The sequence below is a fragment of the Sphaerisporangium sp. NBC_01403 genome (assembly GCF_045040145.1).
Lineage (GTDB): Bacteria > Actinomycetota > Actinomycetes > Streptosporangiales > Streptosporangiaceae > Sphaerisporangium > Sphaerisporangium viridialbum.
The window spans coordinates 1,958,230-2,073,572 of the sequence record NZ_CP109534.1 but is presented as its reverse complement, the minus strand read 5'-3'; the positions used below and the strand labels follow the sequence as shown (position 1 = coordinate 2,073,572).

The following is a 115,343-nucleotide window of genomic DNA, read 5'->3' as shown; positions in this document are numbered from 1 at the left end:
CCGGGCTGACCCCGCTGATCCTTCCCGGCCTGCCCGCAGAGGTAGCGGGCGCGCTGATCGCCACCGCGCTGGACCGATTCGGCCTGGAGCGGGGGATCCTGCCCAGCCTCGCGCCCGGCGCGCCGGAGTTCGACCCGGCCCGCTACTGGCGCGGGCCGAGCTGGATCAACCTCACCTGGCTGGTCTGGCGGGGCCTGCGGCACCGCAGGCCCGACCTCGCGGCGCTGCTCGCGAGCGGCATGGTGCGGACGGTGGCGCACGCGGGAATGCGCGAGTACTTCGACCCCTTCACCCTCGAAGGGCACGGCTGCGACGACTTCAGCTGGTCGGCCGCGCTGATCGTCGACGTCCTCTCGCAGCACCGCCCGGATGGCGTGGCGGCGTCGCGCGGCGAGCAGACGCCGTGGCCCACGGGGTCCCACATGTCGACCATGTGCCCGGGCGCCGTACTGTGAGGCGAGGGCCTCGGCCTTGCGTGAATCCGTGTCAGCGACCCCGGTAATTGTTACATCGGAGAAACATGAGAGTACTTCTGCGTGGCGTGCGGCGAAATTTCCGGCACCGATAATGCCGATACGGGTTATGGAAGTCACGAAGCGGCATACGCCTCTCCTGGGGCTCGCCAGACAATGACGTTCGGGTCGCTCCACCTGGAGCAGTTTGCCGCCGTCATGACATGAGAACGGGGCAGGCTGAATGGAAGATCTTTCTGGCCGATCGCCGCGGGTGCCGGCTCCCGTGAGCGAATGGTCGCGCCCGTACACCAGCTCCGCGGCCGACTGGCCGCTGGACCTGCTCCTGCGGGCCAAGGGGGCGACCACGGTCAGCGTGGTGATGCCGGCGCGTGACGAGGAGCGGACGGTCGGCGCGATCGTCTCGGCCGTCCGCCGCGACCTGGTCGAGGCGGTCCCGCTCGTGGACGAGATCCTCGTGGTCGACTCGCGGTCCACCGACGGCACCGCCGCCCGTGCCGCGGCCTCCGGCGCGCGGGTGGTGCGCCAGGACGACGTGCTGCCCGGCCTGCCGCCGCTGTCGGGCAAGGGAGAGGCGTTGTGGAAGGGGCTGGCGGCCTCGACCGGCGACATCGTGGTGTTCGCGGACTCCGACCTGCGCAACTTCGGCTCGCACTTCATCTCCGGGCTGCTCGGCCCGCTGCTGACCCGGCCGGAGATCGCCTTCGTGAAGGGCGCCTACGAGCGTCCCCTGACCGGGCCGGACGGGGTGGTGCAGCGCGGCGCGGGGGGCCGGGTCACCGAGCTCGTCGCGAGGCCGATGCTCAACCTGTACTGGCCCGAGCTCGCCGGGTTCGTGCAGCCGCTCGGCGGCGAGTACGCCGCGCGGCGGGAGGTCCTCGAACAGGTGCCCTTCGTCACCGAGTACGGCGTGGAGTTCGGCCTCCTCGTCGACCTCCTTGAGCACGTCGGGCTCGACGCGATGGCCCAGGTGGACCTCGGCCGCCGCGAGCACGGCCACCAGTCGACGGCCGCCCTCGGCCGCATGGCCGGGCAGATCATGCTGACCGCCTGGTCGCGCCTCGAACGGCAGGGCCGCATCGTCGCCTCCGAGGCGCCCGCCACGAGTCTGCTCCAGTTCGACCCCGACGGGAACGCGACCCTCAGCGACGTCAGCGTCGCAGAACGCCCGCCGCTGGCCACCGTGATCGCCACCCCGGTCAAGGAGGACGTCGCGTGAAGGTCCGGCCCTGGCCGCCCGACCGGCCATGACGGCACGCCCGACCGGCCATGGCCCGTCGTGAGGTTCTACGGCCGGCAGGCCGGCGGTCAGCGTCGGGTCCAGAAGTCGTCCGGGTGGGCCCCCGGGCGGAATCCGCAGGAGCCGGCCATCGCGGTCGCCTCCGCGAAGCCATGGGCCAGCGAGAAGGGGTCGTGCGCGTCGCTGGCGAAGGTGATCGCCGGACCGCCCTCCTGGAACCACCAGCGCACGATCTGGGGGTGCAGGGGCACCCTGGTGTTGACCTCCAGGGCCCTGCCGGAACGCGCGAGGGCCCGCAGGACCGCGCGGTAGTCGTCCTCGAAGGCGGCGGGGTCGAAGGGCCCGGCACCGGCAGGCCAGTAGCGGACCGGGTAGTCGATGTGGGCGAGCACCTCGAAGTCGCCGAACTCCTCGACCATGCGCCCGGCCTCGGCCAGATAGGCGCGCACGACCGCGGCGGCCGCCCGAACCGGGTAGAGGTCGGCGATCTCGGCGAACCCGCCCTCGATCGGCAGGGAATGCACCGAGCCGAGCACGCGGTCGAACCGCCCCCGCGCGAGCAGTTCGCCGGCCCGGGGGCCGTGGCGATGGGGTTCGCTCAGCTCGACGCCCGACAGGATGCGCAGGCCCCTGAAGCGGTCGCGGCACCGCCGCAGGGACTCCTGGTAGCCGTGGAGGTCGATCTCGGGAGCGGTGAGCACCTGGTCGCTCACCAGCACCTGCCAGGCGTCGGGTATCGGGGTGTCCTCCCGCAGGGTCCACGGGGTGAAGTCGGCGTGCTCGGTGAAGGCCACGGACGGCAGCCCGATCTCGACGGCCCGCTCGCAGGTCCGCTCCATGGAGCCGGCCAGCGCGTCCCACGACCATTCGCTGTGCACGTGGTCGTCCGCCGGAAGCGTCATCGGCACCGCCTTGCTTTCGAGGGGCAGGACTCGGGCGAGATCATGAAGGCCGATCTTCCCGCGACCCGCCGATTGTGCGCCCATTTCCCGGAAGCGCGCCACTTCGGAGGCCACGCTGGCCTATCGGGCGGTTTTCACGCTCGGCCGCTTTCTGATAGGAAATCGCGCGTGCTCTTTGGAGATCGCGTACGGCTGCGCGCACTGGAACCGTCCGACGCCGAGACGCTGTGGCGCTGGCACAACGACCCCGAGGTCATGCGGTGGATGAGCGACGGCTACCCGCCGTCGCTCGACCACCTCACCAAGGACCTGCGGGAGCGGGCCCCCGACTCCTTCCAGAGCCTGACCCTGTTCATCGAGACGCTCGACGAGCGCACGATCGGCATCGTCGCGCTGAGGGACGCCGAGCCCGAGACCGGGGCGGCCGTGCTCGACATCTACCTCGGCGAGAAGGACACCTGGGGCCAGGGGTACGCCACCGACGCGATGCGGGTGATCTGCCGTTACGGCTTCGAGAAGATGCGGTTGCACCGGATCTCGCTGACCGTCGTCGCGGAGAACGCCGGGGCCCGCCGGGTCTACGAGAAGGTGGGTTTCGTCGAGGAGGGACGCATGCGACAGGCGTTCCGGCGCGACGGGCGATGGCACGACAAGATCCTCATGAGCCTCCTGGAGGGCGAGCTGCGCTGAGTGCCGTGGGCGATTTGTCCCGTTGTGGCTGGTTTGTTATGGCGAGGGGGCTTGAGGGGGCGATCGCACCTCTGTACAGTGATCAAACAAAATGTTTGGTCGCAAAGATCGGGATGTTCGATGCCGCTTGAGCCCGCAGCTCAGAACGTGGCTGTGGGCGCCCCTGAGGCGGACACCGTGCGCCTCGGCGCGCGCATCAGGGCGTACCGCGCCATGCGCCAGATGACGCTGCGCGACCTCGCCGGCCAGGCGGGCGCCAGCGCCGGCTTCATCAGCCAGCTCGAGCGCGGGCACACCAGCGCGAGCATCGGGATGCTGCGGCGGATCGCCGGCGCGCTCGGCCTCACGGTGGCCGACCTGTTCAGCGAGGGCGAGGTCGTCGGGCACCGGCTCGTCCGCCGTTCCGACCGGCCCGAGTTACCAACCGGGCCGGGCACCCGCAAGTACCTGATCTCGCAGCGCCCCCTCCAGAACCTGGAGATCTACAGCGGCGAGTTCGACCCAGGGGCCTCCACCGGAGACGAGTCCTACACCCACGGCGACTCCCAGGAGATCCTCCTGGTGCTGCGAGGCCGGGCCGTCCTGTGGATCGGCCCGCCGGAGTCGGCGGTCTCCTACGAGCTGGGCCCCGGGGACAGCATCGAGTACCGGACCTCTACCCCGCACCGCGTCCTCAACGAGGGCGCGGATCCGCTCGAGGTGCTCTGGATGATCGGCCCGCCGACCCCCTCGTAGCCCGGCACCCGGTACGAGAACGAGCGCGTCGGCGACTCAGTACTTCCCCCCGACGATTCTGATGTGAAGGCGGTTCCCCATGGCCATGCGCGATGAGGTCGTCGGCAACCACAGCACCTTGGTCATGGAGTTGATATGAGCGGCAACGGATTGAACGGCACCCCCCTGACGGACGACTTCGCCAACGGCGGGGTGTCGTTCTGGTACCGGCAGATCGGCGTTCCGGAACGCCGTGCCGCCCTGCCGGGGTCGCGCGAGTACGACGTCGCGATCGTGGGCGGTGGCTACACCGGCATGTGGACCGCGTACTACCTCAAGAAGGCCCAGCCCGACCTGCGGATCGCGATCCTGGAGCGGGAGTTCGCCGGGTTCGGGGCCTCCGGGCGCAACGGCGGCTGGCTGTCGGCCGAGTTCGCCGGGTCACGCGAGCGGCACGCGGCGGCACGGGGCCGCCAGGCGATGATCGATCTTCAGCACGCCATGTTCACCGCCGTGGACGAGGTGATCGAGGTCGCGGCGGCCGAGGGCATCGACGCCGACATCCACAAGGGCGGCCTGCTCCACGTCGCCACCAACCCCGCGCAGAACCGCCGCCTGCACGCCGAGCTGGCCGACCTGCGCACGTGGGGCTTCGCGGAGCACGACATGCGGCTGCTCACCCGCGAAGAGCGGGAGGACCGCATCCGCGTCGCCGGGACGATCTCCGCCACCTACAGCCCGCACTGCGCCCGCATCCAGCCCGCCAAGCTCGCGGTCGGTCTCGCCCGCGTCGTCACCGGCCTCGGGGTCGACCTCTTCGAGGACACCACGGTCACCGAGATCCGCCCGAGGACCGCCGAGGGCAAGGCGGCGGCCGTCACCGACCGGGGCACGGTCACCGCCGAGTACGTCATCCGCGCCACCGAGGGCTTCACCGCGAGCATCCGGGGCCAGCACCGCCAGTGGCTGCCCATGAACAGCTCGATGATCGTCACCGAGCCGCTTCCGGACGAGGTGTGGGAGCGGATCGGCTGGCGGGACTACGAGCTGCTCGGGGACGAGGCGCACGCGTACTGCTACGCGCAGCGGACCGCCGACGGCCGCATCGCCATCGGCGGGCGCGGCGTGCCGTACCGCTTCGGCTCGCGCACCGACGTGCGCGGCGCCACCCAGCCGCAGACCGTGGCCGCGCTGCGGAAGATCATGACCTCGCTGCTCCCCGCCACCGCCGAAGCCAGGATCCAGCACTCGTGGTGCGGCGTGCTCGGTGTCCCGCGGGACTGGTGCTCGACCGTCCACCTGGACCACACCACCGGCCTCGGCTGGGCCGGCGGGTACGTCGGGAGCGGGGTCACCACCACCAACCTGGCAGGCCGCACGCTCCGCGATCTCGTACTGCGGCAGGAGACCGAGCTCACCGCCCTGCCGTGGGTCGGCCGCCAGGTGCGCCAGTGGGAGCCCGAGCCGCTGCGCTGGATCGGCGTGCAGGCGATCTACGCGCTGTTCCGCGCCGCCGACCGCCACGAGACCGCCCAGATGGGCCGCACCTCCGCCTACGCCCGCCTGGCCAACCTCATCTCCGGCCGCTGACGCGCGTCGCCCCCGCCCGCTCATGAGCGGGCGGGGGCGACGGGGTCCTTCGTGCCGGGGCGGCCTCAGCCGCAGTTGCCCCAGGAGGCGCGGCCGCCCGTGGCGATCGCCGCGTCGCGGCGGGTGTCCCAGATCGTGCCGCTGTACTTGACGCACAGGCCCTTGGCGTAGAGCTTCACCGGACCCGCGTAGTACTTGTACTTGCGCCCGTCGGTCTTCTTGTTCGTGCGGACGGGCTCGTCCCGTACCCGCCGGGTCTGCGTGATGAGCGTGGCCTCGGTGTACGTCGCGGTGCCCACGTACGACGTCTTGATCGTGGTGACGCAGTTGTAGCCGGTCTTGCGGTTGAACAGCAGGTAGACGTACCCGAACACGTCCCCGGAGGAGGTCTTGACGACGCGCTTGCTGTCGGCCACCCGCGCGAAGCCGGAGCCGCACACCCCTTCGGGGGAACGGACGGAGGCGGACGCGGAAGCCGGGCTGGCGACGACCGCCCCCATCGACAGTGCCGCGGCCAGGAGGATCGTCTTCGTGGTTAAGCGCATGTCATCCCCTTATCAGCCGTCGCCCTCCTGCCGGGCGACGTGATCGTTGATCATTCTGCCGCAGGCGTCGGCATCGGATGACCGAAATAGCCAGATATGTACGGACGCGCGGGGATGAGCGCCTCGCGCACCGCTTCACGCGGACGACCGCGGGACCGTGATCCGGAGGGGGCCGGGGTCAATCCTCCAGTGCGGTCAGCATGCCGTGGAGGTGGGCGGCGGCGTTCTCGATGTCCTCGTGGTCGTACTGCGCGGCCCGGATCTCGGCCGACAGGACGGCGCACTTGTGCAGCTTTTCGAGATCGCCGTACGGGAACCGGAACCGCGTCTTGGTGTTCTCCCCGTGCTCGTCGTCGACGCCGAGGAACCAAAGGGAGTACTCGCCGAACCCGTGCTCGGCGATGAACTGGTTCTCCTTCTCGGGCGAGGGCCGGTGCACGTCCCAGTCGGCTCGCTGGTCGAGGACGATCCTCCGCTCCTTGACCAGCCTTCTGGCGTGCTCGTACGCCTTCAGGTTCAGACTCATCGCCATGGCCGTCGCGCCCCCCGGTGCACCGTGCTCGCCGCGCGGCCCCCGGCGATGTGCCCGCCGGGGCGCGTGCGGCCCTCCCGGAGACCTCTACCCGGTCAGACCGGAAAGGCGGCGTCCTCAGAGCAGGGAGTCGACCGCCACGGCGAGGAAGAGCAGGGCCAGGTAGGCGTTGGACCAGTGGAAGAAGCGCATGGGACGCAGGGCGACGCCCGTCTTGCCGGCGTTGAGGCGGCCCAGCAGGCGGTAGACCTCCCACAGGCACATGACCCCGAGGGCGGCGGCCACGATCGCGTAGAACGGCGTGGTGCCGGCCACCGGCCAGAGCAGCAGGGAGCAGATCACGGTCGCCCAGGTGTAGGCGATGCTCTCCTGGACGACCCGGCGCTCGCCGGCGACCACCGGCAGCATGGGGACCTTGGCGGCGGCGTAGTCCTCGCGGTAGCGCATGGCGAGGGTCCAGGTGTGCGGGGGCGTCCAGAAGAAGACCACGCCGAACAGCACCAGGGGCGCCCAGTCGACCCGCCCGGTGATGCCCGCCCAGCCGATGAGCACCGGCATGCAGCCCGCGATGCCGCCCCAGACGACGTTCTGCGAGGTGCGGCGCTTCAGCAGCATCGAGTAGACGAAGACGTAGAACAGGATCGCGGCCAGCGAGAGGCCCGCGGCCACCCAGTTCACGGTGAGGCCGAGGCCGAGGGTGGACAGGATCCCCAGCACGATGCCGAAGATCAGCGCGTTCCTCGGCGAGACCTCGGCCATGGCCAGCGGCCTGCGGCGGGTGCGCCGCATGGTGGCGTCGATGTCCCGGTCGATGTAGCAGTTGAGCGCGTTGGCGCTGCCCGCCGACAGTGTGCCGAAGACCAGGGTGGCGACCGCCGTCCACAGGGGCGGCAGGCCGCGCGCGGCCAGGAACATGACCGGGAGGGTCGTGATCAGGAGCAGCTCGATGATCCGCGGCTTGGTCAGCGCGACGTACGCCCGCACGGTGGCGAGCGGCGATCGGCGCTCGCCTGCGAGCGGGACCGTCGGTTGCTTGGTCGTCAGCACCGTCAAGGCGCTTCCAGCGGGTGCGGGGTCAACGCGTAACCTCTGATTAGAGCGGATCCGTGATTGCGGGCATGAGCCAACGCTGAGGACTCACTGTAGTGCGGGGGGTCGCCGGTCCCGGCATCGGGGGCGAATGCCGCCTGATCGGATCCCCCGGATCGGGTGTCGATCAGCCCTGGTGAACGCCCCATCCGGCACCCTGTGAGATGGGTCGCGGTCCGTGGAATGGATCGCGTTCCAGACGGCTCGCGGGGGGCAGGGTTCTAACGACGCGGGCGCCTCCTTCCCCGGTCACCTGTTAGACGCACCATGCATCTACGGTGAGGGGATCGACCCGTTAAGGTCCGGTGTGGGGAGCACTACCAGACCGGACGAGCGGGCGAGCCGAGCCGGCGCCATTAACCAATAGGAGATCGAGCAGTTGAGCAGCGAACTGGTGCCAGACCTTGAGTGGAGCGACCTCGATCGGCGCACGGTCGACGTCATACGCGCCCTCGCGATGGACGCGGTGGAGAAGGCGGGCTCGGGCCATCCCGGCACCGCGATGAGCCTGGCGCCCGCCGCGTACCTGCTATTCCAGCGGGTCCTGCGACACGACCCCTCCGATCCGGCCTGGACCGGCCGTGACCGTTTCGTCCTGTCCGCCGGGCACTCCAGCCTCACCCTCTACATCCAGCTCTACCTGTCCGGGTACGGCCTCACCCTCCACGATCTCGAGTCGCTGCGCCAGTGGGGCAGCCTCACCCCGGGTCACCCCGAGCACGGCCACACGATCGGCGTCGAGACCACCACCGGCCCGCTCGGCCAGGGCCTCGGCAACGCCGTCGGCATGGCCATGGCCCAGCGGCGCGAGCGGGGCCTGTTCGACCCCGACGCCGAGCAGGGCGCCAGCCCGTTCGACCACCAGATCTGGGCCATCGCCTCCGACGGCGACATCGAAGAGGGCGTCAGCCACGAGGTGAGCTCCATCGCGGGCCACCAGAAGCTCGGCAACCTCAACGTCATCTACGACTCCAACCACATCTCCATCGAGGACGACACCGCCATCGCGCTGTCGGAGGACGTCGCCAAGCGGTACGAGGCGTACGGCTGGCACGTGATCAGCGTCGACTGGACCGAGACCGGCGAGTACGTCGAGAACGTCGGGAAGCTCTACGAGGCCTACCGCGCCGCCGTCGAGGAGACCGAGCGCCCGACGCTGATCAAGCTGCGCACGATCATCGGCTGGCCCGCGCCGAACAAGCAGAACACCGGCAAGATCCACGGCTCCGCCCTGGGCGCCGACGAGGTGGCCGCCACCAAGGAGGTCCTCGGCCTCGACCCGTCCAAGAGCTTCGACGTGCCCGAGGAGATCCTCAAGCACGCCCGTGAGGTGGTCGAGCGCGGGCGGGCCCTGCACGCCGAGTGGAACGAGGGGTTCGAGGAGTGGCGTGCCGCCAACCCCGACCGGGTCGCGCTGTTCGACCGCATGAGCGCGCGCAAGCTCCCCGCCGGCTGGGACGAGGCCCTGCCGACCTTCGAGGCCGGCAAGTCGATCGCCACCCGCAAGGCCTCCGGCGAGGTGCTGAACGCGCTGGCGCCGGTGCTGCCGGAGCTGTGGGGCGGCTCGGCCGACCTGGCCGAGTCGAACAACACCACGATGGCGGGCGAGCCGTCCTTCATCCCCGAGGAGCACCAGACCAAGGCCTTCCCGGGCAACCGCTACGGCCGCACGCTGCACTTCGGCATCCGCGAGCACGGCATGGGCTCGATCCTGAACGGCATCGCCCTGCACGACGGCACCCGCCCGTACGGCGGCACGTTCCTGGTCTTCAGCGACTACATGCGCCCCGCCGTCCGCCTGGCGGCCCTGATGGGCCTGCCGGTCACCTACGTGTGGACGCACGACTCCATCGGCCTCGGCGAGGACGGCCCGACACACCAGCCGGTCGAGCACCTCTGGGCGCTGCGCGCGATCCCCGGCCTCGACGTCGTGCGCCCCGCCGACGCCAACGAGACCTCGGCCGCGTGGAAGACCGTCCTGGAGCACACCGACCGCCCGGCGGCGCTCGCGCTGACCCGGCAGAACCTCCCGGTGTACGAGGGCACGGCCGACTTCGACAAGGTCGCCAAGGGCGCCTACATCCTGGAGGAGGCCTCCAACGGCCGGCCGGCGGTGATCCTCATCGGCACCGGCAGCGAGGTCGAGCTCGCCGTCGGGGCGCGCAAGCTGCTGGAGGACGAGGGCATCCCGGCCCGCGTGGTCTCCATGCCGTGCGTCGAGTGGTTCAACGCCCAGGACGACGCCTACAAGCAGTCGGTCCTGCCTCCTGCGGTCCGCGCCCGCGTGGCAGTGGAAGCGGGAATCGCCCTGGGCTGGCTGCAGTTCGTAGGTGAGGAGGGCGAGGTCGTGAGCCTTGAGCACTTCGGCGCCTCGGCACCGTACAAGACGCTGTACGAGCAGTTCGGCCTGACCGCCGAGCGTGTGGCCGCCGCGGCCAAGGGCAGCCTCGCCAAGACCGGGGCCGACAAGGGCCAGACGACCGGAAACTAGGGGACGTAGTCATGAGCGAAAACCTGAAGCGCCTGACCGACCACGGCGTGTCGATCTGGCTCGACGACATCAGCCGCGAGCGCCTGCGCACCGGCAACCTCGAATCCCTGATCCGCGACAAGTACGTCGTGGGCGTCACCTCCAACCCCACGATCTTCGCCTCCGCCCTGGCCAAGGGCGACGCCTACGACGCGCAGTTGCGCGATCTGTCGGCCCGCGGCGTGGACGTCGGCGAGGCGGTCAGGGCGATCACGACCTTCGACATCCGCTGGGCCGCCGACGTGCTGCGCCCCGTCTTCGACGCCACCGGCGGCGTCGACGGCCGGGTGTCCATCGAGGTCGACCCGCGCCTGGCCAACGACAGCGCCGAGAAGACCATCGCCGAGGCCAGGGCGCTGTGGTGGCTGGTCGACCGGCCCAACGTGTTCATCAAGATCCCGGCGACCCTCGATGGGCTGCCCGCGATCACGCAGGCGCTCTCCGAGGGCATCAGCGTCAACGTCACGCTGATCTTCTCGCTGGAGCGCTACCGCGCGGTCATGGACGCCTGGCTTTCTGGCCTGGAGCGCGCGCGGGCCAACGGCCTCGACCTTTCCAAGATCGAGTCCGTGGCCTCGTTCTTCGTCAGCCGTTTCGACACCGAGATCGACAAGCGGCTCGACCAGATCGGCACCCCCGAGGCGCTGGAGCTCAAGGGCAAGGCCGCGATCGCCAACGCCCGCCTCGCGTACGCCGCGTACGAAGAGGTCATGAACACCCCGCGCTGGCAGGCGCTCAAGGACGCCGGGGCCCGCACCCAGCGCCCGCTGTGGGCCTCCACCGGGGTCAAGAACCCGGACTATCCCGACACCATGTACGTCGACCAGCTCGTCACCGCGGGCACGGTCAACACCATGCCGGAGAAGACCCTCGACGCGGTCGCCGACCATGGCAACATCGACGGCGACACCATCCGCCCCTACTACGAGCAGGCCTGGAACACCATGGCCGCGCTCAAGCAGGCCGGCATCGACTACGACGACGTGGTCAAGGTGCTGGAGGAGGAGGGCGTCGAGAAGTTCGTCGCCTCGTGGAACGAGCTGCTCGGAACCCTCGAGACCGAGCTGAAGAAGGCCGGCTGAACGTCGGCGGACGTCGGTTCCCAGGTAAGCCGGCCGGGCGCCCAGGCGGCCCGGCCGGGCGCTCACGCAGGCCGGCCGATCCGGGCGCGCGCGATGCCCGGCGCGGAGGCGCCTGCCCGCCCGCCCTCGCGAGGAGAAAACCTTAAGGATGGATATGTCCGTAACGTTCGGTGACGAGGCGGTAGCCGCGGAGGCCTCCGAGGCCGTACGGAAACTCGTCGAGGAGGGCGTGCCGCAGGCGCTCTCCAACGGCGACCCCACCCTGTGGGGGCCCGAGGCCGAGGCCGAGGCGAGGCTGCGCCTCGGCTGGCTGAACCTCCCCATCACCTCCCGAGAGCTGCTGCCCGAGATCGCCAAGCTGGTCGAGCGCGCCCGCGCCGAGAACCTCGAACACGTCGTGCTGGCGGGGATGGGCGGGTCCTCGCTGGCCCCCGAGGTCATCTGCGCCACCTCCGACGTGCCGCTGACCGTCCTCGACACCACCGACCCCGGCCAGGTGCGGCGGGCGCTCGCCGACCGGCTCGCACAGACCATCGTGGTGGTCTCCAGCAAGAGCGGCACGACGGTCGAGACCGACAGCCACCGCCGCATCTACGAGCGGGCGTTCCGCGACGCCGGCATCGACCCGGCCGACCGCATCGTCGTGGTCACCGACCCGGGCTCGCCGCTGGAGCAGATCGCGATCGAGTCCGGGTACACCGTCATCCTGGCCGATCCGACCGTCGGAGGCCGCTACAGCGCGCTCACGGCGTTCGGGCTGGTGCCGAGCGCGCTGGCCGGGGCCGACATCGCCCGGCTGCTCGACCAGGCCGCCGAGGTGCGTCCCCGGCTCGGCGAGAACGACGACAACCCCGGATTGGAGCTCGGCGCGGCGCTCGGCGCCGCCGCCGGCGCGGGGCGCGACAAGCTCGTGCTGGACGACAGCCTCTCGCAGATCAACGGGCTGCCCGACTGGATCGAGCAGCTGGTCGCCGAGTCCACCGGCAAGCAGGGCAAGGGCATCCTGCCCGTCGTCGGCGCCGACCCCACCGACGCCGAGGACGAGATCGTCGCGGGCATCGACACCGAGGCCGCCATCCAGGTCGACGGGCCGCTGGGCGCGCAGTTCCTGGTGTGGGAGTACGCCACGGCGATCGCCGGGCGGCTGCTCGGCATCAACCCCTTCGACCAGCCGAACGTGGCCGAGCCCAAGGAGAACACCGCGCGCATCCTGCGGGAGGCCGGCGATGGCCCGCTGCCGACCGGCACCCCGACGCTGGTCGACGGCCCGGTGGAGGTCTACGGCGACCTGCCCGAGCACGTCAAGGACCTCTCCGGCGTGCTGACCGCCCTGCTGGAGGAGATCCCCGACCGCGGCTACCTGGCGATCCTCTCCTTCCTCGACCGCGAGGCCGCGTTCGACGTCCCCGTCCCCCCGGATGCCTCGTTCGAGGCGATCACCGACATCTGGGCCGCACACGACCCGGCCAGCCTCCAGGTGCTGCTGTCGATCAGGACCGAGCGGCCGGTCACGTTCGGGTGGGGGCCCCGCTACCTGCACTCGACCGGGCAGTACCACAAGGGCGGCCCGCAGAACGGCGTGTTCCTGCAGATCACGGGCGCGGTGGAGAACGATCTAGAGGTGCCCGGCAAGCCGTACACCCTCGGAAGGCTGGAGCTCGCCCAGGCGCTCGGCGACCTGGACGCGCTGAGCAAGCGCGGGCGCCGGACCGTACGCCTGCACCTGACCGATCGCGAAGCCGGTGTCAGGCACCTGCTCTCCGCCGCACGGGAGGTTTGATGAACGACAGCGAGCAGCAGGGCTCGGCCGGCGAGCACGAGCCGGCGGTGCCCACCGACATGGCGGGCACGCCCGTCCAGTCGGGCGAGGTGCCCGCGCCGTCAGCGCACGAGGTCGAGCTCGCGGTGCGCGACGGGGAGCCCGGCAAGGTCTCCCCCGACGACTCGCTCGCCGCCGCCCAGGCGGCGGCGAGCACCGCGACCACGATCGAGGTGATGGAGGCGAATCCGCTGCGCGACCCCCGCGACAAGCGGCTGCCGAGGGTGGCCGGGCCGTGCGTGCTGGTCATCTTCGGCGTGACCGGCGACCTGGCCAGGCGCAAGCTCCTGCCCGCGATCTACGATCTGGGCAACCGCGGGCTCCTGCCTCCCGGCTTCTCGCTGGTGGGGTTCGCCAGGCGCGACTGGGCCCACCAGGACTTCGCGAAGATCACCCACGACGCCGTCAAGGAGCACGCCCGCACTCCCTTCCGGGAGGAGGTCTGGAAGCAGATCTGCGAGGGGCTCCACTTCGTCCCCGGCTCCTTCGACGACGACGGCGCCTTCGACGCGCTCGTCATGGCGCTCAAGGAGATCGACGAGACCCGCGGCACCGGCGGCAACTACGCCTTCTACCTCTCGACGCCGCCGAAGGCCTTCCCGGTCATCGTCGAGCAGCTCAAGCGCACCGGGCTCACCAAGCCGCCCGCGGGGTCGTGGCGCCGCGTGGTGATCGAGAAGCCGTTCGGGCACGACCTCAAGAGCGCCCGTGAGCTCAACCGCATCGTCGACTCGGCCTTCAAGCCGGACTCGGTCTTCCGCATCGACCACTACCTGGGCAAGGAGACCGTCCAGAACATCCTGGCGCTGCGGTTCGCCAACACGCTGTTCGAGCCGATCTGGAACCGCGGCTACGTCGACCACGTGCAGATCACGATGGCCGAGGACATCGGCGTCGGCGGCCGGGCCGGTTACTACGACGGCATCGGCGCGGCGCGTGACGTCATCCAGAACCATCTGCTCCAGCTCCTCGCGCTCGTCGCGATGGAGGACCCCACGGCCTTCGGCGCGGCCGCGCTGCGCAGGGAGAAGGAGAAGGTCCTGGAGGCCCTCACCCTGCCGGAGGACCTCGGCCTCGCCACCGCCCGCGGCCAGTACACCGCGGGCTGGCAGGGCGGCGTGCCGGTCGAGGGCTTCCTGGAGGAGGAGGGCGTCCCGCCGGACTCCAGGACCGAGACCTACGCCGCCATCAAGCTGGAGATCGCCAACCGGCGCTGGGCGGGCGTGCCGTTCTACCTGCGCACGGGCAAGCGGCTCGGCCGGCGGATGACCGAGGTGGCCGTGGTGTTCCAGCGGGCGCCGCACCTGCCGTTCAGCAAGACCGACACCGAGATCCTGGGGCAGAACGCCCTGGTCATCCGCATCCAGCCGGATGAGGGGATCACCGTGCGGTTCGGCTCGAAGGTGCCGGGAACGGCGATGGAGGTCCGGGACGTCAACATGGACTTCGCCTACGGCGAGGCGTTCCTCGAGTCCTCCCCCGAGGCCTACGAGCGGCTGCTGCTGGACGTGCTCATCGGCGACCCGCCGCTGTTCCCGCACCAGCGCGAGGTCGAGCTGTCGTGGATGGTCATCGACCCGATCGAGGACTTCTGGGCCAAGAGCGACGAGCACCCCGAGGGGTACCCCGCCGGCACCGGCGGCCCGAAGTCGGCCGACGAGCTGATGGCCCGCGACGGCCGCACCTGGAGGATGTTGTGACCAGTTTTCTCATGGGGTCGACCACGGCCTCCGACATCTCCTCCCAGCTCACGCGGCTGAGGCACCAGGTGGGGGCGCCGGCGGTCGGCATGGTGCTGACGCTGGTGGTGGTGTGCGACGAGAGCCACCAGTACGACGCGGTGCGCGCGGCCTCCGAGGCCTCCCGCGAGCACCCATCGCGCATCCTCGCGGTCATCCCGAGGGAGCGCGACGAGGCGACACGGCTCGACGCCGAGATCCGCGTCGGCGAGCTGACGACCGGCGAGGTCGTCCTGCTCCGCCTGTACGGGGAGCTGAGGGAGCACGCCGACTCGGTGCTCTCGCCGCTGCTGCTGCCCGACATCCCGGTGGTGGTGTGGTGGCCGGGCGACGCTCCCGAGGCCCCGGCGAAGGACCCGGTGGGCGCCTTCGGCCAGCGCCGCGTCACCGACGCCCGCTCGGCCGCCGACTCGGTGGCGGCGATCAAGAGCCGCATCGGCGGATACACGCCGGGCGACACCGACCTCGCGTGGACCAGGATCACCCCGTGGCGCAGCCTGCTCGCCGCGGCGTTCGACCAGCCGGTCGGGAAGATCCTGGACGGCTACGTCGAGGCCGAGCCCGACCACCCGAGCGCCGCACTGCTCGCCGTGTGGCTCTCGCAGAAGCTCGACGCCCCGATCAGGGTGACCGAGTCCAGCGGGCCCGGCCTGACCAAGGTGTGCCTGCGCCTCGACGACGGCGAGGTGGTGGTGGAGCGGCACGACTCCCGCACCGCCACGCTCGTACGGCCGGGGCAGCCCGACCGGCAGGTCGCCCTGGCCCGCCGGCCCACCTCGGACCTGCTGGCCGAGGAGCTGCGGCGACTCGACCCCGACGAGGTGTACGAGGAGACGATCAGGGGCGTCGCCGCCTACGACCTCTCCTGAACCGCCCCCCGTACTGACAGCTTGACCTGGTGGCCCGGCACTCCCCCACTTCCGGAAATTTCGGTATGTGGGCGGGTGTCGGGCACCTCCGTGATAGAAGGACGGTTCCTCTCGTGAGTGTTCCCTCGGTTCTGATCCACCGGGACGCCGACGTGCTGGCCAAGGCCGTCGCCGCGCGCCTGATCACCGGGCTGGCCGACGCCCAGGCGGCCAAGGGGTCGGCGCACCTGGTGCTGACCGGCGGCGGCATGGGCATCGCCACGCTGGCCGAGGTGGCCGCCACCCCGGCCCGCGACGCGGTCGAGTGGCCGCGCCTGGACATCTGGTGGGGTGACGAGCGCTTCCTGCCCACCGGCGACCCCGAGCGCAACGAGACCGGCGCCCGCGGCGCGCTGCTCGACCACGTCGACGTGGACCCCGACCGGGTGCATCCCATGCTCGGGCCGGACGCGGGCGTGACCGCCGAGGAGTCCGCCGACCGCTACACCGCCGAACTGCGCAGGGCCTCACGTCCCGAGGACCACGGGCCCGTGCCGTCCTTCGACATCCTCATGCTCGGCCTCGGCCCGGACGGTCACGTGGCCTCGCTGTTCCCCGGGATGCCCGCCCTGTACGACGAGCGGCCGGTCGTGGCCGTGCACGGGGCCCCGAAGCCGCCGCCCACCCGCATCTCGATGACGCTGCCCACGATCAGGGCGGCGCGCGAGGTGTGGGTGATCGCGGCGGGCGAGGAGAAGGCGAAGGCCGTGCACCTGGCCCTCCAGGAGTCCGGGCCGATGCAGGTGCCCGCCGCCGGGGCCCGGGGACGGGCGCGCACGCTGTTCCTGCTCGACCGCGCCGCCGCCTCCAAGATCCCTCCCGGCCTCGGCCGCCCCGCGTCCCCCTGATCCGCCGGGCTCGGCACCCGCCTCAGCGGGGCACGGCCAGCTCGTCGATCTCGGCCACGATCGCGCGCTTGCCGTCGTCGTCCAGGAAGGACGCCCGCACGGCGTTGCGGGCGAGCGCGGCCAGCTCCGCGGGGCCGAGCCCGAAGCTCTCGGCCGCGACGCGGTACTCCCGGTCAAGGGTGGTGCCGAACATGGGCGGGTCGTCGCTGTTGAGGGTGACGTAAAGGCCCTCCTCCAGCATGCGGGGCATCGGGTGGGAGGCGATGTCCGGCACCTGGCGGGTGCGGACGTTGGACGTCGGGCACACCTCCAGCGGTATCTGGGTCTCGCGGAGGTGGGCCATGAGCCGGGGGTCGGCCACGCAGCTCGTGCCGTGGCCGATGCGCTCGGCGCCGAGCCCCTCGATGACCTCCCAGATGGTCTCCGGCCCGGTCATCTCGCCGCCGTGCGGCACGCTGTGCAGGCCGGCCGCCACGGCCGCCCGGAAGGCATCCCTGAAGGCGTCGCGGTACTTCGGGCGTTCCTGCTCGATGCCGGCGAGCCCGAAGCCGACCAGGGCCTCGGGCGGCTCGTTCAGCGCGTGGTCGAGCGTCGCCCGCGCGCCCTCCAGCCCGTGCTCGCCGGGGATGTCGAAGATGTAGCCGACCCGCACGCCGAGCTCGGCCGCCTGCCGCGCCGCCACGTCCAGCGCCTCGGTGATGGCGCGCGTCGACATGCCCACTCGCTGGTGGGAGTACGGCGTGACGGTCAGCTCGACGTACCTGGCGTTCTGGGCGGCCAGGTCGCGCGCGGCGCCGGTGACGAGGATGGCGACGTCCTCCGGCTCCCGGACGAGGCTGTTGACGCCCTCGTAGATCTGGGCGAAGTGGGGGAAGTCCCGGAACTCGTAGAAGGCGCGCAGCTCCTCCTCGCCGGAGGGCACCGGGCCGCCCGGATACCGCCTGCTGAGTTCGAGGACCGTGGGCACCGACGCTGATCCGACCAGGTGGACGTGGAGTTCGACCTTGGGCAGGGCCGCGATGAACGCTTCGATGGATGTGGGGGTCTCTGTCATACCGCTCGACCTTAAGCAGCCCGATGACCCCCACGAAAGCGATTTATCCGAAATCTCACACGATCCTGTCAGGTTTGCGGCGATCAGCGACGGACGGCGGCGAGGAGCCGGTCGTTCCCGTTCTGCCAGAGCGTTCCGACCTCGGCGAAACCGGCTCCGCGGAGCGCGGTGACGTGCGTGGAGAGGTTCCCCGACTCCGACCCGTGGTGGGCCGCCGCGGCGCTCCTGCGCTCCCGCTCGTCACGGAGGGCGGACAGGGCCGGGTCGGCGTCCACCGCGTCCCACCACTGGCGCCAGTCCTCGGGCATGCCGTCGCCGAAGCGCCGCCGGGTCGCGCGGTCGTGGATCGCGCGCTCGATCTTCGCCAGCACCGGCGAGACGTCCTCCACGTCCAGGTGGTCGCCGTTCAGGAACAGCCCACCGGGCCGCAGCACGAGGGACAGCTCGGCGAACATCGTGCGTAGCCCGGCCTCGGACAGCCAGTGAAGCGCGGTGGTGCTCACCGCCACGTCCACCGGGCGGTCGAGACGCAGGGCCGAGGCCCATCCGGCCGCGCGCAGGTCGAGGTCCTCGAAGCGCAGTCCGGGCCTGCCGGCGTGGGCCGCGCGCCCGAGGGCCAGCAGGAGCGGATCGGCGTCCACCGCGACGACCGTGGCGCCGGGGAGGCGGTCGAGCAGGCGGGCGGCGAGCGAGCCAGGCCCGCAGCCGAGGTCGAGGACCATCGGGTCCGGCCGCCCGGCGCCGGCCTCGACAGCGTCGATCAGGGCGGTGAACCGCTCCTCCCTGTCGGGCAGGTAACCCTCCTGCTGGCGGTCCCACCGGGTGATCCAGTCCTGCGCCACCTCGCGCGGCAGAGTCGACATCGCAGCCTCCTTGTAACTGTCATCTATACTTTCAATAGTGACAGACTAGAGGGTGCCCACGTAACGGGTCAAGGCGGCTTCGGCAGTTACCTTGCCCGCGAGGCCCGCCGTACGGTCCGGCCGATCGTGGGCTAGGTTGATGGTCGCGAGTCCGAGCGCGAGGGTGTAACTGGTCAAAGTGAACTTCAACAGCCATTCCGATGCCGTGGTGGCGGTCGCGGCGTCCCTTATCAACACGCTGACCGAGGGCGAGGCGCGCGGCAGGGCGTACGTCCTCCCGCCCGCGGGCCCCGAGCGGCGCGAGGCGGTCACCGCGGCCCTGCGCACCGGCAGCCGGCGCGCACGCGAGGTCACCGACGCCGAGGCGCGCGAGCTGGCCGGCGTCGCCACCGAGCTGCGCGTGGTCTTCGACGCGATCGAGGCGGGCGACGTCGACACCGCCGCCGAGCAGGTCAACCGCCTGATCGACCGCTTCCACGCCCGGCCCCGCCTCGACCGCCACGACGGGGAGCCCTGGCACCTGCACTTCCACGGTAAGGGCGACAGCCGGTCCGACGAGTGGGCGGCCTCGTGCGCCACCGGCCTCGCCATCGTGCTCGGCAGCGAGCTGCACGACCGGCTCGGCGTGTGCACCGCGCCGCACTGCGACCGCGTCTACGTCGACATCTCGCGCAACGGCACCCGCCGCTTCTGCTCCACCGCCTGCCAGAACCGCGTCAAGACCGCCGCCTTCCGCGCCCGCGCCGGCCGCTCCTAAGACCTATCACGTTTCGCTGATCGAGACGGTTTCCCCTGATCTGGCGATCTGGTTGATCGTCAGGCTGCCACCTCCAGCTTCAGGTTGTGGAGCGCGGCGACGCCCGCGACGGCATGATTGATGGCGTCTGCTTTGCGGCGGCATTGGCGCAGGATCTGATGGTCTTTCAGCCGGGCCAGGGTGTGCTCGACCACTGCCCGGCGTTTACCGAACCGCCGGTAGGTGCGGTCCTTGATTATCTTGCCGTCGGGCCCGCGGGCAGGGTTGCGGACCCCGGCCGCGCCGCGATAGGCGCCATCTTGCGACAGGCGAGGGTGCGCGGTCAGGGCGGGATCTCGTCCCAGGGTGTTGCGGTAGACGACGATGTCATTGCGGTTGCCGGGCCAGGACGTGCCGACCGCGACGACGCGGCGGTCCCGGGCGCGGGTGATGATCTGCACGTTGACGCTGCGCCGGTAGTTCTTGGACTTGGCGGTCTTGGTGTGGTCGTGGACGGGGATGAGGGTGCCGTCGACGACCCACAGTTCCCGCTTGTCGGCCGGGGGCGGGCCGAGCAGGGCGGCCAGGTGCGGCGCGAAGTCGTGGACGACGCGGTGCGCGGCGGCGTGGGAGATGCCGAACAGGGAGCCGAGTTGGGCGAAGGTCAGGTTGGTGCGGTAGGCCAAGACGATGAGCAGGACCCGGTCGGGGTAGGCCGGCGCCCACGGGTGCCCGATGCCCTTGTCGGGGCGGCGGTCCCACAGCCGCCGGATAAGGGTCAGGAACTGGGCGCCGGACAGTCCGGTCCAGGCTTTGAGGTCCGCTGAGGTGCACCGCGCCAGCCGCATCCGCATACCACCGACCGTGTCCGCTGGTTACATAGAGCGATATGCCCTGGCGGTGCCCTTCGTCTTCCGTCCGGAGAGCGGAGAGCGGAGAGCGGAGAGCGGAGAGCGGAGAGCGGAGAGCGGAGAGCGGAGAGCGGAGAGCGGAGAGCGGAGAGCGGAGGAAATTGTCAGTGCTGTCTGGCACGGTGATGTCATGGCTGTGGCGAGAGGGACGCCTGGGGTGATCGCGAGCGGTGATGGCCACCGCTCCTCGTCTTCGTCTTCGTCGTCCTCGTCCTCGTCGGTTCGGCGGTTTCGGGGGAAGAACAAGGGTCGGGGCTGGCGTCGTGCTGAGGATCAGCCGGTGTCGGTGATCCGGTTGGCGCTGGATAGCAGTGATCCGCAGGTCCGGGCCCGGTTGGAGGCTCTGTTCGGGGCGTCGTGGCGGTTGAAGCGGGCGTTGCAGCACGATGCCGCTGATCGGGTGGCGGCGTATTGGGCGGGGGAACACCGCCGGGCGCAGGATCCTGGCGGGTGGCGTAAGGAGCTGGGGTTGTCGCGGGCGGGGCTGGAGGCCGCCGCCCGGGCGCATCTGGACCGCTCTGGGCATCTGTTGCATCATCTGACCAAGGCGCTGGCGCTGCATCAGGCCGATGAGGTGTGGAACGGGGTGGCGCGGCATCTGTTCCCCGACGCCGCCGGTCGTTATGCCGGAGCGCCGAAGATCGGCCGGTATCACCGGTATACCCGGATCCCGGGCCGGGCCCGCTCCCACACGGCCGGCCGTAAGTGGGAGACGTTCCGGCTGCACGGCAGCCTGGCCGGGCATCTGGCCGCGTACCGGGCGCTGGGCTTGCCGGCGGGGCTGGGCATGGCCGATGCCGGGCTGCTGCCCACGGGCATGCCCGTGCTGGCGCAGCCACGCCGGATGCCTCCCCCCAGGCAGGCGCCGCCGGGACACCCCGGCAGGCCTACCGCAAAGACACCCTGACCCGCGGCTACCGCAAGCTCCGCACCGCGGTCGCCGCCGACGCCGCCCGCCGCGCCGAAGCCCGCCGCGCCCGCACCTACGCCACCGCCGCCGCCCTGACCAGCGTGCACGGCGCCAACCTGACCGTGGAAGACTGCGACATCTCCACCTGGCACCGGCTCTGGGGCCGGGCCTGCGCCGCGTTCACCCCCGGCCTGCTCATCACCGCCCTGGCCCGTGAATGCGCCGCCACCGGCGGCGCACTGCTGCGCGCCTCCACCACCAAAACCGCGATGTCCCAGCACTGCCTGTGCGGCGCCCGCGTCACCAAATCCCTGGCCGCCCGGACCCATCACTGCCCGGCCTGCGGCCTGACCGCCGACCGGGATCTGGTCTCCGCCGCGCTGGCCGCCTGCGTCACCTTGAGCGACCCAGCCGACCCACAGACCGCGCGCGTGGACTACACCCGCGCCCGTCAGCTCCGCACCACCCAAGGGCTGCAAGAAGCCCTGACCGAGTCAACCGTGATAAGCCCCGCCACCGCCCCATCCGATGGAGCGGGAACGGGCGATACGGCAGCCGCCCCCCGCCCGCACTACCGCACCCGGCAGCGCGGGCGGGGGGCGGCCTCTGCTCGGCGAAGTTCCGGCCCCGGTGACATGCCGACCCCGGATGAGACGACGACCTCCCCAGGCCGCCGACCACGCCGGAAAGACATGATCACACACCGGACTGTCATAATACGCGACAGCTCTTAGCCTCCCCCACAGGACACCCGGCCCGCCACGACCGCGCCTCGCCTCAGAGCGAGGTAAAGCAACGGTCACGGAAAGTGTCGATCTAACTACACTGGGAAGAGAAGGGAAGATCACACCGAACGGCGGCGAGCCGTTCACCTGGCAGGCGGCCGGTCTCCGAGATGCCCGCGGAGGCGCGGGCCGTTCCGCCGCGAAGCTCCAGTGGGGGGAAGAAGTGGCTGTACGGACTCCTCGATCCGTCGCCGTACCGGCGGCGGCGGCTTTTCTTGCGGTGGCGCTGCTCGGCGGCTGCGGCGGTCACAAGACCGCCGTCGTGACGCCCGAGAACGCGGTCGCCACCAGCCCGGCGGCCGGCGCGCCGCCGGCGGGTGCCCAGCCTTCGGCGGGCACGGAAACCGAGTACAACGCCGAGTGCCCGACGGGAGGCAACGCCAAGCCGTTCGCCAAGACCCGCTTCGCTCTGCACGCGGGCCTCGCGCTCGGGGCCTTCCACCGGTACATCTACAAGCCCCTGCGCAGCGGCGGCTTCAACGCCGGCGCCGAGAAGCGCAAGCGCACCTTCGTGAAGGCGGCCGTGGCGGGTGTCTTCGCCCTGCATGAGCTGAAGGTCGCCAAGGGCTTCGCGGTGGCCAATCCCACGCTGTGCAAGGCCGTGGAAGGCGTCAGCAGCAAGTTCACCAGCCTCACCGACAAGCTCAAGGGCGGCACCGCCACGGAGGCCGACCTGGACACCAGCAAGGCGTCCATGGACGGCCTGCAGAAGAACGCCTCGAAGACCGGCTACGACTTCAAGGAGCAGAACGTCACGATTCCGGGCGCAGGCTGACCTGATCCGACTCCCGAGGCCGTGCCCAGCACGGGGGGTACGGCTTCGCGAGGGTGCAAGGCTGATGCGACTACGCCCGTACACGCGGCGTGACCTGCGGCAACGGGGGTGGGGTTCCATGACCGGCGAGGACGACGTCTTCGACGTGATCGTCGTGGGCGCGGGACCGGCCGGGGAGACCGCCGCCGCCCGGGCCGTACGGGGCGGCCTGACGGCGGCCGTGGTCGAGGAGCGCCTGGCGGGCGGCGAGTGCGCCTACTACGCGTGCATCCCGAGCAAGGCGCTGCTGTGGCCGATGGAGCTGGCGGCCGAGGTGAGCCGGATGCCCGGGCTGCAGTTGCGCGGCCCGATCGACGCCGACGCGGTGCTCGCCCGCCGCGACCGGGTGGTGTCCCACTTCGACGACGGCGGCCAGGTGGGCTGGATCGAGAACGTCCCCGCGACGTTCGTCCGGGGCCATGGACGCCTGGCCGGCCCTCTGCGGGTGGAGGTGACCACGCCGGACGGCGGCACCCGCGCCCTGAGCGCCCGGCACGCCGTCGTCATCGCGACCGGCAGCGACCCCTCGATCCCGGACGTGCCCGGCCTGCGGGAGGCGCGCCCGTGGACGAACCGGGAGGCGACCAGCGTCCAGCAGGTGCCGAAGCGGCTGGTGGTGATCGGCGGCGGGGTCGTCGCCTGCGAGATGTCGCAGGCGCTGCACTCCCTCGGCGCACAGGATACGACCGTGCTCGTACGCGGCGACCGCCTGCTCGGCCGGACCGAGCCGTTCGCCGGCGAGCTGCTGGTGGAGTCGTTCCGGCGGTCGGGCATCGACGTACGCTTCGGCCGTACGCCCACCCGTGTCGAGCGCCCGGTCCCCGGCGGCCCCGTCACCGTCCACACCGGCGACGGGGCGCTGATCGAGGCCGACGAGATCCTCGTCGGCACCGGACGCCGGGCGGCCGTGGGCGACCTCGGCCTTGAGACGGTGGGCCTGGCGGCGCGCGGCCCGATCGAGGTGGACGCCAGCATGCGGGCGACGGGCGTCCCGGGCGACGGGCTCTACGCCGTCGGCGACGTCAACGGGCGCAACCTGCTCACCCACATGGGCAAGTACCAGGCCCGGGTGTGCGGCGACGTGATCGCCGCCCGCGCCAGGGGCCTGGCCGACGACCTTCCTTCGCACCGCGACATCGCCGACGACCTGGGCGCCCCGCAGGTCATCTTCACCGACCCGCAGATCTGCGCGGTCGGGCGCACCGAGTCCCGGGCACGGGCCGAGGGCTTCTCGGTACGCGCCGTGGAGTACGACATGGGGGCCGTCCCCGGCGCCACCCTCCAGGCCGACGGCTACATCGGCCGGGCCAAGATGGTCGTCGACGAGGACCGCCGCGTGCTGCTCGGCGTCACCTTCGCCGGCCCCGCGGTGGCCGACCTCCTGCACGGGGCCACCATCGCGGTCACCGCCGAGGTGCCCCTCTACCGGCTGTGGCACGCCGTTCCCGCGTTCCCGACCGTGAGCGAGGTCTGGCTCCACCTCCTGGAGGAATACGGCCTGTGACCCGCGCGGCGCGTGCGGGGTGGTGTCAGCGCCTGCCCGCGAGGACGTCCCGGGCGATGGCGTCCCGCTCCGCCGCCTCCCGCTCGGCCATCTCCTGCTCGGCCACCACCCGGGCGTCGTACGCCGTGCGAGCCGAGGCGATCTCGTTCTGGTGCTCCTCGGTCCAGGTGACCAGCGCGCGGATGGTGTGGTGCAGGGTCGCGCCCAGCGGCGTGAGCGCGTAGTCCACCCGCGGCGGCACGGACGCGTGCACCGTGCGGCTCACCAGCCCGTCGCGCTCCAGGTGGCGCAGCGTGCGGGCGAGCATCCGCTGGCTGACCCCGTCGATCGTGCGGCGCAGCTCGGTGAAGCGCAGGGTGCGCTGGTCGAGCAGGGCGATGACCAGTAGCGACCACTTGTCGGCGATGCGGTCGAGGATCTGGCGGACCTCGCAGTCCTCCCGCGTGTCCCACTGGAGAACGTCGTAGTCGTCGCCGGTATCCCCGCAGTAACCGGGGGACTTTGAAGTGCCGTCTTCCATGGTCATTGATGGTGTCCGAAGATGCTGCTGGTTACAAGAGGGAACCGGCACTCATCTGGATTACCGTGCCCGGTCCCGCCTTTCCCGGAGGAGTCAAATCATGTCCACATCGAGCGGACACATGGACGGGCGTGCTTGGGGCGCGTTGTTCGTATTGTGCGGAGCGATCTTCCTTGAGGGGATCGACGTGGCGATGCTGAACGTGGCGCTGCCGTCGATCCGCGCCGACCTCGGCCTGTCCACCGGCATGCTCAGCGGGGTGGTCAGCGCCTACGTGCTCGGCTACGGCGGCTTCATGTTGCTGGGCGGCCGCACCGCCGACCTGCTCGGCCGCCGCCGGATGTTCCTGTTCTGGCTGACGGTCTTCCTGATCTTCTCAGGCCTCGGCGGGTTCGCCACCGAGGGCTGGATGCTGCTGGTCGCCCGGTTCGTCACCGGGGTCGCGGCGGCGTTCATGGCCCCCGCCGGGCTGGCGCTCGTCACCGGCAACTTCCCCGAAGGGCCACAGCGCACCAAGGCGCTCGGGGTCTACGCGGGAACGGCGGCGGGCGGCTTCTCGCTCGGCCTGGTCGCCGGAGGGCTGCTGGCCTCGCTCGGGTGGCGGTGGGTGTTCTTCGCGCCGGTCATCCTGTCGGCGGTGATCCTGCTGGCCGCCATCCCCCTCATCAAGGACCCCGGCGACACGGAGCGCCCGGCGGGCGGCTTCGACCTTCTGGGCGCGTTCAGCATCACCGGGGCGATGCTGCTGCTGGTGTACGGGGTGGTGCGCCTGGAGCGTCCCGGCAACGACTGGGGCGGCACGGCAGGTACGTTCGCCGCCGGCCTGGCACTGCTGGCGATCTTCGTCGTGATCGAGCGGCGCACGGCCCACCCGCTGGTGCGGCTGGGCATCCTGCGGTCGGGGCCCCTGGTTCGCGCCAACCTGGGGGCGCTGCTGTTCGTCGGCTCCTTCGCCGGCTTCCAGTTCCTGGCGACCCTGTACCTGCAGGAACTGCGCGGCTGGAGCACGCTGCAGACTGGTGTGGCCATGCTGGTGATCGGCATGGACACGGTTCTCGCCCCGACCCTCACGCCACGGCTGGTGAACCGGTTCGGCAACGTCCCCGTGCTGTTCGGCGGGCTGGTGCTGGCGACCCTGGCCTACGTGCTGTTCCTGCCCGCCGGGCTGGACTGGGCCTACACCGCCATGCTGCCGACGATGCTCCTGCTGGGGCTGGCCTTCTCCCTGGCGTACGGCCCGCTGACCATGGCCGCCACCGACGGCATCGACGAGCACGAGCACGGCCTGGCCGGCGGCCTGCTGTACACCGCGATGCAGTTCGGCACCGCCCTCGGCCTGTCGGCGGTGACCGCCGTCAACGTCGCGGCGCTCGGCGACTCCGGCTCGCCCGAAGCGGGGCTGGACGCGCTCCAGACCGCTCTGGTCGTCCCGGTCGTCGCCGGGGCCCTCGGCGCGATCATCACCGCCTTCGGCCTGCGCGCCCGTAAGACGCGGGGGCCGGGGCTAGTCCGCGAGGAGCCGGTCGTACCGGTCGGCGAACTCCGATGACTCCCCCGCCACCGCCCGCAACGGCGCCAACTCCTGCAACGTCCGCCGGGATCCGCTCACGTGCGAGAGCAGATCGAGTCCCTCGGCCAGGGCGTCCGATTTCGCGCCGGAGGCCAGCAGCGCATCGGCCAGGCAGGCACGGCCGTAGGAGCGGTTTCGATCGCTGTTCCACTTGTCCACAGACCGCCGGTAGAACTCGACCGCGGCAGCCGGTTTACCCAGTGCTACTGCTGCCCGGCCCTCGAAGCTCAAGAGCTCTGCCTCGCTGACGAATCCAGCCCAACCCGGGTCGTTCTCATGCGGTCCACGTTCGAACTCCCGCCAGGCGTTGGTCATCGATCTGCGGCAAGCCCGCCCGTCACCGAGAACGGCGTGCGCGGAGGTCTCCCGAAGTTCCAGCAGCGCGTACACACGCGGTGTGGCCCAGTGCCGCGCAAGTTCCTTGGCCGTGGCCACGAAACGCAGTGCCTCTCTGGCACGACCCGGGTGCCGCCGCGCGAGCCGTGTGGCCTGCATGGCGAGGAGGGACGCCACCTGTACATGAAGTTCCCGATCACCAGCGTGATCGGCGTAGAGGCGGGCTTCGCCGTACAACCCGCGAGCGAGGTTCTGATCGTCTGAGTCGTAGGCGAACCAGCCCGCGTCGACGCTCAGCCCTCCGGCGATGGCCACCAACTGGCGGCCGATCGCTTCGCTGTAGTCGGCCTCGTCGAGCATGCGCCGTACCCTCGCGAGCAGATGCAGCGCGGGACCAAGCAGCATGGCACCACCTATCCGCTGATCGTCAGCGCGCAGGCGCTCAACCGTGGCCTTGAGGTGTTTCACGTGCGCGGCTTCGACCCGAGTGGGAATGTGCATGGAGCCCCAGCCCATGCCCGCTGCGAAGCCGCCCGCGAGAACTCCGTTGAACTGGCGGCGGTCCATGTCCATGTCAGGATTTATGCCCTCAACGGGCAGACCTGCCACCGGATCGCCGATGAGCAGGGGGATGAGAGCGTGGCGCGGCATGTCGATGGCATCCGCGAAGCGGAGGATCTCGCGGATGTCGTAGATCGTGCCGCGCTCGCCGCTCTCTATGCGGTTGACCGTACTCTGCGACCAGCCGGCCAGGCCGGCGAGCTCAAGCTGGCTCAGCCCCATCGCCGCACGCACGATCGCGACGAACGCGGCCAGGTCGGCCGAGGCCAGCGCCTGGCGCAACGACGAGCAGTCCCACAGCCACGCCGGTGCGACGGGTCGCGCGCCACGGGTCGCCCGCAGGCAGGGAGCGCACACGGGATCACGGCTGTAGCGGCTCAGCACCGCCTTCCGGCACCCCGGGCACAGCCGCTCCCCCATGCGCCCGAGTCCTTCCTCGCGAAGCCCGCCAGGCGCGTCACAGTAGGAGAAACCGACGGCGTTCGCGATGCCAATCTGTCATAACCACCTGTGATCGATCAATGACGGTACGGCGTTTCCCGTCAAGCCTTCTCACCAGACGCTGACAACCGCCCGCGAAAGGCGCGGCGTCCATGGGAGAAGGGATCGGGATGCTTTCCGTTGAGCGGGTGAGCCATGTCTTCGTGGTGCTCTCCACGATCGAGCAGGTGCCCGTGGCCAGGCGCGAGACGGTGCGAACGCTCGCCTCCTGGGCCATCGACCGGGAGACCGCGTTCACCGCCGGCCTTATCGTGACGGAGCTGGTGACGAACGTCGCCGAGCACGCCGCCACGGAGTCACCCACCGCCACGGTGATGCTGGCCGCCGACGCGCGCTGGCTCACCGTGGCCGTCCACGACACCCATCCGCGCCTGCCCCGCGCTGTGGCCACGTCCCATGACGATGGCGGACGGGGGCTCCGCATGGTCATGCTCCTCACCGAGGAGGCGGGAGGACAGCACACCGTCGAACCGACGACCGGAGGCGGCAAACACATCGTCGTCCACCTGCCACGCCGATGGGAGCCGGGGCGAATTGAACCTTTGACCCACCCGTCAGGCACTTGACGGGTGGGCCGGGGCTGCCCACCCAGAGGTGGCAGCCCAGCAGTGCCTGGGCCACGGCCAGGCACACGAGCTCGGATCGCTGAGCAGAGGTGGTCTGCCAAGGCATCGCGTTCCTCCGATCTCGTCATCGATCTTCACGTAAAGTGCGGTCAAGAGGGCGTTCAGGTCTGTCGAGACACACGGATCCTGGATGCGTCTACCGCTCCGAAGGCCGAACCGCAGAGCCACGTGTCCAGCGTGGTCGCGCTCGGCGGGGCTGCGAACCCCCTTGCGGAATCGAGGTCAGCGCCCAGGTGGAGGCGGCAGTGAAGTGCCCTGACATGTCGCGCGGTGCGCGACTCACCGCCCATAGTGCCGTCTCCACATCCCTGGCCTTGTGCAGTGATCGCGCACTGCACGAGCTCGTGGACACGGCCGTGCCGATCGGCTCTGGCATCGGCGGGAAGTCGGCCCTGCTGGAGGTCGCCGGAACCTCGGTCTTCGTGAAGCGGGTGCCACTCACCGATCCGGAGAGGCAGCCGGAGAACGTCCGGTCCACGGCGAACCTGTTCGCGCTGCCGGCCTTCTGCCAGTACGGCATCGGCGGGCCGGGCTTCGGGGCCTGGAGAGAGCTCGCCGTGCAAACCATGACGACGAACTGGGTGCTCGCGGGGGACTACGAGGGCTTCCCCCTGATGTACCACTGGCGGGTGCTGCCGGACTCGGTTCAGTCCCTGCCCGAGGAACTGGCCGACGTGGAACGAGCCGTCGCGTACTGGGGAGGCGGATCGGAGGTGCGCCGCCGGATCGAGGCTCTCCAGCAATCCTCGGCGAGCGTCGCGCTGTTCCTCGAGTACATCCCGCAGAACCTGCACGAATGGCTGGGCACTCAGGTCGGAGCCGGCGACGAGGCCGCCGACCGGGCCTGCGCCATGGTGGAGAGGGACCTGAAGGCTGGAACCTCGTTCATGAACGCCCGCGGGCTCCTGCACTTCGACGCCCACTTCGAGAACATCCTGACCGACGGCCAGCGCCTCTTCTTCGCGGACTACGGCCTTGCGATCTCCTCCCGGTTCGAACTGTCGCGGGACGAGGCAGACTTCTTCGACCGGCATCGGACCTACGACCGCTGTTATACCGTCACGCATCTGGTGCGCTGGCTGGTCACCGCTCTGTACGGATACCGGAGGGAGGACCGCGACGCGCTGGTACGCGCGTGCGCCGAGGGCCAGCGCCTCACGGGAATCCCGGACGCGGCTGCGGCGATCCTTGCCCAACACGCGCCGCTCGCCGCGGTGATGTCGGACTTCTATCGCAAGCTCCAGCGGGAGAGCAGGGAGACCCCGTACCCACTGGAGGAGATCCGCCGGCTCGGCGGGATGTACAGCTCGTCCACAAACGATTCCGGTCACGGCGGCGTGGGGTGAGGGACTCTCGTACTGATTGACCTTCGGGAGACCTGGGATGGGCGGGATGGCCGGACAAAGGGAGTTCGCCCACCCGTCAGGCGATCGACGGGTGAGCCGAGTGCTGCCCACCCAGAACCTGGACCACCTAGTGGGTGACCACAAACGTTCGCCGGGTCCGATCGCGCGGCTAATGGCGGGGACCCTAGCGGTTCGGCGTTCGCTGCGGATGCGGGCGTGTTCGCGGCGTTGGGCCTCCCGCGTGGAGTAGGTCGGTATGAAGCACAACTCCACGTTCGATGTGATCTATTGAGGAGTGCGCCGACACGTGGCAGCCTCGGCCTCATGGATGAACCGGTGGAACAAGGGCTAGGCGAGTTCTTCGAGGAACCGTCGCAAAGATATGAGTTCGACGTGGTCATGCGCGGCTATGACCGCCAGCCAGTGAACGAGCTGTTCAACCGGATCCAGAAGACCTTCGACGGCACCGCCGACGAACTCGAACGGGTCACTCCAGATTTCATCCGCGCCACCAAGTTCAACGTCGTTATCCGCGGCTACCATCGCCGACAGGTCCACGAGGCACTACTCGACTGCATTCGGCGATTGCAGTCACCAGCCTGAGGTTCCAACCAGGTACGGCGATGCGAATGGCTGCCGGGGACGGCCGGCCCTACCGGTGATTGTGTCCACCCACGAGGCACTGTGGTCCCGAGTGGAGGTGGACAGACCGACCCGGCGAACGTTGGTGGTCACCCCACTAGGGGCGCGGAGTGAGGGTGCCTTGCAGGTGACGGCTGACCTCGGAAGATCCCGGGATAGGCGCGGGGTGGGGTTCCTGGTGAGGGTCCATCTTGCGGGATCTTGGGGGGTGGGCCGGGTGATGCCCGCCCAAGAAATGACCTCCCCAGGTGCGGCAATGATGCCCCCTGGCCGGCCTTGTCGGTGATCACCCCAACTGGCCGATCCGTCCAAGAATTTGCACACCGTCGACCCTCACCAGGCCCGCTCCCCCATGCCTCTAGGCTGCCCAACCCCTGGGTGGGCAGCACCCGGCCCACCCGTCAAGCGCTTGACGGGTGGGCGAACTCCCATCGCCCCGGCCCTCCCGCCCACCCAAGACCTCCCCAACATCAACCCTCACGAGACACCCCACCCCACGCCTCTAAAGAGCGGCCGCCATTAGGCCGCCATTAGATGGTTACCGGAGTCGGCGTGATGTGGGTCGGGTGTCCCAGCGGTAGCGGGGTCTTGCTCGGCGGATGAGTGCGCGGATGGTGACGAACGGCGGCCAGGTAGAGGTAGAAGTCGACACCCTGGCCGTTGCATTCGAAGCAGCGGGCGGACCCGATGGTGCGGGCGGACCCGATGGTGCGGAGGCGCGTGTCAGCCCGTCGTCCAAGGCCGGAGCTTGTCGGGGTTGAGTATTGCCCAGATGTGCTTGATCCGGTCGCCTGCGACGTCGAACGCCAGCACCGACACGGTGACGCCGTCCAGCTGAGCCACCAGACCAGGCTGACCGTTGACCGTACACTCCAGGATCGTCGCACTGGCCCGAGCGGCGAAGAAGCGCGCGATCTGCTCGGCGCCTTCGACCGGGCGGAGCTCGGCTCTGACGAGGCCGCCGCCGTCGCCGGTCGCCGTGGCGTCGGGGTCGAGGAGGCCGATGAGGGCGTCGATGTCCTTGGCTTCCCATGCCTGCTTGAAGTCCCTGACGATGCCGGCCTGCTGGGCTGCCGGAGCCGTGGGAGCCTGCGACGCGCGGATGCGACGGCGTGCCGAGGAGGCCAGCTGGCGGCATGCCGCAGGGGTACGGCCGACGATTTCGGCCACTTCGGCGAAGGAGTAGCGGAAGACATCGTGCAGGATGAACGCGACGCGCTCGGCCGGGGTCATCGATTCGAGCACGACGAGGAAGGCCATGCTGACCGACTCGTCGAGGGTGACCCGGTCGGCCGGGTCGACCGTGGTGCCGCCCGGCCGCCCGCTGATCCACTCGGCACGGTCGGGCAGTGGCTCGGGGATCCATTCGCCCACGTAGCGCTCCCGCCGGGCCCGTGCCGAGCCGAGCAGGTCGAGGCAGACGCGACTGGCGACCTTCGTCAGCCAGGCGCCGGGGGATTCGATGGCTTCCTGCTGCTGTCGGGACATGGCGTACCAGCGGGCGTAGGTCTCTTGTACGACATCCTCGGCATCGGCCAGGGAGCCGAGGAGCCGGTACGCCAGATTGATCAGCTGACGCCGCTCGCTCATGATCGCGCTCAGGCCCGGATCGGGCCGGCCGTCTCCTGGCTCGGATGGGTTGGTCACGGTGTCGCCGACTCCCTTGGTCGCAGCTGCCCTCACCAGTTCGACGAGACATCGCACCGAACTGTGAGGCAGGCGCGTCGCCTCACATTCCCAGCGGTTGTGTCGTCGTACCGATGAACCGAACGCTAAGGAAGGAAACCGATCATGGAACCCGTGAACGCCGCGATCATTTACTACAGTGCCACAGGCACCGTGCATGCCTTGGCGCAAGCCGCCGCCGAGGGCGCGGAAAAGGCCGGCGCACACGTGCGACTGCGCAAGGTCGCCGAACTGGCCCCACCGGAGGCGATCAGCGCCAAGCCGGCCTGGGCCCAACACCTCCAGGACACCGCCGACGTCGCCGAGGCCGGCCTCGACGACCTGGCCTGGGCCGACGCGGTGCTGTTCGGTACCCCCACCCGCTTCGGCAACCCGGCCAGCCAGCTCAGGGCGTTCATCGATACCACCGGTGGCCTGTGGTACCAGGGCAAGCTCGCGGACAAGGTGTACTCGGCTTTCACCGCCTCCAACACCGCCCACGGCGGACAGGAATCCACTCTCCTGGCGCTAGGGAATACGTTCTACCACTGGGGCGGCGTCATCGTGCCCCCCGGCTACACCGACCCCATCCAGTTCCAGTCAGGCAATCCGTACGGCACCTCCCACGTGGCCGGCGATGGCCCACCCAGTGAGGTGGCCTTGCAGGCGGCCCGTTACCAGGCCCGCCGCGTCGTCGACACCGCGGCCTCACTCAAGGCCGGCCGCGCCGCCTGATCCAGCACGGAACACCAACGGGGCTGGTACGGCACAGACCACAAGGATCCGCAATGTGACAAGGAAGAACTGAGCGATTCTCAGGCTGTTGTGGAGCTCACCGGCTCGCAATCGCCCGCTTGTGACGCGTGTGAGCACGGCGGGTGGTCAGGTCAGGGTTCGGCCGATGCCTGAGGCGGGACGGGACGTCCGGGCGCTCCCCGGAAAGGCCGCCGCGAACCGGATGCCTGTCCGGGGCGGGGTGGTTTGCCGCATAGTGGAAGAAGCCGTACCGAGCCGGTCCCCCATGCCAGCGGCCCGGCCGACCCCCACCGGACGCACGCGGAGGCTCCCCGTGTTCGAGCGCTTCACCGATTCCGCACGTCGTGCCGTGGTCACCGCCCAGGAGGAGGCCAGGCGGCTCAACCACGAGTACATCGGCACCGAGCATGTGCTCCTCGGCCTCCTGGGCGAGGGCAGGGGGCTCGCGGCGACGGTCCTGACGGGCCTCGGCCTCACCCTGGACGACGTCAGGACGAGCGTCGAGGAGATCGTCGGGCTCGGGGTGAGCACATCGGGAGCGCACATCCCGTTCACGCCGCGTGCCAAGAAGGTCCTCGAACTGTCCCTCCGCGAATCCCTCCAACTGCATCACAACTACATCGGCACCGAGCACATCCTGCTGGGCCTGGTCCGCGAGGGCGAGGGCGTCGCCGTCCAGGTGCTGGTGCTGCACGAGGTCGACCTCCAGCAGGTGCGCGAGCGGCTCATCGAGGGCGCTGAGAGCCGCAGGGGCCGCAGGCTCGGCAACCCCGCCGAGGACACCGTCCTGTTCACCCCCGCACAAGGTCTGGGCGCGCGCCTGGAACGCATCCAGGAGAGCCTGGACCGCATCGAGCGCAGGCTCGACGCCATGGGCGTCCCGCCCGCCCCGGACGACACGAACACCGACGCCGGTACAAGCCCAAGCCCAGGCCCAGGCCCAGGCACCAGCGAAGCGCCCTCCAAGGCCCCCGAGACCCCGGAGACCCCCGAGACCCCCGGATGACGAGTCGAACCGCCGCGATCCGGAGTCCCCGAGCGTCCCCGGATCGCGGCGGTCAGTCGTGGCGCCCGGCGGCCGAGGCGCGCGGCGCGGGCACCATCGTGCCCGCCGCCATCCTCGCCTCCAGCACACCGGGGTCCTCGGTGTACGCCAGCGTGGCGCCGAGGGAGAGCAGCAGGCGGCGCATGCGCACGTTGTCCGAGAGCAGGGTCGCCCGGACCTCCGCGAAGCCCAGGTCGCAGGCCTCCTGGAGCAGCATGCGGGCGAGCGCGCCCCCGAGGCCGCGCGCCTGCCACCGGTCCTCGACCAGGAACGCCATCTCGGCGATACCGGGATCCTGGGTGAAGATCAGGTTGGCCAGTGCCACCACCTGGCCGTCGTGACCGGCGACGAGCGAGTGCCCGCGGTCGCGGTCGCAGAGCCGGTCGAACATGCGCGGCGGCAGGGTCGGCATGGAGGTGAAGTAGCGGAACCTGCGGGAGTCGGGAGAGCACCGGTCGTGCAGGTCGCGCACTGCCTCGCGGTAGAGCAGGGTGAGCGGGCGCACCTGCACCTCCACCCCGTCGCTGAGCACCACCGGGCGCTCGGCCGCCGTGGCCTCGGCCGGAGGCTGCGCCAGCCGTACGAGCGCGGCGGCCCGGGCCGCCTCGGTCAGCGTGAACGGGAGCCCGCTCCTGCGGAGCCGGATGGCGCGGCGGGAGGCGACGGGCACGGTGAGCAGCGTCGGGTCCGGCAGGTCGGACGACATGTCCGACCCGTACACCCAGCGGGCGTCATCGGCACGCAGCAGGTCGGCCAGCACCTCCGGCAGCCGCCAGGGCGTGGCCCGCAGCCGGGAGGCGAGCAGCAGGACGCGGGTCGGCTCGTCGGTCAGCTCGTGGGCGGTGGCGGGCACGACCTGCACGCGCCGGCCGCCCGCCGCCTCCAGAGCCTCCCGTACGGTCTCGGCGGACGCCGGGATGTCGGCGACGAACTCGTCCACTGTGCCGTCGGTGTCAGGTTGGACGCTCAGTCCAAGGATGTTGCCGCCCTTGGCCGCCAGCGCGGCGGTTAGGGAGGCAAGCCGGCCCGGCCGCTCGTCAACCGTGGTACGAATCCGCAAAAATCCCATCGAAACCCCCTGTTGTCCGGTCACCAGAATGCCGCTGGACTGTTACAAAGCTGCTACACAGGGATGAGCCCGTGGTTTCGTTTACATGCTTTGCTGCTGAACGCGTGATTTCATACGACGTGTCGTGAATCGCCGTGCTTTCCGGTGCCAGGCTGCGGGGCGGCCGGCGGATATAGCAGGATGTGGCGATACGAGCAGGCGCGTTCCCCGCTGCGGAGAGGCTCCGCCCCCGGCCGACACGCGCCCTCGGTGCGCGAACCCTCGACGGCGAGCGACACCGGCACCACCACCATCACGATCAACCGGCACTACCACCATCACGATCAACAGGTAGGAGGAGGGGTCCGGCACCCGGCCGAGGCCGGTCGGGCGCGGGGCCCCGGATTCTCGATGACCGATCTGCTCTTCCGCGGCGGGCGCGTGTTCACCGGCTCGGCACGCCTGCCCGGCGCTCCCCTATATCCCGCTTACCCCGGATCCACCGGCCCGGACGCGTTCGCCGAGGCGGTGCTGGTCAGGGACGGGCGCATCGCCGCCGTGGGCGCCGAGGCCGACGTCGTACCGCAGGCGCGCCCCGGGCACGAGACCGTGGACCTCGCAGGCGGGCTGCTGACGCCCGGGTTCACCGACGCCCACATCCACCCGGTGCAGGCCGGGCTGGAGCGGTCGAAGTGCGAGCTGTCGGAGGTGTTCGGCCTCGCCGCCTACGTCCAGAAGGTCGCGGTGTACGCCAAGGCGCACCCGGACAAGGAGTGGATCGACGGCGGCGGCTGGGACATGGCCGCCTTCCCCGGCGGGCTCCCGCACCGCACGCAACTCGACTTCGTGGACCGGCCCGTCTACCTGATCCAGCGCGACCACCACGCGGCCTGGGTGAACACCCGGGCCCTTTCGATCGCCGGGGTCACCGCCGAGACACCCGACCCCGCCGACGGACGGATCGAGCGCGACCCCGACGGCACGCCGAGCGGCGTCCTGCACGAGGGCGCCATGGACCTGGTCGGCCTGCTCACCCCCCGGCCGACCGCCGGCGACGTCGACGCGGCGCTGATGGACGCGCAGTCGTACCTGTTCTCCCTGGGCATCACCGGCTGGCAGGACGCGATCGTCGGCTCGTACGCGGGCTCCGACGACTACTTCCCCGCCTACCTGTCCGCGGCGGGCGCGGGACGGCTGAGGGCGCGCGTCGTCGGCGCCCTGTGGTGGGACCGCACCAGGGGCGCCGAGCAGATCGAGGAGATGGCCGAGCGCCGCGCCCAGGCCGGAGGGCTGTTCTCGGCCGGCTCTGTGAAGATCATGCAGGACGGCATCGCGGAGAACTTCACCGCCGCCGTCATCGAGCCCTACTGCAACTGCGGCCCCGACCAGCGCGGCCTGTCGTACGTGGACCCCGCCCTGCTGAACGGCTACGTCACCGAGCTCGACCGGCTCGGCTTCCAGGTGCACTTCCACGCCATCGGCGAGCGCGCCGTACGGGAGTCCCTGGACGCGCTGGAGGGCACGTCGCCCGGCAACCGGCACCACATCGCCCACCTGCAGATCGTCGAGCCCTCCGACGTGCCGCGCTTCGCCCGGCTCGGCGTCACCGCCAACCTCCAGCCGCTGTGGGCGACCCACCACCTGCAGATGGACGAGCTGTGCATCCCCTACCTCGGCGAGGAGCGCTCGTCCTGGCAGTACCCGTTCGCCGACCTGGTGCGTACGGGCGCGCGGCTGTGCGCGGGCAGCGACTGGCCGGTCTCCTCGGCCGACCCGCTGCAGGGCATGCACGTGGCGGTCAACCGCACCGAGCCCGGCGGCTCGGTGCACGCGGGCTACCCGACGGCCCAGACGCCGTTCCTTCCGGGACAGAGCCTCGACCTGGCCACCGTGATGGCCGCCTACACCGCCGGGTCGGCCTGGATCAACCACGACGACGAGGCCGGTGTCATCGCGGAGGGCAACCGCGCCGACCTGGTGGTCCTCGACCGCGACCCGTTCGAGCTGCCGTCCAAGGAGATCTGGACCACCGAGGTGGCCATGACCTTCGCCGGCGGCGACGCCGTCTACGAGCGCCACGCCTGAGCCTCGGCCCTGAGCTTCGGGCCTGAGCCTCGGGCCCGGACTTCGGGCGCCGGACGACAATGCCCCCGCGGGTCTCCCGCGGGGGCATCGCTCACTCGAGCACGACCGGCAAGGCCTACCAGGGCGAACGGTTGTTGCGAAGCCGCTCAAGGGCCTCGGCGAGGATCGCGGCGCCGTCGGTGTCGCTGCGCCGCTCCTTCACGTAGGCCAGGTGCGTCTTGTACGGCTCGTTGCGCGGAGGCGCGGGCGGGGCCGACTCGTCCTGACCGGCGGGAAGACCGCATCGAGGGCAGTCCCAGTACTCCGGGACGGCTGCGTCACTGGCGAAACTCGGACGCGTCTCGTGCATGTTGGCGCACCAGAACGAGACCCGCACTCGAGGGGCCGCCTCGCCACGCTCGGCCTCCCCCATCGGACCGGCGCCGACACGGCTACCACGGATCGCGTTGCCACTACCCACGGATGAACTCCTCGCTTGATCGCCCCGCAGGGACGGGGAAAGAATCTCTGTCAGGCTTTGCCGGGAATGACCGCTACCCCCGGGTGCGGTCAGTACGCCGGTAGGTCCGCTACGGCTTGAGCAGCAGGCCCAGCGCGATGATGCAGACGAACCAGATCGTGCCGGTGATGATCGTCAGCCGGTCGAGGTTCCGCTCCACGACCGAGGACCCGCCGAACGACGACGTGAACCCGCCGCCGAAGAGATCCGAGAGGCCGCCACCCTTGCCCTTGTGGAGCAACACGAGCAGCACCATGAGTGCACTCGACAGGATGAGGGCGATGGAGATTCCGATAGTCACCGTTGACCTGTTCCCTGTTTCGCGCGCCGAAGCGCGACCTGACCTGCCCGGCGATCGCCGGGGTGATGATTCAAAGTTTCTCTTCGAGGGTACGTCGTGATGTCAACTTGTACCTCCGAAATAGCTCAGCTAGCCCGACATTTCGCCAAAACGGCAAATCTTCACGAACTCGACCGGGTCGAGGCTCGCACCGCCGACCAGGGCTCCGTCGACATCGGGCTGGGCCATGATGCCGGCGATGTTGCCGGACTTGACCGACCCACCGTAAAGGATACGGATGCCACCGGCCACCTCGTCGTCGTACAGCTCGGCGAGTCGCGTGCGGATGGCGCCGCACACCTCCTGCGCGTCGTCGGGCGTCGCCACCTCACCGGTGCCGATGGCCCACACCGGCTCGTAGGCGACGACGAGCGACTTGGCCTGGTCGGTCTTCACGCCGTTGAGCGCGGCGTCGAGCTGCGACAGGGCGTAGGCGACGTGGCCGCCGGCCTGGCGGACCGGAAGGCCCTCGCCCACGCACAGGATCGGCGTGAGCGAGTGCCGGTAGGCCGCCTGCACCTTGGCGTTGACGAGCTGGTCGTCCTCGCGGTGGTGCTCGCGCCGCTCGGAGTGCCCGGCGAGGACGAACGTGCAGCCCAGCTTGGCGAGCATCGAACCGGAGATCTCACCGGTGTAGGCGCCGCTGTCGTGGGCGGACAGGTCCTGCGCACCGTACTCGATGCGGAGCTTGTCGCCGTCCACCAGGGTCTGCACGCTGCGCAGATCGGTGAACGGCGGCAGCACGGCCACCTCGGTGCGGTCGAAGTCCTTGTCGGTCAGGGTGAACGCCAGCTTCTGGACGAGCGCGATGGCCTCAAGGTGATTGAGGTTCATCTTCCAGTTGCCGGCGACGAGCGGCTTGCGGGCTGTGCTCATGGGTCGCTCAGTCCTCCAGCGCGGCGAGTCCGGGGAGGGTCTTGCCCTCAAGGTATTCGAGGCTGGCCCCGCCACCGGTGGAGATGTGGGAGAAGCCGTCCTCGGGGAGACCGAGCTTACGCACGGCGGCGGCGGAGTCGCCACCACCGACCACGGTGAACGCGTCCGAGGCGATCAGCGCCTCGGCCACGGCACGCGTGCCGCCCGCGAACGCGTCGAACTCGAACACGCCCATCGGGCCGTTCCAGAACACGGTCGCGGCGTCGGCGAGCTTGCCCGCGAACAGCTCGCGGGTCTTCGGGCCGATGTCGAGGCCCTCGCGGTCGGCGGGGATCGCCGTCGCCTCGACCACCTCGTGCTCGGCGTCCTCGGCGAACTCCGTCGCGGCCAGCACGTCGACCGGGAGCACCAGGTCGACGCCGCGCTTGTCGGCCTCGGCGATGAAGCCGCGCACCTGGTCGAGCTGGTCGGCCTGCAGCAGGGAGTTGCCGACCTCGTGGCCCTGGGCCTTGAGGAAGGTGTACGCCATGCCGCCGCCGATGATCAGGCGGTCGACCTTGCCGAGCAGGTTGGCGATCACGCCGAGCTTGTCGGAGACCTTGGCGCCGCCGAGCACCACGGCGTACGGCCTGGCGGGCTCCTCGGTGAGCTTCTTCAGAACCTCCACCTCGGCCACGACCAGGCCGCCCGCGGCGTGCGGGAGACGCTTGGGCACGTCGTAGACGCTGGCGTGCTTGCGGTGCACCGCGCCGAACCCGTCGCCGACGTAGAGCTCGGCGAGCTCGGCCAGCCGGCCCGCGAACGCGCCGCGCACCTCGTCGTCCTTGGACTCCTCTCCCGGCTCGAAGCGGAGGTTCTCAAGGAGGGCGACCTCCCCGTCGGCCAGGCCCTCGGCGGTGCTCCTGGCGGAGTCACCGACGACGTCCTCGGCGAACTTCACCGGGCGGCCGAGCAGCTCACCCAGGCGAGCGGCCACCGGAGCGAGCGAGAACTCCGGCGCGACCTTGCCCTTGGGGCGGCCGAGGTGGGCGCAGACGATCACCCGCGCCCCGCGCCCGGCCAACGAGGTGATCGTCGGGACCGAGGCGCGGATGCGGCCGTCGTCGGTGATGGCGTCCCCGTCGAGGGGGACGTTGAGGTCGGCGCGTACGAGCACGCGCCGGCCCTTGACGTCGAGGGAGTCGATGGTCTGCATCAGAGCTGCGAGCCCACCAGCTCGATGAGGTCACCGAGGCGGTTGGAGTAGCCCCACTCGTTGTCGTACCAGCCGACGACCTTCACCTGGTTGCCGATGACCTTGGTGAGGCCGGCGTCGAAGATGCAGGAGGAGGGGTCGGTGACGATGTCGGACGACACGATCTCGTCCTCGGTGTAGCTGAGGAAACCGCGCAGCGGGCCCTCGGCGGCGGCCTTGATCGCGGCGTTGACCTCCTCGACCGAGGTGTCGCGGCTCACGTCGACGGTCAGGTCGGTCGCGGAGCCCGTGGGGATCGGCACACGCAGCGCGAAGCCGTCGAGCTTGCCCTTGAGCTCGGGGAGCACCAGGCCGATCGCCTTGGCGGCGCCGGTGGAGGTGGGCACGATGTTCAGGGCGGCGGCGCGGGCGCGGCGCAGGTCCTTGTGGGGGCCGTCCTGGAGGTTCTGGTCCTGGGTGTAGGCGTGGATCGTGGTCATCAGACCCTTCTCGATACCGAAGGTGTCGTTGATGACCTTTGCCATGGGAGCCAGGCAGTTGGTCGTGCAGGAGGCGTTGGAGATGATCGTGTGCGCCGAGGGGTCGTACTTGTCATGGTTGACACCCATGACGATGGTGATGTCCTCGCCCTTGGCCGGGGCGGAGATGATCACCTTCTTGGCGCCGTTCTCAGCGTGCACCCGCGCCTTGTCGGCGTCGGTGAACAGGCCGGTGGACTCCACGACCACGTCGACACCCAACTCGCCCCAGGGGAGCTTGGCGGGGTCGCGCTCGGCGAACACCTTGATCGCCTTGCCGTCGACGGTGATCTCGTCGGCGCTGCTCTTCACTTCGTACGGCAGACGGCCAAGAATGCTGTCGTACTTGAGCAGGTGGGCAAGGCTGGCGTTGTCGGTCAGGTCGTTGACCGCGACGATCTCGATGTTCTTACCGCTGGCCGCTACGGCTCGCCAGAAGTTGCGGCCGATACGGCCGAAGCCGTTGATGCCTACGCGGATGCTCACGGAAACAGATCTCCTCGAACTTCGTGCGCCGGCTCGTGCCGGCGCCGTGGCGGGCTGAAACCTCAGATAACCCTACCGGGTAATAATTGGTGTAGACCACGTGGCTCACCCCTTTGCGGAGCGCGCCCGCCCTCCACGACGTCCTCCCAGCTCAGCGACCCGATCACCCCGGCCCCCGCCACCGCGGGGACGACCGGACTCCAGTCCACGGCCACACCACCGGACCACCGCCCCGAGCCGTCACGCCCGACGCGGTCAGGGGACCGGCCCGGGCGGGGTCACGGGGCCAGCATCTCGGCGGTGAGGTTGGCGTCGGTGCTGGCGATGCCGAGGTCGGAGGCGCGCTTGTCGGCCATGGCGAGCAGCCGCCGGATGCGGCCGGCTATGGCGTCCTTGGTCAGCGGGGGGTCGGCGATCTGGCCGAGCTCCTCCAGCGACGCCTGCTTGTGCTCCACCCGCAGCCGCCCGGCGATCACCAGGTGCTCGGGGGCGTCGTCGCCGAGGATCTCCAGCGCGCGCTGAACCCTGGCCCCCGCGGCCACCGCCGCACGGGCCGACCTGCGCAGGTTGGCGTCGTCGAAGTTGGCGAGCCGGTGGGCCGTGGCGCGCACCTCGCGGCGCATCCGGCGCTCCTCCCAGGCCAGCACGCTGTCGTGGGCCCCGAGGCGGGTGAGCAGCGCGCTGATCGCGTCGCCGTCCCTGACCACCACCCGGTCGACCCCCCGCACCTCCCGCGCCTTGGCGTGGATCTTGAGCCGCCGCGCCGAGCCGACCAGCGCCAGCGCCGCCTCGGGGCCTGGGCAGGTCACCTCCAGCGACATCGAGCGGCCGGGCTCCGTCAGCGAGCCGTGCGCGAGGAAGGCCCCCCGCCACGCGGCCTCGGCGTCGCACGTCGCCCCCGACACCACCTGGCGCGGCAGCCCGCGCACCGGGCGCCCGTGGTTGTCGATCAAACCGGTCTGGCGGGCCAGCGCCTCGCCGTCGCGATACACCCGCACCACGTATCTCGAGCCCTTGCGCAGGCCGGCCGGCGCGAGCACCAGCACCTCGGCCTTGTGCCCGAACACCTCGCCGATGTCCTTGATCAGACGTCGAGCGGTGACATTGGTGTCGAGCTCCGCCTCGATGACGATGCGCCCGCCCACAAGGTGCAGCCCGCTCGCGAACCGAAGCAATGTCGACACCTCGGCCTTGCGGCAGCAAGGCTTCAGCACCGCAAGCCGGCTCAGCTCGTCCTTCACCACACCCGTCATGGCCATGTGCCTGTGTCCTCCCCCAAACAGACGCGTCTCATGGTCGAAGCCGCATCCTCGCGCCCCGTGGACGTTGTCTCCGCCCGACGCGGCTCCATCGGCCCCCGGCAAGTCTCTCGCACCCCGTGGGCGCGCTGACCAGGATCAACGCTTCCCACGGAAAATCTCGTCCAGGACCGAGGCAAGCCGTCGTGCATCATGCCTCGGCGAGCCGTCGGAGGCGGCCACGTCGGCGAGCACCAGGCGCCCGCCGAGGGCGTCGGCCGCCTTCTCCAGCTCGTCACGCTCCTCCACCACCCCGTGATCGGCCAGCACGACGTCGACCGTGAGGTCGGGGGCGTGCTCGCGCAGCACCTGCAGGTGCTTCTCCGCGGAGAAGCCGTCGGTCTCCCCCGGCTGCGGCGCCAGGTTCAGCGCGACCAGCCGCCGGGCGGCGGTGGTGTGCAGCGCCCCGGCGAGCTGGGGCACCTTCAGGTGCGGCAGCACGCTGGTGAACCACGACCCCGGGCCGAACACGACCCAGTCGGCGCCCCGCACCGCCTCGACCGCCTCAGGGCAGGCGGGCGGGTCGGCGGGCACCAGGGAGATCGCCTGGACGTTGCCCGGCGTGACCGCGCAGGCCACCTGCCCCCGGACGACGGTCACCGTGCCGTCGAGCTCCACCTCGGCCTCGATGTCGATCGGCACCGACGCCATCGGCAGCACCCGGCCGTGCGCCCCGAGCAGGCGGCCCACCCAGTCGAGCCCGGCCACGGGGTCGTCGAGCAGCTCCCACAGCGCCACGATCAAGAGGTTGCCGACGGCGTGCCCGTGTAACTCGCCCTCGCTGCGGAAGCGGTGCTGGACCACCTTGCTCCAGGTCTGCCCCCAGTCGTCGTCTCCGCACAGGGCGGCAAGGGCCATGCGCAGGTCACCGGGGGGAAGGACGCCCAGCTCGCGCCTGAGCCGCCCGCTGGAGCCCCCGTCGTCGGCGACGGTCACCACCGCCGTCAACTCCCCCGTAACCCTCCTCAGGGCCGACAGGGACGCGTACAGGCCATGCCCACCACCAAATGCCACCACCCGCACGTCACGCCCGCCCCGGGCCGGCTTGCCCTCACCGTTCCCGACCTGCTCCAGCGAGGTCGGCTTCCCCTCAGGCGCGCCCGTCATGTCTGGGATCGGCTTCCGCTCATGGTCGCCAGTCGCCTCCGACGGGGTCGGCCTCCCCTCAGGCGCGCCCGTCATGTCTGAGATCAGCTTCCGCTCATGGTCACCGGTCTCCTCCGACGGGGTCGGCTTCTCCTCACGCCTGCCGGCCTCCCTCGGCGAGATCTCGTCCCGCTCGAAGGCCTCCGGCCCGGCAGCGCCCGGGTGCTCGCCCTCTTCGGTATCGGTGTCTGATCGCCCGCTCGGCGGGGCCTCACCACGGGATGTGCCCGTGGGTGCCCCGTTTCGATCGCTCACTCGCGGCCCACATCCCGATGGCTCACCTGCACTTCCATGCCCCGATCGCGCAATCGGACGCCGATCTGCTCGGACATGGCCACGCTCCGGTGCTTGCCGCCGGTGCAGCCCACGGCGAGGGTGGCGTAGCCCTTGCCCTCGCGGACGTAACCGGTGGCGACGACGCGGAGAACCTCCTCGTAGGCGTCCAGGAACTCCTTGGCGCCCGGCTGGCTCAGGACGTACTCCCGCACGGGGGTGTCGAGGCCGCTCATGGGGCGCAGCTCGGGCACCCAGTGGGGGTTCGGCAGGAACCTGCAGTCGACCACCAGATCGGCGTCGACGGGCAGGCCGTACTTGAACCCGAAGGACACGACGTTGACCCGCAGGCCGGGACGGTCCTCGCCGCCGAAGAACGAGACGATCTTGCCTCGCAGCTCGTGCACGTTGTGCGAGGAGGTGTCGATGACCAGGTCGGCGTTGGCGCGGACCTCCCGCAGGATGCCGCGCTCCCTCGCGATGCCGTCGACCAGCCGCCCCTCGCCCTGGAGCGGGTGCGGGCGACGGACGTTCTCGAAGCGGCGGACGAGCTCCTCGTCGCTGGCCTCGAGGAAGACCACGCGCACGGCGACGCCGCGCGCCTCCAGCTCCTCGATGGCGGTGTTGAGGTCGGTGGTGAAGGCCAGGCTGCGCACGTCGACGACGGCGGCGACCTTGTCGGTGTCGAGCTTGACCCGCCCGGCCTCCTCGGCCATGGCGAACAGCATGCCCGGCGGCAGGTTGTCGATGACGAACCAGCCCAGGTCTTCCAGGGCCTTGGCCGCCGTGCTGCGCCCGGCTCCGGACATGCCGGTGACGATGACGAACGCGGTGTCGCTCACCGCGCCCTTACGGTCTCGCGGCTCGCCGGAGCGCGACCGTGAGGTGTCGTGGTCATTGTCGTTTCCGCTGGTGTTCTCGGTCACGTTCCCTCCCCCTTCAGCGCCGCAACGATCGCCTCGGCCGTCGAAAGCCCGATGCCAGGAACCTCGCGGATCTCGTCGACGGAGGCCCCCTGCAACCGTTTGACGGATCCGAAGCGCTTCAGCAAGGCCTGCTTGCGCGCCGATCCGAGCCCGCGAATCTCGTCCAGAGCGCTCTCTTTGACAGACTTTGCGCGTTTCGATCGATGGTAGGTGATGGCGAATCGGTGAGCCTCATCGCGCACCCTCTGTAGAAGATAGAGCCCTTCGCTGCTCCGGGGCAGGATGACAGGCTGGTCGTCGCCGGGAAGCCACACCTCCTCGAGCCGCTTCGCCAGCCCGCTCACCGAGACGTCGTCCACCCCGAGCTCGTCGAGGGCCCGCTGCGCCGCCGCCACCTGAGCCGGGCCGCCGTCGACCACGACCAGATTGGGAGGGTACGCGAACCTGCGCGGCTTGCCCGTCTCGGGGTCGATGGGCTCGGGATCGAGCTCGCCGCTCGCCGCCCGCTCCTCCACGTGGCGCTTGAACCGCCGGGAGATCACTTCGTAGATCGAGGCGACGTCGCCCTGCCCGGCCGTGCCCCGGATCGCGAACCGGCGGTACTCGCTCTTGCGGGCGAGGCCGTCCTCGAACACCACCATCGAGGCCACGACGTCGTCACCCATCAGGTGGGACACGTCGTAGCACTCGATGCGCAGCGGCGCCTGGTCGAGATCAAGAGCGTCGGCGATCTCCTGCAGGGCCCGGCTGCGGGTGGTGAGATCGCTCGCCCTGCGCAGCTTGTGCTGGGCCAGGGACTCCTTGGCGTTGCGCTCGACGGTCTCCATCAGCGTCTTCTTGTCGCCGCGCTGGGGAACCCGCACCTCGACCCGCGACCCCCGCTGCTCGGTGAGCAGCTCGGCCACGGCGTCGACCTCGGGCGGGAGTGCCGCCACCAGGACCTCGCGCGGCACCGCCTCGGGAGAGGCCTCGCCGTACATCTGCAGCAGGAAGTGCTCCACCAGCTCGCCCGGGGAGGGCTCCTCCACCTTGTCGACGACCCAGCCGCGCTGGCCGCGGATGCGGCCTCCGCGCACGTAGAAGACCTGGACGGCGGCCTCCAGCGGGTCTTCGGCGAGCGCGACCACGTCACAGTCGGTGCCCTCGCCGAGCACCACGGCCTGCTTCTCGAGGGCACGCTGGAGCGCCTGGATGTCGTCGCGGAGCCGCGCGGCCCGCTCGTACTCCTCGGCGGAGGCGGCCTCGCGCATGTCGCGCTCGAGCCGCTTGATGAAACGGGTGGTGTTGCCCGCCATGAAGTCGCAGAAGTCCTCAGCGAGCCGGCGGTGCTCCTCCTCGGTCACCCGGCCGACGCACGGGGCGGAGCACTTGTCGATATAGCCCAGCAGGCACGGCCGCCCGATCTGCCCGGCGCGCTTGAACACCCCCGCCGAGCAGGTGCGCACGGGGAACACCCGGAGCAGAAGATCGACGGTCTCGCGGATCGCCCAGGCGTGGGAGTAGGGCCCGAAGTAGCGGGTGCCCTTGCGCTTGGCGCCGCGCAGGACCTGCACCCGGGGGAAGGCGTCGCCCATCGTGACGGCGAGGAAGGGATAGGACTTGTCGTCCCGGTATTTGACGTTGAACCGGGGGTCGAACTCCTTGATCCACGAGTATTCGAGCTGGAGGGCCTCGACCTCGGTGCCGACGACGGTCCAGTCGACGCCCTCGGCGGAGGTGAGCATCGTCTGGGTGCGCGGATGCAGGCTCGCGAAGTCGGCGAAGTAGGAGTTGAGGCGCTGCCGAAGGCTCTTGGCCTTGCCGACATAGATGACCCGGCCCTGGGCGTCCCTGAAGCGGTAGACGCCCGGGGACTCGGGGATCGACCCCGGCTCGGGGCGAAAACTCAGGGGGCTGTTCGCGGGTCTTGCCACACTGAAAGCCTATCCGGACCCGCCGACAGAATAGGGCGATCCAGCACGCCATAGGGGCGTGACAGAGGGGGTGAAGATCCCTGCCCGGGCCCTGACGACTCGGGGCCTGCAGAGCAGCGTTTCGCGGCCGGAGGCGGCCACCGGGACGAACCCGGGCACCTCGGGCGGCCGGCGGCCGAGCAGGCACCGCACGCCGTACCGGTCGGCGAGGGCCAGCCGCTCCTCCGGCGGGGTGGCGCCCGCGAACATGCGCCGCTGCGCCGTGCGGCGCGCCGTCTCGTCCGCGACGAACGGATAAGGGTAGGGCGGGGCGACCGCGCGCACCCCCCATCCCACGAGCGTGCGGGTGGCGGCGGCGCGCCTGGCCATCACGACGTCGCCGTCACGCACGTACGGCCGGGCGAACTCGGCGCGGTGGTCGATCCTGCCGCCCGGCCAGTGCTCGGTCGCCCTGGCCGGGACCAGGTCCGCCGGGACGCCCGGCGGCAGCGCGCGGGCGATCCCCGGCGCCGCGCCGAACAGGCCGGCCACGCACGCCGTGGCCGCGACGGCGCCGTACGGCCTCCAGCCCGCCAGCCGGTCCCCCAGGCAGCGTGCGACGGCAAGCTGGGACATCAGTGCGACGACCGGGATGAGCCTGGTGAACTCATACCTTCCGAGGAGCACCGCGACGGTCACCACCGCCGTCCCTGCCGCGAATCCCACGGCCAGCTCTCGCCCGAGCGGCAACCGCCTGCCGAGCCACAGGGCCGGTATCCCCACCAGGACCAGCCAGTACTTCCCGAAGGCGTTCGCGACGAGCGTCGAGTGGATCCGCGAGAAGCCGGATCCCGCCCGTGCCAGCGCCGAGAGCTCGGCGTACGGCCAGAGCGCCGCCAGGGCGAGGGCGCCGATGCCCGCGCACGCGAGCGCGATCAGGCGTCCCCTGGTCCAGGCCCGCGGCCGGGCGAGCAGGAAGGCGGCGGCCACGAAGGCCGTCTCGGCGGCGGTGAAGGGGTGCACCAGCACGATCAGCGCCGCGAGCACGGCCAGGCGCACCAGGTCGGACGGGCGGCCCTCCTCCCGGAAGCGCAGCATGAACGCCCAGCACGGCGGCATGAGCGCCAGCGCGAGGGTGGACGGATAGGGCTGGGTGAACGACAGCGAGGCCATCGGCGGGAACCCGCTCCACGCGAAGGGCCGCGTCCCCCAGAGCAGCAGGACGAAGACCACCGCGAGTACGGCCGTCGCCGTCCGGTCGCCGAGGCGGCGGCAGAACACGCGCAGCCCCCACAGCAGCAGCCCGGCGTTCGCCACGCCCGCCCACGAAAGGACGGCCTCCGGCGTCAGCCCGGTCGTCCGCGAGACGAGGGCCAGCAGCAACGTGTACGGCGTGAAGTAGGGGCTCCCCACCTGCCCGCCCACCAGCGGGTCCTCGGGCGCCAGCGGATGATGCGCCAGGGCCCGGACCGTGGCCACGTGGAGATGCCAGTCGCCCGTCCAGGCATGCCTGCCGGCGACGAGCACCGACCAGGCCGACACGATCACCGACAGCAGCAGGTACCCCCCGCCGCGCACGCGCATGGCTTCCCCCACAGCGCATGCGATCACATCCGTCCGGGAGGACCTGTCCGCCAGAGGTCAATGTCCCGCAAAGCCTCACACGCCCCACTGAACCGACCCACGGACCACACGGGCACCGGGCCGCCATCTCCCCCCTCGTGGGGGGTTCTCGCAGCGAGGGCGGGGGTGCGGGGCCGGTGCCCCCCACCCCCGCCCGTTCGCGAGGCCGTTCCGGAGACGACTCAGGCGAGGCTGATGGAGCCGCCCTCGACCTTGATCTGCTTCTCGGCCAGCGGCTCGCTCGCCGGGCCGTTGGAGACCGAACCGTCGGCGATGCTGAACTTGCTGCCGTGGCAGGGGCAGTTGATGGTGCCGTCGGAAACGGAGGCGACCGGGCACCCCTGGTGGGTGCAGACGGCGCTGAACGCCTTGAACTCACCGTCGTTGGGCTGCGTGACGACGATCTTCTCCTTCTTGAAGATCTTGCCGCCACCCTTGGGGATGTCGCTCGTCTTCGCCAGACCGCTGGAGCCGGCCGCCGCGTCGCCCGCGGCGTCACCGGCGGAGGACGCCGGGGCGGAGTCCGAGGAGGAATCTCCACTGCCGGCCGTGGTCGCCGCGTCATATCCGCTACACGCGGTCAGCACCACGGCCAGGCCGGCGCCACTCGCGCCGAGCATAACCGCACGCCGTGTCGTATCCGTGTCCGTCATGTTTGCCTTCCTAGAGGTCTGTTATCTGCTGCTACGGCTCGCGCCGCGACTTGGTTCAGCATGCGGCGACAAGTAACCAGGGGAGTATGAACAATTACGCATAACGCGCAGGTCAAATGGACCTTGAAGCCACCCCATGATCGAACTCCCCTACAGCCCCGCAGCCGCCCCACACCGCCACAGCCCAGGTGCGGCCAGCCCTGCCCAAGCCCGACTCCGCCGCCACAACCGGTACGGCCCTGACCAAGCCCCACCGCGCCGCCACACCCCGTACGGCCGTGCCCAAACCCGGCCACGCCGCCACACCCGTACGGCCCTGACCAAACCCGGCCACGCCGCCACACCCGTACGGCCCTGACCGACCGCGCCGTCACAGCCCGCGCGCTCTCGACCCGGCCCCCCGGCCCACGCCGCAGCCCCCCGTGGCCGTTATGGGGCCGGGCGGCGTGGTGTGAGGGGTGAGGGATGAGGGAGATCAGCCTCCGAGGATCTTGCTGAGGAAGCGGCCGGTGTGGCTGTCCTCGATGCGGGCGACCTGCTCGGGCGTGCCGGTGGCGAGCACGAGCCCACCGCGGGAGCCGCCCTCGGGACCCATGTCGATCACCCAGTCGGAGGTCTTGATGACGTCGAGGTTGTGCTCGATCACGATGACGGTGTTCCCGCTGTCGACCAGGCGGCCGAGCACGCCCAGCAGCTTGCGGATGTCCTCGAAGTGGAGGCCGGTGGTCGGCTCGTCGAGCACGTAGACGGTGCGGCCCGTGGACCGCCGCTGGAGCTCGGAGGCGAGCTTGACCCGCTGCGCCTCGCCGCCGGACAGGGTGGTCGCCGGCTGGCCCAGCCGGACGTACCCGAGGCCGACGTCGTTGAGGGTCTTCAGGTGCCGCTTGATCGCCGGGATCGCGTCGAAGAACTCCAGCGCCTCCTCGATCGACATGTCGAGGACCTCGGAGATCGTCTTGCCCTTGTAGTGGACCTCCAGGGTCTCCCGGTTGTAACGGGCGCCGTGGCAGACCTCGCACGGGACGTAGACGTCGGGGAGGAAGTTCATCTCGATCTTGATGGTGCCGTCGCCCGAGCACGCCTCGCAGCGCCCGCCCTTGACGTTGAAGCTGAACCGGCCGGGAAGGTAGCCGCGGATCTTCGCCTCGGTCGTCTGCGCGAACAGCTTGCGGACGTGGTCGAACACCCCGGTGTAGGTCGCGGGGTTGGACCTCGGCGTGCGGCCGATCGGGCTCTGGTCGACATGGACGACCTTGTCGACCTGGTCGGTGCCGGTGACCCGGGAGTGCCTGCCGGGCACGGTCTTCGCGCCGTTGAGCTCCTTGGCCAGGGCGTTGTACAGGATGTCGTTGACCAGCGTGGACTTGCCCGAGCCCGACACTCCGGTCACCGCGGTGAACACGCCCAGCGGGAACTCGACGTCGACGCCCTTGAGGTTGTGCTCGCGGGCGCCCTTGACCACGAGCTTGCGCTTGGAGTCGCGCTTGCGCCTGCTGGCGGGCAGGTCGATGCTCCTGCGCCCGGAGATGTAGGCGCCGGTCAGGGAGTGCTCACTGGCGAGCAGGTCTTCCACGGTGCCGGACACCACGACCTGGCCGCCGTGCTCGCCCGCGCCGGGGCCGATGTCGACCACCCAGTCGGCGGCGGCGATGGTGTCCTCGTCGTGCTCGACGACGATGAGCGTGTTGCCCATGTCGCGCAGGCGGATCAGCGTGTCGAGCAGCCGCTGGTTGTCGCGCTGGTGCAGGCCGATCGACGGCTCGTCGAGGACGTACAGCACGCCGACCAGGCCCGAGCCGATCTGGGTGGCCAGCCGGATGCGCTGGGCCTCTCCTCCGGCGAGTGTGCCCGCCGCGCGGTCGAGGGTGAGGTAGTCGAGGCCGACGTCGAGCAGGAAGCCCAGCCGGGCGTTGATCTCCTTGACGACCCGCTCGGCGATGTGGCTGTCACGCTCGGAGAGGGTGAGCCCCCCGAGGAACTTGGCGCACTCGCCGATCGACATGCCCGACACCTCGGCGATGGAGGAGTCGCTGACCGTGACCGCGAGCGAGACGGGCTTGAGGCGGGCGCCCTTGCAGGTGGGGCAGGGGATCTCCCGCATGAAGCCCTCGAACCGCTCGCGCGTGGAGTCGCTCTCGGCCTCGGCGTGCCGCCGCTGCACCCACGGGATCACGCCCTCGAAGGTCGTGTAGTAGGAGCGCTGCCTGCCGTAGCGGTTGCTGTAGCGGACGTGGACCTGCTCGTCGTGGCCGCGCAGCAGGGCCTTCTGCGCCGGCTTGGGCAGCCGCTCCCAGGCGGTGTCGAGGTCGAACCCCATCGCGTGGCCGAGGGCCTCGACCAGGCGGATGAAGTAGTCGCTGGTGTGGCCGCCCGACCACGGGGAGATGGCGCCGTCGCCGAGGGACTTCTCGGGGTCGGGCACCACGAGGTCGGGGTCGACCTCCATGCGGGTGCCGAGGCCGGTGCAGTCGGGGCACGCGCCGAAGGGCGAGTTGAACGAGAAGGAGCGCGGCTCGAGCTCCTCGAACGACAGGTCGTCGTACGGGCAGTAGAGGTGCTCGGAGTAGAACCGCTCGCGACCCGGGTCGTCCTCGGGGAGGTCGACGAAGTCGAGCGTGATCGTGCCGCCCGACAGCCCGAGCGCGGTCTCCACCGAGTCGGTGAGGCGCCGGCGCGCGCCGTCCTTGACCGAGAGGCGGTCGACGATGACCTCGATGTCGTGCTTCTCGTACTTCTTCAGGGTCGGCGGCTCCTCCAGCCGGACGACCGTGCCGTCGACGCGGGCGCGCGCGAAGCCCTTGGTCTGCAGCTCGCGGAACAGCTCGGCGTACTCCCCCTTGCGCCCGCGGATCACCGGGGCGATCACCTGGAACCGGGTGCCCTCGGGGAGCTCCAGGACGCGGTCGACGATCTGCTGCGGGGTCTGCCTGGCGATGGGGCGGCCACAGGCCGGGCAGTGGGGCTTGCCGATGCGCGCCCACAGAAGGCGCAGGTAGTCGTAGACCTCGGTGATCGTGCCGACGGTGGAGCGGGGGTTGCGGGAGGTCGACTTCTGGTCGATGGAGACGGCCGGAGACAGGCCCTCGATGAAGTCGACGTCGGGCTTGTCCATCTGCCCGAGGAACTGCCTGGCGTAGGACGAGAGCGACTCGACATAGCGCCGCTGACCCTCGGCGAAGATGGTGTCGAAGGCCAGGCTGGACTTACCCGAGCCGGAGAGCCCGGTGAAGACGATGAGGGCGTCTCGCGGCAGGTCAAGCGAGACGTCCTTGAGGTTGTGTTCGCGGGCGCCACGAACGATCAAGCGGTCGGCCACAGCAGATCTCTCATGTTGGGTTGCGATCCACGGCAGCCGGAACTGGCCACCTTTGACTAGTCGCCGCCACTCTAACGACGGGGTCCGACAGTTTTCTTCCGCTCCGGCGAGGGCACCGGCGTCCCCGAGGGCCGCCCGCGGGGAAGGGCCGGCGCGTACGGAGAGCGCCCGCGCGAGCGGGCCCGTGTGGAGCGATGATGACGTGCATGACCGTTCTCGACGACCTTCAGGCCGAGCTCACCGCGGCCACGAACCGGATGCTCGCCACCGCGGCCACGCTCTCGGACGCGGACGTCACGGCCCCCTCCCTGCTTGCGGGCTGGACCCGCGGCCACGTGCTCACCCACGTCGCGCGCAACGCGGACAGCCACATCAACCTGGTGACCTGGGCCAAGACGGGTGTGTACACCCCACAGTACCCAACGCCCGGCGCCCGGGAGGCCGAGATAGCCGAAGGCGCCGGCAGGCCGATCGCCGAGCAGCACGCCGACCTGGCGGACAGCGCGGCCCGGCTCGGCGCCGCGTTCGCCACGATGCCGCCGCAGGCGTGGGCCGCCGCCGTGCGGGGCATGCGGCCGCCCGATCACCCCGCCTGGTACCTGCTCGCACGCCGTATCCGGGAGGTCGAGATCCACCACGTCGACCTGGGAGCCGGCTACACCTGGGCCGACTGGCCCGAGGAGTTCGTCCTGCGCGAGCTCCACGACGCGATGGCGGGCTGGCCGTACGCCGAGAGCACCGTCAGCGCGGTCCACGCCGGCGACCGGAGTTGGACGGGCCTCGGCGAGGGCCCCGTGGTGGAGGGGCCGCCCCCGGCCGTGCTCGCCTGGCTGACGGGCCGCCTCCCGGACGGGGGCACCGGAGAGGCGGGCGGCGGGACGGGCCCGGGGCTTAGGCTGGCCGAGAAGCCGCCGGCGGCGCCGCCGTGGCTGACCATGCCGGCACCGCCCGGCCTTCCGGCGACACCACCTGAGGAGTACCCATGACCTATACCGGTGATGTGACCGCCGACGGTCCCGCCGACGTGCGCGAGCTGCCCGACCTGACCATCAGCAAGATCGAGGTCGGCGACTTCGGCAACAACGCCTACCTGCTTAGATGCCGTGAGACCGGCGACGGCGTGCTGATCGACGCGGCGGCCGACGCGGGCAGGCTGCTCGACCTGGTCGGCGACCTGCCGATCAGCAAGATCATCACGACCCATCAGCACCAGGACCACTGGATGGCCCTGGCCGAGGTGGCGAAGGCCACCGGAGCCGAGACCGTCGCCCACCCGCTGGACGCGCCGGGCCTGCCCGTGCCGGTCACCCAGCCCGTGGAGCACGGCGGCAAGGTCACCGTGGGGGTGGTCACGCTCGACGTGATCCACCTGCGCGGCCACACCCCTGGGTCGATCGCCCTGCTCTACCAGGACTCCCACCTGTTCACCGGCGACTCGCTCTTTCCCGGAGGAGTCGGCAACACCCAGCGCGACCCCGCCCGGTTCGAACGGCTCTACACCGATGTGGTGGAGCGGGTCTTCGACCGGCTTCCCGACGAGACCTGGGTGTATCCCGGCCACGGCAAGGACACCACCCTCGGAGCCGAGCGCCCCTCCCTGCCCGAGTGGCGCGCCCGGGGCTGGTAGGCCTCTGGGCGAAGACGCGAGACGGCCCGGCCCCCCAGGGGACCGGGCCGTCTCAGCAGGCCGGGAAAAGGATCACCGGACGGCGGCCTCGGTCTCCTTGCGCTCCTTGCGCTGCTCGCGCTTGAACATCAGCACGCGCAGCGGAATGGCCGACACCAGCGCGATCTGCATGGACGCGCCGATCTGGATGAGCAGGTCGCCGCCGGTCAGGTCGGCCGCCCAGATGATGAGGCAGGCGACGTTGACCATGATCCAGGCCAGCACGACCGCCGCGAGGTTGCCCTTGGGCTTGGGGTACTCAATGCGGCTGACCATGAGCCAGGCCACCGCGAAGATGCCCACCACGGTGAAGTACGACGGCTCGAACAGCAGCACGATCGACACGACGGTCATGGCGCCCATGGGGATGGGCAGGCCCATGAAGTCGCCGCTCTTGGTCTTCACGCAGGCGAAGCGCGCCAGCCGTACGACGCCCGCCCCGAGGACGGAGACGGCGGCGCAGAGCACCAGCCAGAGCGGGAGCTTCTGGGAGAAGCCCGCCCAGGCCACCACCATGAAGGCGGGGGCGAAGCCGAAGCTGATCACGTCGGCGAGGTTGTCGAGCTCGGCCCCCATGGCCGAGGCCCTGAACCTCCTGGCCACCAGCCCGTCGAACAGGTCACAGGTGGCGCCGATCAGCAGCAGCACCACGGCGGTGGCGAAGTACCTGGGGTCGGGATGGAACTCACGCGACTGCTGGAGCTGCGTGATCGCCGACCACGCCAGAACGCAGACGGCCAGGAAGCCGCAGATCGCGTTGCCCAGGGAGAGCGAGTCGGCGGCGGAGAGCCGGAACGCCTTCCCGACGGGTCCCCGTGGTTCTTCGTCCTCGTCCACGCCCTCCATGGACCAGCCTGCGTCAGCCGTGGTCAATGCGAGTCACTCCTGCCGTCGTCCGCTGCCCAACGCGCACCGCTGGGGCGATCCCTTCTGGAAGGTAGATGTCCACCCGCGAGCCGAAGCGGATCAGCCCGATCCGCTCCCCCCGCGAGACCTTGGCACCCGCGCCGAGGTAGGGCACGATGCGGCGCGCCACGGCTCCGGCGATCTGCACGAGCTCGATGTCGCCCAGTGCCGTGTCGAAGTGCCAGACGACCCGCTCGTTCTGGTCGCTGTCCTTGTTGAACGCGGGCTTGAAGCCACCCGCCACATGCCGCGTCGAGGTGACCGTGCCGTCGAGCGGCGCGCGGTTCACATGGACGTTCAGCGGGCTCATGAAGATCGCGACACGCGTGCGCCCGTCCGGCTGGGGGTCGATGCTCTGGACCACGCCGTCGGCCGGGCTCAGCACCAGCCCGGTGCCGAGGTCGCGGTCGGGGTCGCGGAAGAACCACAGCATGGCGCCTGTGAGAGCGGTCAGCGGAGCCGCCGCGAGCACCCACGGGCGGGACCGCCGGGCCAGCGCCGCCGAGATGGCGGCGGCTGCGACCGTGGGAACCAGCCAGGGGGAAACGCCACGTGCCAGCCGTACGCGGCGGCGACTGTGGCTTGGCGAATCGTTGGACACTGGGAACCTTTTGTGATGTTTGCGGCCAGAGACCGGATTGTGACTTGTCGCCGAATGTTACCCATCTCGCCGCCGTTACATAGCAATACGAGACAAGCAAATCGCTGCAAGCACCAATTCACTACCCCTGGGACACCTTCGCCGGGGCGGTGGCTTCGCCGGCCTTCTTGTCACGCCTGGCCTTGATGAGGCTGGCCACGGTGGTGACCACCATCGTGACGCCGATGACCGAGAGGGAGACCCAGATCGGCACTTCCGGCGCCCAGGAGACACCACTGGTGTGCAAGGCCTCCAGGATGAGCTTAACCCCGATGAAGCCCAAAATGAACGACAGACCGTAGCTGATGTAGACCAACCGCTGCAGCAGACCACCAAGCAGGAAGTACAGCTGACGCAGCCCCATCAGGGCGAACGCGTTGGCGGTGAAGACGATGAAGGCGTCCTTGGTGAGGCCGAAGATCGCCGGGATCGAGTCGAGGGCGAACAGCAGGTCGGTGGTGCCGATGGCGATCATCACGATCAGCATGGGGGTCACCATGCGGCGCCCGCCCACCCGAGCGGTGATCTTGGAGCCGACGAAGCCGTCGGTGGTCGGGAAGATCCGGCGCACCCAGCGCAGAAGGAGGTTCTCCTTGAACTCCTCCTCGTCGTGCCCGCGCAGCATGTTGACCGCGGTGTAGATGAGGAACGCGCCGAACACGTAGAACAACCAGCCGAAGCGCTCCAGGGCGGCGGCGCCCACGAGGATGAAGACGCCGCGCATCACCAGGGCCATCAGCACGCCGACGAGAAGAACCTTGTGCTGGTAAATCTTGGGAACCGCGAACCGGCCCATGATGATGTAGAACACGAACAGGTTGTCGACGCTCAGACTGTATTCGGTGAGATAGCCGGCGAAGAACTCACCGGCCTTGTCCACGCCCTCGACGGCGAGCAGCCCGATGCCGAACAGCACCGCCAGCCCGACGTAGAAGCCGACCCAGAAACCGGCCTGGCGCATCGAGAACTCTCGGGGCTCACCCCTGTCGACGATCCACAGGTCTACGGCGAGAACCACCAGCAACCCGCCGATGACCGCCGCCCATGCCCACAGGGATACGTCCAAGACAAACCTCCGGCCCGCGTCAAAGTGCCGGAGGTCTCTCCCGCCCGCGCCCTGAGGCCTCGGACCGGCAGCCCCGGGCACGCCGTAAGGGACGTACCGTGATGACGAGGCTGTCGCGAAGGGATACTCCCCCCCTCAGAGGAGGAGTATAGGCGAGCACATAAGCCTTACCTAATCAGCCTTTGCGCGACACCGGGGCTTCCCGGACGGCGCGCCCGTCCAGCAGGGCACGGGCCGGGACGCCGGCGGGCCGTGCGGCCCCGCGCGACCATGGACGCGACCGGGCCCGGACCCTTCAGCGTCCGGCGCCCGGGAGCGCTCCGTACACCTCGCGCACCGCGCGGAGCGCGGCCTCCTCGTCCGGTAGCGGACGTGCCCCGGCCGCCGCGGAGAGGCGCTCGGCCAGGCCGGGGTCGGCGAGCAGCCTCGCGATCTCCCGCCGCAGGGCCGCCGCGTCTCCCGGCGGCACCAGCAGGGCGGCGTCGCCCACCATGCCGGGGATGCCGCCGACCGCCGTCGCGATGATCGGCACCCCCGCCCTCAGCGCCTCCTGCACGTTCAGCGGCTGCCCCTCCCACCGGCTCGGCACGACCAGGGCGCCGGCCGCCTGGAGCAGGTCGGCCACGTCGGCGCGGTCGCCCAGCAACCGTACGGGCAGCCCTTCGGCGTCGATGCGCGCCTGGAGGGCACCGCGCAGGGGCCCCTCCCCGGCGACGGCGAACAGCGGGACGACACCGGCGTAGGGGCCCCTCGCGGCGTCCAGCAGCGTCTCCAGGCCCTTCTGCTGGGCCAGCCTGGCGATGGTGAGCAAGATCGGCCGGTCCCCCGGCGCCAGCTCCGCCCGGACCTCCGCGACCGTTCTCCCGGGCGGATCGAGAGGTGGCGCAGGGACGACGGCGTCCGCGACGCACCGCGCGCCGCGGGCGCGCATCCGCTCCCCCAGATCAGGCGCGACGACCAACACCTGATCAGCCTTTTTCGCGACAATGCGCTCCAAAAGCCCATATATCGCGCCAATCGCCCCTGTAGCGGTCAGGGCGTTGTGCAGGGTGACCACCAGGCCGGTACGGCGGCCCGCCAGGGCGAGGGCGGCCAGCGCTCCGGCGCGCAGCCCGTGGGCGTGCACGACCTGCGCCCCGGACGTCACCCTCCTCAGGCGCTCCACGGCGCTCAGGTCGCTCAGAGGGCGCGGCCGGTCGGAGATGGGCACCTCCGCGAAACGGGCGACCTCCGAGAACCCGAACGCCTCGTCCGTGCTCGCCGGACCCGCCACGACGACCTGGCGTCCCTCGCGGGCCAGCCCACCGGCGAGCATCCGCACGTGCCGCCCCACCCCGCCCGCGCTGGTGCCGAGCACCAGGACAACGCGCCGCGCCGCCTCAGCCATCGCCGTCGTTCCTTCCCCGTCGGTCGTCCGGGACCTGCCCGGCCCCACCCCTCCCCGGATCACCCTCCGGGCCCGTCCTTCGCGCGCGGGAGAGCACCGAGGCCAGGTCGCGCCTGTCTACCACGAGCGCGACGGCCAGGGACACCGTCACGGCCGCGAGACCGGCCAGCGCGGCCACGCCCACGTTGGCGACCGGTCCGCGGACGCTCAGGAGAGAGGTGATCCAGAGCCCCGCGAGGAAACCCGCCCCGCCTCCGAGCACGGCGGCGAGCGACGCGCGCACGACGCCCGCGAGCGCCCTCGCGCCCCGCGTGCGGGCGACCGCCACCAGCAGCAGCGCCCCTCCGGCGGTCATGCCGGCCGCGCTGCCGAGGGCGAGGCCGCCGAGCTTCCACGGGCCGGGGAACGCCAGCACGAAGACGGTCTGCGCCACCATGACCACCAGCCAGCCGGTCACCATGCCTGCGGCGGCCGCCCTGCCCTTGCCGTCCGCGTACAGGACACGGCTCAGGTGGGCGATCAGCCCGTATCCGATCAGCCCCGGGGCGAAGAGCGCGATGGACCTGGCGAGCTGCCCGGCGGAGACGTCGCTGGCCATGCCGTCGACGAACACCGCCGCCACCGGGGCCGCGACGGCCGCGAGCGCGCCCGCGGCGAGCCCCGAGACCAGCACGACGGCCCGGGTGGTCTGCGCGGACAGGGCCGCGAAGCCGTCTGCGTCCCCGCGCTCGGCGCGCGCGGACAGCGCGGGGAACACGCTCGTCGCGATGGGCACCGCGAGCACGGCGTAGGGCACCTGGTAGATCGCCCACGCGTAGTTGTAGCCGGCCAGCCCTCCCGCGCCGACCTGGCGGTTGGCGAGCCAGACCACCAGGGCCATGGCCGCCTGCTGGGCCACCAGGGCGCTCAGCCCCGCCACGGCGAGGCGGCGTACGCGGGCGGCGACACCCTCGGGGAAGCGCAGGGTGGGCCTCAGCCGGAGCCCGAGCCGCGAGGACGGCCCGATCACGGTGACCACCAGCGCGAGGACGCCCAGGGTCGTGCCCACAGAAAGCGCGAGCTCGGCGGGGCGCGGAACGGCCGACAGGGGCGCCTTGACGTCCTCGCTGAGCGGCACGAAGGCGAGGTAGGCGAAGATCACCACGAGGCTGGACACCAGCGGGGCCACGGCGGGGCCGGTGAACCTCCGATGGGCCTGCAGCACGCCGTACAGCACCACCGCCAGGCCGTACAGCGGGATCTGCGGCGCGAAGACGACCAGCATGCGGGCGGCGACGGCCGTGAGGTCGCCGGTGGCGCACCCCTTCACCTCGCCGGCGAACAGCTCGATCACCGGATGCGCGGCGAGGGCGGTGACGACGCCCAGCGGCACGAGCAGCACCAGCACCCAGGTGAGCAGGGCGGAGGTGGTCCACCCGACCTCGGCCCTGGCCCGCGCCGCCTCGGCGGCGCCCTCGCCGGCCTCCGCCGGAGCACCGCCCGTGGCCCCGGCCTGTACGCGCACGCCGACGTCAGGGGCGAGCGAGCGGGACGCCGCTCCGGCGAGCACGGGCACGACCATGCCGGCCAGCGCGCCCCCCACGACGACCTCGAAGACGATGTTCGGCACCTGGTTGGCCGTGAAGTAGGCCGTGGCCAGGCAGTTCGTGCCGACCGTGCGGGCGAGCACCAGCTGCTTGGCGAAACCGACCACCCTGGCCAGGATCGTGATGACCCCGATCAGGACCGCCGCCGCGGCGACGCCCTGGCCCACCCGTCTGATCATCATGCCCGTCGGATCATGCGGGGCGGCGGCCCAGCATGTCGAGACGGTGGAGCGCCGGGTTGCCGGCGATGACCTTGGTGAAGCTGACCTTCTCGGAGGCGGCGGTGAGCGCCGCGACCGTTCCGAGCACGACGAGGCGGGACGGGCGCCGCAGCCCCGTGACCGCGGCCACCCCGAGCAGGGCGCCGAGCGCGTTGGCTCCCGCGTCGCCGAGCATCGCCCGCTCGCCCAAATCCTCCGGCAGCAGGGCGAGCCCCGCTCCGATCGGCACGGCGGTGAGCGCGGCGCCCGCCGGGGCGCCCTTCGCCAGGGAGGCCACGAGCAGGGGCGCACCGGTCAGCAGGCCGACCTTGATGGCGCGGCCGGGACGCAGGTCGAAAAGGTTGGCCAGGTTGGCGCTCCCGGCGATCAGCGCGCCGTTGAGCAGGGTGTCCACGGCCCGCCCCCCGGAGCCCCTGTGGTCGCCGGGCAGGAGCGCGGCGGCCGCCAGGCCCGCCGCCCCGATGCCGAGGATCTTCACCGCGCCGCTGGTCACCTCGCCGCGCGCCAGCGCCGTCAGGTGGCCCTTGAAGCCCTTGGACGAGGTGGCGCCGCGCAGGTCGTCGTACGCGCCGAGCGCGCCGCTGCCCACGCAGGCGAGCACGGCCGCGGCGCGCGCCCGCCCGGGCAGGCCGGGAGCGAGGACCGCCGCGGCTCCCGCACCGGCCACGAAGGCGGGACCTTCGAGCAGGGTGATCGGCTCACCGCGGTGGTTGGTGCGCGTCCAGGTCTTCTCGTCGCCGATCGGCGGGCGGCGGGTGAACGCGGCGTAGGCCGCGCGGGCGACGACGGCGCCGAGGGCCGCGCCCGCCAGGGCGCCGAGCCAGGAGCGATGGGCCACAGCAGATCCCTCTTAGTCGGAAAGTGCCCGGCGCGAGGCCGGGGAGCGTGGTCGTCAGGGGCAGGTCAGCCGCCCGCGGCCCCCGTGGGACTGGGCGTGGGCGAGGGGGACGGCTCGGCGGCCGTGGCGTCGGAGCCGAGGCCGTACTGCCCGGTGTCCCCGCCGACCTGCTCTCGCAGAGAGTAGACCACCACGGCCCGGCCGAAGGCCATATCGACGTTGTCGACGGTGGAGACCTTCGCCGACACGTCGCTGTCTGCGCGCACCGCCGCGATCACGCCCGCGGCGGCCGAGGTCGGCACCACCCCGGCCACGACGGTGCCCTCGCCGGCGTCGTCCAGGCCCGCGGCCAGCGAGACGACGGCGGAGGTCTGCGCCTCGGCGGTCTCCCCCTCGTAGGGGGTAGCGGGGGCCACCATGAGGGCGAGCGTCGCGCGCCTGCCCGGGTCGCCGTCGAGGGTCACCAGGCCGCCGCTCTCGAAGGAGTCGAGCACCCCGGCGGCCGAGGGGTTCTCCTTGTCGGCCTGCGTCTTGTCGGAGGTCACGATGGCGCTGGCGAGCACCGCCGCCGCCTTGTCGTACGGGGTGGCGTCCGGGGGGAAGGCCAGCGCGGTGGGCTTGGCCGTGGTCGCGAGCTGGTCGATCACCCCCGCCTGGTCGGCGGTGAGGAACTTCTCGGTGATCGAGACCCGCCCGCTCACCGCGGCCCCCGCCGCCGTGAGCACCCGCTGGAGCGGCTCGCGGAGCTTGGAGTCGGCGCCGGGCGCCTCCACGATCACGACGCGCTCGCCGGCCAGGGCCGCCTGCACGAGCTGCGGGAGCCGGTCGGCGACGAAGGCGTCGCCGGCCCCGCCGCGCGTCTGCAGGTCGGACAGCTGCGAGTGCAGCTCGTTGTTGTTGGCGCGCAGGTTCGCGGTGACCTTCTCCGTGGACGCGACCAGCGGGGCGTTCAGCACCGTGCTGCCGAGCACGATGCCGACGGCCAGCGCGAGGAAGATCGCGACGATGGAGACGAGGTGATAGCGGAAATCGATCACGAGAAGAGCCCGACCAACCAGAAGATGAAACCGTTCCAGGCGTCCCGAAGTCCGTTCAGCCAGACCTTGCCCATCGGCGAGAACCACAGCACCACGCCCACGGTGAAAAGAGCGGTGGCCACGAGCAGCAGCAGCGAGCCGATGGAGATGCGGCTGCGGTAGAGCCTGCTGACGCCCTTGGCCTCCACGAGCTTGCCGCCGACCCGCAGCCGGGTCAGGAAGGTGCTCGCCATGCCCGACCGGCCCTTGTCGAGGAACTCCACCAGAGTGCCGTGCGTGCCGACCGCCACGATCAGGCTCGCGCCCTTGTCGTCGGCGAGCAGGATCGCGATGTCCTCGCTGGTGCCGGTCGCGGGGAAGACCACGGCCTCCTGGCCGAGCTGCTGGACCCGCTCGAGGCCCGGCGCGCGGCCGTCGCGGTAGGCGTGCACGACCAGCTCGGCGCCGCAGCACAGCGCGCGCTCGGAGACCGAGTCGAAGTCGCCCACGATGAGGTCGGGCAGGTAACCGGCCTCCATCAGGGCGTCGGCGCCGCCGTCCACGCCGATCAGGATCGGGCGGTACTCCCTGATGTAGGAGCGGAGGGTGGCGATGTCCTCCTTGTAGTGGTAGCCGCGCACCACGACCAGGACATGCCTGCCCTCCATGGAGGTGCGGATGTCGGGCACCCCCACGCCGTCGATGAGCAGGTCGCGCTCGCGGCGGATGTACTCCATGGTGTTCATGGCGAAGTCTTCGATCTGGATCGACAGGCCCGCCCGCGCCTCGGTCATCGCGGCCTCGATGGTCTCGGCCGTGACCACCTCGCCCTTGCCGACGAGCTCCTCGTCGAGGTAGATCTCGCCCTCGTGGACGCGCACCACGTCGCCGTCGCGCACGCGGTCGAAGATCTCGGGGGTGGAGCCGTCGACGAGCGTCACCCCGGCGTTCACCAGGATCTGCGGGCCGAGGTTGGGATAGCGCCCGCTGATGCTCGCCGCGATGTTCACCACGACGGAAACACCGCACGCGACAAGAGCCTCCGCGCTCACCCGGTCGACGTCGACGTGATCGATGATCGCGATTTCCCCGGGCCGGAGGCGCTTGGTCAGCCTCTTGGTCCGCCGATCGATCCTCGCCACTGCCGTCACCCCGGGAAGGTCTGAAACCTTCCTGCGGCGGAGGCCCTGAACCTTAAAGGTCGGCACCTTCATCACGAACCATCCTGCCAGAGCGTGCGACCAAGATGTGCCCGCATCATGGCGTGTCTGTTTTGTCACTGTCGCTGGGTCGCGGGCGCTGAGCGCGCGACCACGGGCCCCCGCGGCCCCGGTCAGTCCCCCCGCATACCCCCTGAACAGGGGCGTCTGGACCTGGAGCTCAGCTTGCCGCCTTGTCCGCCGCCGCGATCGACAGCAGCTCCTCGGCGTGCGCGCGGCCGAGCTCGGAGTCTTCGAGACCGGCCAGCATGCGAGACAGCTCCCTCGCGCGGGCCTCCGGGTCGAGCGCGGTGACCCCGCTGCGGACCACGCGCCCGTCGCTGGCCTTCTCGACGACCAGATGCTGGTCGGCGAAGGCCGCGACCTGCGGCAGGTGGGTGACGACGATCACCTGGGCGGTGCGGGCCAGGCGGGCGAGGCGCCGCCCGATCTCCACCGCCGCCTTGCCGCCCACGCCGGCGTCGACCTCGTCGAACACGAAGGTGGGCACCGGGTCGGCGCCGGCGAAGACGACCTCGATGGCCAGCATGACCCGGCTGAGCTCTCCTCCTGAGGCGCCCTTGTTGAGCGGCAGCGCCGGGGCTCCCGGATGGGACATCATGCGCAGCTCGATCTCGTCGGCCCCCTCGGGACCGAACTGGCCGCTCGGCGTGAGCACCACGACGACCTTGGCGTGGGGCATGGCGAGCGCGGAAAGCTCGGCGGTGACGGCCTCGCCGAAGCGCTCGGCGGCGGCCGTGCGGATGCCGGTGACCTCGGCCGCGAGCTCGGTGAGCCGTGCGAGGAGCTCCTCGTGCTCGCGGGTGAGCTCGGCGACGCGGTCGTCGTCGCCGTCCAGCTCGGCCACCCGGGAGGCGGCCTCCCTGGCCCAGGCCAGCACCGCCGTGGTGTCCCCCCCGTACTTCCTGACCAGGCCGTTCACCACCGCGCGGCGCTCCTGCACGGCGGCCAGCCTGGCCGGGTCGGCGTCGACGGACTCGGAGTAGGCGGCGAGCTCGGTGGCCACGTCGGACACGAGGTATCCGGCCTCGGCGAGCCGGTCGCCGATGGCCGAGAGCGTCGCGTCGTACGACCGGACGGCCTCGACGGCCGACCGCGCCTGCCCGAGCAGCGACACGGCGTCCTGCGCGCTCTGGAGACTGCCCATGGGGTCGCCGAGCAAGGCGGTGTGGGCCTCGACGGCGGCGTTCTTCAGCGAGTCGGCGTGCGCGAGGCGCTCCTCCTCCTGCTTGAGCTCGAGCTCCTCGCCTGGCCTGGGATCGGCCTTCTCGATCTCCTCCAGGCCGAAGCGGAGGTGGTCGGCCTCCTGCGCCCGCTCGCGGGCCCGGGTGGTGAGCTCGTCGAGCGTCTGGCTGACGTCCTTGTGGCGCTTGTACGCCTGGGTGTAGGCGCGCAGGGGCTTGACGAGCTCCTCGCCGGCGTACCGGTCGAGGGCCGCGCGCTGGCGGCCGGGTTGGAGCAGCCGCTGCTGGTCCATCTGGCCGTGGACGGCGACGAGGTCCTCCGCGAGGTAGGTGAGCGTGCCGACCGGGACGGACCTGCCGCCCAGCCACGCGCGCGAGCGGCCCTCGGCGGAGATCGTCCTCGAGATGATGAGCTCGCCGTCCTCGATGGCGCCGCCGGCGTCCTCCACCTGCTGGGCGACGCGGCCTTGGGCCTCGACGACCAGCGTGCCCTCGACCGTGGCGCGCTCGGCGCCCGGACGGACACGCGCGGGGTCGGCCCTGCCGCCGAACAGCAGGCCGAGCCCGGTCACGACCATCGTCTTGCCCGCGCCCGTCTCGCCCGTGACGACGGTGAGACCCGATGAGAGCTTCAGAACAGCCTCATCGATCACCCCGAGCCCTTTGATCCGGACCTCATCGACCCGTGGCCGCACTGGGTCCCTCCCGCCGTTTCGCCGCGCCGCCTCCGATCGGGCACACCTCGCCGGACCGTGTGGGGCTTGGCTCGGTCACCTCTCCGTGCGGGTCGATCCTACGCGGAAATCGCCAAGGTTTTCGATGACTGGGGTCGCCAACGCCCCGGACGGGGTCGTTCGCGCGCCTCGGCCGAGGCCGCGCGGCTCTCCCGGCTAGGGGCGGACGCGCCCGCGCCACCCCTGGACGGGAAGGTCGAACTTGGCGACGAGCCGGTCGGTGAAGGGGGCCCCGGTCGTGTCGGCGTCGTGCAGCCGCGCCAGCAGTACGGGAAGGTCGGCGCGCCGCATCTCGACCCGCACGCCCGGCGGGAGGTCGAAGCGCCGGCGGCCGTCGCACCACAGGACGCCGCCCGGCGTGCCCGGCAGGAGCTCCATGGCGATCGTCGACCTCGGGGAGACCACCAGGGGGCGCGCGAAGAGCGCGTGGGCACTGTTGGGCACCAGCAGCAGCGCCTCGACCTCGGGCCAGACCACCGGCCCGCCCGCGGAGAACGCGTAGGCCGTCGAACCCGTGGGAGTGGCGCATATCACCCCGTCGCATCCCCACCGGGACAGCGGCCGGCCGTCGATCTCGGCGACGACCTCCAGCATGCGGTCGCGCTTCTCGACGCTCGCCTCGTTCAGGGCCCAGGTGGTGGCCAGCGTCTCGCCGTTGGCCCGGACCCGCACGTCGATGGTCATGCGCTCCTCGACGGTGTACCGGCCGGTCACGACGCGGTCGACGGCCTCGGCGAGGTCGGCCATCTCGGCCTCCGCGAGGAAGCCCACGTGGCCGAGGTTGACCCCGAGCAGGGGGGTGCGGGCGGGCCGGGCCAGCTCGGCGGCCCGCAGCAGCGTGCCGTCACCGCCCAGCACCATCAGCACCTCGGCGTCCTCCGCGGCGGCGGAGCTCGCCGGCACGACGTCGACACCCGGGACGCCGATCTCCTCGGCCTCCGGCTCCATGACCCGGACCATGAAGCCCGCCTCCAGGAACCGCTGGATCACCAGCCGCGCGCTGTCGACCGCGGGCTCGCGCCCGGTGTGGGCGGTGATCAGCACCGTGCGCTTCGCGCTATCCATGGTCCACTCCGCTCGTCCGGCGGGCACTACTGGGGACCTTCCGTGACGGCACGCTCGATCTCGGCGTCGAGATCGGCCACCGAGCCTGGCCCGGGGCCCTTCCCGAGCCAGATGAGGTACTCGACGTTGCCCGAAGGGCCGGGCAGCGGGCTCGCCGTCACCCCGCGCACCACCAGGCCGAGCGCGGACGCCGCCCGCGCGACGTCACGGACGGCCCCGGCGCGCAGCACAGGGTCGCGGACGACGCCACCGGCGCCCACGCGCTCCTTGCCCACCTCGAACTGCGGCTTGACCAGCATCACGAAGTCGGCCTCGGGAGCCGCGCAGGCGGCGAGCGCGGGCAGCACCAGGCGCAGGGAGATGAACGACAGGTCGCCGACCACCAGGGAGGGCGGCTCGCCCACCATCTCGGGGGTGAGATCGCGGACGTTGACCCGCTCCATCACCGTGACCCGCTCGTCGGTGCGCAGCGACCAGGCGAGCTGGCCGTACCCGACGTCGACGGCGAGGACGTGGGCCACGCCGGCGCGCAGCAGCACGTCGGTGAACCCGCCGGTCGAGGCGCCCGCGTCCAGGCAGCGGCGCCCCTCGACGACCAGGCCGCACGGCCCGAACGCCTCGATCGCGCCGAGCAGCTTGTGGGCCCCGCGCGAGACGTAGTCGGGGCCCTCGGCGGCCTCGGCGACCACGATGGCCGAGGCCGTGTCGACCTGGGTCGCCGCCTTCGCCGCCGTGCGGCCGCCGACGCTGACCCTGCCGCCGACGATGAGGTCGGCGGCCTGCTCTCGGGAGCGTGCCAGGCCGCGCCGTACCAGCTCGCTGTCGAGACGGACGCGCCGGCTCAACGTGCCCGCCTCGTGACTCGCCGCGAGATCTCGTGCCGACGGTCTCTCACCGGCGGCCGTCCCCCGGGACGGCGGACGCGTCGCCCACCGAGGCGAGGGTCGCCTCCAGACCGCTCAGCACTTCCTCGAACACCGCGACGTGCTCCCGCACGGGAAGGTCGCCGAGGCCGCTCAGCCGGGCCAGGGCAGCCGTCACCCGGACCTCGCCGCTCTCCGTCATCCGCTCTTTCCACCCGCCTGCGTCGTCGTCATGACGGCGCATCGCCGCCGTGTACCGCGGAGTCGCGGTGTCGCCCTTGGTCACGGCTTCGATCGCGGCCATGATGGTGTGATCGCGCGCCAGGTGACCGCCGCCTACGCGATGGCCGTAGACCCTGACCGTATCCGAAGCTGTCACCCGTGCGATGCTCTTCTCTCCCAGGTCGCGCCCGCGCGCCGGATTTCGCGTAGTACTCAAGTGAAACGCTACCTTCCGTAGGTCAGAGGAGCTTCGGCGGATGAGAGGGGATACGACGCATGGCGACCGTCGACGAGTGCCGGAAGGCTCTGGACAAGCTTGCCGAGCAGTTCGGCGAGCTTGATCAGGCGACTCGTTCGAAGCACGCGGTGAACAGGAGCATCAGCTGCCGGATCACCGACCTTGACGTGACGTTCTACGGCAGGATCGACCACGACGGCCTCGAACCGTTCAGCGAGGTCCCCCCGGCCGACGGGCGCCCCGCCGAGGTGCGCATCCGCGTCTCCAGCGACGACCTGCTCTCGATGGTGAACGGCGAGCTCGACATGGGCCGGGCGCTGTTCAGCGGGCGCGTGAAGATCGACGCCAGTCTGGGAGACCTGCTGCGCCTGCGCAAACTCCTCTGAGCCCCTTCGTAGCCGGCCGCCCTTCCAGGCTGGGACCCTCCACCGGTGCCCTCCATCGGCCCATCGGCGCACTCAGAGCTTCAGTGCCTCCAGGGCCTGCTTGAGCCCGTCCTCGTCCGCGCACCCGTCGCCGGCGTGGGCCCATGCGGCGGCGCACGCCACGCGGAGGCCGTCCAGAGGGTCACCGCCGCCGTCCAGGCGCAGGCCTCGGCCCTCCCAGCGAGCGGTCCACCCACCCCTGGACCATTCGTCCCCGCTCCGCTCGACCGGCGCGGGCGGCTCGTGGACGGCGGACACGTCCGCGGCGATGTAGGTGGGGCGGTGCTCGGGCGGTGCGGTGAGCAGGTCGAGCGGGCCGGTCACCCCGCTCAGCACGAGCAGGCTGTCGACCCCCGCCCGCGTGGCCGCCTCCACGTCGGTGTCGAGCCGGTCTCCCACGATGAGGGGCCGCTCGGCCCCCGTGCGGAGCATGGACTCCCTGTGCAGCGGCGGCTCGGGCTTGCCCGCCGAGACGGGCTCCACGCCCGTGGCGGTCGCGATCACGCGGGTCATCGCCCCGTTGCCGGGCAGCACGCCGCGGTTGGTCGGCATGGTCGTGTCCCCATTGGCCGCGACGAACCAGGCTCCCTGCCGGACGGCGAGCGCGCCCTCGCTCAGCAGGGCATACGACAGGTCGGGCGAGATCCCCTCCACGACGGCCGCCGGGGAGTCCGCGGCCGTCGTCACCGGGCGCAGCCCCTGTGCCCGTACGGCGCAGCGCAGGCCCATGCCCCCGACCACCAGGACCGGGGAACCGGGCGGCACCCGCTCGGCGATGAGCCGGGCGGCGGCCTGGGCGGAGGTCACGACGTCCTCGGGCGTCGCGGGCACGCCGAGGGCGACAAGATGCTCGGCGATGGCGGCGGGGGTTCGTGAGGCGTTGTTGGTGACGTAGGCGAGCCGCACGCCGGTGCCGTGAGCGCGGGTGAGCGCCTCCGGAGCGCCCTTCACCGCCTCGCGCCCGAGGTAGACGACCCCGTCCAGGTCGAGCAACAGGGTGTCGTAACGGTCGATCAGTGCGGTCTCCATGCACCCACTATTTCCGATAAAAGCGAAATTTGACGACTCGCGGTACAAGGCGGATCAGATCTGCCTCGCGCGCAAGGTCGCCTTTACCTGCTTCAGCGCCGCGACATAGTCCCGCAGATCAGGCCGCATCGCCACGGCGATGGTCAGGGGCTCCTCCGCGGCCTCCATGTCCCCGGTGCGCCACAGCGCCATGCCCAGCCCGAAATAGGCGTAATCCTCGGTCGGATTGGCCGCGACGATCCACCGGAAACTGTCGGCGGCCTCCTCGTAACGGCGAGAATTGAACTGCGCCCTGGCCAGGGCCTCCCGGATGCTGCGCGAGTCGGGCTCGGCGTCGGCGGCCCGCGCGAGAATCGCCGCCGCCGCGGCCGGGCTGCCGTCCTTCAGCAGCTTGACCCCGCGTTGAAACCATTCATAGACATCACCGGTGGGAGCGCTGCGCTCGTAGTCGGGGGAATCGGACTGGCCGCTTGGTCCCTGCGTCATGTTTCGAGGCCTCCTTCTGACGACAAGTCAATCCCGGCTTCCTGACGAGCCGGGCAGCGCTAAGACGTCGGGGCTGTCTCTAAGCGACTCAGGCCTTTATGGCACCATGCCCGGTATGGCCATTCCTGAACTGCCGTCGCCTGACGGACTGGTGCTGCGCCCGTTCCGCGGTGTGCGCTTCGCAGTCGACGATCTGGCGGCAGTCACCTCCCCACCGTACGACCTCATCTCGCGGGAAGACGTCCAGACTCTCCTGGACGCTCACCCCAACAACGTGGTGCGGCTGATCCTTCCCGGTTCCGACCAGCACCGCTACGCCGAGGCCCGCGAGACGATGTTGTCATGGCTCGCCTCCGGCGTCCTCGCCACCGATGATCTCCCCGCGCTTTACGTGTACGAGCAGAGCGGCCCCGGTGTCCTGCTGCGCGGCCTGATCGGAGACCTTGGCCTCTCCGACCCCGGCAAGCGCATCGTGCTGCCCCACGAGAACGTCATGCCCGGCACGGTCGCCGACCGTCTCGCGCTCATGCGGACGACCGAGAGCAATCTGGAGCCCATCTTCCTGCTCTACGACGGCGACGGCGGCTTCACCTCCCGCCTGATCGCCGACGTGACCACGACCCGGCGCCCTGCGGTCGACGTGCTGACGGACGACGGCATCGCCCACCGCCTGTGGGCCCTCACCGACCAGGAGGAGCTCGACGGCGTGGCGGCCGAGCTGTACGGCCGCCAGGCGCTCATCGCCGACGGCCACCATCGGTACGCCACCTACCTCGCCCTCCAGAGGGAGTACCACGCCGAGGGACGCGGACCTGGCCCCTGGGACTTCGGGCTCGCCCTCCTCGTCGACTCGACGGCCTACCCGCCCGACCTCAAGGCGATCCACCGGGTGATCCCCGGACTTCCCCTGCAGGAGGCGGCGGCGCGCGCCAAGGGCGCCTGGCAGGTGCACGACTTCGCCCACGTGGAGGAGGCGCTGGAGGCCCTGGCCTCGGCTACCGGCCCGGCGTTCGTGCTGGCCGGGAACGGGCCGAGCCACCTGCTGACCGACCCGGACCCCGTACAGGTCGAGCACGCGATGCCCGCGGCGCGATCGGCGCGGTGGAAGTCGCTGGTGACCTCGGTGCTGTCGGAATTCCTCCTGCCCAAGGTCTGGGGCATCCAGGACGACGAGCGGTCGGTGCTCATCGTGCACCACGACCCCGCGATCGCCGTCAGGATGGCCCGCCGCGAGTCGGGCACCGCCGTGATCGTACGGCCGCTGAACGTCGAGGACGTGCTCGCCATAGCCGCCGAGGGCGAGCGGGTGCCCCGCAAGTCCACCTCATTCGGCCCCAAGCCCCGCACCGGCCTGATCCTCCGCACCTTCGCGACCGGCTGACCCGCCCGCCACGGAACCCTGGCGTTCCAAGTGCTCGGGCCCGGGCGAACCTGGCGCGAGCTGGTCTGGGACGAGCTGGGCTGGCACGAGCTGGGCTGAGACGAGCTGGGCTGAGACGAGCTGGGCTGAGACGAGCTGGGCTGGGACGCAAAGGTCTGGGACGAGAAGGTCGGGAGCGGTCGCGAGCTGGTATGAGGCGATATCGGACCGCTCGGGCCCTCTTTCGAGTGGTCCGGCGGCCTTTTCAGGCTGCCCGACCGGCTTGTCGCCGCCCTGGAACCGGCGCGACTCAAGCCTGGACGGGCGCCGCGACTCAAGCCTGGCGGCCCGGTGCACCTCGACCTCGTAGGTGCTGGTGCCTCCGCTTGATCCGCCCCGGTATCGCTGGTGCAGCGCGCCCTCGACGCTGACCACGTCGTCGACGCGCCACTCGGCCACGCGGGCGCTTATCTCGGGATCGAACGTGACGCAGGCGATGCCGTCGGCTTTCTTGCCGCTCGCGTGGCCGGGCGGCCGGCGCACCGCAAGGCCCCACATCGTCATCAGGTCGCCGCTCGGCAACTCCTTGCCCCTCGGCGCCCTGGACAACCGCCCGACCAGCGTCACCTCGTTGCGGTGCATGTCGATCCCCCTCCGGGTTCGTGCGTCCAGCTCTGTGAACGGGACCATCCTCAGACGGCGCCCCGGCCCCCCAAAGACCCGAGCGCCGTTCTGTGGACAGCGGGCTCGCGACGGAGCCCGTCAGCGGAACCGGCGGAAGAACGCGCGCACATCGGCGGTGAACAGATCGGGCTCTTCCATCGCCGCGAAGTGGCCGCCTCGGTCGAACTCCGACCAGTGGACGATATTGTGGCCGCGCTCGGCGAGCCGCCGGACAGGGCGGGCCAGGTCGGCGGCGAAGACCGCCACCCCGGTGGGCGTCGCCAGCGGCTCGGTGCGCGGAGGCCTTGCGGGGTGGAAGGCCTCCCAGTAGTGGCGGGCCGACGACCCGGCGGTCGCGGTGAGCCAGTAGAGCATCACATTGGTCAGGAGCCGGTCGCGGGAGACGGCGTCCTCCGGCACGTCGGCGCGGTCGGTCCACTCCTTGAACTTCTCGACGACCCAGGCGAGCTGGCCCACCGGGGAGTCGGTGAGCGCGTAGGCCAGCGTCTGCGGCCGGGTGCCCTGGATCTTCGCGTAGCCCGACATCTCAGGTTCGGCACTGACCAGCCGGTCGAGCCGTGCCCTGTCGTCATCGGTGAGCCCAGCGGCCTCGGCAGGGTCACTGGGAGGCGGCGTCAGCAGGGTGTTGAGGTGGACTCCTACGACATGACCGGTGTCGATGGCGGCCAGCTCCCGGGTGATCGCGTGGCCCCAGTCGCCGCCTTGCGCGCCGTAACGGTCGTAACCGAGGCGCCGCATCAGCTCGGCCCAGGCCCTGGCGACCCGGTGCACATCCCAGCCCCCTTCCCGGGTCGGCCCGGACAGTCCGAATCCCGGGATGGAGGGGATCACCAGGTGGAAGGCGTCGGCCGGGTCGCCACCGTGAGCCAGGGGGTCGGTCAGGGGCCCGATGACGTCGATGAACTCCACGACGGACCCCGGCCAGCCGTGGGTGATCAGCAGTGGCAGCGCGTCCGCCTGGGCGGAAGGGACGTGCAGGAAGTGGACTTTGGCGTTGTCGATCGTGGTCGTGAACTGCGGGAACCGGTTGAGATGCGCCTCGTGCTCCCGCCAGTCGTAGCCGGTGCGCCAGTAGGCGGCCAGCTCCTTGAGATAGGTCACCGGCACGCCCTGGGACCAGCCGGCACCGGCCGGCTCATCCGGCCATCTGGTCGCGGCGAGGCGGCCGGCCAGGTCGTCCAGGTCGTCCTGCGGGATGTCGAGGACGAACGGGCGGACGGCCGTCTCGGCGCGCTCGCTCATCCCGCGTCCTCGCCTTCGGGGTCTGGGCCGGGGTGGCCTACGAGCCTGCGCGCGGCCGCCAGTTCGCTCTCATCCCAGCCCCAGAAGCCGTCATCCCGGTGCTCCTTGGACTGTTCGTCGATCCATCGGCTGTGGGCCTCCCAGGCCGCCTGCTTGCTGGTGCCAAGGGCGGCGCCGATCTGCGACCACGAAGCTCCGGCCTGGCGGGCGGAGCGTACGGAGAGCTGGCGTCCGTAGCCCGCCTTCCGCGCGATCACCTCACCCAGCGCCAGAAGCTCCAGCGCCTCGGCCCGTGTCAGGGGCTGCGCGCCGGGGTCGGGTGCGAGTGCCAGGTCGTCCTCATCGGCCGGCGACGCCAGTGCGTCACGCGCACGCAGCGCGTCATAGCGCGCGACCGCGGTCAGCAGTGTGAACCGGTGCTCAAGCTCGTCGGGATCAGACATGGTTCGAGTATTTCGTCAAGCCACCCTGACGTCAAGATGGCCTGACGGCAAATACCCCCGCTTCCTGGCACCGTGTAGATCGGCACCGGCCGGTACGGGCGCCGGTGCCTTACGCTCGTCAGCGAACACGGTTCGAGCTCAGGGAACGGGTTCGAACCCACGGAGCAAGGGAGTGACCTGTGGACAACGTCACACCGCTCGGCGGCGACGTCTACGAGATCGACACGCGGATGGCCGGCTACTCCGGGATCACCGCGGGCTACCTGATCCTCGGCGACCGGCCCTGTCTCGTCGAGACGGGCACCTCCACGTCCGCTCCGATCGTCCGCGACGCTCTCACCTCGCTGGGAGTAGGCCCCGATGATCTGGCCACGGTGGTGGTCACGCACATCCACCTGGACCACGCCGGAGGCGTCGGCGACATCGCCGGCCTCTACCCGTCCGCGGAGATCGTGGTGCACGAGAAGGGCGCGCGGCACCTCGCCGACCCCTCACGCCTCATGGCCAGCGCGCGCATGGTGTGGGGCGACAAGCTGGACACCCTGTTCGGTTCGCTGACCCCGACCGAGGCGGCGCGCATCCGAGCACTGGGCGACACCGGCTCGGTCGACCTCGGCGGCGGCCGCATGCTCTCCAGCCACTACTCCCCCGGCCACGCCAAGCACCACGTCGGCCTGCTCGACTCGGCCACCGGTGACCTCTACGTGGGGGACGCGGCCGGGGTGTACCTCCCGGAGACCGGCGACCTGCGTCCCGCGACCCCGCCGCCGGACTTCGACCTCCAGACGGCCCTCGACTCCGTGGCGCTGTTCGGCGCTCTCGGCCCCCAGCGGCTGCTGTTCAGCCACTACGGGCCCGTCGCCGACGTCGTCACGACTCTCGAACGCTCAGCCGACGAGCTCCGCGTCTGGGTCGACCTGACCCGGCAGGCGCACTCGGAGGGCATGGACCTCGACCACGCGGTGGCGATGGTGCGCGAGAAGACCCGCGAGCGCTACACCGCGCTGGCCTCGGAGAACGACGAGACGTCGGAACGCTTCGAGATGCTCAGCGGTGCGCCGTCGAACGTGGCGGGGATCATGCACTGGCTCGACAACGCCAAGCCTGACGGCGCATAGAGCGCCCACGCGGGGGACGAATCCGTACGAGCGTGCATAGGATCACCCCGGCGTGGGAACGATGGGTGGCGGGCGCCGCACGCCTTCACGTATGGCGGCGCCCACCACCCCTCGTCAGCTCACGCTTCAGGCTTTGCGGCTGCCCGGCTGCTCGCCGTCGGCGTCGTCCTCGTCGTCGAGAACATCCCCAGGAACCGCCCCCGCCGAAACACCGAAGTCCGGCTCGATGAACGCCGGGGCCATCCCGACCTCCAGTCGCGTGGTCTTCAGCTCGGGCTTCGCCGCCTCCGCCGCAGAGGTGCCGGCGGCAGCGTCACGTACCGCCGGATCGGTCTCGGGCTTGCCGGGGACCACTCCGGGCCCGTCGATGACGGACCGCTCGAGGGAGTCGTCCGGGACCTCCACCGGCTCCGCCTCCGGGCTGTCGAGGAGATCGCCGCCGACCGCGTCGCGCTCGCCCGCCTTGTTCCCCTTGTCCGATGCGACCGCCGTACCCGGCTCGTCAGCCGCCGTACCCGGCTCCTCGCGGGCCGACTCGGGACCATGGGCCGCCGGCTTCGCACCGACCAGCTCCAGATCGTCGGCTACGGAGTCATCCGCGAAGTCATCTTCGGAATCCTCGTCGGCCAGGCCGGAAGCGTCGGCCGCGGGCTTCTCACCGCGCTGCCGGGCCTCCGTGTCCGTCGCTTCCGCGTCACGGTCGTCCTCGTCCAAATCAGAGGCGACGTCCGCGTCCAGGTCAGAGGCGACGTCCGCGTCCGCGTCCAGGTCGAAGGCGACGTTCTCGTCGTCCGCGTCCAGGTCCAACGCGACGTTCTCGTCGTCCTCGTCCTCGATGTCCTCGATGACCGCACCGGTGAGCTCCGCGTAGCGCTCGGCCGCCTCGGTCTCGCCGCCCTCGTCGAACATCATGGCGCGCTCGAACCAGTCGGTGGCCGCGCCTTCGTGCCCAGCCTCCGCCAGCGCGTCGGCGTAGGCGTACGCCAGGCGAGCCGACCACGGGTGCGGCTCCTGGTTACGCAGCTCCGGCACCCGCTGCAGCGTGATCACCGCGGCGTCGTGCTGCCCGAGATCGCGCCGGGCGCCCGACTCGACGATGGCCAGCTCGATGCGGCCCGCCCGGTCAAGCCGCTCGGCCTCGCGCGAACGCACCAGGTCGAGCGCGCGCTCCGGACGCCCGAGGCCGCGCTCGCAGTCGGCCATGATGGGCAGGAACTCATCCGACCCGGTCATCCTGCGCGCGGCCCGCAGGTCGCTGAGTGCCTCGGCGTAGTGCCCCGCACGGTACGCGGCCAGGCCGACGGCCTCGCGGACGACTCCGATGCGCGCGGCGAACCGCCGGGCGACCTTGGCGTGCTCGTAGGCGAGCGCCGCGTCCTCCTCACCCAGGGCACGCTCGGCCGCCACGAGGTGGCAGGCGATCAGACTCGCGAGGTCGTTCGGGAGGGAGCGCAGTTCGTCCCGGACGTCCTTCTCGAGCTCCTCGGGCGTGATGTCCGCCGCCAGCTCCGGCATCGCGGGGCGCTCCTCGCGAGGGGCACGCTCGGCGTCCCCGCGCTCGCGACCGTACCGCGCGCGCGTACCGCCGCTGTCGGAGTGCGGGGCGCCACCCCCCTGATCGCGGGAAGCGTATCCGTCCCTGTCACGGTGCCCGTACGCCCGGCCGTGGTCGCCGCCGGAGGGACGGCCTTCGCGGGAACCCCGCTCGTCACGGCCCTCCCGGCTGAACGGGCGCGGCCCCGAAGCGCCACGATCATCGCGCTGGGCGGGACGACCCCCGCGGTCGTCACGATCGAAGGAACGACCACCACGGTCATCACGATTGAACGGCCGGCCACCGCGGTCGTCACGGTTGAACGGACGTCCACCGCCACCCTCACGGTTGAACGGACGGCCACCACGGTCATCGCGGTTGAACGGACGGCTCTCGCGGCCCTCGCCGTAGGGGGGACGGCTCCCGGCCGCTCCACGGTCGTCCCGACCTTCACGGCTGAACGGGCGCGGCCCCGAAGCGCCACGATCGTCCCGCTGGGCGGGACGACCCCCGCGGTCGTCACGATCGAAGGAACGACCACCACGGTCATCACGATTGAACGGACGACCGCCGCCACCCTCACGGTTGAACGGCCGGCCACCACGGTCGTCCCGATTGAACGGCCGGGCACCACGGTCGGCGCGGTCGTCCCGGTTGTACGGACGGCCGCCGCGGTCATCGCGGTCACGCCATCCGGAGGAACCGGCGGGACGGCCCTCCCCCGAGCCCCCGCGGTCGTCGCGGGTGACGGGACGGCCTTCCCCCGAACCCCCGCGGTCGTCGCGGGTGAACGGACGCCCGCCGCCGGGCCGGTCGTCACGGTTGAACGGAGGGCGCCCGCCGCCACGGTCGTCACGACCCTCGCGACCGAAGGAACGGTCACCAGAGCCTCCGCGATTGTCGCGGTAAGGAGGACGGCTCTCGCGCTCGCCGCGGTCGTCACGATAGGAGGGACGGCTCTCGCGCTCGCCCCGATCATCACGGTTGTACGGGCGCGCACCGGGACCGCCGCCACCTTCACGGCTGAAGGATCGCGGAGCGGAACCTCCGCGATCGTCGCGCTGGAACGGGCGGCCTCCACGCTCACCGGAGCCGGAAGGGCGCCCGCCACGGTCGTCACGGTCACGCCAGCCGGCGGAGCCGCCGCCTTCGCGCCGCTCCCCGGGACGGGAATCCGGCCGGCCACCCTCACGATAAGGACGGTCACCACCGCGCGGGGCATACGAGCCTCCGCCACGGCCACCAGGCGCGCGGTCACGGTCACCACGGCCGTAGGAACGCTCGCCACCGGACCCGCCGCGGTCATCGCGGTTAAAGCCGGAACCCCCGCGATTGTCGCGGTTGTACCCGGAGCCTCCACGGTCGTCGCGGTTGAAGCCAGAGTTTCCGCGGTCGTCGCGGTTGAAGGAGCGACCTGGGCGGTCGCCACGGTCGGACGGCCTGCCGCTGCTCGAACCACCGCCACCTTCGCGGCTGAACGGGCGGTCACCACGGTTGTCGCGCTGGAACGGACGTCCGCCACGAGAGTCACGATCGCGGGACCCATGCGGGCCGGCGGGACGGCCCTCACGCCGCTCGCCATAGCGCGGGCCGTCGCCGGGGCGTCCCTCACTACGGGCTCCGGCGCGGTCGCCATCAGCCGGGCGCCCGCCCCTCGCTCCCTCGGAGCGGTCACTGCGGAACCCTCCGGAACCCCCGCCCGAGCGGCTTCCACCGTCTTCGGGACGGCCTGAGTCCTCACGTCCGTTATCTCTGTTCACTTCTATCCTTCGTTGCTCGCTCACCGCGTCCACTGTGATCCGCGTTCGCTCATTGCGCCGACCATGTGCGGAGGGGACGGTCCATCCGGCCGCGGGGCACAGGCCCGTTTCACTCTGTCGCTGCCCGCGCATAGGCGCCTTACGCGACAAAGGCCACCCGTGGTGGGGTGGCCCGGCACCTCCAGCCTAGCAAGGCCTCGAAGCCCCCGGGACGCGCCGACCGAGAAGGGCGCGCACCCGCTGAGCTCCGGAGATCGCGCAAGGCCGACGAGGTCGAATGACCTGACGGCGTCAGCGCAAAAGCCTCTATAACGCAGGAAAGCCATCCACAAAGTGGATGGCTCTCCTACCAACACAATATTTGTCCGGCGGTGTCCTACTCTCCCACACCGTCCCCGGTGCAGTACCATCGGCGCTGGAAAGCTTAACTTCCGGGTTCGGAATGTAACCGGGTGTTTCCCTTCCGCTATGACCGCCGTAACCCCTTGAAACACACAACCAGGCAAAAGCCACGGCTTGTTGTTTCTGAGTTACATAGTGGACGCGAGCAAAACGCTTTGTGGTCAAGTCCTCGGCCTATTAGTACCGGTCAGCTCCACACCTCACGATGCTTCCACCTCCGGCCTATCAACCCAGTCGTCTCCTGGGAGCCTTACCCTGTTTCCAGGTGGGAGACCTCATCTCAAGGCAGGCTTCCCGCTTAGATGCTTTCAGCGGTTATCCCTCCCGAACGTAGCCAACCAGCCGTGCTCTTGGCAGAACAACTGGCACACCAGAGGTTCGTCCGTCCCGGTCCTCTCGTACTAGGGACAGCCCCTTTCAAGTCTCCTGCGCGCGCAGCGGATAGGGACCGAACTGTCTCGCGACGTTCTAAACCCAGCTCGCGTACCGCTTTAATGGGCGAACAGCCCAACCCTTGGGACCTACTCCAGCCCCAGGATGCGACGAGCCGACATCGAGGTGCCAAACCATCCCGTCGATATGGACTCTTGGGGAAGATCAGCCTGTTATCCCCGGGGTACCTTTTAGCCGTTGAGCGACGGCGCTTCCACATGCCACCGCCGGATCACTAGTCCCAGCTTTCGCTCCTGCTCGACCTGTCGGTCTCACAGTCAAGCCCCCTTGTGCACTTACACTCAACACCTGATTGCCAACCAGGCTGAGGGAACCTTTGGGCGCCTCCGTTACCCTTTAGGAGGCAACCGCCCCAGTTAAACTACCCACCAGACACTGTCCCCCACCCGGATACACGGGCGCGGGTTAGACATCCAAAACGACCAGAGTGGTATTTCACCAATGACTCCACCCGAACTAGCGTCCGAGCTTCACCGTCTCCCACCTATCCTACACAAGCCGTCCCAAACACCAATGTCAAGCTGTAGTGAAGGTCCCGGGGTCTTTCCGTCCTGCTGCGCGTAACGAGCATCTTTACTCGTAGTGCAATTTCGCCGGGTCTGTGGTTGAGACAGCGGGGAAGTCGTTACGCCATTCGTGCAGGTCGGAACTTACCCGACAAGGAATTTCGCTACCTTAGGATGGTTATAGTTACCACCGCCGTTTACCGGCGCTTAAGTTCTCAGCTTCGCACGCCCGAAAGCGCACTAACCGGTCCCCTTAACGTTCCGGCACCGGGCAGGCGTCAGTCCGTATACATCGTCTTACGACTTCGCACGGACCTGTGTTTTTAGTAAACAGTCGCTTCCCCCTGGCCACTGCGACCCCCACCAGCTCCGAGTGCAAGACTCATCACCAGCAAGGGTCCCCCTTCTCCCGAAGTTACGGGGGCAATTTGCCGAGTTCCTTAACCACAGTTCACCCGATCGCCTTGGTATTCTCTACCTGACCACCTGAGTCGGTTTAGGGTACGGGCCGCCGGCACACTCACTAGAGGCTTTTCTCGGCAGCATGGGATCACCCACTTCACCACAATCGGCTCGGCATCACATCTCACCCTACGTGTGGCACGGATTTACCTATGCCACGGGCTACATGCTTACCCCAGGAACAACCATCGCCTGGGATGGGCTACCCTCCTGCGTCACCCCATCGCTTACCTACTACCAGATCAGGCCAGGCGTTCAGCCTCACCAAGTCCCGAAGGACAACAGGGGCTTAAGGACCCTTAGTATCACTGGATTCGATATGGGCGCGTGCTAGCGGGTACGGGAATATCAACCCGTTGTCCATCGACTACGCCTGTCGGCCTCGCCTTAGGTCCCGACTTACCCTGGGCGGATTAGCCTAGCCCAGGAACCCTTGGTCATCCGGCGCAGAAGTTTCTCACTTCTGATTCGCTACTCATGCCTGCATTCTCACTCGCACGGCCTCCACAACTCGATCACTCGGCTGCTTCGCCGGCCGCACGACGCTCCCCTACCCATCCACACACCTAGATGCGACTCACATCACACCGGGCTTAACGCGTGAATGCCACGACTTCGGCGGTGTACTTGAGCCCCGCTACATTGTCGGCGCGGAATCACTTGACCAGTGAGCTATTACGCACTCTTTCAAGGATGGCTGCTTCTAAGCCAACCTCCTGGTTGTCACTGCGACTCCACATCCTTTCCCACTTAGCACACGCTTAGGGGCCTTAGTCGGTGGTCTGGGCTGTTTCCCTCTCGACTACGGAGCTTATCCCCCGCAGTCTCACTGCCACGCTCTCACTTACCGGCATTCGGAGTTTGGCTGACGTCAGTAACCCGGTAAGGCCCATCAGCCATCCAGTGCTCTACCTCCGGCAAGAAACACGTGACGCTGCACCTAAATGCATTTCGGGGAGAACCAGCTATCACGGAGTTTGATTGGCCTTTCACCCCTACACACAGGTCATCCCCCAGGTTTTCAACCCTGGTGGGTTCGGTCCTCCACACGGTCTTACCCGCGCTTCAACCTGCCCATGCGTAGATCACTCCGCTTCGGGTCTACAGCATGCGACTCAAACGCCCTATTCAGACTCGCTTTCGCTACGGCTCCCCCACACGGGTTAACCTCGCCACACACCATAACTCGCAGGCTCATTCTTCAAAAGGCACGCAGTCACATCACGGACAAGGCAAGCCTCGTCCAAGCTCCTACGGCTTGTAGGCACACGGTTTCAGGTACTATTTCACGACCCCTCACCGGGGCGCTTTTCACCTTTCCCTCACGGTACTTGTTCACTATCGGTCATCAGGGAGTATTTAGGCTTACCAGGTGGTCCTGGCAGATTCACACAGGATTCCTCGAGCCCCGTGCTACTTGGGATCCCCTCAAACAGTCGACAAGGTTTCGCCTACCCGACTCTCACGGTCTACGGCGCAACTTCCCAGAAGCTTCGACTACCCCATCGATTTATCACTGTTCGGAAGAACGGCAGCTCCTCCAAGAGGGTCCCACAACCCCACACACGCAACACCTGCCGGCTATCACACGCGCATGGTTTAGCCTCATCCGCTTTCGCTCACCACTACTCACGGAATCACTATTGTTTTCTCTTCCTACGGGTACTGAGATGTTTCACTTCCCCGCGTTACCACCAACCGCCCTATACATTCAGACGGCGGCAACACCACATGACTGGTGCTAGGTTTCCCCATTCGGACATCCCCGGATCAACGTCTGGTTGGCGACTCCCCGAGGCTTAACGCAGCCTCCCACGTCCTTCATCGGCTCCTGATGCCAAGGCATCCACCGTGTGCCCTAAAAAACTTGGCCACAAAGATGCTCGCGTCCACTATGCAATTCACAAACAACAAACAGGCCACCAACCCCACCCACCACCAGACACCCACACCACCAACCCGAAAGACACAACATCTCTCAAGCCACGATGCGAACCGGTATGACGGAAGGCTGGCCCCGCAAACAAGGAAACAACGACCCCACAAGCAACGAGACCGCCACCACGATCAACGACCATGGCAAGCAACCGGTCAACCCGGTCACGGCGGCCCCGCGCGTTGGCCCGTTTCCTCAGGACCCAACAGTGTGTCCAACCCCGCCGCAGACCCCGGACCCGCGTTCCTGAACCCACCCCACAGACCCGAAGACCCGTAAAGCAAGCAGTACTGACAGGCCGGCGACCTCGGCCGGACTGAATAGCCAGTGCTCCACTAATGAGCTGCCGCAGGTGAGACGTTCGCTCACAACCACGACGTAGACCCCGAACCCCTCCACCAGGAGGTGTCCACGGCCGGTGCTCCTTAGAAAGGAGGTGATCCAGCCGCACCTTCCGGTACGGCTACCTTGTTACGACTTCGTCCCAATCGCCAGCCCCACCTTCGACCGCTCCCCCCAGCAAGCTGGTTGGGCCACGGGCTTCGGGTGTTGCCGACTTTCGTGACGTGACGGGCGGTGTGTACAAGGCCCGGGAACGTATTCACCGCAGCGTTGCTGATCTGCGATTACTAGCGACTCCGACTTCATGGGGTCGAGTTGCAGACCCCAATCCGAACTGAGACCGGCTTTTAGGGATTCGCTCCACCTCACGGCATCGCAACCCTCTGTACCGGCCATTGTAGCATGTTTGCAGCCCAAGACATAAGGGGCATGATGACTTGACGTCATCCCCACCTTCCTCCGAGTTGACCCCGGCAGTCTCCCATGAGTCCCCACCACCCCAAAGGGCGTGCTGGCAACATGGAACAAGGGTTGCGCTCGTTGCGGGACTTAACCCAACATCTCACGACACGAGCTGACGACAGCCATGCACCACCTGTCACCCAGTCCGAAGAGGGCTCTGTCTCCAGAGCTTTCCGGGCGATGTCAAGCCTTGGTAAGGTTCTTCGCGTTGCGTCGAATTAAGCAACATGCTCCGCCGCTTGTGCGGGCCCCCGTCAATTCCTTTGAGTTTTAGCCTTGCGGCCGTACTCCCCAGGCGGGGCGCTTAATGCGTTAGCTACGGCACGGAATCCGTGGAAGGACCCCACACCTAGCGCCCAACGTTTACAGCGTGGACTACCAGGGTATCTAATCCTGTTCGCTCCCCACGCTTTCGCTCCTCAGCGTCAGGTAAGGCCCAGCAAGCCGCCTTCGCCACCGGTGTTCCTCCTGATATCTGCGCATTTCACCGCTACACCAGGAATTCCGCTTGCCCCTACCTACCTCTAGCCAGCCCGTATCCACCGCAGACCCACAGTTAAGCCATGGGCTTTCACGGCAGACGCGACAAGCCACCTACGAGCTCTTTACGCCCAATAATTCCGGACAACGCTTGCGCCCTACGTATTACCGCGGCTGCTGGCACGTAGTTAGCCGGCGCTTCTTCTGCAGGTACACGTCAACTTCGTCCCTGCTGAAAGAGGTTTACAACCCGAAGGCCGTCATCCCCCACGCGGCGTCGCTGCGTCAGGCTTTCGCCCATTGCGCAATATTCCCCACTGCTGCCTCCCGTAGGAGTCTGGGCCGTGTCTCAGTCCCAGTGTGGCCGGTCGCCCTCTCAGGCCGGCTACCCGTCGTCGCCTTGGTAGGCCACTACCCCACCAACAAGCTGATAGGCCGCGAGTCCATCCCCAACCGAAAAAACTTTCCACCAGCACCCGATGCCAAGGCTGGTCGTATCCGGTATTAGACCCAGTTTCCCGGGCTTATCCCAAAGTCAGGGGCAGGTTACTCACGTGTTACTCACCCGTTCGCCGCTCGAGTACCCCGAAGGGCCTTTCCGCTCGACTTGCATGTGTTAAGCACGCCGCCAGCGTTCGTCCTGAGCCAGGATCAAACTCTCCAAACAATGTCTGAAGAAATCCCGGCGAACACCACACACACATGTGCGATGTCAACCAAAGGAAACCATCCCCACACACCCGCAAACGAGCGTGCGGAAGACGGAGGTATGCATATTCATGCACTGGCTTTTAACACACTGTTGAGTTCTCAAGAAACGGACGCGTACACCGGACAAGATCCGGAACCAACCGGCTCCGACCCCATCCAGGGCGCACCATTCGTTACTTAACTTTACCAGATCCAGACACTCCCTGTCAAATCATCCGATCTGACATGAACCATCCCGAACCGGTACAGTCCGGTCACCCCGTTTTCAGAGCAACCCGTCTAACTTACCCTGCTGTCCACTCGATGTCGAGTCGAACTGTCTAAAAAGTTCGGCTCGATCTCGCGTGGGCAACACGTCAGATCCGGATCCTCCGTCAGAGACGGCGAATCCGAGAACATGTCTTCCGGGATGCCCGGGAGCCAGGCGCCTGTTCGGCAGCCCGTCGTTCCCTGGGGCGAAGAGAACACTAAGCGCCGTCCGGGGCTCCGTCAAATCGGCGGGGGACCAACCGCCCGGTTCACCCCTCCGATGACAGAAAGTCTCTCCAGGCCGCCACGGGAGTGTTACCGAAGACGCCTCCGGCCCCCGGTGACAGACGCTCACCGGGGGCCGGAGGGATGCCGCGAGTGCTAGCCGGCGACGACCTCGACGCCGCCGACGGAGCGCTTCCCGCGCCGGAGCACCAGGAACCGCCCGTACAGCAGGTCCTCGGCGGACGGGACGTAGGACTCGTCCGTGATCTTGGTGTTGTTGAGGTACGCCCCGCCCTCCTTGACGGCGCGGCGGGCCGCGGACTTGCTCTCGACGAGCCCGCTCTCGGCCAGCAGATCGACGTACGAGGCGCCGAGCGCGGGCACCGCGGCCCTGGGCACCTCCGCAAGCGCGGCCGCGAGCGTTCGCTCCGGCAGCTCCTCCAGCGAGCCCTGGCCGAACAGCGCGCCGGACGCGGCGATCACCGCGGCGCACTCCTCCGCCCCGTGCAGCAGGGTCGTGAACTCCTCCGCCAGCGCCCGCTGCGCCTCACGGGCCGCAGGGCGGTCGGACGCGCTCTTCTCCAGCGCCTCGATCTCGTCCCTGGACCTGAAGCTGAAGATCTTCAGGAACTTCACGACGTCACGGTCGTCGGAGTTGAGCCAGAACTGGTAGAAGGCGTACGGCGAGGTTAGCTCGGGGTCGAGCCACACCGCGCCGCCGGCCGTCTTGCCGAACTTCGTGCCGTCGGCCTTGGTGATCAGCGGTACGGTCAGCGCGTGCACGTGGCCGCCCTCGACACGGCGGATCAGGTCGCACCCCGCCGTGATGTTCCCCCACTGGTCGCTGCCGCCGATCTGCAGCGTGCAGCCATGCCTGCGGTAGAGCTCCAGGTAGTCGTTGGCCTGCAGGATCTGGTAGCTGAACTCGGTGTAGCTCAGCCCCTCCCCCGCCAGGCGCGCCGAGACCGACTCGCGGGCGAGCATGCGGTTCACCGGGAAGTGCTTGCCGACGTCGCGCAGGAAGTCGATGGCCGACAGGCCGTGGGTCCAGTCGAGGTTGCTCACCAGGACGGAACCGGAGGACTCCGACAGGTCGATGAACTTCTCCACCTGGACGCGGATGCGCCGCACCCACTCGGCGACGACCTCGGCCGAGTTGAGCGACCGCTCCTCGCTCTTGCCGCTGGGGTCACCGATGAGGCCGGTGGCTCCGCCGACCAGCCCGATGGCCCGGTGCCCTGCCCGCTCGATGCGGGTCAGCGTGAGGAGCGGGACGAGGTTGCCGACGTGCAGCGACGGTGCTGTGGGGTCGAACCCGCAATAGACCGTGATCGGACCCTCGGCCATCGCCACCCTCAGGGTGTCGATATCGGTGGACTGCGCGATCAGGCCGCGCCACGCAAGGTCATCGAGGATGTCGGTCACGATCCTGGCCTTCATGGTTGGTTCGACGGATACATGTACGGCTTTCGCCTTGCCTTACAGCCTGCCCGATCATCGCACCACTCCGCCACTTGAAAGCCGTTCCCCGTGATCACGATGGCGGGTCAGCTCGGACGCTTCTTGGGCACGTGCTTGCGGTACGGCGAGACGGTGGGGTCGCCGTCGATCCAGAAGCGCCAGGGGGTGTCCGCGGCGGTGGAGACGCCGGTGCGCGGGCCGGAGCGGACCAGCGCGGGGTCCACGGCGTCGCCTTCGAGGATCCGCAGGTCCAGGGAGCCCGAGCAGCAGTCGAGCCCGTTGTGCTCCCTGCCCACGCCCAGCGCCACGGCCAGCCGCGCGGGGCCGCGCGCCAGGTCGCGCTCGGGGATGGTCTGGCTGCGGCCGGTCAGCGGTGCGGCCGTACTGGGCCGGTGGCGGCGGGTGCGGGCGACCTCGGCCCCCTCGATCACCTCGCCGGCGCGCAGCAGCACCCCCGAGCCCATCCCCTCGGGCAGGCAGACGATGTTGGCGCAGAAGTGCATGCCGTACGTGAAGTAGACGTACAGGTGACCGGGCGGCCCGAACATGACGGAGTTGCGCGGCGTGCGCCCTCGGTAGGTGTGGGACGCGGGGTCCGCACCGGGCGGGCCGTACGCCTCCACCTCGGTCAGGCGCACCGCGACCGGCCCGTGCCGCAGGACCCGCCCGAGCAGGGCGGGCGCCACCTCCGGTGAGGGCCGGTCGAAGAACCGCCGGTCTAGGATCCGCTCGCCCACGCCGCCTGGCCGTCGACGATCTCCCGCAGGGCGGTCAGCTGGTCGCGGACGCGGTCGGGCGCGGTGCCTCCGTACGCCTTGCGCGAGGCGAGCGCGCCCTGGACGTTCAGCACGTCGAGGGTGCCCGGCACGCCGCCCTCGTCGCCGGGGACGGCCGGCCCGCCGGGGGTCTCCACGAAGTGCGGGGAGATCTTGGCGAGATCGTCCTCGGTGAGCTTCTCGAAGGTGGTGTCGTTGACCTGGCACCACACGACGAGGTGGCCGACCGCCTCGTGGGCGTCGCGGAACGGCACCCCCCTGCGCACCAGCAGCTCGGCCAGGTCGGTGGCCAGGGCGAAGCCGTCGGGCGCGGAGGACTCGAGGCGGGCGGTGTTCACCCGCATCGTGGAGACCAGGCCGGAGACGGCGGGCAGGACCAGCAGCAGGGTGTCGACCGAGTCGAACACCGGCTCCTTGTCCTCCTGCAGGTCGCGGTTGTAGGTGAGCGGCAGGCCCTTGAGGGTGGTCAGCAGCGTCATGAGGTTGCCGATGAGCCTGCCGGACTTGCCCCGGGCCAGCTCGGCGACGTCGGGGTTCTTCTTCTGCGGCATGATCGACGAGCCGGTGGAGTAGGCGTCGTCCATCTCGATCCAGTGGAACTCCTGCGAGGCCCACAGGACGATCTCCTCGCCCAGCCGCGACAGGTGGACCCCGATCAGCGAGGCGCAGAACAGGAACTCGGCGGCGAAGTCGCGGTCGGCGACGGCGTCCATGGAGTTGGGCGCGGCGGAGTCGAAGCCCAGCTCCTCTGCGACCGCCTGCGGGTCCAGGGGCAGGGACGAGCCCGCGAGCGCGCCCGCGCCGAGCGGGGACACGGCCGCGCGCCGGTCCCAGTCGCGCAGCCGGTCGACGTCGCGGGCGATCGCGTGGACGTGCGCGAGGAGCTGGTGCCCGAACGACACCGGCTGGGCGTGCTGCAGGTGGGTCATGCCGGGGGCCGCGGTGGACGCGTGCTCCTCGGCCTGGCTCATCAGGGCCGTCTCCAGCTCGACGAGCCGCGACACGATGTAGCGGACGTGGTCGCGCAGGTAGAGCCGGAGGTCGGTGGCCACCTGGTCGTTGCGGCTGCGGCCGGCGCGCAGCTTGCCGCCGAGCGAGCCGAGACGCTCCAGGAGCCCGCGCTCGAGAGCGGTGTGCACGTCCTCGTCGGCCACGGCGGGCCGGAAGTCACCGGCCTTGCACGCCTGTTCGAGGTCGTCCAGGGCTCCGAGCATGCGCTCGAGCTCCGCCTCGCTCAGCAGCCCGGCGCGGTGGAGCACCCGGGCGTGCGCCCGTGACGCCAGCAGGTCGTACGGCGCGAGCCGCCAGTCGAACTGCACGCTGACCGACAGCCGTGTCAGCGCGTCCGCCGGACCGCCTTCGAACCTGCCACCCCAGAGCCGCATGGGCTTGCCACCCTCAGCCACCGTTCTCCTCTTCCCCTGTTCCAACGCTCAATCCGCGACCCTAGCCCAAATGGGCCTCGTCAGCCGAGACGACCGTCCCGGGCGGCGGCGATCTTGGAGGGAAGGCTCCAGAGCTGGACGAAGCCCTTTGCGAGCGACTGGTCGAACGCGTCGCCCGTGTCGTAGGTCGCCAGCGAGAAGTCGTACAGCGAAGCCTCGGAGCGGCGGCCGGTCACGACGGCCCGTCCGGCGTGCAGGGTCATGCGGATGTCGCCAGAAACGTACTTCTGCGCGTCGGCGATGAAGGTGTCGAGCGCGTCCTTGAGCGGGGAGAACCAGAGGCCGTCGTAGACCAGCTCGCCCCACCGCTGGTCGACCGAGCGCTTGAACCGGGCGAGGTCGCGCTCGACCGTGACGTTCTCCAGCTCCATGTGGGCGGTGATCAGGGCGATCGCGCCCGGAGCCTCGTACACCTCGCGGGACTTGATGCCGACGAGGCGGTCCTCGACCATGTCGAGCCGTCCGACGCCCTGGGCGCCGGCGCGCTGGTTGAGCTCGGCGATGATCTGGAACGGGGTGAGCGAGCGCCCGTCCAGGGCCACGGGCACGCCCGCCTGGAAGGTGATGACGACCTCGTCGGCCTCGCGCGGCTGCGACGGGTCGGCGGTGTAGGAGTAGACGTCCTCGATCGGGGCGTTCCAGATGTCCTCCAGGAACCCGGTCTCGACGGCCCGGCCCCAGATGTTCTGGTCGATGGAGTACGGCGACTTCTTGTTGACGTCGATCGGCAGGCCCTTCTCCTCGGCGAAGGCGATGGCCTTGTCGCGGGTCCAGGCGTAGTCGCGGGCGGGGGCGATGACCTTCAGCGAGGGGTTCAGCGCGGCGAGGCCGGCCTCGAACCTGACCTGGTCGTTGCCCTTGCCGGTGCAGCCGTGCGACACGTGGGTGCCGTCGAACTCCTTGGCGGCGGCGGCCAGGTGCTTGACGATCAGCGGCCGGGACAGGGCGGAGACCAGCGGGTAGCGGTCCATGTAGAGGGCGTTGGCCTGGAGCGCCGGCACGCAGAAGTCGGCGGCGAACTCCTCGCGGGCGTCCACCACGACCGACTCGACGGCGCCGCAGTCGATGGCGCGCTTCCGGATGACCTCCATGTCCTCGCCGCCCTGGCCGACGTCGACGGCCACGGCGATGACCTCGGCGCCGGTCTGGTCGGCGAGGAAGGGGATGGCCACGGACGTGTCGAGGCCACCGGAGTAGGCGAGTACCACCCTGTCAGTCATTGCTCTGCTCTCCAAGGAAAAGGAATTTCGTATTGGCTTGCGGGGAACGCCCGGTTCGCTCGGGTTCTGAAACTGGCCCGCATGATCGCGGGACGCCCGGCTCACACGGGCTGACTACGTCGATCGGTCAGTCTGAGCAAGGACTCCGCGAGATGGTCCCCGCCCACGGGATCCCGGCTGATCACCAGGATCGTGTCGTCGCCGGCGACCGTGCCGAGGATCGCCTCCCAGTCGGCGTGGTCGAGCGCGGAGGCGAGGAACTGCGCGGCCCCCGGAGGGGTGCGCACGATCACGAGGTTCGCCGAGGCCTCGGCCGAGACCAGCAGCTCCTCGGCGACCCGTCGCAGCCGGGCCGCCGGGCTCTCGCCGGCGCCCATGCGGGTCAGCGGGATGCGCGCGCCGCCCTCGCCCGGCAGCGCGTACACCAGCGAGCCGTCGTCCGCCCGCAGCTTCAGCGCGCCCAGCTCGTCGAGGTCGCGCGAGAGCGTGGCCTGGGTGACCTCGACTCCGCTCTCGGCCAGCAGCCTGGCGAGCTCGGGCTGTGACTTGACCTTGTGGCGGTTCACCAGATCGGCGATCTTCGCGAGCCTTCCGGCCTTGGTCAGCGGGATCGTCATCGCGCCACCAGCCAGTGGAGCAGGGCCTTCTGGGCGTGCAGGCGGTTCTCCGCCTGGTCCCAGACTACGCTGCGCGGGCCGTCCAGCACCTCGGCGGTGATCTCCAGGCCGCGGTAGGCGGGCAGGCAGTGCAGCACCGTCGCGTCGGGGGCCGCCAGGCCGAGCAGCCCGGCGTTCAGCTGGTACGGCATGAGCGCGGCGACCCGCTCGTCCTTGCCGTCCTGGCCCATCGACACCCAGGTGTCGGTGGCCAGCACGTGGGCGCCGGCGGCGGCCACGGCCGCGTCCGACAGCACAGTGACCGACCCTCCGGCCGACGCGGCGATCTCGGCCGCGCGGTTGAGGATCAGCGGGTCCGGCTGGTACGCGGCGGGCGCGGCGACGCGGATGTGCATCCCCGCGGTGGCGCCGCCGAGCAGGTAGGAGTGGGCCATGTTGTTGGCGCCGTCGCCCAGGTAGGTGAGCGTCTGACCGGCGAGTGGGCCTCGCCTCTCCCGCACGGTGAGCAGGTCGGCGAGGATCTGGCAGGGGTGGAACTCGTCGGTCAGCGCGTTGACGACCGGCACCGACGACGCCGAGGCCATCGCCTCCACGCGCTCCTGGCCGAAGGTGCGCCACACGATCGCGGCGACCTGCCTTTCGAGGACGCGGGCGGTGTCCTCGATCGGCTCTCCCCTGCCCATCTGGGAGCTGCCCGCGTCGATGATCAGCGGCTGGCCGCCCAGCTCGGCGATGCCGACCGCGAACGAGATGCGGGTGCGGGTGGAGTGCTTGTCGAAGATCACCGCGACGGTCATCGGGCCCTCGAACGGACGGTAGCCGTACCGGTCCTTCTTCATGGCCTCGGCGAGGTCGAGCACCTCGGCCTGCTCCGCGGGGCTCAGGTCGTCGTCCCGCAGGAAGTGCCGGACGGCTCCCGGGGCGCCACCGTACGGGCTCACGGGGCCACCTCCGCGAGGATCGCCGGGAAGGCCTGGAGGAAGGAGTCGACCTGCTCCGTAGTGATCAGGAGCGGCGGAGCGATGCGCACTGCGCCGGGCTGCACCGCGTTGACCAGGAACCCGGCCCGCTGGGCGGCGGCCTGGACGTCGGCGGCGCGGTCGGCGGTGAGCACGACGGCCAGCCAGAGCCCCCGGCCGCGCACCCCGGCCACCAGCGGATGGCCGATGGCGGCGATGCCGTCGCGGAGCCGCTGCCCGGTCGTGCGGACCTGGCCGAGCAGGCCGTCGCGGTCGATGGTGTCGATCACGGCCAGAGCCGCCGCCGCGGACACGGGGTTGCCGCCGAAGGTCGAGCCGTGGTCGCCCTTGGCGAAAAGCGTGCCCGCGTCGCCGAAGCCGACGCAGGCGCCGATCGGCATGCCACCGCCCAGGCCCTTGGCCAGGGTCAGCACGTCGGGGACGATGCCGTCGTGCTGGTGGGCGAACCAGTGCCCGGTGCGGCCGATCGCCGACTGGATCTCGTCCAGCACCAGTAGCGCCCCGGCCGCGTCGCAGATCTCGCGCGCGGCGGTGAAGTAGCCGGCCGGGGGCGGCACGACGCCCGCCTCGCCCTGCGTGGGCTCCAGGAACACCGCCACGCAGTCCTGGGTGACGGCCTGCTTGAGCGCGTCGGCGTCGCCGTACGGGACGAAGCGCACATCGAGCGGGAACGGCCCGAACTGGTCGCGGATGGAGGCCTTGCCGGTTAGCGAGAGCGCCCCGAGCGTGCGACCGTGGAAACCGTTGTCCGCGGCGAGGAAGTACTTCCTGCCGGTGCTCCTGCCGTACTTGATGGCGAGCTTGAGCGCGCACTCGTTCGCCTCGGTGCCGGAGTTGGCGAGGAAGACGCGGCCCGGGGCCTTCAGCAGGCCGAGCAGGCGCTCGGCGAGCAGCACCTCGGGCTCGTTCACGAACAGGTTGGAGGTGTGCGCGAGCGTCGCCACCTGCCGGGACACGGCCTCCACCAGGGCGGGGTGCGCGTGGCCGAGCGAGCTGACCGCGATGCCCGCGATCAGGTCGAGGTAGCGCACGCCGTCCGCGTCCCAGAGGTAGGCCCCCTCGCCGCGCACCGGGACCACGGGCGGGACCCCGTAGTTCGGCATGAACGCGGCCTCGAAGCGCTCCGTGAGCGACCCTGCGCCGGTCATGAGTCCACCTCGGGCACGACCATGGTTCCGATCCCCTCGTCCGTGAAGATTTCGAGCAGCACCGAGTGCGGCACCCTGCCGTCGAGCACGTGCGCCTGCGGCACACCTCCGGTGACCGCCGTCAGGCAGGCCTCCATCTTGGGCACCATGCCGCTGGACAGGCCGGGCAGCAGCTTGGCGAGCTCGCCGGCCGTCAGCCGGCTGATCACCTCGGAGGCGGAGCCGTCCCCGGAGGCCGGCCAGTCGGCGTACAGGCCCTCGACGTCGGTGAGCACGACGAGCTTGCCGGCGTTCAGCGCGACCGCGAGCGCCGCGGCCGCGGTGTCGGCGTTGACGTTGTAGATCTCGCCGTCCTCGCCGCGCGCGATCGAGGACACCACAGGGATGCGCCCGTCGCCGAGCAGCGCCTGGACGGCTCCCGCCTCGACCCTGACGATCTCGCCGACCTGGCCGATGTCGACCTTCTCGCCGTCCACCTCGGCGTGCTTGCGCTCGGCGGTGAACAGGTGGGCGTCCTCGCCCGACATGCCGATGGCGAACGGGCCGTGGCGGTTGATCAGGCCGACGACGTCGCGGTTGACCTGGCCGACCAGCACCATGCGCACGATCTGCATCGCCTCGGGCGTGGTCACCCGGAGCCCGGCCGTGAAGCTGCTCTCGATGCCGAGCCTGTCGAGGTGGTCGTTGATCTGGGGACCGCCGCCGTGCACCACGACGGGCTTGAGGCCCGCGTGCAGCAGGAACACCATGTCGTCGGCGAAGCTCTCGCGCAGGCCCTGGTCGGCCATGGCGTGCCCGCCGTACTTGACGACGACGGTCTGGCCGCGGAAGCGCTCGAGCCAGGGCAGGGCCTCGATGAGGACGGCCGCCTTGGCGTGCGCCTGGGGTCCCGCGCCGGGTGTCAGCCCCGCGCTCATGTCGAGTACGCCGAGTTCTCGTGGACGTACTCGGCGGTGAGGTCGGTGGTGTGGACGGTCGCGGAGTGCGGGCCGGCCGAGAGGTCGATCGTGATCGTCACGTCCCGGGGGCGCAGGTCGACCTTGGCGCGGTCGTCTCCAGCGGCGCCGCCCCGGCAGATCCAGATGCCGTTGATGGCGACGTTGAGCCGGTCGGGCTCGAAGACCGCGTCGGTGGTGCCGACGGCGGAAAGGACGCGGCCCCAGTTGGGGTCCTCGCCGTGGATGGCGCACTTGAGCAGGTTGGACCTGGAGACGGCCCTGCCGACGGTCACGGCGTCGTCCTCGCGGGCGGCGCCCACGACCTCGATCGCGATGGCCTTGGTGGCGCCCTCGGCGTCGACGAGGAGCTGCCTGGACAGGTCGGCGCAGACCTCGGTGACCTTCTTCTCGAACTCGGCCGGGTCGGGGGTCACGCCGGAGGCTCCGCTGGCGAGAAGCAGCACGGTGTCGTTGGTCGACATGCAGCCGTCGGTGTCGAGCCGGTCGAACGTGACGCCGACGGCCCTGCGCAGCACCCGGTCGAGCTCCTCGGCCGGCACGTCGGCGTCGGTGGTGATCACGCTCAGCATGGTGGCCATGCCCGGCGCGAGCATGCCCGCGCCCTTGGCCATGCCGCCCACCATGTAGCCCTCTCCCCTGCGGAAGGAGATCTTGGTGACCGTGTCGGTCGTGCGGATCGCGTCGGCGGCGGCGAGACCGCCGTCCCTGGACAGCTGGGCGGCGGCGGTCTCGACGCCGGGGAGCAGCAGGTCCATCGGCAGCCGCTCGCCGATCAGCCCGGTGGAGCAGACCGCCACCTCACCGGCCGAGTCGCCGATGAGCTCGGCGACCTTCTCGGCGGTGGCGTGGGTGTCCTGGAAGCCGTCGGGGCCTGTGCAGGCGTTCGCGCCGCCGGAGTTGAGGACGACCGCCCTCACCCTGCCGCCGGCGAGCACCTGCTGGGACCAGAGCACCGGGGCGGCCTTCACCCGGTTGCGGGTGAAGACCCCGGCGGCGGCCCGTGAGGGGCCGTCGTTGACGACGATCGCGACGTCGCGGGTGTCACGTGACTTGAGGCCCGCGGCGACACCTGCCGCGCGGAAGCCGAGGGGTGCGGTGACGCTCACGCGTGCCCTCCTGGGATCCGTGTTGTCTGGCTGCGCTCGCTCACGGGGCGACTCCATTGAGGGGAAGGCCGAGTTCTTCTGCCAGGCCGAGGGCGAGGTTGGCACTCTGGATGGCCCCGCCCGCGGTGCCCTTGGTCAGGTTGTCGATGGCGACGACGGCGACGACGCGCCCGGACCGCTCGTCGAGGGTCACCTGGAGCGCGGCGGTGTTGGCGCCGAGGGTCATGGCCGTCGCGGGCCAGGTGCCCTCGGGCAGCAGCCGCAGGAACGGCTCGTCCTTGACCGCCGCCTCGTACGCCTCGCGCAGCGCGGTCGCGGTGAGGCCGGGAACGGCGGGAGCGGTGCAGGTGGCGAGGATGCCCCGGCTCATCGGGGCCAGCATCGGGGTGAAGGAGACCTTCACCGGGCCGCCCGCGACCTTGGAGAGGTTCTGCGCGATCTCGGGGGTGTGGCGGTGGGTGCCGCCGACGCTGTAGGCGCTGACCGAGCCCATCACCTCGCTGCCGAGGAGGCTCGGCTTGGGCGACCTGCCGGCGCCGGAGGTGCCGCTGGCCGCGACCACCACGACGTCGGGCTCGGCGAGGCCCGCGGCGAACGCGGGGAACAGGGCGAGGGTGGCCGAGGTCGGGTAGCAGCCGGGCACGGCTATGCGCTTGGCGGTGCGCAGCAGGTCACGCTGGCCGGGCAGCTCGGGCAGCCCGTACGGCCAGGTGCCGGCGTGGGCGCCGCCGTAGAAGTGGGCCCACTCGGCGGCGTCCTCCAGCCGGAAGTCGGCGCCGCAGTCGACCACGAGCGTATCGTCACCGAGCCGCTCGGCGACGGCGGCGGACTGGCCGTGCGGGAGGGCCAGGAAGACGACGTCGTGACCCGCGAGGGTCTCGGCGGTCGTCTCCTCGATGACCCTGCCGGCCAGGGCGGGTAGGTGCGGCTGGTGCGCGGCGAGCGTGCCGCCCGCGCTCGAACCCGCCGTCAGCGCGCCGATCTCGATGGCGGGGTGGGCGAGGAGAAGGCGCAGCAGCTCGCCCCCGGCGTACCCGCTGGCTCCGGCGACCGCCGCCCTCATCGACCCACCTCGCATTTTCATGCACTCGCCCTCATGACTTCTATATAGAGAAAGTATGCACGCCCAAGCATCTTCATGCAAGCGAGCGTGCTCGGCGCGGTGGTCTGGAACAAGCCTCTGTTGTCCGTACCTACCGGTCGGTATCGTCACTTGGCAACGGCACCTACTCACCCCGGGAGTCACCGCGCATGACTGTCACGAACGACCAGGTCCAGGCACAGCTCACCGGACCGGGCCAGCTCTTCGAGATGGACGAGGTCGAGATCCGCGGGACCAAGCTCCGGACCTGGAAGCACGCCCCGGCGACCTTCCGGGCCCTTCTGGAGAACAGCCGCTTCCACGGCGACAAGGTGTTCCTCGTGTACGAGGACGAGCGGATCACCTACGAGGAGCACTACCGGCGGGCGGCGACGCTGGCCGGGCGGCTCGTCGAGGACTTCGGCGTGACCAAGGGCGACCGGGTCGCCATCGCCATGCGCAACTACCCCGAGTGGATCGTCGCGTTCTCGGCGACGCTCGCGATCGGGGCGATAGCCGTACCGCTCAACGCGTGGTGGACCACCCCTGAGCTGGAGTACGGCCTGACGGACTCGGGCGCCAAGGTCGCCGTCGTCGACGGCGAGCGAGCCGAGCGGCTGACGGACACCGACGTCCCCCTGATCGTCACCCGCACCACCGGCGAGCTGCCCCCCGGGGCCCGGGAGTTCGCCGAGGTCCTCGGGGAGGTACGTGCCGACGTGGCGCTGCCTGCCGTCGAGCTGGACGCCGAGGACCCGGCGACGATCTTCTACACGTCCGGGACGACCGGCCGTCCCAAGGGCGCGCTCGGCAGCCACCGCAACCTCGGCCAGTCGCCGATGACCGTCGCCTACGCCCTGCTGCGCAGCGTGGCCATGGCGGGCAAGGACCCGGCCTCGGCGGTGAGCACCCGGCGGATCACCCTGCTCTCGGTGCCGCTGTTCCACGTCACCGGCTGCTTCGCGGTCATGACCGCGACCATGTTCACCGGCGGCGGCCTGGTGCTGATGTACAAGTGGGACCCGGGGCTGGCACTTCAGCTCATCGAGCGCGAGCAGGTGACGATCCTCACCGGAGTCCCCACCAACGCCTGGCAGCTGCTGTCGCATCCGGACTTCGGCAAGTACGACATCTCCAGCCTCGGCGGAGTGAGCTACGGCGGCGCGCCGGCCCCGCCCAAGCTGCTTGAGCGCATCAACGACCAGCTGCCTCAGCGGCAGGCGTCCAACGGGTACGGCATGACGGAGACGACCGCGCTCGCGATCTACAACAGCGGGCCGACGTACCTGGCCAAGCCCGACAGCATCGGCCTGCCACTGGCGGTCTGCGACGTGCGGATCTCCGACCCGCTCGGCAACGAGCTGCCAGTGGGCGAGGTGGGCGAGCTGTGCATGCGCGGCCCCAACGTGATCACGGGCTACTGGAACCGCCCGGACGCGACCGCGGAGACGTTCGTCAACGGATGGCTGCACACGGGCGACCTCGCGCGGGTGGACGAGGAGGGCTTCGTCTACATCGTCGACCGGGCCAAGGACATGGTCATCCGGGGCGGCGAGAACGTCTACTGCGCCGAGGTGGAGGCGGCCCTGTTCGAGCACCCCGCCATCGACGACGCGGCGGTCATCGGGATCCCGGACGACGAGCTCGGCGAGCAGGTCGGCGCGGTCGTCCGGCTCAAGCCCGGCGTGCCGGCGACCACGGAGGAATTGCGGGAGTTCCTGCGGGGGGCGCTGGCCCCGTTCAAGATCCCGGTCCGCTTCTGGTTCCGCGACGCCGAACTCCCCCGCAACCCCGGCGGCAAAATCCTCAAAACCCACCTCCGCAAGGAGACCCTGGGCCTGTGAGGTTCCACGCAAGGAGACTCTCGGGCTCTGAAGTCCCACGAAGGCGGCCGGCTCCCCGACGCCCCGTCCGGATCTCCTTCTTCCGGTCCCTGGATGCGAGTGGTTAAAGGTTCGAGTCGTCTCGGCCGCACATACGTGAGAGGCCCTCCGGATCATCCTGGAGGGCCTTTGTGATCCCCACCGCGCCGGATGTCGGTGGGGAGATGGACCATAGGGCGGGTGTTCTGCCGGCGGTGTTGTCGGAGAGCAGGAACGGCTCACCCGCGCTGAAGGAGCAGGGAGACGAAGCCGAGCACGCCTCTGTAGCCGTTGAGCCACATGTCGCGGTGCTCTCTCACGGCGGCGAGGGCCTGCTCACCGTCGGGGCCTGGATTGCCGGCCGCCCAGCGTGCCAGCGTGCCGGTCCACGACCACTCGTACTCGTCCCACTCGGCCAGGTCGCTCACGTGGGCGTAGACGGTCAGCCAGCCTTTGGACTCGGCGGCCTCCACCGTGCCTGCCAGGTCGGAGTAATCGCCGAGGGCTTCGACGATCTCCGGAGCGGGGGGTCGTTCCCAGAAAGCCTCGCCCACCAGCGCCAGCCCGCCAGGCCGTACGAAGCGGGCGAGCCCGTCCATCGTCTCCTTCAAGCCGCCGAAGGCGTGGGTCGAACCCAGGCAGAGCACCAGGTCGTACGGCTCGGAGGCGGAGAACTCCGCGGCGGGCATCGAGTGCAGCGAAAGCCGGTCGGATGGACCTCGCGCGCCGGCCGCCCGTTCCGCGGACGACAGGGCGTACGGCGAGATGTCCACACCGTCGGCCACGGCCGAGGGAACGAGCTCAAGCGCCCGAAGCGACCATTCGCCCTCGCCGCACCCGAGGTCGAGGATGCGCGCCCCCTCCGGCAGCGCCGCCCGGCGCAGCAACCGATCGAGGTTGGTCTCTGAGACGGGCGCGGCGATCGGGTGGTCGCGGTGGGCGATGGCACTGAGCAGTTGTCGATCCATGCCGTCCATCCTCCCGACGGGCGCAATCGATTTTGGGTCGGGCGTGCTCGGTGAGATCCAGGAAGATGACAGTTCTCACCTGCAGCAGGGCCTGGACCGTATGTCCGTCCTGACACGGGTCTGGACCAGGAAAAATCGGTGCCCGGTGGTCCCCCCGCCCTCCACACTTGCCGCCTGTGTCCACCAGACCTGCGGGAACGCTCAGGACGCTGCTGCTCCGCCTCCGTATGGACGTGAGCCCGCTGCGCGAGTCCCGTGACTTCCGTCTTCTGCTGGGCTCGGGCGTGATCACGATGTTCGGCAGCGTGCTGACCATGGTCGCCGTGCCGTACCAGATGAAGCAGCTCACCGGCTCCTACGTCGCGGTCGGGCTGGTCAGCTTGGCGGAGTTCGTACCCATGGTCGTGTGCGGCCTATGGGGCGGGGCGATCGCGGACGCGCTCGACCGGCGCAAGATCGTCGTACTGTCCGAGGTCGGCCTCTGCCTCACCTCAATGCTCCTCATGGTGAACGCCCTCCTGCTCCCCCCGCAGGCTCAGATCCCCGTGCTGTACGTCGTGGCCGCGCTCTCCGCCGGCCTGTCCAGCCTGCGCGGGCCCAGCGAGCAGGCGATCATCAACCGGGTGCTCAAGCTCGACCAGATGGGCGCGGCCTTCGCCATCCAGGGCCTCGCCCGCAACGCCGGGATGATCGTGGGCCCGGCCATCGGCGGGGTCATCGTGGTGACCTTCGGCCCCGCGACCTCCTACGGCGTCGACATCGTCTCGTTCCTGCTGTCGCTGGTCCTGCTGGTCCGGGTGAGGCCGGTCACCGTCGCCAGCGACGTCGCCCCGGCCTCGCTCAACTCGATGATGGAAGGGGTCAGGTACGCCGTCCGGCGGCCAGACCTGATGGGCACCTACCTGGTCGACATCGCCGCCATGGTGTTCGCGTTCTCCAACGCGCTCTTCCCGTTCCTCGCCGACGACCTGCACGCCACCAAGGCCCTCGGCCTGCTGTACGCCGCAGGAGGCATCGGCTCGGTCATCGCCTCGGCCACCTCCGGCTGGACCAGCCACGTCCACCGCCACGGCAGGGCCGTCATCATCTCCGCCACCCTGTGGGGCGCCGGAGTCACCGTCGCCTCCGTCATGCCCAACATCTGGCTGGTCGCGATCTTCCTGGCCGTCGCCGGAGGCGCCGACATGATCAGCGGCGTGTTCCGGGGCATCATCTGGAAGCAGAGTATCCGCTCATGGGGTTATTGGCCAGGCCGAGCAGTAACCATCTCAACCACAGAAGTCAGCGCCGCCCACTCCTGGCCTGACCTGGCCAAACGTCCACGAATGAGAGCCATGGCCCAATGCCCGGCGTGATCCACTAACCGCATCGAGCTTCAAACCGCGAGAACCTTCTCTACATGGTCAAGCCGCCGCTCTCGCGGCGGACCGCGTCGGGCCAGCGACGTGACGATGGAGAGGGGGAAGGGCTCTTGCGGACGCTGATCGTAGAAGCTGACGGAGGTTCGCAGGGGGGAACCCCGCCGAGAAAGGATGAGGGTACGGCGAGAGGCCAGAGCGGGCGGTGAGGTGTCGACCCCCGAGGCACCCGGAGGAGTCGAGAGGAATTGGGCACATCGCAGCCCTTGATGCCATTCACGGCCGACATGTCCAAAGACCTGCCCGACACCATTCTGGATTCCGGGGGCCGCGCCCGCCCGCAGGCGGCTGCGGCTCTTCGGCCGGTCCGCCCGCGGTCAGCGCGCCCCCGCGCCGCAAAGCGACGCGGAGATGATGGCGGCTGCCGATTGCTTGGTGCCGTTGGGATCTCTCCGAGGGGTGAAGGAGTGGGAGACGGGACACCGAGGCAGGAGCCAGAGCCGGACGTCATGACTCGGAGCGCGTGGCAGACGCCGAGGCGAGGAGGAGAAGAGGAGAGGTGAAGGGGCGGGAAGGACAGAACTTGGGGCGCTGCCCCAAACCCCGGCCCTCCTCGGAGATGGGGATCTTGCAAAGGGTGCGGGTCGGGACGTGGAATGTGGTCATCTCCTCGCCGGCCACCACAAGGGGTGCCAGACCGTCCGCCCGAGGTCAAGTCGTCCCGTGACCGTAGGACAACCAGCGCGCGAGGAACAGCGACCGGTACATGGAACACGCGAAGGACGACTTGACCCCGAGCTACCGGCCCGGCAGGTCTACGACTGCCCGACGAGGAGATGACCACAAGACCCCACCTCTGTGGATCGCTGACGCGAAGAGAGAGGACATCTAGACACAATTGGGACAATCGTATGAATGTAAACAAATCGTGAATAAAGGTGTGGATCTCCTCGGGGGTTGCGATCTTCGCGGTATCCGGCATGATATAGCGATGCCGCAAGTGCACGCTGCGGCTCCAGTGAGTGATCAAAGGAGATGACTCCGTGCAAGTCCTGCACCTCGGCGGCGAGTGGGAATTGGGTGAGCGGATCGGCGGCGGAGGCTTCGGCGCCGTGTACGTAGCGAAGTCGACTCGCGGGGAGGCCGTTGCAAAACTGGTCCCCAAAGAGCCTGGCGCCGAACGTGAGATGCTTTTTGTGGACCTGCCAAACGCGGTCAACGTTATTCCGATTATTGATAGCGGTCAGACCGCCACGCATTGGGCACTAGTTATGCCACGTGCGGACAAGTCTCTCAGGCAGTACATCGCGGAGCGGCAGGCCAATTTTGAAGTGGCCGAGGTTATCACGATCGTATCCGATGTCGCCGAAGCTCTGAGTAGCATCGAAGGTGCTGTAGTTCATCGGGACATTAAGCCGGAGAATATTCTGCTTTACCGAGGCCGCTGGTGTTTGGCTGATTTTGGTATTTCGAGGTACGCAGAGGCTGCCACTTCCACTGGTACGCGTAAGAATGCAATGTCCCCTCCTTATGCCGCTCCCGAGCGCTGGAAGTACGAGCGCGCACAAATCTCGACGGACGTTTACTCTCTTGGTGTCATCGCCTACGAATTGGTATCAGGATCATTGCCTTTCAACGGCCCCACTTGGGACCAGTTTCGTGAGCAGCACCTGAGGGTCGACGTGCCGCCCTTGAAGGGCGTACCCTCGGGGATCGCTGCAATTATCGACGAATGCCTCTATAAGGCACCTGGTGCACGCCCCGGCCCGCGCAACCTTCTCATGCGCCTTCAAAAAATGGCTACTCTTCGGCCCGAGGGTGGACTGGCCAAGCTTCAAGAGGCTAATCGCGCCGAGGTGATGCGAATCGCGCAGAGCGTTAGACGTGAGTCTGAATTACAGTCAGAGACAGAGAGGCGCGAAGTATTGGCTCAAGTGGCCGCGAGGTCTCTCTTACGCATAATGGATGCATTTCGGGAATCCGTCGCAGACGTGGCGCCGGCAGCCCGTATAGCAGAGAGCCCAGACGGCGGATGGGCTGTTGCGCTAAATAGGGCAACACTTTCGTTCTCCGGATTCCGTTCCACTCCGATGCATCCATGGGGGGGACGAAAAGAGCCAGCCTTTGATGTGATTGCACACGCGTTCCTAACGGTTTCCGCTCCGCCCAACGCTCAGGGTTACGGTGGACGTAGTCACTCGCTTTGGTATTGTGACGCCAAGGAGTCGGGGCAATACCAGTGGTATGAGACGGCTTTTATGGCCGGGATACTAGCTGGAAACCGTCGGCTCAGTGACATGGATCCATTCAGTCTAGTTCCTGGAGAGTTGTCAGCAGGAGCTTTGGTGCCAGGAACCGATGCGTATCAAGTAGCCTGGCCCTTCTCTCAGCTAAGCCTAGATGACTGCGATGAATTTATGAGTCGTTGGGCGGGTTGGCTCGCGGCGGCATCGGAAGAGCAGCTACAGCACCCGTCGCGTATGCCCGAACGTGAGCCGCAAGGAAGCTGGAGGCAAAGTTAATAGTGAAGTCCTGATATTTCTGTCACTGTACTTCGAGTTGTGCCGCTGGCATGGTTCGTTTTGCACGAGGCGATGGCACCGAACCAGCTTGCGTATGCATGACGGCAGTGCGATCTCGGAGGCATGGGGCACACTCAGGGCACATGGCAGCCGAAGACGTCGTCAACGGTTGACAGACGATCACAGCGTATTTGCAGGTCAGGGTGAAACTGGCCGGCGGTTGAGCAGGTCATAGGTTCGCCGCATTAGAAACTGGCCTACAGGCCAGTTGGGGCATGCTTGTCTCTAGAACAGCCCAACGATCAGTTGAAGGAGACATATGCGCTACTGGCTCATGACCTGGAACCCTCGCACCTTTCAGCTCGATGAACTGAGGCAGAGCGGCGGTACGCTCGAAGATTGGCGGGTCCGCCGCTTCTGGCGAGAGTTGAGTGCGGGAGACAAGTTCGTTCTATGGCGTACAGGCCGTGGTGGTATCGCTGCGGTAGGCAGCATCACCGGCGAGGCCGAGTTCAAGGATCCGCCCGCCCCAGAGCATTGGACAGAGAAGTCGGACCGAGCGTGGTTCGTCCCACTCGTGATCGATAGCTGGCATGATCGCGTGATTCCGTTCAAGACCCTTCGCGACGACGAGCGATTGGAAGGAATGATGTTTCGGCAGATGCCGGGCGGGAAGAACCCCCATCCCTTGACGGAAGATCACTGGAACGCCTTTATGTCTTACCTCTGAAGCCTGCTCCGTCCGTGCTCCGACAGGAGAGGCGAACTCATAGCGGGGGACCAGATGGGGACCACACGTCGTGCGCATAGCTGAACAAGCTGCACCTCACTGGACGTCATCCGTGGCTGACTGAAGGCCGATGAGCTGCAGAAACGCCTAGTCCAACGTCCTGGGGGTCAAGGGGGCGCAGGTTCAAATCCTGTCATCCCGACCAGGTTTTTACTGGTCGGCAAGAGTGTCACCCGAAGCAGCGAGAAGTAACACAGAGATCAACTTATGGAACAGGCCCCTAGTGCGCAGCCCGTTGGCCTGCTTGGCTGGTGGTATGAGGACTTTCCAGCGCTCCACCCAATCCTCCGGGCGTGCATTGATGAAGCTGATCGTAGTGGCGCTCCTACTAGGGGCCGCATTCGCCGCGGGCGCATGGTGGCTCCTGGCAACGGTGTGGAATGCCGTGTGGGATAGCGTGCCGATGCTGCCCCATACCCGCTAGTAGGTAGCTCAGCTCAGCTCCCCCGTGACAGTGCGAGATGCATTACTGATCTTTAATTCGGGATGTCGAGCGCTTCGGCTGGGTTGTGCGTCAAGGTCAGGCCGGTCTGGATGAGGCATCCGTCGATCAGGTGGGGTCGGTACTGGATCTTCTTCAGGCTGCGTTTGACGATCCGGACGAGTTGGGGCAGGCCGGCGACGGCGAGGTTGGCCAGGGGGCCGCGTTTGAGCAGTGACCAGATGCCTTCGGTGGGGTTGAGATCGGGGGCGTAGGAAGGCAGTTGGTAGACGGTCAGCCACTGCTCGTGCTCGTCGATGAACGCCCTCATCTGTGGGACCAGGTGCCGGTTGAGGTTGTCCCAGACCACAATGATCGGGGCGCCGAGCTGCTGGTGTGCCTGGAGGAGCAGGTCGCGGTAGTCGGTCCAGGCGAAGCTTTTGGATTCGCCCTTGCGGCGGCGGTAGAGATGCAGCCGGTAGATCAGCCGGGACCGCTGCCCGGGCTTGTAGCAGAGCATCCCGGCGATGGAGACGTATCCGGTGCCGCCGGCGCGGATGTGCACCGCGGGGGTCTGCCCGCGTCGGCCCCAGGTACGAGCGCGAGGCGGCCTCAGGCCTTGGCCCGCTTCGTCTTCGAAGCAGATCCAGGCGCCTTTGGCCGCCGCCGATCTTCCACCTGCAGCCAGATCTCCTTCTTCCATACCTCGATCGCTGCTTCATCTCGCTCGATCGCACGCCGTGCCGGCCGCTGGCAGGACCAGCCGTTGCGCCGCAGCAGCAGCCACACGCCCGGCACGGTGTAGCCGATGTGGAACATCCGGCCGATCAGCGTTTTGATCCGCATCAGCGTCCAGCGCTGGTCAGCGTAGCCGTGCGCCAGCGGGCCGCGCTCCAGCTCGGCCTCCAGACGGGCGAACTGCGACGGGCTGATCTTGGGCAGCGACGGCGGGCCTTGAGAGTGCAACGCCTGTGCGCCACCCTCGCGCCAGGCGCGCCGCCACCGTTCCACCGACCGTTCGGTGACTCGCAGCTTGCGCGCGATCACCGCGTTCTTGTCTCCCTGCGCGAACATCCCGGCCGCTTCCAGCCGTACCCGCTCACGACGCTGCTGTTCCTGGGGGGTGAACCCACCACCTTGCGCGTATCGCACACACTCGTCGTAACCGACGAATCAGCGGCCGTCAGCTATCCGACAAGGCCCATTTAAGTTCGGTATAGCAAGACAGGCATGCGGCACGCTTCACCAGGGTTCGCATCTGTCGACGACGCGTGAAAACTGGCTCTGTCCCACTTTTCGTGAGTGTGTCAGTCGGCCAGCAGGATGCGTTTGCGTAGGAGGTCGTGGTTAGCTCGGCCGTAGCCTTGGCGTTTGAGGGTCTTGATGCGGTTGACGTGGCCTTCGACTGGGCCTGAGCTCCAGGGCAGGGTGAGGCCGGCGGTGACGGCGTCCAGGTCGCGGCGTAGGCCGAGGACGAAGGAATGCAGGGCAGGTAGGTCGTCGGCATCGACGGCGGTCATCCACTGCTCAAGACGGTCACCGTGTCGCTGGGTCATCATGTGGGCGAAAGCTTGCACGTGTGCCCGGGTGGCGTGCAGGTGGGGGCAGTGCTGAAAGATCGCCTTCAACTGGCTGTTGTCGTCGGCGTTCAGGTTGTCGGGGTTGGTCATGATCCAGGCGGTGACCTGGCGTGGTCTGGGTGGAGCCGGTGTCGGCTCGGGGGAGGACGTGGCGGATCGCCATGGCCGTAGGTGGTCGCGGACGCAGGGGTAGCCGCCCTTGTAGCCCAGTGCCTGGATCTCCCGCCATAGCTGAGTGGCGTCGGTGCAGCCGGCATTCCATCGCTGCTGCAGGTAGGTGGTGTAGGGGGCCAGTTGGCTGGGGCGTCGGCCGGTGCCGTTGTTGACCAGGAGTTCTTCGGCGGACTGGGCGCGTGCGAAGCGCCGTATCGTGCCGCGGGCCAGTTGGAGTTCGCGGGCGATGGCCTTCAGGCTGTGTCCTTGAGTGAGAAGGTCATGTACGGCGGTGTGCCGCTGCCGGGCGCGCACGGCCCAGCGGTCTGTGCGAAGCGTGGGCTCCTGGCCAGGTGGCATGGGCGGTGAGGGTTCGCCGGGCTCACCTGCCGGGGATGTGCTGGAGTGGATGGCAGCGTGCAGGCAGGAGCGGTGCTTGGCAACGGTGCGCTCCACGGCCTGGCCCAGGTTGTGCCACAGATGCCAGCGATCAGCGACCTGGATGGCGTCTGGTGCGCCGCGGGTGGCTCCCTGGGAGTAGCAACCGGCCCGGTCCCGGCAGATCACCTGGATGCCGGGGTGTGCGGCCAGCCAGGTCGCGAAGGAGTCGGCTGAGCGGTCGGGCAGGATGTCGATCGGGCGTCGGGTCTCCACATCCACCAGCACCGTGGCGTAGGAGTGCCCTCGGCGCAGGGCGAATTCATCCACCCCCAGCACCCGAGGTGAGCCGGGACCCGGGTCGGGCAGGGCGCGGATCAGCCGCAGCAACGTCATCGGGCTCACCGCGGCGGCCAGCCGGCCTGCAAGCCGTGCTCCCGCCCGGCCTCCCAGCGCCAGCGCGACCGCTTGGAGGACCTCACCCAGTCCCGGGCTGCGCCTGCCATGCCGGACCGTCAAGCCGGGCACCTGCTCGGCGAAGGTCTTCTTCCCGCAGCCGGTGTTGATGCAGAAGAACCGGCGAACCCGCAGATGAATCAGCGTCTCCCGGCCAGCGACCGCCGTATCGCAGATGCTGCGCTGATAACGGCTGTGCACCCGGCCCGAGGTCACGCCGCAGTCGGAGCAGGGGACCTGGCGGACGTAGGTGCTGGCCTGGATGCGCACCGACCTTCCCGCCACAAACACCCGATCGACGCACAGATCCTCCAGGTGAGGAAACATGACCTTCAGCATCTCGGTAATCGACACCCGACATGATCACCAACGCCTGGCTCTGCCGCTACACGATCACCAAAAGTGGGACAGAGCCAACATTCAGCCGTCGTTGACAGCATCGAGGGGGGCGGGTCGGCGTCCGAGGAACGAGCGGCCGTTCCGTCGGCGTTCCGTGAGACCGCGAAAGGCTGCGCTGAACAGCAAAAGGCGACAGAAGGTCCCGTGCCAGCTCAAAGGCGTGATCGATCTATCGTCCCAGGTCGCCGGATGGCAGGTCAGAGATCTACACCATCTACGAGGGCACCGCTCGAAGTGATGTCCTACCAGGGCACATCGAGGGCACTGCGCACACCGCCCACGAAGGCGCTACTCGGTCGCGCCCTCGTCCCACTCGCCGACTGCTAGTTCTGTGATCTTGGCCTTACAACCCGCCATGAAAGCCGATTGGTCTTCCTTGGTCTTGGGGTACCACTCGCCACCGGGATTCTTGAGGAAGCGGTTCAAGCCCATCCGGCAGGTGATTGGGTTATTGGTTCGGTCGTAATCGGAACCAGTCACGAGAGTTTTCCAGGTTAGCTCTGCGGCCTCCCCACCTTTGGCGTAGAGGGGGTTCGCCGAATAGTCCTTGGTGGTCGCGGAGCCAGTCCCACCGCAGGCCGCCAAGCCCGCCACCAGTCCGGCCCCGATAGCCACTAGGATGATCATTCGTTTCATTACGTTCCTCATCATGCGAAAACCCCGGCAGTCACCAGGGCTCGCACAGCATAGAGCACAGCTCAGCTACGGCTTACGATGCGAGGTCGTCATCCTGGACAGCTAGCGAGGGATACTTGTCGTTGGTCAAGTCACCGAATGCCTTCACCTCAGGGGCGCCCTGGAAGCTGCGAGATCGGCCTGGCCGCGAGGGTGAGATCGTCCACGGTCGGGACATCTCGGACGCCCCGCCACGAGTCTGGCGTCGAGGAGTCAGCGAAAAGTCAGCGAGTCTGCTGCTACGGGACCGCTGCGGAGATCACTAGATGGCAGAGCGAGCGCATGTGACGGCCCCCGTCGGCACTCGCTGATCCTGTCCATCACGCCTCACCCGCGTTCGCATCGAAGTGGTCAGCGCTGTGGCGACCTTTCACTTCGCCCCTCACCGGCAGTGGTGGGCTTCCTTCGTCAGGCCCCGCAATGTGACTATTTGACTGGGCGAGCAGCACTGACAGCAACGTCCCCGCGCGTCGACGCGACTGATAACGGGTCACGTCCAGCGAAGTGGTGTATGAGTTATCTCTGCGTGATCCCGTTTCTGCAGGTTAAGCGGTAAGTGTCTGTGGGAGCGGGTTCTGATGGGGTGTGTCGCCGGGGATGACGCGTAGCCGGGTTTTGGCCAGCACATCCAGCCCCATGTAACGGCGGGCTTCGGTCCACTCGTCGGTCTGCTCGGCCAGTACCGCGCCGACCAGGCGGATGATCGAGGTGCGGTCGGGGAAGATGCCGACGACGTCGGTTCGCCGGCGGATCTCCTTGTTCAGCCGTTCCTGGGGATTGTTGGACCAGATCTGTTTCCAGATCTCGCGGGGGAAGGCGGCGAAGGCGAGTAGTTCCTCGCGGGCGGCGTCCAGGTGGTCGCAGGCGGCCGGGTATTTGGCCGACAGGGCTTCGATGACCCAGGCGTGCTGGGTGCGGACCTGCTCGGCGGTGGGCTGGTCGAAGATGGTACGCACCAGGGTGGCCACCCACGGCTGAGCGGACTTGGGCACGCAGGTCAGCAGATTGCGCAGGTAGTGGGTTCGGCACCTTTGCCAGCACGCGCCCGGCAGCGCGGCGGCGACCGCGGCCACCAAGCCGGTGTGGGCATCGGAGATCACCAGCTGCACCCCGTTCAACCCGCGGGCCACCAGACCGCGCAGGAAGGTCAGCCAGCCCGCGCCGTCCTCGGCCGAGGTGACCTCCAGGCCCAAGATCTCCCGGTTGCCGTTGTTGTTGACCGCGGTGGCGACCAGCACGTGCACGTTGATGATCCGCCCGCCCTCGCGGACCTTCTGGGTGAGGGCGTCCAGCCACACGAACGCATACGGCCCGGCGTCCAAGGCACGGGTACGGAACGCCTCCACCTGACCGTCCAGCACCTTGGCCATCTCCGAGACCTGGCTCTTGGAGATGTGCTTGATGCCCAGCTGCTCCACCAGCTTGTCCACCCGCCGGGTGGACACACCCAGCAAGTAGCTGGTCGCGACCACGCTGATCAGGGCCTGCTCGGCCCGCCGTCGACGCTCCAGCAGCCAGTCGGGGAAGTAGGAACCGGTCCGTAGTTTCGGGATCGCCAGCTCCACAGTCCCGGCGCGGGTGTCCCACTCGCGGGTGCGGTAGCCGTTGCGCCGGTTGGTCCGCTCGCTGGTCCGCCGGCCGTATCCGGCACCGCACAGGCCGTCGGCCTCGGCCGACATCAACGTCTCGGCCATGGTCTGCACCATGGATCGCAACAGATCCGGATCCTGGGTCTCCAACTGCTTGGCCAGCCAGCTCGCAGGGTCCACACTGTCGTTCACGGCCATCGCTCTCTCCTTCGATCTTGAACTACGCACTCGAAGGATCACGCGATGGCCGTCCTCATTTCACGACGCCACGCTGACTACCAGCGGAAACTCGTACACCACCTCCGTGGACGCAACCATAACGGAGGCTCGATGCGACCCGGCCACATAGGCTACGAGTCGTGATCCCGTTCACTCCTGGATACGCAGACGACTTTCGATCGGACCGAAAGCGCCTGCAGGATGCGTCGAGCTACGTAGGCGACTTCGAAGGGGCCGCTGGCAGAGTAGTGGCCCGGCTCACGGGTGAGTATGTGGCGCTTCAAGATGATGGCAGCGCCGATCGGATGCCGGACCTGAAGATCGTATACAGCGGCGGTCGAACTGCGTACGGTGAGGTCACCCTCGACATCGACGAGTCTTACGCAGCGCTGGGGAGCGAGGTGCTTAAGCGCCAATATCAGGTGGCCGCGCCGTCGCTGAAGAGGATCTGGTGGGTAACTCTGTCGCCTAAGGTCCGGGTCAACAGGCTGGAGCGGTCACTGCCGCTGACCCTTCAGAAGCTCGAAGCAACCGGAGACACATTCGAGACCGTCCTCTTCGAGCAGCGCCTCAGGGAACACCGTAACCCTCTTGTTCGCGTGCTCGCCGAGGTCGGCGTCATACGGCTTGCGTCCAGGCCGATTCAGCCCTCAGAGGCTGGACTCATTCATATTGGTGCTGGCGGAACCGGTGGACCAGTAGAGTTGGACTGGGCATCCTTTATAGAATACGTAGCGTCGTTTCTCAGTGATGAGAGTCGAGCAGATGTACGTCTGAAGCTTGCGGCGACTGAAGCTGACGAGCGGCACGCTTTTGTAGGCTTGACCTTCACCACGCCCTGGCCTGCCTATCATGCGCTCAACCACGCCTACAGCGGCTTGCCGCCCGAGCCTCCCCGCTTACCAGCCGAGATCACCCACCTGTGGGTCTGGGCCTATCCCCTGGGTCGGTGTATCGGGTGGTTCCCCGACCAGGGATGGTTTGACCCACGCGGACGCTGGGCGACGGACTGAGTTCAGGAGCGTGGGAGAAATCTTGCGCAGCGGCTGTGAATGCCTCCGCATCTCGGAAGTTGAGGCTATTCGCAAGCCTGGCTGTGGGCTCTTCGGAATTGTGGCCAAGCAGTGTGGCATGGCTCTCGATGTCTAAATCTGTGCATCGCCATATCCTGTTGACACGGGTGCGATAATATGGGTCGTGGAAGCGCATGGCGGGCATCCGCTTGACCCCCGAATTCTCTATGTCGATCTCACAGCCGACTACAGCAGTCTTGAGGACTGGGGCCTCCATCTCTTCAATACGATGGCTGCCCGGTTCAGGGCGGCACTGTTCGAACTGGAAAAAAACGATCCTCGCCCTCTACGATCTAGTATAGCGATTCCTGAGGGCCCTCATTTCGTATATGAAACTACCCCTCGCCTGTTTCATACGCGCAGCGGTCGCGGCCCACTGTTCATAGCATGGGACACGAATATTCTGATAGATTACTTCAAATACGGGCAAGCGCTATGGGAGGGCGGCAGTCTTCCAGATTTCGCAGATGGCGACTATGCGGGCGAACTGGAAGGACTTCAAATGCTGATCGCCTTGTGGGTGTTGCGAGATATCAGATTCGTCGTCTTGCCTGCATCGATTAAGGATGCGAAAAAACGTCTATCCTCCGAACGTCAAGCCGACAGAATCAGGGCATTTGAAGAGTTTACCTCAGCGCTGAGTCTGGTAAGTGGCGAGCCATCTGGGACTGACCCTCCTTCTAGAGAGGGACTACTTATCCTTCCGGATTCACTGCTCGAAGATGCTGTAGCGAATCTGCCTCAAGGTTTCGACCGCACGCTAGTTAGGTCTGCGGCCCGCATGGGAATACATGTTTTCATGACCATGGATAAGGGAATTCTCAGGCAGCGTGCAGCGCTCAAATCATTTGGGCTGCTTCTAGCGTCACCACTTGATCTTCTGGAAGAATTGATCGCCTGCGGGGCCTTTCACTGTATGCTCGCGCCTCGTTTTGCATACTGGCCAATGCCCGATCAAATGAGGGTCGGCCATCTGATCCAAGCCTTGCCGGCGTTCGACTGAATCAGGCAAGCTGGGGCTCCACCGCCGTAGCTCATGGAACGACACGCTGACAGCAGCGGTGACAGCAACGTTCGCCACCAGGGGCGTCCGGCGGCAGCCGTACACCACTCTCTGACCTTGGTCTTCGGCGTGGGAGCAAAGTGGTTGTTCCGCCTGAAAAGCGGAAGGTCGGCGGTTAGACCCCGCCCCTGACCGCCTCCCACACCTCCGTGGACGCAACCCCCTGGCACCGCCAAGGCGGTCAGGTGGCACGCCGAGCAGCGGGTACTGCTGGACGGCACAAAACGATCATTTTTCCACAATAGGCCCCACGAGCATCGGGCGGTCGAGCATGTCCGGCCTGAACCGCACCCCCGTGACCTTCGCCGCCAGGGCGAAGCCCCTTGGCACGGCGGTGTCGTAGTTGTCCTCCCAAGCGACGTCCCACGCGGCCTCGTCCTCCGGCTTGTCCAGCCCCATGCCCAGCTCCCGCATGAAGCCGTTGAGCCGGTCAGGGTCGGAGCCGTAACGCTCGTGCGGGTGTCGCAGCCGGTAACCGGTGACAACCGTGCCGTCGATCGCGTACTCGAAACTGTGCTCGGCGGCGTAGTCGTGCCGGGTGACCGCCACCGCCTCACAACCCCGCGACAGCTCGGTCACCACCTCGTGGAGCGTGACCATCCAACCGTGGGGCTCGATGGCCACGCACCACTCGCCGGCCTGGAAGACGCCCACGTAGCCGCCGCCATCCCCGCCGTCCGTCTCGTTGACGAACTCGTAGGCCTTGTCGTCGAGCCCGCCGAAGTCCGACTCCTGGCCGGAGCTCTCACCGCGGCTGAAGCGGCGCACCACCTCCGCCGGGTGGAGCCCGCGGAAGAAGGCCACGCTGAAGATCACGCCCAGTGGGCCGCCGCCCTTGTTCTCGGACACGTTGAGCCACTGGAACGGGGCTAAGGGGTCGGATGTCGTCATGCGGGACATGGTGGCAGGCCGTACCGACAATCAGTCGAGATCGGCGGCCACCCCGGTGAAGGCCGACATTGGAGTTGACCTGTTTTGATGGACACCTGATCCCTGCGGAGGAAGCGCTGTACAGCAGCCGATACAGCAACACCGCCTTACAGGATCGCTCTCCACCGACTCGCATCTACCATCTGAGCAGGGCAAGAGGCCGTTGATGAGGCGTTTGCCCTTGCCTACGGATCTCATTGTCAGGCTGAATCTGCTTCGGGTGCGTCGTCGGTGGAGCCGTGGAACGGGACGTCACCGTTTGGGATGCCCCTGCTCCTGGTTTGTTTGGCTGCCAGAGCGTGAGCGGCGGCGCACACTCGCTGGTGGAGGAGGTCTTTGGGTGACTCACTACGGATCTGCCCTCGTGGCCTGCTTTTGACGTGTCCACAAGGACCTCCGACACCGGCTCATCCGGGCTGGGCGGCTGACTTGATAGGAGCCTGGTAGATCCCTCAATTGAGATATGTCGCCGCCCGGCCCGGATGCTCATTCCCCCGCGAACGGGAGGAGATACCTCCATGATGGTGTTCGGCATCGACCCGCACAAGCAGACCCACACCGCGGTGGCCGTGGATGAACTGGGTCGCAAACAGGCGCAACGGACCGTCAGTGCCCGCAGTGAGGGGCATCTGGATCTGCTGGTCTGGGCCCGTAAGCTCACCGCTGCCGATCGGATCTGGGCAGTCGAAGACGTCCGGCACGTAGCTGGGAACCTGATCCGGGACCTGCTGGCCGCCGGTGAGAAAGTGATCGCGGTACCACCCAAGTTGATGGCCGGAGAACGCCGAGGCGGCCGCGAACACGGGAAATCCGATCCGATCGATGCTCTGGCCATCGCCCGCCTGGCCCTGCGCGAGGCAGACAATCTGCCGGTGGCCATGCTGGATGAGCAGACCCGCCCGATCCGGCTCATGGTCGATCACCGGGACGCGCTGCTCAAGGAACGCACTCGGGTGATCAACCGGTTCCGGTGGACACTCCACGACCTGGCACCGGATCTGGCGCCCAAAGCGCGCACGCTGGCACAGGCGAGCACCCGCACCAAGCTGGCCGAGCAACTCGCCGCGCTGCCCGCCGGCACCTTGCGCCGCATCGCCTTAGCGCAGCTGGCCCACATCCAGGCCCTGTCGACCGAAGCGGACCTGCTCGAAAGCGAGCTCAAGTCGTTGGTCCAGCCGCTGGCCAACGCCCTGCTGGGCATTGTCGGCGTGGGGTTCCTCACCGCCGCGAAGATCCTTGGAGAGGTGGGCGACATCCGCCGTTTCCGCAGCACGGCCGCCTTCGCCCGGCACAACGGCACCGCGCCAATTCCTGTCTGGAGCAGCAACACCGAGGTCCAACGGCTCAGCCGCGCCGGTAACCGGCAACTCAATGCCGCCATCCACCGCATCGCCATCACCCAGAGCCATTGGCATCCAGGCGCACGCCAGTTACTCCAGCGCCGCCAACAGACAACGCGGGACACCGGGAAAGGAAGCCTACGAGTACTCAAACGACACCTGTCCGACGTCGTTTACAAAGCCCTGATCCTCGACGCAGAAGCACGACCTACCGCCCCTCCGCAGTGCCGCCCGATCGCCGCTTGACATAGGAGCGTCAGATGGTGATGGGCGCCGGCGCTTCGCACCGGGCCACCGAGCAACAGCGTGCTCCGCACAAAAGGCCAGGTATTCAGGTGGGGCGACATCGAGGGAGTTGGGTAGCAAGGTCCCTAGCCCTTTCTAGGGACCTTCACCTCGATGCCGCCCCCCGCCTACCGGCGCATGTCCTCATCTGTGACGGGATCTACGCAGATTCTGTGTGCCGCCTCGCTCAACCCGTCTTCGTCGAGATTCCAGCGGTCGATCAGGCGGAGTGCCTATTCCTGCTCAAGGCTTCGCGAAACGGCGCGGGCGGCATGCTTCGCCGTCCGGCGCGTGGCTGTTTCACTCCGTTCCGGCAGGTCCTCAGAGGTGCGCTGGCGAGGACAGAAGGGAATGTCGCCTCGCTGGTATCTCACCTGAAACCACACCGTCCGCCCGGCGCAGTCGGCATAGATACCCCAGCGATCGGATATGACTTCCACCAGGAAGAGACCTCGCCCGCCCTCCGCAAAGATGTCCGCGCTAACCTGCGGGACGGATTCACTGCCCTCGTCTACGACATCAGCGTGTATGAAGTCATAGCAGTCAGCCAGTGCGAGGGTAACTCTGCCCCCATTCCGAGAGTTGGAGTGGATCACAGCGTTGGTGACAAGCTCGGAAACAAGCAGAGTCACATTCGCCAGGGCTGGGTGATCGACACCGAGCTTTTGCCTGACCCACTCGCGCGCTCGGGCTACAGACTCAGGGGAGCCGATCAAGTCGGTAACACCTAACAGCGTTCCATTGGTCTCGCGATCCGAGCTGAAGGTGTGACGCCTATAGCCCCCGTAATGCTCTTCTTTCGCATCCGGCATTCGCATGGGGAAACCGTATGACCGCGCAATACCATACGGCTAGATCGACTTTGTATCACTCTGCGGCGATCGAAAAGCGAAGTGACACATCTCGTGTCACTAGTCAGTAGTCCAGACGGACGAAATCTGCCAGATCGCGCATATCGCCGGTAAGGGTGCGTCTACGGGCAAAGATTCCCTTGAGGATGTCTTTCGCGTAGCCCTGGTTGACGATCCACTCTGGAGAGTCCTGTCTGATCCGGCGCAGGACATCGAATGCCTCACCGTACTGACGTGACCGGCGATGAGCATCCGCCACATCGAGGAGATGCCGATTACGGTTGTTGGAGGTGGGGGCAAGTTCGTTGGTGGGGATGGCCTGAGACATGCGCAGGACGAGGTCCGGACGATCTTCCACCATGGCGTTCTCTGCCCGCTTCATCGCCACGGTGATCGGGCCGAAGGTGCGGAGGAAGTCGTCCCCCGGAGAGAGGTCACGGCTCATGGCAACGGCAGCCGTACGCGCGAGCCTGATGGCGTCCTCAGCCTCGCCAGGCCGGTTGTCCCGTACGGCAGCCGCCGATGAGCGCAGGAGTAACCACCCCCAGGCCGACAAATCTTGAGGTGTCGCACGCGAGATACGGGGCTCGACGTCGTCCGCCCACTTGATCGCCAACTGCCGGGCCTGCTCAAGCCGTCCCTGCCGCAGGAGCAGCCAACACCGTGTACTGACGATCGCCGCCGCTTCAAGGAGGTCGTCCGCGTCGTCGAGACCACGCAGCAGGGCAAGCTCCGCCGCTTCGAACTGCCGGGTTTGCGTGAGGAGCCAGCCCGTTAGGTGAAGCAGGCGAGCACGCACGAACCGCTGTGACCGATCGGCGCCCACGAGCGTGTCAGTGTCCGCCAGCAGCTTGGGGAGGGTCGTGGCCAACTCCGCGTACTTGTCGCCCTTCCACAGCGGCATCGACGCGTCCAACGCCGTGCGAATACCCTCCACGGTCGGCGGTTCGTCGGAGTGATCGCCAAGACCATGCAACGCGCGACGGACCGCTCCCCAGTGGTCAACGGTCTCCGCATCCGCTTGATCGCCGACATGGTCGGTAATGATCGCTGTGGTGGGCACGCGGAGCGCTGCGGCTATCTTGCGGGCAGTCTCCAACCTCACGTCTGAGCGGGACCCCTGCTCAAGCTTCCGGATAAGGGAGGCGGACACCCCAGAGACCGAGGCAAGCTCCGCTTGGCTCATGCCACGCCGCTTCCGAAGGTTGACGACCCGCTCACCTATCGTGGCCATGAAATCATGCTAGGCCGGAACGGATTTCCCGAGCAGTGGATACGCAAGCCGTAACCGCCGTGGTGCCGCCGGCCGAACTCGCTCAGCGCGCTCGCCCTTCGGGTGACCTTCGGTCATTCCGCCGGCCGCATCACTCCGCACGGGGTCAGACCGCGTCAGCCGGGGGGACTCTCGCGAGCCTGTTCCCGCGTGATGCGGCGAGCTGTAGCGATACGTTGCCGAGCCAGTTCGGCCCAGAAGCGTTCGCCGTGCCGGTAGCCGCTTCCGGCGTAGCGCCACTCCCCCACCGTGACCGTCTGACGATCGCCCGGATCGGGCAGGCCCCGCCGTTGCCGAGACTGTTCGGCCTGATGATCCGCGCGCACCTGGCGCAGCGTGCCGAGCGTGGTCGAGTAGTGGCGGCTCTTGGTGGAGAAGTGCCCCCGGTAGCCCAGCATGTGGGCCCACTGGCGGAGTGGGATCAGCCGGCATTCGGGCTGATCGTTGAGGACGAAGCAGGTGTAGATCATGCGCCGGACATGCCCGGTGACGTCCAGGAAAGCCACGTCCCGCATCTGCCGGATAGGGCGATCGACGGTCCCCGCGGATTCGGCCCCCTTGGTCGCATACTTGGCGATGTACGACGCCACCCGCTGATCCGCCAGGCCCTCCAGAGCGGTGGCGACGTAGATGGGCTCTACGTCGAGTTGTTCACCCCATCGGGCGACGAACGCGGGAGCGTCTTCCGGCACGGGGACGGCCACCCTCACCGCCGTCTCTTGGATGGCCGCCGCGAGCATGGGCACGGTCGCCCAGTCCGGCGGGTGATCGGAGGGACCGTCCGGCCCATCCAGGCGAATCACGGCGTGAAAGTGGACCAGGCCGCGCGCCTGATACTCCGCGACCTTCGCGTAGGACAGCCGAAGCCGACGCCGTAGTGCGGCCCGCGAGACGCCGAGATGTCGGGCGAAGGTGGCCGGGAGTGCTTGAGTGAAGCGCCGCCACAGTTCGCCCGCGTGAGCGTTCCACAGCACCGCGCCCCGGTAGTCGTAACAGTCGACGCACATGGGCTGGCCGATCTGGGGGTCTCCCTCGTCGTGCCGTACTCCGCAACCCTCCGGCCTGCCGTGCTCGCACAGAGGCTTGTCCCGTCGGGGACGGCACGGCAGCGTCTTGCCGTCCCTCTCGCGTCGAGCATGGACCGCACCGAACGATGGAGCGGTGAAGGTGGCGAACACCCGAGG

The 115,343-nt window shown here is 69.1% G+C and carries 96 protein-coding genes, 3 rRNA genes and 3 pseudogenes (2 of these 102 only partly in view); 36 read left to right on the top strand and 66 right to left on the bottom strand.

The features are described 5' to 3' along the window. Positions 1 to 455, top strand: partial view of an amylo-alpha-1,6-glucosidase gene (locus OG589_RS08945; RefSeq protein ID WP_405147796.1) — the end only. The gene continues 928 nt to the left of window position 1, outside the view; 455 of the gene's 1,383 nt are visible here — the last part of the coding sequence; its start codon lies off the left edge, out of view; its stop codon occupies positions 453 to 455. A gap of 42 nt (positions 456 to 497) precedes the next feature. Here OG589_RS08945 and OG589_RS08940 read toward each other — a convergent pair. After that, positions 498 to 593, bottom strand: a pseudogene (locus tag OG589_RS08940) (hypothetical protein); the annotation flags it as partial. 103 nt (positions 594 to 696) lie between these two features. On the opposite strand from OG589_RS08940, the gene OG589_RS08935 reads away from it, so the two are divergent. Next, positions 697 to 1,692, top strand: coding sequence for a glucosyl-3-phosphoglycerate synthase (locus OG589_RS08935; protein WP_405147795.1), 996 nt, complete (start codon positions 697 to 699; stop codon positions 1,690 to 1,692). A gap of 89 nt (positions 1,693 to 1,781) precedes the next feature. Here OG589_RS08935 and OG589_RS08930 read toward each other — a convergent pair whose 3' ends face one another. Further along, positions 1,782 to 2,615 carry a PHP domain-containing protein gene (locus OG589_RS08930; RefSeq protein ID WP_405147793.1) on the bottom strand — a complete coding sequence of 278 codons (834 nt, stop codon included), beginning with the start codon at positions 2,613 to 2,615 and terminating at the stop codon, positions 1,782 to 1,784. 168 nt (positions 2,616 to 2,783) lie between these two features. On the opposite strand from OG589_RS08930, the gene OG589_RS08925 reads away from it, so the two are divergent. From OG589_RS08925 to OG589_RS08915, 3 genes are all read left to right on the top strand, one after another. Next, on the top strand, positions 2,784 to 3,305 hold the full coding sequence (locus tag OG589_RS08925; protein WP_405147791.1) for a GNAT family N-acetyltransferase: 522 nt from the start codon (positions 2,784 to 2,786) through the stop codon (positions 3,303 to 3,305). 153 nt (positions 3,306 to 3,458) lie between these two features. After that, the gene (locus tag OG589_RS08920) at positions 3,459 to 4,040 is read left to right on the top strand and encodes a helix-turn-helix domain-containing protein (protein WP_405147790.1); all 582 of its coding nucleotides are present in this window, start codon (positions 3,459 to 3,461) and stop codon (positions 4,038 to 4,040) included. A 135-nt stretch (positions 4,041 to 4,175) separates the two neighbouring features. Beyond that, positions 4,176 to 5,609, top strand: coding sequence for an NAD(P)/FAD-dependent oxidoreductase (locus OG589_RS08915; RefSeq protein WP_405147788.1), 1,434 nt, complete (start codon positions 4,176 to 4,178; stop codon positions 5,607 to 5,609). 65 nt (positions 5,610 to 5,674) lie between these two features. On the opposite strand, the gene OG589_RS08910 is transcribed toward OG589_RS08915, so the two are convergent. The 3 genes from OG589_RS08910 to OG589_RS08900 form a co-directional block, all read right to left on the bottom strand. After that, positions 5,675 to 6,154 carry a hypothetical protein gene (locus OG589_RS08910; protein WP_405147786.1) on the bottom strand — a complete coding sequence of 160 codons (480 nt, stop codon included), beginning with the start codon at positions 6,152 to 6,154 and terminating at the stop codon, positions 5,675 to 5,677. A 178-nt stretch (positions 6,155 to 6,332) separates the two neighbouring features. After that, the gene (locus OG589_RS08905) at positions 6,333 to 6,680 is read right to left on the bottom strand and encodes a hypothetical protein (protein ID WP_405147784.1); all 348 of its coding nucleotides are present in this window, start codon (positions 6,678 to 6,680) and stop codon (positions 6,333 to 6,335) included. A gap of 123 nt (positions 6,681 to 6,803) precedes the next feature. Continuing rightward, on the bottom strand, positions 6,804 to 7,739 hold the full coding sequence (locus OG589_RS08900; protein WP_405147783.1) for a heme o synthase: 936 nt from the start codon (positions 7,737 to 7,739) through the stop codon (positions 6,804 to 6,806). 493 nt (positions 7,740 to 8,232) lie between these two features. Here OG589_RS08900 and tkt point away from each other — a divergent pair, with 493 nt between their 5' ends. The 6 genes from tkt to pgl all read left to right on the top strand — a co-directional run bounded on the left by tkt (position 8,233) and on the right by pgl (position 16,701). Next, entirely contained in the window at positions 8,233 to 10,266 is a 2,034-nt protein-coding gene (gene tkt, locus OG589_RS08895) for a transketolase (protein ID WP_405151992.1), read from the top strand. A gap of 11 nt (positions 10,267 to 10,277) precedes the next feature. Next, positions 10,278 to 11,387: a transaldolase gene (tal, locus tag OG589_RS08890; protein WP_405147781.1), complete on the top strand. Its 1,110-nt coding sequence runs from the start codon at positions 10,278 to 10,280 to the stop codon at positions 11,385 to 11,387. 148 nt (positions 11,388 to 11,535) lie between these two features. Beyond that, the gene (locus OG589_RS08885) at positions 11,536 to 13,167 is read left to right on the top strand and encodes a glucose-6-phosphate isomerase (RefSeq protein WP_405147779.1); all 1,632 of its coding nucleotides are present in this window, start codon (positions 11,536 to 11,538) and stop codon (positions 13,165 to 13,167) included. A 215-nt stretch (positions 13,168 to 13,382) separates the two neighbouring features. Then, positions 13,383 to 14,906 (top strand): glucose-6-phosphate dehydrogenase, encoded by a 1,524-nt coding sequence (zwf, locus tag OG589_RS08880; protein ID WP_405151991.1) that lies wholly within the window; start codon positions 13,383 to 13,385, stop codon positions 14,904 to 14,906. An 11-nt stretch (positions 14,907 to 14,917) separates the two neighbouring features. Next, a complete protein-coding gene (locus OG589_RS08875; protein WP_405151990.1) occupies positions 14,918 to 15,814 on the top strand; it encodes a glucose-6-phosphate dehydrogenase assembly protein OpcA in 897 nt (298 codons plus the stop codon). Positions 15,815 to 15,927: 113 nt separating this feature from the next. Continuing rightward, positions 15,928 to 16,701: a 6-phosphogluconolactonase gene (pgl, locus tag OG589_RS08870; RefSeq protein WP_405147778.1), complete on the top strand. Its 774-nt coding sequence runs from the start codon at positions 15,928 to 15,930 to the stop codon at positions 16,699 to 16,701. Between the two features lie 22 nt (positions 16,702 to 16,723). On the opposite strand, the gene add is transcribed toward pgl, so the two are convergent. Together add and OG589_RS08860 are read right to left on the bottom strand one after the other, a co-directional pair. Continuing rightward, positions 16,724 to 17,755 carry an adenosine deaminase gene (gene add / locus OG589_RS08865; protein ID WP_405147777.1) on the bottom strand — a complete coding sequence of 344 codons (1,032 nt, stop codon included), beginning with the start codon at positions 17,753 to 17,755 and terminating at the stop codon, positions 16,724 to 16,726. An 83-nt stretch (positions 17,756 to 17,838) separates the two neighbouring features. Next, complete coding sequence (locus tag OG589_RS08860) at positions 17,839 to 18,618, bottom strand: class I SAM-dependent methyltransferase (RefSeq protein ID WP_405147776.1); 780 nt, start codon at positions 18,616 to 18,618, stop codon at positions 17,839 to 17,841. Positions 18,619 to 18,796: 178 nt separating this feature from the next. Between OG589_RS08860 and OG589_RS08855 the strand changes: the two genes are divergently transcribed. Then, on the top strand, positions 18,797 to 19,375 hold the full coding sequence (locus OG589_RS08855; RefSeq protein WP_405147774.1) for a CGNR zinc finger domain-containing protein: 579 nt from the start codon (positions 18,797 to 18,799) through the stop codon (positions 19,373 to 19,375). A gap of 59 nt (positions 19,376 to 19,434) precedes the next feature. Here OG589_RS08855 and OG589_RS08850 read toward each other — a convergent pair whose 3' ends face one another. Next, positions 19,435 to 20,208: a transposase gene (locus OG589_RS08850; protein WP_405143917.1), complete on the bottom strand. Its 774-nt coding sequence runs from the start codon at positions 20,206 to 20,208 to the stop codon at positions 19,435 to 19,437. Positions 20,209 to 20,545: 337 nt separating this feature from the next. On the opposite strand from OG589_RS08850, the gene OG589_RS08845 reads away from it, so the two are divergent. The 4 genes from OG589_RS08845 to OG589_RS08830 all read left to right on the top strand — a co-directional run bounded on the left by OG589_RS08845 (position 20,546) and on the right by OG589_RS08830 (position 24,278). Continuing rightward, on the top strand, positions 20,546 to 21,172 hold the full coding sequence (locus tag OG589_RS08845) for a hypothetical protein (RefSeq protein ID WP_405147772.1): 627 nt from the start codon (positions 20,546 to 20,548) through the stop codon (positions 21,170 to 21,172). 104 nt (positions 21,173 to 21,276) lie between these two features. Beyond that, positions 21,277 to 21,909, top strand: coding sequence for a zinc ribbon domain-containing protein (locus tag OG589_RS08840; RefSeq protein ID WP_405147770.1), 633 nt, complete (start codon positions 21,277 to 21,279; stop codon positions 21,907 to 21,909). A 214-nt stretch (positions 21,910 to 22,123) separates the two neighbouring features. Then, positions 22,124 to 22,735 (top strand): hypothetical protein, encoded by a 612-nt coding sequence (locus tag OG589_RS08835; protein ID WP_405147768.1) that lies wholly within the window; start codon positions 22,124 to 22,126, stop codon positions 22,733 to 22,735. Between the two features lie 118 nt (positions 22,736 to 22,853). Next, entirely contained in the window at positions 22,854 to 24,278 is a 1,425-nt protein-coding gene (locus OG589_RS08830) for a dihydrolipoyl dehydrogenase family protein (protein ID WP_405147767.1), read from the top strand. Positions 24,279 to 24,303: 25 nt separating this feature from the next. On the opposite strand, the gene OG589_RS08825 is transcribed toward OG589_RS08830, so the two are convergent. Further along, complete coding sequence (locus OG589_RS08825; RefSeq protein WP_405147765.1) at positions 24,304 to 24,798, bottom strand: winged helix-turn-helix transcriptional regulator; 495 nt, start codon at positions 24,796 to 24,798, stop codon at positions 24,304 to 24,306. A gap of 100 nt (positions 24,799 to 24,898) precedes the next feature. Between OG589_RS08825 and OG589_RS08820 the strand changes: the two genes are divergently transcribed. After that, positions 24,899 to 26,347 (top strand): MFS transporter, encoded by a 1,449-nt coding sequence (locus tag OG589_RS08820; RefSeq protein ID WP_405147764.1) that lies wholly within the window; start codon positions 24,899 to 24,901, stop codon positions 26,345 to 26,347. Here OG589_RS08820 and OG589_RS08815 read toward each other — a convergent pair. Further along, complete coding sequence (locus tag OG589_RS08815) at positions 26,303 to 27,685, bottom strand: helix-turn-helix domain-containing protein (RefSeq protein WP_405147762.1); 1,383 nt, start codon at positions 27,683 to 27,685, stop codon at positions 26,303 to 26,305. The two genes, OG589_RS08820 and OG589_RS08815, sit on opposite strands and share 45 nt — an antisense overlap. A 191-nt stretch (positions 27,686 to 27,876) precedes the next feature. On the opposite strand from OG589_RS08815, the gene OG589_RS08810 reads away from it, so the two are divergent. The 3 genes from OG589_RS08810 to OG589_RS08800 all read left to right on the top strand — a co-directional run bounded on the left by OG589_RS08810 (position 27,877) and on the right by OG589_RS08800 (position 30,341). Next, entirely contained in the window at positions 27,877 to 28,332 is a 456-nt protein-coding gene (locus OG589_RS08810; RefSeq protein ID WP_405147760.1) for an ATP-binding protein, read from the top strand. 374 nt (positions 28,333 to 28,706) lie between these two features. Beyond that, the gene (locus OG589_RS08805; protein WP_405147758.1) at positions 28,707 to 29,738 is read left to right on the top strand and encodes a protein kinase family protein; all 1,032 of its coding nucleotides are present in this window, start codon (positions 28,707 to 28,709) and stop codon (positions 29,736 to 29,738) included. A gap of 324 nt (positions 29,739 to 30,062) precedes the next feature. Next, on the top strand, positions 30,063 to 30,341 hold the full coding sequence (locus tag OG589_RS08800; RefSeq protein WP_405147757.1) for a DivIVA domain-containing protein: 279 nt from the start codon (positions 30,063 to 30,065) through the stop codon (positions 30,339 to 30,341). A gap of 577 nt (positions 30,342 to 30,918) precedes the next feature. Here OG589_RS08800 and OG589_RS08795 read toward each other — a convergent pair. Then, positions 30,919 to 31,057: pseudogene (locus OG589_RS08795) on the bottom strand (IS5/IS1182 family transposase); the annotation flags it as partial. A gap of 46 nt (positions 31,058 to 31,103) precedes the next feature. Next, positions 31,104 to 32,063 carry an RNA polymerase sigma factor SigJ gene (gene sigJ / locus OG589_RS08790; protein ID WP_405147755.1) on the bottom strand — a complete coding sequence of 320 codons (960 nt, stop codon included), beginning with the start codon at positions 32,061 to 32,063 and terminating at the stop codon, positions 31,104 to 31,106. A gap of 108 nt (positions 32,064 to 32,171) precedes the next feature. On the opposite strand from sigJ, the gene wrbA reads away from it, so the two are divergent. Continuing rightward, positions 32,172 to 32,780 (top strand): NAD(P)H:quinone oxidoreductase, encoded by a 609-nt coding sequence (gene wrbA, locus OG589_RS08785; protein WP_405147754.1) that lies wholly within the window; start codon positions 32,172 to 32,174, stop codon positions 32,778 to 32,780. A gap of 334 nt (positions 32,781 to 33,114) precedes the next feature. Next, a pseudogene (locus tag OG589_RS08780) lies at positions 33,115 to 33,585 on the top strand (Clp protease N-terminal domain-containing protein); the annotation flags it as partial. 274 nt (positions 33,586 to 33,859) lie between these two features. Here the strand turns inward: OG589_RS08780 and OG589_RS08775 are convergent. Further along, entirely contained in the window at positions 33,860 to 34,915 is a 1,056-nt protein-coding gene (locus tag OG589_RS08775) for a GNAT family N-acetyltransferase (RefSeq protein WP_405147752.1), read from the bottom strand. 390 nt (positions 34,916 to 35,305) lie between these two features. Between OG589_RS08775 and OG589_RS08770 the strand changes: the two genes are divergently transcribed. Next, positions 35,306 to 36,979, top strand: coding sequence for an amidohydrolase (locus OG589_RS08770; protein WP_405147751.1), 1,674 nt, complete (start codon positions 35,306 to 35,308; stop codon positions 36,977 to 36,979). A gap of 115 nt (positions 36,980 to 37,094) precedes the next feature. Here the strand turns inward: OG589_RS08770 and OG589_RS08765 are convergent, their stop codons facing one another. The 12 genes from OG589_RS08765 to uvrA form a co-directional block, all read right to left on the bottom strand. After that, a complete protein-coding gene (locus OG589_RS08765) occupies positions 37,095 to 37,439 on the bottom strand; it encodes an RNA polymerase-binding protein RbpA (RefSeq protein WP_189163482.1) in 345 nt (114 codons plus the stop codon). 109 nt (positions 37,440 to 37,548) lie between these two features. Next, positions 37,549 to 37,779 carry a preprotein translocase subunit SecG gene (secG, locus tag OG589_RS08760; protein WP_358559885.1) on the bottom strand — a complete coding sequence of 77 codons (231 nt, stop codon included), beginning with the start codon at positions 37,777 to 37,779 and terminating at the stop codon, positions 37,549 to 37,551. Between the two features lie 129 nt (positions 37,780 to 37,908). Further along, on the bottom strand, positions 37,909 to 38,694 hold the full coding sequence (tpiA, locus tag OG589_RS08755; RefSeq protein ID WP_405147749.1) for a triose-phosphate isomerase: 786 nt from the start codon (positions 38,692 to 38,694) through the stop codon (positions 37,909 to 37,911). Positions 38,695 to 38,701: 7 nt separating this feature from the next. Further along, positions 38,702 to 39,889: a phosphoglycerate kinase gene (locus OG589_RS08750; RefSeq protein ID WP_405147748.1), complete on the bottom strand. Its 1,188-nt coding sequence runs from the start codon at positions 39,887 to 39,889 to the stop codon at positions 38,702 to 38,704. Next, positions 39,889 to 40,893 carry a type I glyceraldehyde-3-phosphate dehydrogenase gene (gene gap / locus OG589_RS08745; RefSeq protein ID WP_405147746.1) on the bottom strand — a complete coding sequence of 335 codons (1,005 nt, stop codon included), beginning with the start codon at positions 40,891 to 40,893 and terminating at the stop codon, positions 39,889 to 39,891. Before gap ends, OG589_RS08750 begins: the two co-directional genes overlap by 1 nt. 278 nt (positions 40,894 to 41,171) lie before the next feature. Then, complete coding sequence (gene whiA, locus OG589_RS08740) at positions 41,172 to 42,152, bottom strand: DNA-binding protein WhiA (protein WP_248965560.1); 981 nt, start codon at positions 42,150 to 42,152, stop codon at positions 41,172 to 41,174. A 138-nt stretch (positions 42,153 to 42,290) separates the two neighbouring features. Further along, on the bottom strand, positions 42,291 to 43,208 hold the full coding sequence (yvcK, locus tag OG589_RS08735; protein WP_405151989.1) for a uridine diphosphate-N-acetylglucosamine-binding protein YvcK: 918 nt from the start codon (positions 43,206 to 43,208) through the stop codon (positions 42,291 to 42,293). A 380-nt stretch (positions 43,209 to 43,588) separates the two neighbouring features. Beyond that, entirely contained in the window at positions 43,589 to 44,452 is an 864-nt protein-coding gene (gene rapZ / locus OG589_RS08730) for an RNase adapter RapZ (protein ID WP_405151988.1), read from the bottom strand. Between the two features lie 80 nt (positions 44,453 to 44,532). Beyond that, positions 44,533 to 46,425, bottom strand: coding sequence for an excinuclease ABC subunit UvrC (gene uvrC / locus OG589_RS08725; protein WP_405151987.1), 1,893 nt, complete (start codon positions 46,423 to 46,425; stop codon positions 44,533 to 44,535). A gap of 33 nt (positions 46,426 to 46,458) precedes the next feature. Then, positions 46,459 to 48,012, bottom strand: coding sequence for a 6-pyruvoyl-tetrahydropterin synthase-related protein (locus OG589_RS08720; protein ID WP_405147745.1), 1,554 nt, complete (start codon positions 48,010 to 48,012; stop codon positions 46,459 to 46,461). A gap of 221 nt (positions 48,013 to 48,233) precedes the next feature. Continuing rightward, positions 48,234 to 48,704: a Rieske (2Fe-2S) protein gene (locus OG589_RS08715; RefSeq protein WP_405147744.1), complete on the bottom strand. Its 471-nt coding sequence runs from the start codon at positions 48,702 to 48,704 to the stop codon at positions 48,234 to 48,236. A gap of 475 nt (positions 48,705 to 49,179) precedes the next feature. Beyond that, on the bottom strand, positions 49,180 to 52,020 hold the full coding sequence (gene uvrA / locus OG589_RS08710; RefSeq protein ID WP_405147742.1) for an excinuclease ABC subunit UvrA: 2,841 nt from the start codon (positions 52,018 to 52,020) through the stop codon (positions 49,180 to 49,182). 206 nt (positions 52,021 to 52,226) lie between these two features. Here uvrA and OG589_RS08705 point away from each other — a divergent pair, with 206 nt between their 5' ends. Both OG589_RS08705 and OG589_RS08700 read left to right on the top strand, forming a co-directional pair. Then, positions 52,227 to 53,006 (top strand): maleylpyruvate isomerase family mycothiol-dependent enzyme, encoded by a 780-nt coding sequence (locus OG589_RS08705; protein WP_405147740.1) that lies wholly within the window; start codon positions 52,227 to 52,229, stop codon positions 53,004 to 53,006. Further along, positions 53,003 to 53,647, top strand: coding sequence for an MBL fold metallo-hydrolase (locus OG589_RS08700; protein ID WP_405147739.1), 645 nt, complete (start codon positions 53,003 to 53,005; stop codon positions 53,645 to 53,647). Before OG589_RS08705 ends, OG589_RS08700 begins: the two co-directional genes overlap by 4 nt. 72 nt (positions 53,648 to 53,719) lie before the next feature. Here the strand turns inward: OG589_RS08700 and pssA are convergent, their stop codons facing one another. The 12 genes from pssA to OG589_RS08640 all read right to left on the bottom strand — a co-directional run bounded on the left by pssA (position 53,720) and on the right by OG589_RS08640 (position 66,791). Continuing rightward, a complete protein-coding gene (gene pssA, locus OG589_RS08695) occupies positions 53,720 to 54,559 on the bottom strand; it encodes a CDP-diacylglycerol--serine O-phosphatidyltransferase (protein ID WP_405147737.1) in 840 nt (279 codons plus the stop codon). Beyond that, complete coding sequence (locus OG589_RS08690) at positions 54,546 to 55,193, bottom strand: phosphatidylserine decarboxylase (RefSeq protein WP_405147736.1); 648 nt, start codon at positions 55,191 to 55,193, stop codon at positions 54,546 to 54,548. The genes pssA and OG589_RS08690 overlap by 14 nt, the downstream gene beginning before the upstream one ends. Before the next feature lie 121 nt (positions 55,194 to 55,314). Continuing rightward, positions 55,315 to 56,298, bottom strand: a complete 984-nt coding sequence (locus tag OG589_RS08685) for a TerC family protein (protein WP_405147735.1) — start codon at positions 56,296 to 56,298, stop codon at positions 55,315 to 55,317. A gap of 295 nt (positions 56,299 to 56,593) precedes the next feature. Then, positions 56,594 to 57,685 carry a glycosyltransferase family 4 protein gene (locus OG589_RS08680; protein ID WP_405147734.1) on the bottom strand — a complete coding sequence of 364 codons (1,092 nt, stop codon included), beginning with the start codon at positions 57,683 to 57,685 and terminating at the stop codon, positions 56,594 to 56,596. After that, complete coding sequence (murJ, locus tag OG589_RS08675) at positions 57,678 to 59,453, bottom strand: murein biosynthesis integral membrane protein MurJ (protein WP_405147732.1); 1,776 nt, start codon at positions 59,451 to 59,453, stop codon at positions 57,678 to 57,680. The genes OG589_RS08680 and murJ overlap by 8 nt, the downstream gene beginning before the upstream one ends. A 10-nt stretch (positions 59,454 to 59,463) precedes the next feature. Next, positions 59,464 to 60,330 carry a hypothetical protein gene (locus OG589_RS08670; protein WP_405147730.1) on the bottom strand — a complete coding sequence of 289 codons (867 nt, stop codon included), beginning with the start codon at positions 60,328 to 60,330 and terminating at the stop codon, positions 59,464 to 59,466. Positions 60,331 to 60,395: 65 nt separating this feature from the next. Then, complete coding sequence (locus OG589_RS08665) at positions 60,396 to 61,367, bottom strand: copper transporter (protein ID WP_405147729.1); 972 nt, start codon at positions 61,365 to 61,367, stop codon at positions 60,396 to 60,398. Next, the gene (gene steA / locus OG589_RS08660; protein WP_405147727.1) at positions 61,364 to 62,560 is read right to left on the bottom strand and encodes a putative cytokinetic ring protein SteA; all 1,197 of its coding nucleotides are present in this window, start codon (positions 62,558 to 62,560) and stop codon (positions 61,364 to 61,366) included. The genes OG589_RS08665 and steA overlap by 4 nt, the downstream gene beginning before the upstream one ends. 166 nt (positions 62,561 to 62,726) lie before the next feature. Further along, the gene (gene recN / locus OG589_RS08655; protein WP_405147725.1) at positions 62,727 to 64,445 is read right to left on the bottom strand and encodes a DNA repair protein RecN; all 1,719 of its coding nucleotides are present in this window, start codon (positions 64,443 to 64,445) and stop codon (positions 62,727 to 62,729) included. A gap of 195 nt (positions 64,446 to 64,640) precedes the next feature. After that, entirely contained in the window at positions 64,641 to 65,549 is a 909-nt protein-coding gene (locus OG589_RS08650; RefSeq protein WP_405147724.1) for an NAD kinase, read from the bottom strand. Positions 65,550 to 65,575: 26 nt separating this feature from the next. Continuing rightward, the gene (locus OG589_RS08645) at positions 65,576 to 66,394 is read right to left on the bottom strand and encodes a TlyA family RNA methyltransferase (protein ID WP_405147723.1); all 819 of its coding nucleotides are present in this window, start codon (positions 66,392 to 66,394) and stop codon (positions 65,576 to 65,578) included. A gap of 46 nt (positions 66,395 to 66,440) precedes the next feature. Continuing rightward, positions 66,441 to 66,791, bottom strand: a complete 351-nt coding sequence (locus OG589_RS08640; protein ID WP_405147721.1) for a hypothetical protein — start codon at positions 66,789 to 66,791, stop codon at positions 66,441 to 66,443. A 119-nt stretch (positions 66,792 to 66,910) separates the two neighbouring features. Between OG589_RS08640 and OG589_RS08635 the strand changes: the two genes are divergently transcribed. Continuing rightward, positions 66,911 to 67,258 (top strand): SCP2 sterol-binding domain-containing protein, encoded by a 348-nt coding sequence (locus OG589_RS08635; protein WP_405147720.1) that lies wholly within the window; start codon positions 66,911 to 66,913, stop codon positions 67,256 to 67,258. 72 nt (positions 67,259 to 67,330) lie between these two features. Here OG589_RS08635 and OG589_RS08630 read toward each other — a convergent pair whose 3' ends face one another. Continuing rightward, on the bottom strand, positions 67,331 to 68,326 hold the full coding sequence (locus tag OG589_RS08630; protein WP_405147719.1) for an HAD-IIA family hydrolase: 996 nt from the start codon (positions 68,324 to 68,326) through the stop codon (positions 67,331 to 67,333). A gap of 54 nt (positions 68,327 to 68,380) precedes the next feature. Next, entirely contained in the window at positions 68,381 to 68,812 is a 432-nt protein-coding gene (locus OG589_RS08625) for a tetratricopeptide repeat protein (protein WP_405147717.1), read from the bottom strand. Between the two features lie 115 nt (positions 68,813 to 68,927). Here OG589_RS08625 and OG589_RS08620 point away from each other — a divergent pair, with 115 nt between their 5' ends. After that, complete coding sequence (locus OG589_RS08620) at positions 68,928 to 70,193, top strand: DUF1015 family protein (RefSeq protein ID WP_405147715.1); 1,266 nt, start codon at positions 68,928 to 68,930, stop codon at positions 70,191 to 70,193. On the opposite strand, the gene OG589_RS08615 is transcribed toward OG589_RS08620, so the two are convergent. From OG589_RS08615 to OG589_RS08605, 3 genes are all read right to left on the bottom strand, one after another. Then, on the bottom strand, positions 70,137 to 70,814 hold the full coding sequence (locus OG589_RS08615; RefSeq protein WP_405147714.1) for a single-stranded DNA-binding protein: 678 nt from the start codon (positions 70,812 to 70,814) through the stop codon (positions 70,137 to 70,139). The two genes, OG589_RS08620 and OG589_RS08615, sit on opposite strands and share 57 nt — an antisense overlap. A gap of 120 nt (positions 70,815 to 70,934) precedes the next feature. After that, entirely contained in the window at positions 70,935 to 72,098 is a 1,164-nt protein-coding gene (locus OG589_RS08610; RefSeq protein ID WP_405147713.1) for an epoxide hydrolase family protein, read from the bottom strand. Then, a complete protein-coding gene (locus OG589_RS08605; protein ID WP_405147712.1) occupies positions 72,095 to 72,541 on the bottom strand; it encodes a hypothetical protein in 447 nt (148 codons plus the stop codon). Before OG589_RS08605 ends, OG589_RS08610 begins: the two co-directional genes overlap by 4 nt. Positions 72,542 to 72,720: 179 nt before the next feature. On the opposite strand from OG589_RS08605, the gene OG589_RS08600 reads away from it, so the two are divergent. Further along, complete coding sequence (locus OG589_RS08600; RefSeq protein WP_405147710.1) at positions 72,721 to 73,659, top strand: MBL fold metallo-hydrolase; 939 nt, start codon at positions 72,721 to 72,723, stop codon at positions 73,657 to 73,659. A 126-nt stretch (positions 73,660 to 73,785) separates the two neighbouring features. Here the strand turns inward: OG589_RS08600 and OG589_RS08595 are convergent, their stop codons facing one another. After that, positions 73,786 to 75,174 carry a hypothetical protein gene (locus OG589_RS08595; RefSeq protein ID WP_405147708.1) on the bottom strand — a complete coding sequence of 463 codons (1,389 nt, stop codon included), beginning with the start codon at positions 75,172 to 75,174 and terminating at the stop codon, positions 73,786 to 73,788. Positions 75,175 to 75,306: 132 nt separating this feature from the next. Between OG589_RS08595 and OG589_RS08590 the strand changes: the two genes are divergently transcribed. Beyond that, a complete protein-coding gene (locus tag OG589_RS08590) occupies positions 75,307 to 76,926 on the top strand; it encodes a hypothetical protein (RefSeq protein ID WP_405147706.1) in 1,620 nt (539 codons plus the stop codon). Positions 76,927 to 77,316: 390 nt separating this feature from the next. Here the strand turns inward: OG589_RS08590 and rrf are convergent. The 13 genes from rrf to argC all read right to left on the bottom strand — a co-directional run bounded on the left by rrf (position 77,317) and on the right by argC (position 93,956). Beyond that, a 5S ribosomal RNA gene (gene rrf / locus OG589_RS08585) occupies positions 77,317 to 77,433 on the bottom strand. A 79-nt stretch (positions 77,434 to 77,512) separates the two neighbouring features. Continuing rightward, positions 77,513 to 80,649, bottom strand: a 23S ribosomal RNA gene (locus OG589_RS08580). A 492-nt stretch (positions 80,650 to 81,141) separates the two neighbouring features. Next, positions 81,142 to 82,663: ribosomal RNA gene (locus OG589_RS08575) — 16S ribosomal RNA — on the bottom strand. Together the 16S, 23S and 5S rRNA genes form the textbook arrangement of a ribosomal RNA operon. A 674-nt stretch (positions 82,664 to 83,337) precedes the next feature. Then, the gene (gene tyrS / locus OG589_RS08570) at positions 83,338 to 84,606 is read right to left on the bottom strand and encodes a tyrosine--tRNA ligase (protein ID WP_405151986.1); all 1,269 of its coding nucleotides are present in this window, start codon (positions 84,604 to 84,606) and stop codon (positions 83,338 to 83,340) included. A 122-nt stretch (positions 84,607 to 84,728) separates the two neighbouring features. Further along, on the bottom strand, positions 84,729 to 85,379 hold the full coding sequence (locus OG589_RS08565) for a DNA-3-methyladenine glycosylase (protein ID WP_405147704.1): 651 nt from the start codon (positions 85,377 to 85,379) through the stop codon (positions 84,729 to 84,731). Further along, positions 85,361 to 86,803 (bottom strand): argininosuccinate lyase, encoded by a 1,443-nt coding sequence (argH, locus tag OG589_RS08560; protein ID WP_405151985.1) that lies wholly within the window; start codon positions 86,801 to 86,803, stop codon positions 85,361 to 85,363. Before argH ends, OG589_RS08565 begins: the two co-directional genes overlap by 19 nt. An 80-nt stretch (positions 86,804 to 86,883) precedes the next feature. After that, complete coding sequence (locus OG589_RS08555) at positions 86,884 to 88,083, bottom strand: argininosuccinate synthase (RefSeq protein ID WP_405147703.1); 1,200 nt, start codon at positions 88,081 to 88,083, stop codon at positions 86,884 to 86,886. Positions 88,084 to 88,184: 101 nt separating this feature from the next. Beyond that, on the bottom strand, positions 88,185 to 88,700 hold the full coding sequence (locus OG589_RS08550; RefSeq protein ID WP_405147701.1) for an arginine repressor: 516 nt from the start codon (positions 88,698 to 88,700) through the stop codon (positions 88,185 to 88,187). After that, the gene (gene argF, locus OG589_RS08545; RefSeq protein ID WP_405147699.1) at positions 88,697 to 89,641 is read right to left on the bottom strand and encodes an ornithine carbamoyltransferase; all 945 of its coding nucleotides are present in this window, start codon (positions 89,639 to 89,641) and stop codon (positions 88,697 to 88,699) included. Before argF ends, OG589_RS08550 begins: the two co-directional genes overlap by 4 nt. Further along, entirely contained in the window at positions 89,638 to 90,828 is a 1,191-nt protein-coding gene (locus OG589_RS08540) for an acetylornithine transaminase (protein ID WP_405147698.1), read from the bottom strand. Before OG589_RS08540 ends, argF begins: the two co-directional genes overlap by 4 nt. After that, positions 90,825 to 91,745, bottom strand: coding sequence for an acetylglutamate kinase (gene argB, locus OG589_RS08535; RefSeq protein ID WP_405147696.1), 921 nt, complete (start codon positions 91,743 to 91,745; stop codon positions 90,825 to 90,827). The genes OG589_RS08540 and argB overlap by 4 nt, the downstream gene beginning before the upstream one ends. After that, positions 91,742 to 92,893: a bifunctional glutamate N-acetyltransferase/amino-acid acetyltransferase ArgJ gene (gene argJ / locus OG589_RS08530; protein ID WP_405147694.1), complete on the bottom strand. Its 1,152-nt coding sequence runs from the start codon at positions 92,891 to 92,893 to the stop codon at positions 91,742 to 91,744. Before argJ ends, argB begins: the two co-directional genes overlap by 4 nt. 40 nt (positions 92,894 to 92,933) lie before the next feature. Continuing rightward, entirely contained in the window at positions 92,934 to 93,956 is a 1,023-nt protein-coding gene (gene argC, locus OG589_RS08525; protein WP_405147692.1) for an N-acetyl-gamma-glutamyl-phosphate reductase, read from the bottom strand. A 188-nt stretch (positions 93,957 to 94,144) separates the two neighbouring features. Here argC and OG589_RS08520 point away from each other — a divergent pair, with 188 nt between their 5' ends. Further along, on the top strand, positions 94,145 to 95,818 hold the full coding sequence (locus tag OG589_RS08520) for a class I adenylate-forming enzyme family protein (protein WP_405147690.1): 1,674 nt from the start codon (positions 94,145 to 94,147) through the stop codon (positions 95,816 to 95,818). Positions 95,819 to 96,075: 257 nt separating this feature from the next. Here the strand turns inward: OG589_RS08520 and OG589_RS08515 are convergent, their stop codons facing one another. After that, positions 96,076 to 96,804 carry an SAM-dependent methyltransferase gene (locus tag OG589_RS08515; protein ID WP_405147689.1) on the bottom strand — a complete coding sequence of 243 codons (729 nt, stop codon included), beginning with the start codon at positions 96,802 to 96,804 and terminating at the stop codon, positions 96,076 to 96,078. A 176-nt stretch (positions 96,805 to 96,980) separates the two neighbouring features. On the opposite strand from OG589_RS08515, the gene OG589_RS08510 reads away from it, so the two are divergent. The 3 genes from OG589_RS08510 (at position 96,981) to OG589_RS08500 (ending at position 101,414) form a co-directional block, all read left to right on the top strand. Then, positions 96,981 to 98,159: an MFS transporter gene (locus OG589_RS08510; RefSeq protein ID WP_405147687.1), complete on the top strand. Its 1,179-nt coding sequence runs from the start codon at positions 96,981 to 96,983 to the stop codon at positions 98,157 to 98,159. A gap of 1,046 nt (positions 98,160 to 99,205) precedes the next feature. Next, positions 99,206 to 100,684: a serine/threonine-protein kinase gene (locus tag OG589_RS08505; RefSeq protein ID WP_405147685.1), complete on the top strand. Its 1,479-nt coding sequence runs from the start codon at positions 99,206 to 99,208 to the stop codon at positions 100,682 to 100,684. A gap of 319 nt (positions 100,685 to 101,003) precedes the next feature. Then, positions 101,004 to 101,414 (top strand): EVE domain-containing protein, encoded by a 411-nt coding sequence (locus OG589_RS08500; RefSeq protein WP_405147683.1) that lies wholly within the window; start codon positions 101,004 to 101,006, stop codon positions 101,412 to 101,414. A gap of 536 nt (positions 101,415 to 101,950) precedes the next feature. Here OG589_RS08500 and OG589_RS08495 read toward each other — a convergent pair. The 5 genes from OG589_RS08495 to OG589_RS08475 form a co-directional block, all read right to left on the bottom strand. Beyond that, positions 101,951 to 102,598, bottom strand: a complete 648-nt coding sequence (locus OG589_RS08495; RefSeq protein ID WP_405147681.1) for a transposase — start codon at positions 102,596 to 102,598, stop codon at positions 101,951 to 101,953. Further along, on the bottom strand, positions 102,508 to 103,047 hold the full coding sequence (locus OG589_RS08490; RefSeq protein ID WP_405147679.1) for a winged helix-turn-helix domain-containing protein: 540 nt from the start codon (positions 103,045 to 103,047) through the stop codon (positions 102,508 to 102,510). The genes OG589_RS08495 and OG589_RS08490 overlap by 91 nt, the downstream gene beginning before the upstream one ends. A 155-nt stretch (positions 103,048 to 103,202) precedes the next feature. After that, complete coding sequence (locus OG589_RS08485) at positions 103,203 to 104,789, bottom strand: ISL3 family transposase (RefSeq protein ID WP_405147677.1); 1,587 nt, start codon at positions 104,787 to 104,789, stop codon at positions 103,203 to 103,205. Positions 104,790 to 105,149: 360 nt separating this feature from the next. Beyond that, the gene (locus OG589_RS08480; RefSeq protein WP_405147676.1) at positions 105,150 to 105,512 is read right to left on the bottom strand and encodes a hypothetical protein; all 363 of its coding nucleotides are present in this window, start codon (positions 105,510 to 105,512) and stop codon (positions 105,150 to 105,152) included. A gap of 569 nt (positions 105,513 to 106,081) precedes the next feature. Further along, positions 106,082 to 107,323, bottom strand: coding sequence for an IS256 family transposase (locus OG589_RS08475; protein ID WP_405147674.1), 1,242 nt, complete (start codon positions 107,321 to 107,323; stop codon positions 106,082 to 106,084). A gap of 161 nt (positions 107,324 to 107,484) precedes the next feature. On the opposite strand from OG589_RS08475, the gene OG589_RS08470 reads away from it, so the two are divergent. Both OG589_RS08470 and OG589_RS08465 read left to right on the top strand, forming a co-directional pair. Then, complete coding sequence (locus OG589_RS08470) at positions 107,485 to 108,357, top strand: hypothetical protein (protein ID WP_405147672.1); 873 nt, start codon at positions 107,485 to 107,487, stop codon at positions 108,355 to 108,357. Positions 108,358 to 108,541: 184 nt separating this feature from the next. Next, complete coding sequence (locus tag OG589_RS08465) at positions 108,542 to 109,420, top strand: hypothetical protein (RefSeq protein ID WP_405147670.1); 879 nt, start codon at positions 108,542 to 108,544, stop codon at positions 109,418 to 109,420. Between the two features lie 288 nt (positions 109,421 to 109,708). Here the strand turns inward: OG589_RS08465 and OG589_RS08460 are convergent, their stop codons facing one another. Continuing rightward, positions 109,709 to 110,371: a DUF6461 domain-containing protein gene (locus OG589_RS08460; RefSeq protein ID WP_405147668.1), complete on the bottom strand. Its 663-nt coding sequence runs from the start codon at positions 110,369 to 110,371 to the stop codon at positions 109,709 to 109,711. A gap of 557 nt (positions 110,372 to 110,928) precedes the next feature. On the opposite strand from OG589_RS08460, the gene OG589_RS08455 reads away from it, so the two are divergent. Beyond that, the gene (locus tag OG589_RS08455; RefSeq protein ID WP_405147667.1) at positions 110,929 to 111,996 is read left to right on the top strand and encodes an IS110 family transposase; all 1,068 of its coding nucleotides are present in this window, start codon (positions 110,929 to 110,931) and stop codon (positions 111,994 to 111,996) included. Positions 111,997 to 112,268: 272 nt separating this feature from the next. Here OG589_RS08455 and OG589_RS08450 read toward each other — a convergent pair whose 3' ends face one another. From OG589_RS08450 to OG589_RS08440, 3 genes are all read right to left on the bottom strand, one after another. Next, positions 112,269 to 112,853: an ATP-binding protein gene (locus tag OG589_RS08450; RefSeq protein ID WP_405147665.1), complete on the bottom strand. Its 585-nt coding sequence runs from the start codon at positions 112,851 to 112,853 to the stop codon at positions 112,269 to 112,271. A gap of 97 nt (positions 112,854 to 112,950) precedes the next feature. Beyond that, complete coding sequence (locus OG589_RS08445; RefSeq protein ID WP_405147664.1) at positions 112,951 to 114,120, bottom strand: helix-turn-helix domain-containing protein; 1,170 nt, start codon at positions 114,118 to 114,120, stop codon at positions 112,951 to 112,953. A gap of 155 nt (positions 114,121 to 114,275) precedes the next feature. After that, on the bottom strand, positions 114,276 to 115,343 hold the 3' portion of the coding sequence (locus OG589_RS08440) for a replication initiator (protein WP_405147662.1). The gene runs 339 nt beyond the window's last position; 1,068 of the gene's 1,407 nt are visible here — the last part of the coding sequence; the start codon falls outside the window, past its right edge; the stop codon is at positions 114,276 to 114,278.

Excerpts from the sequence above, each read along its gene's own strand:
- OG589_RS08935 (WP_405147795.1), top strand. The coding sequence starts at position 697 with ATGGAAGATCTTTCTGGCCGATCGCCGCGGGTGCCGGCTCCCGTGAGC.
- OG589_RS08930 (WP_405147793.1), bottom strand. The coding sequence starts at position 2,615 with ATGACGCTTCCGGCGGACGACCACGTGCACAGCGAATGGTCGTGGGAC.
- OG589_RS08915 (WP_405147788.1), top strand. The coding sequence starts at position 4,176 with ATGAGCGGCAACGGATTGAACGGCACCCCCCTGACGGACGACTTCGCC.
- OG589_RS08910 (WP_405147786.1), bottom strand. The coding sequence starts at position 6,154 with ATGCGCTTAACCACGAAGACGATCCTCCTGGCCGCGGCACTGTCGATG.
- OG589_RS08905 (WP_405147784.1), bottom strand. The coding sequence starts at position 6,680 with ATGAGTCTGAACCTGAAGGCGTACGAGCACGCCAGAAGGCTGGTCAAG.
- tkt (WP_405151992.1), top strand. The coding sequence starts at position 8,233 with ATGGACGCGGTGGAGAAGGCGGGCTCGGGCCATCCCGGCACCGCGATG.
- tal (WP_405147781.1), top strand. The coding sequence starts at position 10,278 with ATGAGCGAAAACCTGAAGCGCCTGACCGACCACGGCGTGTCGATCTGG.
- OG589_RS08885 (WP_405147779.1), top strand. The coding sequence starts at position 11,536 with ATGGATATGTCCGTAACGTTCGGTGACGAGGCGGTAGCCGCGGAGGCC.
- zwf (WP_405151991.1), top strand. The coding sequence starts at position 13,383 with ATGGAGGCGAATCCGCTGCGCGACCCCCGCGACAAGCGGCTGCCGAGG.
- OG589_RS08875 (WP_405151990.1), top strand. The coding sequence starts at position 14,918 with ATGGGGTCGACCACGGCCTCCGACATCTCCTCCCAGCTCACGCGGCTG.
- add (WP_405147777.1), bottom strand. The coding sequence starts at position 17,755 with ATGACAGAGACCCCCACATCCATCGAAGCGTTCATCGCGGCCCTGCCC.
- OG589_RS08860 (WP_405147776.1), bottom strand. The coding sequence starts at position 18,618 with ATGTCGACTCTGCCGCGCGAGGTGGCGCAGGACTGGATCACCCGGTGG.
- OG589_RS08850 (WP_405143917.1), bottom strand. The coding sequence starts at position 20,208 with ATGCGGATGCGGCTGGCGCGGTGCACCTCAGCGGACCTCAAAGCCTGG.
- OG589_RS08830 (WP_405147767.1), top strand. The coding sequence starts at position 22,854 with ATGACCGGCGAGGACGACGTCTTCGACGTGATCGTCGTGGGCGCGGGA.
- OG589_RS08825 (WP_405147765.1), bottom strand. The coding sequence starts at position 24,798 with ATGGAAGACGGCACTTCAAAGTCCCCCGGTTACTGCGGGGATACCGGC.
- OG589_RS08820 (WP_405147764.1), top strand. The coding sequence starts at position 24,899 with ATGTCCACATCGAGCGGACACATGGACGGGCGTGCTTGGGGCGCGTTG.
- OG589_RS08815 (WP_405147762.1), bottom strand. The coding sequence starts at position 27,685 with ATGGGGGAGCGGCTGTGCCCGGGGTGCCGGAAGGCGGTGCTGAGCCGC.
- OG589_RS08810 (WP_405147760.1), top strand. The coding sequence starts at position 27,877 with ATGCTTTCCGTTGAGCGGGTGAGCCATGTCTTCGTGGTGCTCTCCACG.
- OG589_RS08800 (WP_405147757.1), top strand. The coding sequence starts at position 30,063 with ATGGATGAACCGGTGGAACAAGGGCTAGGCGAGTTCTTCGAGGAACCG.
- wrbA (WP_405147754.1), top strand. The coding sequence starts at position 32,172 with ATGGAACCCGTGAACGCCGCGATCATTTACTACAGTGCCACAGGCACC.
- OG589_RS08775 (WP_405147752.1), bottom strand. The coding sequence starts at position 34,915 with ATGGGATTTTTGCGGATTCGTACCACGGTTGACGAGCGGCCGGGCCGG.
- OG589_RS08770 (WP_405147751.1), top strand. The coding sequence starts at position 35,306 with ATGACCGATCTGCTCTTCCGCGGCGGGCGCGTGTTCACCGGCTCGGCA.
- tpiA (WP_405147749.1), bottom strand. The coding sequence starts at position 38,694 with ATGAGCACAGCCCGCAAGCCGCTCGTCGCCGGCAACTGGAAGATGAAC.
- OG589_RS08750 (WP_405147748.1), bottom strand. The coding sequence starts at position 39,889 with ATGCAGACCATCGACTCCCTCGACGTCAAGGGCCGGCGCGTGCTCGTA.
- whiA (WP_248965560.1), bottom strand. The coding sequence starts at position 42,152 with ATGGCCATGACGGGTGTGGTGAAGGACGAGCTGAGCCGGCTTGCGGTG.
- OG589_RS08720 (WP_405147745.1), bottom strand. The coding sequence starts at position 48,012 with ATGCGCGTGCGCGGCGGGGGGTACCTGCTGCTGTCGGTGATCGTGTCG.
- OG589_RS08715 (WP_405147744.1), bottom strand. The coding sequence starts at position 48,704 with ATGACGGACACGGATACGACACGGCGTGCGGTTATGCTCGGCGCGAGT.
- OG589_RS08705 (WP_405147740.1), top strand. The coding sequence starts at position 52,227 with ATGACCGTTCTCGACGACCTTCAGGCCGAGCTCACCGCGGCCACGAAC.
- OG589_RS08700 (WP_405147739.1), top strand. The coding sequence starts at position 53,003 with ATGACCTATACCGGTGATGTGACCGCCGACGGTCCCGCCGACGTGCGC.
- OG589_RS08680 (WP_405147734.1), bottom strand. The coding sequence starts at position 57,685 with ATGGCTGAGGCGGCGCGGCGCGTTGTCCTGGTGCTCGGCACCAGCGCG.
- murJ (WP_405147732.1), bottom strand. The coding sequence starts at position 59,453 with ATGATGATCAGACGGGTGGGCCAGGGCGTCGCCGCGGCGGCGGTCCTG.
- steA (WP_405147727.1), bottom strand. The coding sequence starts at position 62,560 with ATGAAGGTGCCGACCTTTAAGGTTCAGGGCCTCCGCCGCAGGAAGGTT.
- OG589_RS08650 (WP_405147724.1), bottom strand. The coding sequence starts at position 65,549 with ATGGATAGCGCGAAGCGCACGGTGCTGATCACCGCCCACACCGGGCGC.
- OG589_RS08635 (WP_405147720.1), top strand. The coding sequence starts at position 66,911 with ATGGCGACCGTCGACGAGTGCCGGAAGGCTCTGGACAAGCTTGCCGAG.
- OG589_RS08630 (WP_405147719.1), bottom strand. The coding sequence starts at position 68,326 with ATGGAGACCGCACTGATCGACCGTTACGACACCCTGTTGCTCGACCTG.
- OG589_RS08625 (WP_405147717.1), bottom strand. The coding sequence starts at position 68,812 with ATGACGCAGGGACCAAGCGGCCAGTCCGATTCCCCCGACTACGAGCGC.
- OG589_RS08620 (WP_405147715.1), top strand. The coding sequence starts at position 68,928 with ATGGCCATTCCTGAACTGCCGTCGCCTGACGGACTGGTGCTGCGCCCG.
- OG589_RS08615 (WP_405147714.1), bottom strand. The coding sequence starts at position 70,814 with ATGCACCGCAACGAGGTGACGCTGGTCGGGCGGTTGTCCAGGGCGCCG.
- OG589_RS08610 (WP_405147713.1), bottom strand. The coding sequence starts at position 72,098 with ATGAGCGAGCGCGCCGAGACGGCCGTCCGCCCGTTCGTCCTCGACATC.
- OG589_RS08605 (WP_405147712.1), bottom strand. The coding sequence starts at position 72,541 with ATGTCTGATCCCGACGAGCTTGAGCACCGGTTCACACTGCTGACCGCG.
- OG589_RS08595 (WP_405147708.1), bottom strand. The coding sequence starts at position 75,174 with ATGCCGGAGCTGGCGGCGGACATCACGCCCGAGGAGCTCGAGAAGGAC.
- argH (WP_405151985.1), bottom strand. The coding sequence starts at position 86,803 with ATGCGGCTCTGGGGTGGCAGGTTCGAAGGCGGTCCGGCGGACGCGCTG.
- OG589_RS08555 (WP_405147703.1), bottom strand. The coding sequence starts at position 88,083 with ATGACTGACAGGGTGGTACTCGCCTACTCCGGTGGCCTCGACACGTCC.
- OG589_RS08550 (WP_405147701.1), bottom strand. The coding sequence starts at position 88,700 with ATGACGATCCCGCTGACCAAGGCCGGAAGGCTCGCGAAGATCGCCGAT.
- OG589_RS08540 (WP_405147698.1), bottom strand. The coding sequence starts at position 90,828 with ATGACCGGCGCAGGGTCGCTCACGGAGCGCTTCGAGGCCGCGTTCATG.
- argB (WP_405147696.1), bottom strand. The coding sequence starts at position 91,745 with ATGAGCGCGGGGCTGACACCCGGCGCGGGACCCCAGGCGCACGCCAAG.
- argC (WP_405147692.1), bottom strand. The coding sequence starts at position 93,956 with ATGAGGGCGGCGGTCGCCGGAGCCAGCGGGTACGCCGGGGGCGAGCTG.
- OG589_RS08520 (WP_405147690.1), top strand. The coding sequence starts at position 94,145 with ATGACTGTCACGAACGACCAGGTCCAGGCACAGCTCACCGGACCGGGC.
- OG589_RS08515 (WP_405147689.1), bottom strand. The coding sequence starts at position 96,804 with ATGGATCGACAACTGCTCAGTGCCATCGCCCACCGCGACCACCCGATC.
- OG589_RS08500 (WP_405147683.1), top strand. The coding sequence starts at position 101,004 with ATGCGCTACTGGCTCATGACCTGGAACCCTCGCACCTTTCAGCTCGAT.
- OG589_RS08495 (WP_405147681.1), bottom strand. The coding sequence starts at position 102,598 with ATGGAAGAAGGAGATCTGGCTGCAGGTGGAAGATCGGCGGCGGCCAAA.
- OG589_RS08485 (WP_405147677.1), bottom strand. The coding sequence starts at position 104,789 with ATGTTTCCTCACCTGGAGGATCTGTGCGTCGATCGGGTGTTTGTGGCG.
- OG589_RS08480 (WP_405147676.1), bottom strand. The coding sequence starts at position 105,512 with ATGATGAGGAACGTAATGAAACGAATGATCATCCTAGTGGCTATCGGG.
- OG589_RS08475 (WP_405147674.1), bottom strand. The coding sequence starts at position 107,323 with ATGGCCGTGAACGACAGTGTGGACCCTGCGAGCTGGCTGGCCAAGCAG.
- OG589_RS08460 (WP_405147668.1), bottom strand. The coding sequence starts at position 110,371 with ATGACGACATCCGACCCCTTAGCCCCGTTCCAGTGGCTCAACGTGTCC.
- OG589_RS08455 (WP_405147667.1), top strand. The coding sequence starts at position 110,929 with ATGATGGTGTTCGGCATCGACCCGCACAAGCAGACCCACACCGCGGTG.
- OG589_RS08450 (WP_405147665.1), bottom strand. The coding sequence starts at position 112,853 with ATGCGAATGCCGGATGCGAAAGAAGAGCATTACGGGGGCTATAGGCGT.
- OG589_RS08445 (WP_405147664.1), bottom strand. The coding sequence starts at position 114,120 with ATGGCCACGATAGGTGAGCGGGTCGTCAACCTTCGGAAGCGGCGTGGC.